Source organism: Micromonospora sp. NBC_00330 (assembly GCF_036136635.1).
In the GTDB taxonomy this organism is placed as follows: domain Bacteria; phylum Actinomycetota; class Actinomycetes; order Mycobacteriales; family Micromonosporaceae; genus Micromonospora; species Micromonospora salmantinae.
This window is the reverse complement of record NZ_CP108012.1, coordinates 3,892,108-4,005,448: the sequence shown is the minus strand read 5'-3', so window position 1 is coordinate 4,005,448 and position 113,341 is coordinate 3,892,108. Positions and strand designations below refer to the sequence as shown.

Below are 113,341 nucleotides of genomic sequence, written 5' to 3'. Positions count from 1 at the left end.
GACCCGGGCAAGCAGTACAAGCCGGCCGCCTGGGCCGGCCACAGCCTGAGCCAACTGCGTACCGACGTCTACACCTTCACCTACGACGTCTGCGCCAGCCTGCGGGGGCAGGGCACGCCACCCGACAGCGTGCAGATCGGCAACGAGATCAACGTCGGGATGCTGTGGAACGAGGGCAAGGTCGTCAACAACGACTTCGCCCCGCTGGCCGGTCTGCTGAAGCAGGGCTACAACGCGACCAAGGCGTGCGGCAGCAGCATCCCGGTGATGATCCATACCGCAAACGTGGACAGCAACGCCAACGCCCGATGGTTCTACGACGGCATCCGCGCCCAGGGTGTGCAGTGGGACATCACCGCCCAGTCGTACTACTGCATGTGGCACGGCACCCTGGCGAACCTCTACAACAACATCGTCGACCTGCGCGGGCGCTACGGCAAGCCGGTGGTGATCGTGGAGACCGCGTACCCCTTCACCCGGAACAACGCGGACAGCGAGCCGAACGCCATCGGCGACGCGACCTGTGACGGCATCAGCGCGACCTGGTCCGGGCAGGCCCAGGAGTTCGACTGGGTGCAGAACACCGCCCGCAACGCGGGCGCCATCGGTGTCTTCTACTGGGAACCGACCTGGTACGCCGTCCGCGGCAACGGCTGGGACCCGGCCAACATCAACGGCACCGGAAACCAGTGGGACAACATGGCCGTCTTCGACTGGTCCGGGCGGGTGAACCCCGGCGTACGCTGGACGCCCTGAACCCGCGCCGGACGCGCGGCGACGGTTCCTGGCCTCTGCCAAGGGCTGCTCTGGCAGCGGCCAGGATCCGTCGCCGAACCACTATCGGGAGCCGGGCGGGATCAGCAGGTGCGCGTCTGCCAACTCACCTTCGCCGCGAACATGGGCACATACAGGTCCCCGCCGCCGGGACGAGCGCAGATCGTGCCGGAACGCTGTGTCCCGAGGTAGTTGTAGGACCAGGTGATCTCGGCGTTGCAGGAGGTGCGGTTGTAGAAGTTGAAGGCCGGGACGTTGCCGGGTGCGTCTCCTGCTGGGTGACAGGGGTACGCGCTCGCTCTCTGGCTATCCCGATCGAGCTGACGCGATCCACGGATGCCCGGGGACAATGGCGCTCTCCAACGTCCGTGGGTCGATACTCCACTGACCAGCGAGCGTGAGCACGGTTTCCTCATCTGGCCACGGCGAAGTCTCGTCATCGTCGTCCCAAGGCTCGTCCTCGTCGGAGACGGTCCCGACTCCGAGTGCTTGCTCCTCCAGCGTGCGTTCGCCGACGTCAAACAGCACCTCGCCGCGCTCGCCGAGGTAGGCGAATGCTCGTTCCACCATGCCGCCCCTGGCGCGCCCCCACCCGTGATATTCGACGACGCGATGAGTGCCGAAGTACTGCACCTCACCGAGCAACTGGCTAAGCGCTGCCAGCCAAGGGGCGAATCGGTCGCCTTCGGGTGCGGGAACGTCCCTCGAAGCGGCGAGCGTCCATCGGTCAAGCGGCGGCGTGAGCAGCCACTGGCCCTGGTCGTCATACGCAGCGGTGACCGCATCACGCCAGTTGGCGGGAGTGGGACGGCTGAGGTTCAGCGCGGCCGCGACAGCCTCTGCGTCCCGGTCACGTATGGCGAGCCAATCAAGCTTGTAGCCAAAGCCGAGCGCTGCATCGGGAGCCATCAGCGGTTGAGGTAGGCGGTCAGGCCGCCGAGTTCCTCGCTGGCGATGAACACCGACCGTACGTTGAGGATGGCCTCTTCGACGTGGGCGGGGCAGCCCCACGCCGCGTCACCCCACGAATCGGCGATCTTGACCTCGGCTGGCGCTGTGCACCCGGCGGCGCCGCCGAGCTGGCAGTGCTCGGGGTGGGGCGTGGCGGCCTGCGCGGCCGCGGCGGCACGCATCTGGGTGGCGAGTTCCGCGGCGGCGGCGGCGCGCTGCTCGGCCTCGGCGCGCAGTTCCCGCTCGACGCGCAGCACCTTGGCCAACTCGTCATTGGCCGACTTGGCGCGTGCCTCGGCGGCGAGCTTCGCCTGCTCGATGTGGTGGCGTTCGATGGCCAGGGCTGCGGTGCCGGCGAAGAGCCGGGTGAGGGCGAGGTCGGTGTCCTGCGGGACGCGCGGGGTGCGGTGATACATCGCGAAGGTGCCCAACAGGCCGCCGTCGCGAGCCAGGATCGGCGTGGACCAGCAGGCCGCCAATCCGGCCTGGTCGGCCAGGTCCCGGAAGTCGTCCCAGAACGGATCGGTGGCGATGTCGGTGACGATGACTGGTTCCCGACGGTGGGCGGCGGTGCCGCACGAGCCGACACCTTCGCCGGTCGCGATGCCGTCGATGGCCTGGTTGTAGAAGTCGGGCAGGCTCGGTGCGGCGCCGTGGCGCAGGTGCCTGGCGTCGGGATCGGCGAGCAGGACGGAGACGAGGACCTCCTGCGGTGCGAGGTTCTCGATACAGCGGGCCATTCCGTCGAGCACCTCGGTCAGGGGTGCCTGGCGGGCGATCTGCTCCAGCAGGGCACGGTGTTCGGCCATCAGCCGTTGGGCATGCTTGACCTGCGTGGTCTCCACACCGAGCACACGGATGCCGGTCACGTTGCCGTCGGCGTCCCGACGCGGCTCGTAGGTGAAGTCGAAGAACGCCTCCCGCGCCTGCGGGCCGCTGCCCAGCATGATCCGGACGTCACGGCCGGTGTACGGCTCACCCGTGCGGAAGACCTGGTCCAGGAGCGCGATGAATCCCTGACCGGCCAGTTCGGGCATCAGCTCGGCGATCGCCACCCCGACGCGGGCCCGCTCTTGGCCGATGGTGGCGAAGAACGCCGGGTTCGCCGTCTCCACCAGGTGCGATGGCCCCGCCAGAGACGCGAAGACGGCGATGGACTGCCCGAACAACGCCCGCAGGTCCTCCTCCGCTACTTGCTCGGCAGCCGCCGAATCCGCAGCAGCAGTGGACCCTTGGCCTGGTACGGCGGTCATTGTGTGGGTCTCGCCTCTCGTCTGCGGATACGGGATCGCCGGTGGTGCCACCCGGGCGGTGAGGGTGGCCGTGGTGCGGAGGTGCTTGGCTGAGGCCGCCGCCGGTGCAGCGTACCCACCTGCCCGATCTACAGGTCCTACCCACCAACCAGGCACCGCAACCCGTCGCCCGAACAGCCACCAACCTCAATCCTGAAGCGCCGCAGTCAGCAGTTCGGACGTGGCGTCGTCGAAGGCGACAAGGCGAACACGCTCAACCGTTGTCGGCGTCGCTCTGATGGTCGAGATTGCGATCTTCGCTGCCTGGTCGGCCGGGAATCCGTATACGCCAGTGGCGATGGCGGGGAAGGCGACGCTGCGAGCGCCAATCTCATCGGCAACCTCAAGGCTGCGCCGATAGCACGACGCCAGGACGTCAGCCTCGCCGTAGCCGCCGCCTTCCCACACCGGGCCAACGGTGTGAATGACATGACGTATTGGTGGATCCAGGTCAAAGGCTGGCGTGGCAACCGCATCGCCGGGATCACACGGAGCCAGCGCTGCCCCCGCCTGGGCCAGACGCGGGCCCGCCGCACTGTGGATCGCCCCATCGACACCGCCGCCACCCAACAGCGACTCGTTCGCCGCGGTCACGACGGCGTCGACGTCCTCGCTGGTGATGTCGCCACGAACAACTTCGACCACAGGCATGGCTCGATGATGCCACCAGTCGGAGGTCAGATCAGGGCTGCCGCGAGGGCGCGGAACGCGTCGGCGGGGAACGCCTTGTCGTCGCCGCCGTTGAGCACCTGGATCGCCACCTCGTCCGCGCCGGCCTGGTAGTGCTTCTCCAACCCGGCCACCACCTTCTCGACGCTGCCCCACGGGATCAGCGCGTCGACGAGGCGGTCACTGCCGCCGTCGGCGAAGTCCTCGTCGGTCCAGCCGAAACGCCGCAGGTTGTTGGTGTAGTTCGGCAAGGCGAGGTACCCGCTCGTGTACTGGCGGGCGGTGGCGCGCGCGGTGGTGGCGTCCGCGTCGAGGACCACGGCGACCTCGGGGGCGAGCAGCCGGTCGGGCCCGATCGCCGCCCGGGCTTCGGCGGTGTGCTCGGCAGGGACGAAGTACGGGTGCGCCCCGGCGGAGCGGTCGCGGGAGAGTTCGAGCATCCGCGGGCCCAGTGCGGCAAGGATGCGCCGCTCGGGCGAAAGCCCGGCCGCGTCGAGGCCGTCGAGGTACTGCACCATCCGCGAGTACGGCTTGCGATAGTCGGTGCCGCCACTTTCCACCACCACCGCGTGGCTGGCGCCGAGACCGAGCAGGAACCGGCCGGGATGCGCCTGCTCCGCGTCCTGGGCGAACGCCGCCGCCTCGGGCGGCGACGAGTGCCAGATGCTCACGATCCCGGTCGCGACCCCGATGCGCGTGGTCCCGTCCAGGATCTCCCGGAAACGGGGGGCGACGTTCTCGCCGAAACCACCGGAGAACCAGATTCGTGAGTAGCCGAGGTCTTCCAACTCGGTCGCGGCGTCGATGGCCGCGCCCTGACTCTCGCTAGCAAGGAAGAACGGTTGCCACACGCTGACGAGTCGTTGTGCCATACCGCCACCCTACGACCGATCGGCCGCTGACCGCGTCAGCTTGCGCTCCCCAAGCCCAATGTGAACGGGCCGACAGGGCCGCCGGCAGAGTCTGTGGTGCCGAAACCCGAGCCGATCCACGGTAGCCTCGCGGCATGGGTCCAACCTGGTCGATGCCCTTGCGGCTGAGCCTGATGTGGATATCGACGGTGCTCCTGCTTGTGCTGTTTGCGCACGGACTGCGTGTCGAGTACCTGCCAATCGAGGCGCTCACCGGCAGCGTCTGGGCGGCGCTCCTCGGCACGGGTGCAATCCTGTCGAGCGGATTGGCCAGGTGGGGGCACGGCAAGAGTGCCATCGTGCTGCTGTGCGTGGCGGCCCTGGTTGCCTGCGATGTGGCGGTCGTCGTCGACAGTGCGTTGATCTACGACGGGGCCGGTTATTGGACGCTCAACGGTGGTGTCGGCCTGCCGTACTCATACGCACCGTTGTGGTATCCAGCCTCGCTGCTGCCCTGGTTCGATGTCTTCGGCATCGACCAGACGGCCATCACGGCGGGCGATGTCGAGTGGCAGGCGGAGCACGTCGCTCCGGTGGCAGTGGTGCTGACCAGCGCGTCGGCCCTCTTCGTCGCATTCGTGGCGAGGGGGCTGTTCGGGGGTTGGCAGGCCAGCCCGCAGCGCCGGCTGGTACGCGCCGATTCCTGACTCACGGTGTGAGGCCGGCCTGGATCGCCAGGATGGCGGCTCGTACGCGGTCGCGGCTGCCGGTCTTGGCCAGCACGTTTGTGACGTGGGTCTTGACGGTGCTCATGGACAGGTAGAGGCGTTCGGCGATCTCGTTGTTGTTGAGTCCGGCGCCGATCAGGGCGAGCACGTCGGTCTCCCGAGCGGTGAGCTGGTAGGCCGCCAACTCCACGCGGGTGGCCGGCCCGGTCGCGCGGACCCGTTCGAGGACGGCGCCGGTGACCTCGGCGGAGAGGACCGCCTCGCCGGCCGCGACGGTGCGCACCGCGGCGATCAGGTCACGGGCGCTGGACCTCTTGAGCAGGAACCCGCGCGCGCCGGCGGCGATGGCGTCCAGGACGTAGGCGTCGTCGTCGAAGGTGGTGACGACGATGACCGCCGGGGCGTGCGGGATCGTGGCCAGCTCGCGGGTGGCCTGCAGGCCGTCGAGCACCGGCATGCGAATGTCGACGAGGGCGACGTCGATGCGGGAGTCGCGGCGTACGGCGTCGAGGAGCTGCCTGCCATCGGCCGCCTCGGCCGCGACCTGGATGTCGGGTTGGGACCGCAGGATCAGGCTGAAGCCGTCCCGGACCAGCTCCTGGTCGTCGGCGATAGCGACGCGGATCATTTGGTCGCCACCGGCAGGTTCGCCTGCACCACTGTGCCGCCGCCGGGGCGCTGGCTCAGCTCCCAGCTCCCGCCGCGCGCGGCGACGCGCTCCCCGATGCCGAGCAGGCCCGAGCCGCTCGTGGGTGCGCGGGGCGGCCCGACGCCGTCGTCGCTGATCCGTAGGCGGGCGTGGTCGCCGACGCGGGCCAGTTCGACCCAGGCCGCCGTGGCCTTCGCGTGGCGGGCGATGTTGGTGAGGGCCTCCTGGGCGATGCGGTACGCGGTCAACACGCCGATCTCGTCCAGGCCCGGCTCGGGGTCCACCTGGACCCGCACTGTCACGCCCCGTTGGCGCAGCGGCTGGGCGAGCAGCTCGTCGATGTCCGACAGGCGCGGCGGGGCGCTCACCGCTATCGACGCGTCCGGATCGCGCAGATGCACGACGAGCGTGTCCAGCTCGCTCAGTGCGGTGCGGCCACTGCCCGCGATCGCCCGCAGCGCCGCCCCCGGGTCGTCACTGAGCTGGCCCGCCTCGGCCTGCACCACCATCGCGGTGACGTGGTGGCCGACCACGTCATGCAGCTCACGGGCCAGGTTGGTGCGCTGTTCCAGCCAGGCGGCCTGGCCGCGCAGGTCGTCCGTCTCCCGGGTCAGGGCTTGGCCGCGGGACCAGGATCGCAACAGGATCGCCAGGAGGTAGCCGGCCGTCACGAAGAAGAACGGCTGCTCGTACACCCCTCGCTCGTTGACCAGCGCGGTGGTGAGAGCGCCGGTAGCGCCGATCAGGCCACCCACCCACCCCAGCCACGGGTGTCGGGCCGGATCCTCGCAGACCGAGACGAACACCAGGCCGGCGGCCGCGAGGCCCAACTGCACCGACTCGCCGGTGCTCACGATCGCCACGAACCCCGCGCAGACCGCGAAGACCAGGGTTCGGTAGCGGGGGCGCAGCGCCGTGGCCCCGAGGCCGACCGGCAGCACCAGCCACGCCCAGCCCGCCGGCACGGACACGCCGTCTTCGACGGTGGTGACCACGGCGGCGATGATCAAACCAACCGCACCGTACGCGAGCCGGCGCACTCGCTCGGGGTCGCGCAACCGTTCGCGGATTCCAGTCCTCACCCGCACAGTCTCCGCGACCAGCCGGAAGACCGGCCAGTACCCAGGTACCGGATCGGCCGGCACCCCGGTACCACAGTGGGAACCAGATCGGCACCGCGGCACGTTCCGCGAAGACGCCCGCCGGACGACTCTGCGGGGGTGACTCTCGTCGACTCCCGCGCCGCCATCACCGTCGGCCCGCTTCGTACGGTTCCCAACTACATCACCGCCGTTCGCACGGTCGCCGCTGTCACCGTCGGTATCGTGGCCCTCGTCTCCGGCTCGGTGGCATTGATGGCGGTATCGTACGGTATCTACTGGCTCGGTGACGTGCTCGACGGCTGGGCCGCCCGCCGGCTCGGACAGGAGACCCGCGCCGGGGCCGTCTTCGACATCGTGAGCGACCGCGCGTGCACCGCCGTACTCTGCGTGGGCCTGGTCTCCCTCGTGCCCGACGTCGCGGTCGTGGCAGTGGTCTTCCTGCTCTCGTTCCTGGTGCTGGACACGATGCTGTCGCTGGCGTTCCTGTGCTGGCCGGTGCTCAGCCCCAACTACTTCCACCTGGTCGACCGGCGGGTGTGGGCGTTGAACTGGTCGCCTGTGGCCAAGGTCGCCAACACCGCAGGCGTCATCGGCGCCATCGCGTTCGGGCAGTACCTGCTCGCGCTGGGCGTCGCCGTCGCCGTCGTCGCGGTCAAGCTGTGGTCGGTCGCCGCGGTGGTCCGGCTGCTCGAACGGGACGGCCGGGCATGAGCAGCCTCGCCGAGGCCGTGGTGGCGCTGGGCTACGGTGTCGCCTCGGCGCTCGTCCCGATCGTCAACGCCGAGGCCTACGCAGTGGTCGCCGGGCAACGCGGCGGCCACGCTCTCGTCGCCGTGGTGGTCGCCCTGGCGCTCGGGCAGACCGCCGGCAAGCTGCTGCTGTTCGAGTCGGCGCGTCGAGGGTCGGGGCGACTGGCCCAGAAGCTCGCGAGACGGGGAAAGTCAGAGCGCGCGGCGACTCGGGCCGCGCGGTGGACCGAGCCGATCCGACGCTGGCTCTCCCGCCGCCGCACCGCCCTACCGATAGTGCTGGCCTCCGCCGCGGTCGGGGTTCCACCGTTGGCCGTCGTCAGCCTCGCCGCCGGCACCGCGGGCCTTCGACGCTGGGAGTTCGCCGTCGCCTGTCTCTCCGGGCGGGTGATCCGTTTCGCAGTGCTCGTCCTGCCGGCGGTGCTGGCCTGACCCCGGCTTCCCGTCAGAGGAGCCGGCCGTCGTGGGCGAGCAGGGCGATCTGGGTGCGGTTGTCGAGATCCAGCTTGGTCAGGATGTGCGAGACGTGGGCCTTCACAGTCGTCACGCTCATCAGCAGCTCGCCGGCGATCTCGGCGTTGGAGCGCCCCTGCGCGATGGCCAGCACGACGTCGCGTTCCCGGGGCGTGAGCAGTGCCAACCGCTCGTGCGCCTGCTCGTAGGACTCGGCCCCCGACGCGACCCGTTGCATGAGGCGGCGCGTCACGCCCGGAGACAGCATCGGGTTGCCGGCCGCCACCGCGCGGACCGCCTGGCTGATCTGCTCGGGCGGGGTGTCCTTGAGCAGGAAGCCGCTCGCGCCGGCTCGGAGGGCTCGCATCACGTGCTCGTCCGTGTCGAACGTGGTGAGCACGATGATCTCGGGTGGCCGGTGGCGGCGGCGCAGGCGCTCGGTGGCGGTGATGCCGTTGACGCCGGGCATCCTGATGTCCATCAGCACCACGTCGGGCAGGTGCCGATCCACCGCCGTGATCGCCGTGGCGCCGTCGGCGGCCTCGCCCACCACCACGATCCCGTCGGCACCGTCGAGCATCAGCGTGAGCATCCCCCGTACGAGGGGATCGTCGTCGACGATGACGACCCGGATCGGACCTGTCACGTCGGCCACGGCAGCCACGCGGTGAGGTGGAACCGGCCCGCGGCGTCGACATGGTGGGCGACCCGACCGCCGGTGAGCGCAGCCCGTTCGGCGAGGCCGATCAGGCCGGTACCGGCGCTCCCGGTGGCACCGCCGTCGGGCGTGGTCGGGTTGCTCACCGCGATGCTCAGGCCGGAGCCGGGCGCGCCGCCGAGCACCAGCCGGACCGGCTGACCGGCGGCGTGCTTGCGGGCGTTGGTCAGTGCCTCCTGCGCGATCCGGTACGCGGTGCGGCCAACCGTCGGGGGGATCTCGACCGGCGGGCCGAGCGGGTCGTCGACGTCGATCTGTTGCCCGGCGGCCCGCGCCTCGTCCACCAGGCGCGGCAGGTCGGCGAGGGTCTGACCGGGCGGTGCGTCGGTCGGCGACTCGGTGTCGTCGCTGCGCAGCAGGGTGATGACCTCGCGCAGCTCGTCGAGGGCGTGGTGTGCGCTGGCCCGGATCACCCCGGCGGCGGCGCTGAGCCGCTCGGGCGGCGCGTCCGGCCGGTACTCCATCGCCCCGGCGGCCGCCGCCAGCAGGGACAGCCGGTGGGCCAACACGTCGTGCATCTCCCGCGCGATCCGGCTGCGCTCCGCCGCCCGCGCCTCGTCGACCCGTCGTTCCTGCTCCTGCTCGGCCCGTCGGGCCCGGTCCCGCAGCGCCGCCAGCAGGGCGTTCCGTGCCTGCGCCCAGGTGCCCCAGCCGAGCAGGGCCGCGTAGGCGATCGTCATCAGCACCAGCCGCCACCCGTACGGCAGGCTGGGCACCGGCCGCCAGAGCGCCTGCACCGCCTCGCCCGCCACGCCGACCGCCGCCACCGCCGCCGCCTGCCGAAACGGTCTGTTGCGGGCGATGAACAGCACCGCGAAGCTGGCCACCGGCGTGGCCACCGGAGACAGCGCGACGAGCAGGCCGGCCAGCACGCCACCGACCTGCGGGCGGCGGACGACCACCGGTACGAGGGCCAGGGCGCCCACCGCCAGCGCGACGTCGACGCCGACCAGGCCGGCGGAGCTGGACCGGGTGGCGGACCACAGCATGGTCGCGACGAGGACGCCGATCGCCACTGTCGTCACGACCACCGGGACGGAACGCCACGTCCGCGGTGGCTTGACCTCGCACGTCGCCGCATCCACATGCCGCACGCTACTGGGATCGCGGCCGGCCGGACCACCTCCTTTGGTAGTACGCCGAGCCGCCAGCGGACGTACCCGCCGTGGCGTCTGGACCGACGCGGCCGACCCGGCCCGGTCCACAGACTCGGACCATGACGAACAACCTTCTCCTGGGACGGGCCGCGGTGGCGGCCGGCGCGATAGTGGTGGCGGTGGTCGAGTTCGCGCTCCTGCACTCGGCGGCCGGCGTCGACCTGGCGGTCACGTCGGGGGACTCGACCCGGCAGATCACGGTGGCCGCTGTCATCGTGGCCACCGCTGTCGCGGCACTGGCCGGCTGGGCGCTGCTCGCGGTGCTGGAACGCCGCATCAACCGCTCCCGCGTCTGGTGGACCTCGATCGCGGTCGCCGTCCTGCTGCTCTCGCTCGTGGTCGGGCCGCCGAGTGGCGTCGGCGGGGGAGCGAAGGCGACCCTCGCGCTGCTGCACCTGAGCGTCGGCGTCATCCTCATCCTCGGCCTGCCCCGGTCTCGTCCGGAAGGGGCGGGCCGATGACCACGCTGACCGTACGCAAACAGGACGGGAGCTTCGTCCTCGACTCCGGGGCGCACGCTTCGCTGCGTACCGGCTGGACCTGGCGGTGCGGCGAGATCCGCACCGGCACCGGCCGCTGGACTGTCGCACCGACCGACCGCCGCCGCATCGGGTTCGCCGCCCGGGGCGAGCACGGCGTACCGGTGCGGCTCGACCCGGGCCGATCGCACGTGCCGGGCCCCGGCGGGGTGGCCCACTGGGCACCCGGCCGCTGCGGGGGTGAGCTGGTACGCGACGGGCACCGCCTCGCGGTGCGCCTCCCCGGCCGACGCGGCGGGCCGATCCGTGTCGACGTCACCGGCGAGTGGGCCGAGCTGGAGTTGGTGGTGCTCACCGCCTGTTTCGCGCTGATGAGTCAGCGGCGGCGGCGCACCCTGATCGTGATGGCGGTCGTCAGCGCGGGCAGTGGGTGACCGCCGGCCAGACGACGAGGACGCGTGCTCAGACGATGCGACGGAGCACCGTCTCCACGGCGTCGATCAGCGGATCACCCTCGGTCCGTGGGTGCCGGGCGAGACCGAACTCGACGTCCGGCAGGACGGGTAGGGCATCCGTGTCGCGGCAGATCATGACCGGTTCGAGGTTCGCGGGCATGAGCGCCGCCACGCCGAGCCCGGCCCGTACCGCGGCGAGCACCCCGACCAGGCTGTTGCTCTCGAAGGCCACCCGCCAACGCCGATCGGCACGCTCCAGCGCGTCCAGCACCGACGTACGCCAGGAGCACGGGTTGGAGAAGAGCACCACCGGCAGCGGATCGGCGCTCACGTCCACACCCTGCCCGGTCGCCCAGACCAGCGGGGCGCGCACCGTCCAGCGCGGCGGCCCTGGGATGTCCGGTACCGCGTCGAGCACGAGTTGGACGCGGCCCGCGTCGTAGGCCTCCCGCATGGCGGCGTTGGAGCAGCTGAGCACCTCCAGCGTCGCGCCGGGGTGCAGCCGGGCGAGGTCGGCGAGGGCCTGCGGAAGGTGGGACGCGGCGAGGTCTTCGAGCAACCCGACGCCACAGTGGCCGGTGAGCGCGCGTCCGGTCTCGGTGAGCGCCTGTGCGGAGAGCGAGAGGATGCGTTCGGCGTACGGCAGGAGCTCTTCGCCCGTCCGGGTCGGCGAGACACCGGACGACGACCGGTGCAGCAGCGGACGACCGACGACGCTCTCGAGCTTGCGTAGTTGCTGGCTGAGACCGGGCTGGGTCTGCCCGAGAGCTGTCGCGGCACGGCTGATGCTGCCCTCCCGCACGGCGGCGACGAACGACCGCAGCAGGGCGGTCTCCAGATCCCTGGCCATAAGCAACCATTATGCCAGCCTCAACGAAATGGTGTCTTCTTATGGCGTGCGGGCGGAACTAGCGTCAACCGGGTGACCAGCTACCGGCAGGTGCTCGCCGTGCCAGGGATGGCACCGCTGCTGGGCGTCTCGTTGCTCGCCCGCACCGCGATAACGGCCGACGTGATGGCGCTGACCCTCTTCGTCGTCCTCGGCCTGGAGCTGAGCTACGCGGCAGCCGGTGGGGTCGCGGCGGCCCTGACCGCCGGAGTGGCGCTGGGCGGCCCGCTGCTCGGCCGCATGATCGACTCACGGGGCCTGCGTCTCGTCCTGCTGGTGACGGTCACCGCGCAGGTCGTGTTCTGGCTGGGCGTGCCGGTCCTGCCGTACGGGCTGCTGCTGGTCGCCAGCTTCGTCGCGGGTTTGTTGATGGTGCCGGCCCAGGCGGTGAGCAGACAGGCGATCGCCGCGATGACGACGGCGCCGCAGCGCCGGGCCGCGTTCGCGCTGGAATCGGTGCAGGGCGAACTGTCGTACGTCGTGGGGCCGGCGGTGGTGATCCTGGGCGCGGCGACGGTGTCCCCCGACGCGGTGGCATGGGGGGTCGGCGCCGCGATCCTGGCCGGCGGCGTCGGCATCGCAGTGCTCAACCCACCGATGCACGCCCAGGACGAGGCGGACGCCGCCGCTGCGGAACGACCCCCACGCCAGCAGTGGCTGGACGCCAGGATGATCGCCGCGCTGACGATGGCGTTCGGAACGACGACACTGCTCAGCGGCGTCGACCTCGCCATCGTCGCCACGCTGCGGGAGGCAGGTCAGGTCTCCTGGGCCGCCGTGGTCGTCGTGGTGTTCGGCGTGTCGTCGGTCATCGGCGGGCTGGTCTACGGCGCGCTGACCCGGCCACTGCCCACCTGGCTGCTGCTCGCCCTGCTCGGGCTCGTGACGATTCCCGCCGGGCTCGCCCACGACTGGCAGTGGCTGTGTGTGGCCGTCGTCGGCAGCGGACTACTCACCGCGCCGACCCTCGGCACGGTTGCCGACGCGGTGAGCCGCCTGGCGCCGCCCGGTGTGCGCGGCGAGGTGACGGGTCTGCAATCGTCGGCGCAGAGCGCCGGTTTCGCGCTCGGATCCCCGCTCGTCGGCGTGGCGGTCGACAGCTCCGTGCCGGCGGGCGGTTTCGCGACGGCCGGCCTTGCCGGCCTCGCCGCCGCGGGCACCGGATATCTGCTGTCCCGCCGCTCACCCGCGCGGACGGCGGGAACGAGTCGAGCAACGTCCGATCTCGGTTCGCACAACTCCTCGGCGTCACGCCCGGCGCGTACCGGAAGGTTTTCCGACAGCAGGCGAGCCGGACCGGCGCGTAGCTGGAGGGCTGGCGACGGTCGGCTCCGGCGCGACGACGCGGCCGCGACGCGAGTCCACGGCGAGCAGCGCGAGGGCGGCCAGCGCCAGCAGCCCGCCCGCGAGTGCCAGCGGGCGTGCCCCCGAGGTGGGCAGGAGGGCACCGCCGAGCAGTGATCCGCCGGCGATGCCCGCGTTGAAGGCGGTGCTGACCCCGGCCGACGCGATGTCGGTGCTGCCCGGGGCCAGTTGCAGCATCCGGTTCTGCACGGCGGAGCCGAACGCCGCGTACGCGAGGCCGATCCCGGCGAGGAGCACGACCACGCCCGGCTTGAGCGCGCCGAGCGCGTACAGCCCGAGCAGCGAGCCTGTGCCGATGGCCAGCGGTGCCAGCAGCGAAGCGATCGGTCGGGTGTCCAAAGTCCGGGCCGCGACCAGGGTGCCGACGACGCCGGCCGCGCCGGAGACGAACAGCAGCGGCGCCAGCACCGCGTCGGCGAAGCCGCTGACGTCGAGCAGGAACGGAGTCACATAGGTCTGCAGGGTCATGAAGCCGCCGATGCCGAGGGCGGTGGCGATCAGCAGGACGGCAAAGCGCCGGCCGTCCGGTGCGCTGCCCCGGGCGGCGCCGCCGGCGGCCGGGGGATAGGAGGGGAGAAGGAGCAGCACCGCGGCGGCGATCGCCACACCGATCCCGGCCAGCACGGCGAACGCCGCGCGCCAGCCGGCTTGCTGCCCGAGCCAGGTGCCGAGGGGTACGCCGAGCACCGGGGCGAGCGTCGCCCCGGTCGCGAACAGCGCCACCGCCCGACCGCGCACCGCGACCGGGAACGGCCCGATCACCGTCGCCGTGGCGACGGACCAGAACAGCGCCTGGGCGAGGGCGGTCACCAGGCGGGTGCCGGCCAGCACGGCGTACGTCGGCGCGAGCGCGGCGGCGGCGTTCGCGGCGGCGAACAGGAGCATCGTGACGCCGAGCAGGTGCCGCCGGGGAACCCGCTGAGTCAGTCGGGTCAGCGGCACGGACGCCAGCACCACCACCACTGCGTACCCACTGACCAGCAGACCCACCTGTGAGCGGGACCGGTCCAGATCGGGTGCGATGCGAGTCAGCAGACCGACGGGCATCAGCTCGGTCGTGATGAACGCGAACGCGGCGAGGGAGAGCGTGACGAGCACGGCCCTGGCCCTTCGCGGCGAAACCTCCGGTGCCATGGCCCACCCCCCATTCCAGGGGTCACCGTAATGGAGGGCCCGACCCCCGCTCCGCGCGTGTGGTCAGGATCGCGTCCGGAACGGGGCCAGGACGGCGCGGATCTGATCGGCCGCGCCCCAGTCGTCGTCGAACTGGGCCAGCACGGCGAGGTGTTGCCGCAGTTGGATGACCGGCATCCGGGCCTCCCAGCCGGCGTCGAGCGAGGTCAGCTCGGCGTAGACCTCGAACATCCGTCGTGCCTCGGGCGGAGGCGAGGTGGACCACACGTGCGCGAGGTCGACCTCGGCCCACAGGTACGACACGGCCGGGTCGATCAGCGTCGGCTCTCCGTCCGCTGTGGCCAGGACGTTCTGTGCCCACAGGTCGCCGTGCGTCAGACACGCCGGACGCTCGGGCAGCAGGTCGGGCAGCCGGTCGCAGAGCCGTTCCAGCGCCGACCGGTCCTCCGCGTCGAGCGCCGCCTCGACGCGGGGCTCGTCGAGCCAACGCAGCAGCCGGTGCTCTGCGAAGAAGGCGAAGCCGTCGTCGTTCCACGTGTTGACCTGCCGGCGACGGCCCAGCCAGTTGTCCCGGTGCCAGCCGAAACGGGAATGGGTCGTGTTCAGGTGCAGGCGGGCGAGCAGGTGTGCGACCTGCTCCCAGAAGGCCTCGCTGCGCGGCCTCTCCCGCAACACCGACAACACCAGGACGTCCCGATCCGCCAGGATCACCTCGGGTGTCGCCACACCGCCCAACTCGCGCAGTGCGGCCAGTCCTTCGGCCTCGGCGACGAAGACGTCGTCGGCCGGCGGGTCGGCGAAGCCCTTGACGAACACCGGCGGGGCATCCCGGCGGGTGGCGATGCCCGCGAGAGCCGCGAGCCCGCCGGTCACTGGCTGCACCGTGACGACCTCGCGCATGCCGGCCAGGTGCAGACGCTCCAGCAGGGTCACGGGACGCTCCTCAGGTCCGGCGTGCGAGGTCATCCGATCCTATGTGGCTGGTCACGGCTCGCCCTGCCGGCGCTGAGGGGAGTTGATCCACCGGTCGGCGCGGTCGAGAATCGACGTCGTGGATAAGCCTCAGGACTGGGTCTCGCTGCTGGGCGAGCTTGACCGGCAGGTGTCGTCCGGGCGGCTCTCACCGGACACGGCGGCGTTGCCCGAGCTGATGAGCAGCTACGACGTGCCGGGGGTCAGCATCGCCGTCGGCGACGTGAGCGGGCAGGTGTGGGCGGCCGGGTTTGGCGTCATGGCGGTCGGGACGTCGACTCCGGTGACCGCGAGCACCGCCTTCGCGGCCTGTTCGATCAGTAAGCATGTCGCGGCGTTCGGCGCGCTACGACTGGTCCAGGCCGGTGTCCTCGATCTCGACGCCGACATCGCCGAGTACCTCACCTCGTGGCACCTGCCCGGCCGGGACGGCCAGCAGGGAATCACGGTACGACAGTTGCTGGCGCACACCGCTGGACTGTCCGACACCTGGTACCGGGGCTACCCCGCGGATCGCGCCCCGTCGCTGTTGCAGGTCCTGGAAGGCAGCGGCACGACGACCACGCCACCGGTTCGGCCGACAGTGTTACCTGGTAGCCGCTTTCGGTATTCGGGCAGCCACTATTCGGTGCTCCAGCAGCTGATGGTGGACGCGACCGGAACCCCGTTCGAGGACCTCCTGCGAACTCTGGTGCTGGAACCGCTGGCCATGGCGGACAGCAGCTTCGACCAGCGTTTTCCCCACCAGCGACCGGATCAGGTGGCGCATGGCCACCACGGTGGCGGTACCAGGATTCCTGGCGGCTGGCGAACGCAACCGGAGCTGGCCGCCGCCGGACTGTGGAGCACCCCGACCGACCTGCTCCGGCTCGACCTCGAAATCGCCCGAGCCGTCTCGGGACGTTCGAAGCTGCTCGACCGCGACCTGGCCACCCAGATGTGCACACCGCAGATCCCTGCCGACAGCTACGGGCTCGGCACCGAACTCGACGACCGCGCCGAGCGTCGGCGTTTCGGACACACCGGGTTGAACGTCGGCTATACCTGCTTCTCCTACGTGTGGCCCGACAGCGGCGCCGCGGTAGCGGCGATGACCAACTCAGAGGATGGCTGGGAGCTGCTGGTCAGCATCCGCGCCGCAGCGGACCGTCGTTACGCCACCACCAGAGTCACCGCCGCGCCGCCTGCCGACGTCACGGGCCGCTACGTTCTGCGCGACGACTACCCGATCGACGTCGCCCTCACCGAGGGTCACTTGACCTTCGCCGCCTCGACCCAGCAGCCGGTTGTCCTCCTGGCGGACCCGGACGGTCGCTACCGGCACCCGGACCTCGACCTGGAGGTTCGGTTCGTCCGGACCGACGACCAGCCCCTCGTCCTCGAACTGCGCCAGGAAGGGGTCACGCAGACCGCGAGGCCAGCAACCAGGCAACCGGAGTAGCCAGGTCGGTCAGGGTCGGTTGTGGACGAACCACGCGTCACCGGCCGGTAGGGCGACGGCGACCTCCCATCGGCTCAGTTCGAGGTTCGGAGCGAGCGCCTTGAGCTGACCTGCGGCAGCCCACGCCTCGTCACCCGGCGTCGGGCGACGACCCACCTGGAACTGGAGCATGGTGCCCCACGATGCGACAAGGCGGGCGTCCCACCGGTGCCGCCACTGCGCCAGCACCTCGGCGAGCCGCTGCCGATCCTCCTCGGTGAGCGCACCGTAGAAGTCCACCCAGTACGCCGAGCCGCGGACGTCGCTGGTGGGCAGCAACATGAGCAGGACGCTGTCCGGCGTGTACCAGTACTCGGTCTGCGTCACGAGCCGCACGTTGCCAAGCACCTGGGCGTGCAGGTCGGCGTCGGCGAGCAGCCGGTCGTACAGCGCCCGCTCCAGCACCGGCAGTGGTGTCGGCAGCACCACGTCCGGCACCAGGGCGGTCAGGTCGGCGCCGGTCGTGCCACGCGCGTAGAACTCGATCTCGTCCTCGTCGACCTGTTGGTCCTCGCTGTAGTGGCGGTAGGTCAGCCAGGGGTCGGAAGACGCCGCCGCCTCGACGAACGCGCGCAGCGCCGACTCCGACGGGCCCTGTTCGGGCTCGGACCGGGCTGCCAGTGCGTCGTCGAAGCCGTCGGTGACCATGACGGGCCGGCGTCCGATGATCGGCACCAGCGCCTCGGCGGCCTGCCAGAACTCGTACAGACGGTCGGGGTCGACGTCGGCGACGAGGATGGTGCCCGACGGGCCGTGCCCGATCGGCAGGCCGGCCAGTGGCGTGCCCAGGAAAGCCGCTTCGATCTGATCGAGGTCGTCTCGCACGCCGACAGCTTTGCCGATCATCCGAAGTGGTCGGCCAGCTTCGTCAGCTTGCTGACATACGCCGGCCAGTCGTAGTCGTCGGGGAGGTTGCTGTTGTTCCGCCGGAGGCCGACCGCCGTGTCGTGCTGCTCGCGCATGATGTCCGCGTGCCCGGCGTGCCGGGCCAGGTCGCAGGTCACGTGGATGATGATCCGCTGTAGTGTCACGTCCTGCCGACCTGGCCGCCACCACGGCACCTGCCCCGGCGCGTCGAGCGGTAGCTCGTCGATCGTCTGGTCGGCGAACGCGCCGACCCGGCGATACAGGTCGATCAGCCCGTCCTTCGTCTCGTCCTCACGGGCGTACCAGTCTGCCTGCGGGTCCTCGTCGAACGCCGCCATGGGGACCAGCTCCTCGGGCGTCGGGAACTCGCGACCGAAGGTGGGCCCGAAGTAGCCGGCTTCGACATTGAGGCAATGCTTGAGCGCGCCCAGCAGGTTGTTTCCGGTCGCCGTGCGGGGCAGCCGGACCTCCCGTTCGCTGAGCCCGTCGAGCTTCCAGATGAGGTCTTCGCGGTTCTCCCGGAGGTAGTCGTGCAGCGCGGCCTTCGCATCGCTCAGATCAGCCATGCGCGCCAGTCTTCCCTATCCGCCGTGCCTCGGCGGGCCGGTGCCGGGGCACCGGCCCGCCGAACGACTCGATCTGCCCGGGGCGTCAGCTTCCGGTGCAACTCGCTGTGGTTCCGCTGCCGCTGCCGCTGCCCTGGAAGCCGAAGCTGGTGGCCTGACCTGCGGCCAGTCGCCCGTTGTAGCTCTGATTGGCGACAGTGATGGTCCCGCTGGTGCCGCTGCCGACCCCGTTCCAGAGCGAGCTGACCGACGCGCCGCTCGGCAGGGTGAGGGTGACCCGCCAGCCGGTCAGCGCTGTGGTTCCCGCGGTGACGCTGACGGTGGCGACGAATCCGCCGTTCCACTGGTCCTGGACGGAGTAGACGGCGGTGCAGCCGGGGGTGCCGGTCGGGGGTGGCGTGGTGGGAGGCGGGGTGGTGGGCGGCGGAGTGGTGGGCGGCGGCGTGCCGTCGTCGAGCGTCAGGTTCTTCTGCTGGACGCTCCACTGGCTGCTGCACAGACCGCAGTCGGCACCGACGAAGGTGCGGCCGGCGGTGGTGTCGCCCTTCAGGCGCCACTTGAGGTAGAGAGTCGCCACCCGGCCGAACTCGCCGCCGTTGGCCTGGTCGTAGGTGCCGCCATGACCGACGTTCAGGTTGCCCATGAAGGCCGGCAGGCCAGCGGGCAGCTTGCCCCAGTCGTCCATGGCGTTCGGGTAGGCGATGTCGCTGGGCCCGCCGACGAAGTAGGCGATCGGCTTGGTCAGTCTCCGGAGCTGGTAGTCATCGGCGTCGTTGAGCAGACCGCTGCTGAAGATGCCGGTCGTCGTGACGCGCGGGTCGTTCGAGACGGCGTACGCCTCCAGGCCTCCGCAGGAGAAGCCCGCGACTGCGACCTTGCTCGTGTCGATCTTGTTGAAGTACTTGCTGCCCTGCCGGGAGTTCTCCGCAACCGCCCAGTCGATGGACTGGGTGAGCATCTGGGAGGTGGTGGAGCCGGATCCGTTCGGGGCGCCGTTGGCGATGGCGAGGAAGCCGTGGGAGGCGATCTCGCGCAGGAAGTTGCCCTGGGAGAGGCCGTTGGCCGAGCAGCCGCCGTTGCCCCACACGAGGATGGGCAGGCGTTCGGACGGGAGGGTCTGCGGACGGAAGATGGTGTGGTTGGCCAGGGTGGCCGAGGTTTCGTAGTCGGCGGGGTAGGGGCCGGAGCCGCCGATGGCGGCGGACGCCGGTGTCCCGCCGAGCGCCATGATCACGGAGGTGACGGGAACGATGGCGGCCGCCAGCCCCGCGTAGATCTTTGCTCGCCTTCTCATTGGATCCTCCAGGAACAGTCACGGTGGCGCTCCCTGCGGTGGCGGTGGTGTCACTCGCGCCCCGACGAGAGTGGTCAGCGCTGGCCACGGGTCTGGTCGACGTGGGCGCGTCGCGGCCTGGGCGGCGGCCGTGCCCTCGGTCGCCACTGCCCGCTCGTTCGGCGCCGGCGACCGCCCGGCCGCGGTCCCTACAGGCGCTCCGATGGGAGCTGTTTGCAGTTACTATCACTGCCGCAACGAAAAGTGTCAATGTCTTGTCGGCTCTGACCGGCCGCGACGTCGTCAACCGGCGAGTGGGCCGCTGCCGTGCTCTCCGCCGGTCGGCTCCGGCTGCGAGGGATCCCTCGACGCCTGGAAGTGGGTGATCCACGAGGCGGCATCCGGCCAGTGCGGAGTCGCCACCTCGACCAGACGCGCCTGAGCGAGCGAGCCGAGCGTGGTGTGGATGTCCAGGAAGGTCTCCCTGGCCTCCTGGCGAGGCCAGGGCTCCGGCAGCAGGTGCGGGGGGAGGTCCGGGTCGACGTCGGCGAACTTCCGCCAGGAATCCATCGCGGAGGTCCGAGCCACCAGCGCCCGGGCCGGGTCCACCTCCCCGTTGCGCGCGGCTGCCCGCAGCTCCGCGTACTGCTCGATGAAGATCGAGTACGCGGAGGCGAGACCGGTCAGGTCGTACGCGGAGGCCGGCCCGTGTGGCCCTGCCTCCTCGTCGAACCGGGCGTGCAGGACCGACCATCGGGCACCCTCGACGTGGTACAGCAGCGCGTGCAGCGCCTCCCGCGCCGGCGCGACGTCGGATCCCGGCCGGATCCACACGCTGTCGTACAGGCCCACGAACCCCAGTGCGGTCAACGACCTGCGGAGCGCATGACGGGACGCCTGGCCGGCGTTCGGAACGGAGAAGGTGGCCAGCACCCAATCGCCGGTCCAGGGCGCCGGGTGGGAGCCGAAGTTCAGGAAGTGCCGCATCCGGGAGCGGTGCTTGGCGATCGCCTGCGGGGTGAGGTGGTAGACCGGCGACCGGCCCTTCCTTCGCGCCGCGATGAGACCACGCCTGACCAGCCGGGACAGCGCGGCACGGGCGCTGGACTCGCTGATCCCGAACTCCCGCAGAATCGCGATGACCGCCGTCGACGGCAGGTCGGCGTCGGAGGAGTCGAGGTACTCGCCGAGCACTGTCGTCAACAGATGCTGCGGGCTCGACCCCGCCTGGGCCCGGGGCACTCGGACGTCGTCGGCGTTCACCTCATCAGACTGCCGCACCCGGACGCGCCCGCGGCTCGTGAGGTGGGGCGGGGCAAGGCGCCTTCCGGGGCGGGTGGAGGCACTATCGTTCTGGCGTGCACATCCGTTTTGACGTCCCCGCCGATCCCGCCTACCCGAGCCGGGTGGCCGCTGCGCTCGGCAACGTCCGGCTCCGCAGATTCGGCTACATCGGAGCGGTCCTGACGGCGGTCGGGGTCATCGGTCTCGTCGTCTCGCGGGGGTTCGGGTGGGGCGAGCGGAGTTCGCCGCTGTGGACCGCGCTGCTCGTGGCCGGCGTGCTGTCGATGCTGTATCGGCCGTGGGTGCTGGCGCGCGCCCGACGCCGCTCCGGTAGCTACGCCGTCGAGGGCGCCTACGACATCACCGATGACAACATCATGATGCGCAGCGGCTCGGAGTCGGGCGGCATCGCCTGGGAGGGGGTCGCCCAGGTGCGGGACGCCGGTGATTTCTGGGTCGTGTACGTCGGCCGAATGCCCGCGACCGTGATCCCGCGCTGGCTGATGTCCGCCGAGGATGCCGAGACGTTGCGCGCATACATGACCGAACGAGGGCTGCTGCCCCACCGGTGAACTCGGCTGCCGCGGGCCGCCGGGGGATCGGACTATGGCGTCCGAGCCGGTCGCGAAGGGGCACCGAGGACTACCTCGTACTGGTAGAAATCATCGTTGGTGCCGGTGTGTCGGAAGCCGGCACGTTCGAGGGTCCGCCGGGAGGCGACGTTGTCGCCGGTGGTCTCGGCGACGACGCAGGACAGTCCGTGTGCTGTCGCGAGGTCGAGCAGGGCGGCGAGCGCCTCCGCCGCGTAGCCGTTTCCCCGGGCTGACGGGGCGAGACCGTAACCGACCTCGATGCGTCCGTCCTCCGGCTGACCCTTGAAGCCGATTCCTCCGATGGCCTTGCCGTCGGAGGTGCGGGTGATCCGGTAGTGCCCGAACGGACGTCGGTCGCCGTAGGCGGCGGTGGCGGCGAGAAAGCCCCGCACGCCGAGGACGTCGCCGTCGAAAGGGAAGTCGTCGGCCCAGTCATCCCCGGCCCCGGCGCGTCGCCCGACGATGCGTTCACCTTCTGCGGTGTCGATGGGGTGCAGGCGCAGTCGCGGCGTACGAAGCTCGGTCACGGGCAACAGCGAAGCAGCCCTCAAGAAACAGCACAAGCCGAATTACGCGCCCGGCACAGGCCGACTTCGCGGAATCGAACCTCCGTGTCGGCATCCCCGCCCCTGACCGTCTGCGGCTACCTATCCTCGACGGGGATGCACCAATCCGAGTAATGGCCGTCGGCCCGACGGCTAACAGGAGGCCGTCATGAGCACCACGGATCGACCGGAGGGGATCAGCCCCACAGCGGTGGAGTCAGCACCAGGGCTGTGGCGGATCGATCTGCAACGGCACGACCTCAGCATTCCCGGGCGAGAGGTCATTCAGACTCGGGTGGAGTTCACTCCGGATTCGCCACCGTTCAAGCATTTCCACCCCGGCGAGGAAATCATCTGCGTTCTACAGGGAACGCTCGAATATCGGCTGGAGGGGCAGCCACCCGTGGTGTGCAATCCCGGCGACGCGCTCACTGTCCCGTACGGCGTGCACCACCAGGCCCGCAACGTTGGCGACGGTGTCGCTGTCGAATTGGCCACGTACGTCGTCGAGAAGGGGAAACCACTTCTCACCAAGGTGGAGTGAGATCACCGCCGCCGGCCGACGGCAGCGGCCTGATCCACGGCGTGCTGGGGATCGTCTCCAGCCTTGCTCAGGGCAACCTCGTCGGGATTGTCCTCGGCGTCGTCTTCATCGTCGGCGGGGCGTTCCTGCTCAAGCGCTCGGGCGCGGCGGCGACACCGAGGCCGCGCAGCACGCACTGACGTCTGCGGGGCTCATGGTCGCCGTGGTCGTCGCGGCGCTTCACCACGGCGACCGAATCCCAGGGCAGCACCGGGTCGTCCGCATCCTCCTCAGACGGTCGCCGAGTCGCCGGGTCGCAGGTCGACGAGCACGTCCGTCAGGCCCGCGGTCTCGAAGGCCCGCACGACGTCGTCGGCGCCCTGGGTGTAGTGCGCCCAGCCGTCCTGATGGACCGGGACCACCGCCCGAACGCCGAGCAGGGTTGCCGCTCGTGCCGCCAGTTCCGCGGTCAGGGTGAGGAACGCCTCGCCGCGTGCCGCGATCTGGGCCGCGCCGAGGTTGAGGATCGCGATCTCTATCGCCGGAAACTGCTCCGCGACGACCGCGACGACATCCAGCGAGGCGTTGTCGCCGCTGACGTAGACGGTCGGCCAACCGGTCGCCTCCAGCACGAACCCGATCACCGGACCGTTGACCACGCCGATCTCCGGCGAACCGTGCAGCGCCGGAACCGCAGTGACGCGCACGTCGCCGACCTCGGCGTACTCGAAGGGCCGCAGGCCGGTCGCCAGTGGCCCGAGATTCGGTGCCCCCGACGTGGTGGTGAGCACCCGTCGGGCCCGGCGCGCGTACTCCCGCCCGGAGATGTCGAGATTGTCGATGTGGTGTTCGTGCGACACGAGCACGACGTCGACCGGGCCGAGGTCCGTGGGCGCCGCGCTCGGGCCGGTGAACTTGGTGGCGGTGACCGGCCCGTTCTGGTACGTCCGCGGATCGTCGAAGGTCGGGTCCAGCACGACGCGTTGGCCCGCGTAGTCGAGGACGGCCGTGGGGCCGCCGACGATGCGTACGGTCAGCTTGTTCATGGTGTTCTCCCTGGTTGTCGACTCGCCTGCTCGCGGAGGGCCCGGTTCTCGGCGCGCAGGCGGGCGAGTTCGTCGCGCACCGGCGCGAGCGCGTCGGAGAGTTCCGCCTCGGTGAAGCGGGGCGTGATGTGTTGGGGGCAGTTCCAGTCGTAGCCCTGCACCGTGACGGTGATCAACCGTTCGACCCGGCCGGATGGCCCGGGCACGCTCAGCCTTGCCAGCAGGTCCTCGAACCCGGGGTCCCGCACGTCGGTGACGTGCGCCGTGCCGATGATCTTGAGGCGGCGTTGGTGGGCGTAGTCCATGAGCAGCAGCGAGACCCGGGGTGACGTGGCGAGGTTGCCGACGGACAGGTACTGCCGATTGCCGCGCAGGTCGGCCCAGCCGAGGACGCTGTGCCCGTCGACGGGGTCGAGGACGTGCAGGAAGCCGGGTGGGCCGCCACGGTGCTGGAGGTACGGCCAGCCGCCCTCGCCGACGGTGCCGAGGTAGAAGCTGTCGCGTTCGGTGATGAAGGCGGCCTCGTCGTCACTGAATGTCGCATCCGTGTCCCACCCGGCGGTCATGCGCTGCATGGCGGGCCGGCTGCCGTAGCGCTGTTGCGCGGCGACCACCGACGCGGTGGTCAGTTCCTGTAGGTAGCGGTGTGGCATGACGAGCGCCCCCTTCCAGGGGTGGGCCGGGCGGTGAGTGCCGGCGCTCCGGCAGGCGGACGGGTCATACCTAACCATCGTTACGACTTTTACCGGTAAGAAGATACGTCGCGACGTCTAACCTGTCAAACGACGGACGGTGGTAAGGTTGGCGGCATGACACGTCGGCCACTGGTGGGCGAACCCCTCGCGCTGGACCTGGTCAACACCCAGTGGGTCGAGCGGGGTCGGCTGGTCGACCTGTTCGACGAGCCGGACGGTCTGCGGGGATGGCTCGCCGAACACCACCTGGAGGATGACCCCGCAGCGGTGGAGACACCGTTGCGGGAGACGCGTTCGGCGCTGCGCCGGGTCCTCGAACAGCCCGACGAGGCCGCCGAACTGGGCGTCAACGCGATCCTCGCCCGTGGTGCCTCGCGCTACACGCTTCGTGCGGGAGCCGCGCATGAGCAGCCCGACGTCGACGCGGGCTGGCTCCCCTCCTGGCGAGCGGCCATCAACTACCTGGACCTGCTGGGCCAGCAACCCCACCGCATCCGACGCTGCGGTAACCCCGCCTGCGTCCTGCACTTCTACGACACGTCGCGCAACGGCACCCGACGCTGGTGTTCGATGGACGGTTGCGGCGCCCGCGCCAAGGCCGCCCGCCACTACTACCGCCAGCGCGTCACCCCCTAGCGCCCGGGGTACGAGGACAGCGGCGGCAGCGCGACTCATAAGGTGAGCGGATGTTGGTCAAGCAGGTACAAGTGACATTCGACTGCGCCGAGCCTGTGCGCGTCGGCCGTTTCTGGTGCGAGGTGTTGGGGTACGTCCCGCCGCCGCCCCCGGAGGGGCACGCCTCCTGGGACGATGTCAATTCCGAGCAGGGTTCGTGGTTCGCGTGCAGTGACCCGTCGGGGGTGGGCCCGCGGCTGTACTTCCAGCGGGTGCCCGAGGGCAAGGTCGTCAAGAACCGGGTGCACCTCGACGTGCGGGTCGGCACCGGGCTCGTGGGCGAGGAGCGCCTGGCCGCCCTTGAGGCCGAATGCGCGCGGCTGATCCCGCTCGGCGCGGTACGCGGGCAGCTGTTGCTCGCCGACGGCGAGAACGAGTCGTGCCTCAACATGCAGGACGTCGAGGGCAACGAGTTCTGTCTCGACTAGTGCCGCCTGCCGCGCGTCTCCTGAGCACGGCCCAACCTGACGGGGGCCAGGCGAAATCGCCTGGCCCCCCACGTGTGGGCTCGGTCAGCCCAGGTACTTCTCCCACGGGCCGGTGATGGCCAGGGTGAGGCCCGGGTCCTGCATGTTGACGAAGAGCACCTTGCCGTCCGCGCTGAAGGTCGGCCCGCAGAACTCCGAGTCGTTGAGCTGGTTGCGGGCGATCGCGTACGTCGGCCCGCCCGGGATCGTGCTGAGCACGTGCGAGGCTCCCGTGCCGTCCTCGGCGAGCACGAGGCTTCCCCACGGGGTGACGGTCACGTTGTCCGGGCCGTCGAAGGTGAGGTCGGTGTACTTGACCGGCGAACCCTCCTCGGAGGCGGTCTGGTGCGGGAAGTACGTCACCAGCTGGATGGTCTGGTTCTTGTAGTTGTAGAACCAGACCATTCCGTCGTGCGGCGCCGCGTCCGCCGGCAGGTCACCCTCGTCCCAGGCGTAGGAGTTGACCACGTACACGCCCTCGTCGGTGGCCCACACGCCCTCGAACTTGCGTCCGCGGGTGACCTGGCCGTCGGCGAACTGCTCGCGTACCGACTTGGTGCGCGCGTCGCGGTCCGGCACCTCGATCCAGCGGACCGGGAAGGGGCGGCCCAGCTGGGCGGAGGTCAGGTAGGCGACGTCCGGCAGCACCGACCCGTCATCCATGATGATCTGCATCGCGGCGAGGACGCCCGCGTTCGGTGCGAGGCGGGTGAGCACGCCCGGGCCCAGCTTGACGCCGTGTGGCGCCGTCCAGCGGTAGAAGAGGCCGTTGGGCTCGTCGGCGTCCTCGGAGAGGTAGACCCGGGTGCGGTCCTTGTCGACGGCCAGGGCCTCGTGCGAGTAGCGGCCCAGGCACTTGATCGGCTTCGGGTCGGCGCTGCCGTCGGCCCACACCTCGAAGACGTAGCCGTGGTCCTTCTGGTAGACGCCGGACCGGCCGCCCTCTTCCCACGTGTCGCCGGCCCGGTCCTCGGTCTCCTCGCAGGTCAGCCAGGTGCCCCAGGGGGTCGGCCCGCCGGCGCAGTTGGAGATGGTGCCGGAGAGCGCAACGAACTCACCCAGGTTGCGGCCCGCGAGGTCGGTCTTGATCACGGTGCAACCGCCGGCGTCGACGGCGCCCGCGTCGTAGACCGTTCCCTTGACGTGCGGCACGCCGAACTCGGCGCCCGGGTCGATCTCGTGGTTCTGGATCAGGGTGTACCGGCCGTGGCCGGCGTCGTAGACGGCCATGCCGTCGTGGTCCGACGGGGTGGTGCCCTGGCCGCGGTCGAGCCGGGTGACACCGGTCCGGGTGACCACTGTGTAGCTGAAGCCCTTGGGCAGGGCCAGGATTCCCTTGGGGTCGTCCACGAGCGGCGGGAAGGGCACGTTACCGGGCTTCACCGGTGGGTGTGGCCGGGCCGGGCTGGCCTGGGCCAGGGACGGCAGACCGCCCGCGACGGCAAGGCCGACGCCGGCGGCGGCGCCACTGGCGAGAAAGGTACGACGAGAGGAAGGCACGTGGATCAACTCCTGGTCAGGACGTAGTGCGACGACTGGCAGCCAACTCCTTCCGGCGGACGGCGACACGTCACCAGTGGGATCGGGCGGTGACATCGGAGTTAAGAGTCAGGGTCGCGCACGCGTCTTTGACAGCAGCGTGGGCCAGTCCTGGGCGAGGGCCCAGTCGGCGAAGCTGTGCCAGCCGACCTCCGGGTAGTCGCGGCGCAACGCGGCAACGTCGACTGTCAGACCCACTGTGCTGAAGTAGTCGAACATGGCCGCCAGGTCGGTGGACCGCTGTCGAACCTGGGTCAGCGGCACCTGCGCGTGGATGATCGGGCGGCCGGTGGCGCCGGCGAGGATCTCGGCCAGCTGGGTGGGCGTGCGTTCGTCGGAGGCGATGTCGACGCGACAGCCGGAGAACTGGCCCGAGCGTTGCAGGACGAGCGCGGCGAAAGCGCCGATGTCGACCGCCGGGATGAGGGTGAGCGGCCGGTCGGCGGGCATCGGCCAGGCGAAGGTGCCCCGGCCCAGGCCGTCGAGCGTCCAGCCACTGGCGTAGTTGTCCATGAAAGCGGCCGGCGCGATGATCGTCCATGGCACTGTCGAGGTGCTCAGGTACTGCTCGACCAGGTGTTTGCTGTCGTAGTGCGGGATGCCGGTGCCGCGGTCGGCGTGCGCGACGGTGGTCAGCACGAGGTGACCGAGGCCGGCGGCTGCCGCCGCGTCGACGAGGGCCCGGCCCTGCCGGACCTCGGTGGCGAGGTCGGTGCCGAACGGTGTGGTGACAGCGAACAACGAGTCGGATCCGGCGAGCGCGGCGTCGAGGGACACGCGGTCGTCGAAGTCGGCCCGGCGCACCTCCGCCCCGAGGTCGCGCAGGGCTTCGGCGGCCGGCGAGGTGGGGTGGCGGGTGATGGCGCGTACCCGCTGACCGGCTGCCAGCAGGGCGCGTGCGGTGGCGCCGCCTTGGGCTCCGGTGGCGCCGGTGACGGCGACGGTGAGCATGGGGCCTCCGGGAGGATAAGATAGCTGCGTAACGCATTAACTGCGCCACGCAGCAGATTATGATGGATCGCTGCGTCACGCAACTAATTGGGATGTGATGCGGATGACTGCGAAGCGTCGGGCCCGGCTGCACGAGGAGATGTCGATGGCGTCCCGGCGCTATCTGGCCTCGTACGTCCTGTTCAACCAGGCCATCGCCGATCACCTGGGGCTCCACCCGACCGACGTGCAGTTCCTGAGCCTGCTCTCGGCGGCCCCCGCGCCGCCCACTGTGCGAGAGGTCGCCGAGATGACCGGCCTGACCACGGGATCGGCCACCCGACTGGTCGACCGGCTCGAACGTGGCGGCTACGTCAAACGGACGCCCGACCAGGAGGACCGGCGCCGGGTGCTGGTCACCCCGGTGCCGGATCGTCTCGACCGGGTCACCGCGGTCTGGGACGACCTCGGCCAGTCCTGGCAGGCACTCCTCGACGAGCACACCGACGAGGAGTTGGAGGTCATCACGCGCCACATGAACCGAGCGCACGACCTCAGCCACGCCCAGATGCGTCGCCTGCGGTCCCAACCAAAGCCCGACTGAGGCCGGCGGCGTCGGGCTTGACCTTGACGCTGCGTCAACCCTCCATGCTGCCGCCATGAGCAATTCGCACACAACAGCTCAGGCCGAGCAGCCCGCGATCCACGTGCACGGCCTGGAGAAGTCGTTCAAGCAGCTGAAGGTGCTGCGCGGCGTCGACATCGACGTCGCGCGGGGCAGCATCTTCGCCCTGCTCGGCTCGAACGGTGCCGGCAAGACCACTGTGGTCAGGATCTTGGCAACGCTTCTCAAGGCCGACGGCGGGACGGCCCGCGTCGCCGGGTTCGACGTGGCGACCCAGGCCGCCGACGTACGGCAGTCGATCAGTCTCACCGGGCAGTTCGCGGCGGTCGACGAGATCCTCACCGGGCGGGAGAACCTGAGCCTGGTCGCCCGGCTGCGGCACCTCAAGGAGCCCGGTTCGATCGCTGACGACCTGCTGAGGCGCTTCTCGCTGACCGAGGCGGGCACCCGGAGGGTGCGGACGTACTCCGGCGGCATGCGACGCCGTCTGGACATCGCGATGAGCCTGATCGGGAACCCGCCGGTCATCTTCCTCGACGAGCCGACGACCGGGCTGGACCCGGAGGCGCGCATCGAGGTGTGGCAGGCCATCAAGGAACTCGCCCACGGCGGCACGACGGTGCTGCTCACCACCCAGTACCTCGACGAGGCCGAACAACTCGCCGACCGGATCGCGATCCTCCACGAGGGACGGATCATCGTGAACGGCACCCTCGACGAGCTCAAGCAGCTCCTGCCACCCGCCGAGATCGAGTACGTCGAGAAGCAGCCGACCCTCGAGGACGTCTTCCTCACCCTCGTAGGCGCCAAGACCGAGAAGGAACAACGATGAACAAGCACTTCCTCGGCGACACCACGGTCCTGCTGGGGCGCTCACTGCGCCACATCGTCCGCAGCCCGGACACCATCATCACGACCGCCGTCATGCCGGTCGCCTTCATGCTGCTGTTCGTCTACGTCTTCGGCGGCGCGATCGAGACCGGCACCGACTCGTACGTGAACTATCTGCTCCCCGGCATCCTGCTCATCACGATCGCCTCGGGCATCTCGTACACCGCCTTCCGGCTCTTCCTGGACATGCAGGGCGGCATCTTCGAACGGTTCCAGTCCATGCCCATCGCACGATCCTCGGTGCTCTGGGCGCACGTGCTGACCTCGCTGGTCGCCAACCTGGTCTCGCTGGTCGTCGTCGTCCTCGTCGCCCTGCTCATGGGCTTCCGCACCGGCACGAGCGTGCTGGGGTGGCTCGCCGTCGCCGGCATCCTGGTGCTGTTCACCCTGGCGCTGACCTGGATCGCCATCATCCCCGGCCTCACCGCCCAGTCCGTGGACGGCGCGAGCGCCTTCTCGTACCCCCTGGTCTTCCTGCCGTTCGTCAGCTCGGCCTTCGTGCCCACTACATCGATGCCCGGCCCGGTGCGCGCCTTCGCCGAGCACCAACCGGTGACCGCCATCGTCAACGCGATCCGAGACCTCTTCGCGCAGGAGCCGGTCGGATCGGGCATCTGGACCGCCCTTGGCTGGTGCGTCGGCATCCTCGTGGTGGCCTACCTGTTCGCCACACTGACCTACCGCCGCAAGATCTCCTGACCCGATGTCGGCCGGGGCTGGGCAGGATCAGGGCATGCTGACGATCAGTCAACTCGCGGCGTACGCCGGGGTAACGGTGCGGGCGGTACGGCACTACCACCAGATCGGCCTGCTGCCGGAGCCCGAGCGGGACGCCTCGGGCTACCGGCGGTACAGCGCGGGGGCGGTGGTTTCCCTCATCAGGATCCGGATTCTCGCCAACGCCGGCGTGCCGCTCGCCCAGATCGGTCAGATGCTGGAGGCCGACGCGTCGACCTTCGCGGCTGCGGTCGAGGAGATCGACAGGCAACTGGGCGACGAGATCGCGCGACTGGAGACCAGCCGGAAGCAGATCGCGCGACTCGCCGCCGGGGATCGTCTTGCGCTCGCGCCAGAGGTGATCACCTACCTCGACCGGCTCCGGGACATCGGCGTCTCCGAGCGGGTGGTGGCGGGGGAGCGGGACAGCTGGATCCTGATGTCGGCTCGCTGGCCCGATCGCGTCCGCGAATGGATGCCCGGCAAGATCGCGCAGCTCGACGACCCACGGCTCGTACGGCTCTATCGGATCCTGTCGGAGATCTTCGAGAGCGACACCGGCGACGACGCGCGTCTGGTGGAGGCCGCCGACATCTTGGCCTGCCTCGCCGAGCAGGCGTACCGCTCGGGCGAGATCGACCTCGGTGAGGTGGCGAAGGACGATCTACCGTTCGACCTGCTGGACGCGCTGGCCGTCGAGGCGGACCCGCGGGTGCAGCGACTGCTGGATCTGATGCGCGAGCGCGGCTGGGATGGTCTGGCGCGGCTGGAGCGGCTGGCAGAGCCGTCCACCTGATCGGACGTCAACTCTGTTGGTAGTTCACCGCGGCGAACCCGCACGGCTGGTGCACGTGCAGGTAGTAGGCGCCCTCGCCGAACTCGTCCAGGTCCGCGCCCCCGAGCAGACCCACGTAGTCCATCGGCTCCCCGCACCCGGGGCAGTCGGCGTGCTCGGCGTCCTGGATCCAGTCCGGTCGGCCGCCAAGGGTGGAGCCGCCCTGGTTCCAGGCGCTGGCCTGGTACGGGCTCGCCAGCGCAGGCCCCGCAACCGGGAGCAGCGTCGGCGGGTCTTCCGGTCCCGCACCGTCGCCCAGGTAGCTCGGCCGGGTGTTGTCGGCCCACCAGGTGGTGGCGCCGTCCGGCGTGACCCGGCTGTACAAGGTCGTGTAGCAGGCGCAGAAGTTGCAGGTCTCGACGACCAGGCGGCCGGACCAGCCGGTGTGGGCCAGCGCGGCGCCGATGGCGGGGTCGGTGGTGTCGAGGTCGGCGGCGACCCAGAGCGGGGACGCGCACCAGGGGCAGGCGGTGCGGTCCGCGGGCGCTGGCGCGTCCCGCATGACCCACCGGTACGCGACGTCAGCGCACAGGTCCCGTCGGTTGCCGTCCGGGCCGATCGTCCAACCGCCCTCGGCCGCGTAGCTCAGCACCCCCACGTGCAGGTCGTCCGCACCGGCTGGCGGGCGCGTCGACCAGCGACGCAGGGCATTCTCGGCGAGCGGGTGAGCGCTGTGGGCCAGGATGAGGAGCAGATCGTTGAGTCGGTCCGGGTTCCGCCCGCCGTCGACCTGCTCGATGACCCGGCCGACCACGTCGGCGCCCGCCGCCCGGTACAACGTCGCCGGCCACAGCAGGTCGAGGTCGAGCAGCGTCCCGTGGTACGGCGACAGCTTCTCTGGATCGGCAGCGGCGATCTCGCTCAACTCCTCGATCGCGTCGTCGTCCTCGTCCGCCGCTCTCCTGATCAATTCCTCGACCACGAGCGGATGGTAGCTTTCCCCTCCGACGCTCAGCGTCCCGCTGCCGGGGCCGGCTGAGGTCGACGATCAGTGGACGGGTCGGGTGTGTCGCGCCACCAGCGACGGGACGCCAGCGCCGCCAGCCCGGCGCCCGCGGCGTTGAGCAGGACGTCGTCCACCGACGACACCCGGTCCAGCCGCAGGACGTACTGGGCGGTCTCGACCAGGACCGAGCAGCCGGCCGCGAGCGCCAGGATCCGAGGCACCGATGCCAGCGCCGGGAACCGCAGCGGGGCGAAGAACCCCAGGGCCGCGAAGACCAGCAGGTTGCCGACGACCTGGAACGTCGCCGTCACCGGACCCCCGTCGGAGAAGATCGTGAGCAGGTCGCGCAGCGGCACCAGTGTCACCCGGCCGGAAACGGTGCCGGCCTGCTCACCCGGCAACATGATCATCCATACCCAGGGAACCGTGCCGTAGACGATGCCGACGTCGGCCAGCGACGTCCGCCACGCCGACGTGGCGCCGGTGGCACGTCGGCGGCGCGCCAGGGCCCACACCGCGAGGGCGGCCAACGGCAGGACGATCGCCGTGATGAGGACTACGCCGTTGAACGTGCCGAGCCAGCCGTGCCAACCCTTGACCATGCGACCCCCGATTTTCGCCCAGCTCCGAAACCTACCCGGCCCGGGCGGCGGGCGATCGCCGGCGATGCCGCGCGGCTCGCAGGCGCAGCAACTCAGCCGAGGGCTACGCGAAGAGTCGATTGAGGCTCGGGCGAGGGTAGGGGTAACTCCCAACCCGACTGGGAGGTAGCAGGATCGAGCAAGATCCAGAAACCGTGGAAGCTCATTTCCATGACCACGCAGAAGACCTCCCGGTTCCATCGGGCCGCCCTGGCCCTCGTCCTTCCCGTCGCCGTGATAGCGGCAGTCGCCGGGTGTGATGACTCGGCGGCGCCGAAGGCCGCGCCCGCGGGCAGTTCGGTAGCCGCGGTTCCCTCGACCTCGACAAGCGCGGCCGGCCCGGCAGGTGCGGCCCCCGCAGCGGGCTTGCATGTGATCGCCAACAACGGGCGTCAGCTTGCCTTCCACGTCACGCCCGGAAGTTCTCCCACCATCGTGCTGGACGCCGGCGGTGGCGAGGACTCCTCGTACTGGGATGCCCTGGTGCCGCAGCTGTCGCAGGCCACCGGATCGCAGATCATCACCTACGACCGGGCCGGTCTGGGCGCCAGCGAGGAGGTGAAGGGCCCATGGGACCCCAAGGCCGCCGCCTCCGACCTGCGGGCCGGTCTGCGTGAACTCGGCGTCACCCAGAACGTGGTCCTCGCGGGCCACTCGCAGGCAGGAGAGGTGGCCCACTACTTCGTCCTCGCGAACCCCGGCGTTGTCTCCGGGGCGGTGCTCATCGATGCCAACGTGCCGCAATTCTTCACCGACACGCAGACCCAACGCCTCGTCGCGCTGACCACGCCACAGATCGAAGAGCTCAAAAAGGCGCCGTCGACGAAGGCGAACCGCCAGCTCATCGCCACGGCCGACAACTTCGGTCCCACGCACCAGGCGTACCACAAGGTCTCCTGGCCCGACGGCGTTCCCGTCATCTATATCGTCTCGGACAAGACACCCTTCGACGGATCTCCGCAGGACGCTCAGGCCTGGCGCGACGCGGCAGCGGCGTTCACCAAGGCGGGGCCCGACCGCACACTCGTCATCGCCGAGGGAAGCTCGCACGATGTTCCCCAGGACAAGCCCGTCCTGGTGCTCAAGGAAATCGAACAGATGACCGCCACCGTCAAGTAAAGGCCGACCGGCGAGCCTGGTTGACCGGCGCTGCCCCGGCGTTCCCGGTCAACCAGTCTGCACGATGCGCAATGATGGAGTGAGATGACCGACGACAGCGGAACCGCCCTGTCCGGCGGCTCCTCGCCCTCCCGGGAGGGCTCCGGGCCGGGTCGCGTCGCTCGCAGCGGTCCGATTGCGCGCTCGGCGCTGGCCCAGCGGACGAGCCTGCTGGGCTGGTCGCTGGTGCTGCTGTCGGGCGCGGTCCTAGGTGCCGTGCTGGCCACACTCTGGATCACCTCGATATCGGTCGCCGCGCTTGGCGCCGGAATCCCTCTGACCCTGCTCGCGACCGTACTGGTGCGCTGGTTTGCCGACCTGCATCGCCAGTGGGCCGCCGACCGGCTCGGCGAACCGGTGCCCGCCCGGCCGTATCAGCCGACGCCGGACGCCGGGTGGCCGGTGCGGCTCTGGACGATCCTGCGCGACCCGGCGACGTGGCGGGACTGGATCTGGTTGGTGGTCAATTCGATCACCATTTGGTTGAGTTGCGGACTGTCGCTGCTGTTCTTCGCCTTCGGAGTCGTATACCTGACCTATCCGCTCATCTATCAGCTGACGCCTTCTCAGGTATTCCGCACTCCGATGGGGGAGGGCTTCCGGCTGCACAGCGTCGCGCAGTCGTTCGGGCTGGTACCGCTCGGTCTGGTTTTCCTACTGCTCTGGTACGTCACTGCGGTGCGCCTCGCGAACCTCAACGCTCGGGTGATCCGCGCTCTGCTCGGCCCCACCGAACAGGCGCGCCTGCGGGCCCGCGTCAAACAGTTGGCGACCTCGCGAGCTGAGACCGTCGACACCCAGGCCGGTGAACTGCGCCGAATCGAACGCGACCTGCACGACGGCGCGCAGGCCCGGCTGGTGTCGCTGGGTATGAGCCTGGGCTTGGCCGAACAGTTACTGCCCAACGATCCGCAGGCCGCCCAGCAGTTGCTGGCCGAGGCCCGCGAGTCGACCTCCAGCGCCCTCGCCGAGCTGCGCGACCTGGTACGAGGCATCCATCCGCCGGTACTGGCCGACCGTGGCCTGGACGGCGCACTCAAGGCATTGGCTCTAATGAATCCGATCCCGACCACTGTGGTGACCCGCCTACCCGGACGGCTGCCGGCCCCGATCGAGTCCGCGGCCTACTTCGCCGTCGCCGAGGCCTTGTCGAACGCCATCAAGCACGCCCAGGCCCAGCAGATCCGGATCACCGTGGAGTTCGCAGCCCACCGGGGCGGCGCTGCCGGGGAACTGACGATGCTGGTGTCCGACGACGGCCGTGGGGGTGCTTCGATCGATTCCGGCACGGGCCTGCGTGGCATCGTCCGTCGCCTGGCGGCCTTCGACGGCACGCTGACCGTTGACAGCCCGCCGGGCGGACCTACCGAGGTGAGGATGTCGCTGCCGTGCGTATCGTGATCGCCGAGGACCTCGCCCTGCTCCGCGAGGGCCTGATCAGGATCCTGCGGGCCAATTCATTCGAGGTCTTGGAGGCCGTTGACAACGGCCCCGCACTGATCCGGTCGCTGACGACGCACCGCCCCGACGTCGCCATCGTCGACGTGCGGTTGCCGCCGACCTTCACCGACGAGGGGCTGCGTTCCGCGATCGAGGCCCGCCGCCAGATTCCGGGGCTGCCCATCATGGTGCTGTCGCAGTATGTCGAGCAGATCTACGCCAGGGAGCTGATGTCGGATCGCGCGGGCGCGGTGGGCTACCTGTTGAAGGACCGGGTTACGGACGTCGACCAATTCGTCGCCAGTGTCCGGCAGGTCGCTACCGGCAGCACCGTTATGGACCCCGACGTGGTGAGTGCGCTACTCACCCACCGCTCCACCGACCCCAAGCTCCTGGAGCTGAGCCCACGCGAGTACGAGGTCCTCACCCTGATGGCGGAGGGCCGCTCGAACGCTGCGATCGCCGCCCGGATGTTCGTCACCGATAAAACCGTCAGCAAACACAGCAACAACATCTTCACCAAGCTCGGTCTCAAGCCCTCCGAGGACGACAACCGCCGCATCCTGGCGGTCCTCGCCTACCTGGAAGGCTGAGTCCTTGGCCTCTGAGGAACGCCACGGGCGGCGTCGCGTGCCGCCCCCGGCGGCGCTGCGGGGGCGGCACGATCGACCGATCGGGCGGTGGGTCAGCTCCGGGTGGACCACCGCTGGTTGGTGCCGCCGTTGCAGGCCCAGAGGATGAGCTTGGTGCCGTTGGCGGTGCCGGCCGCGTTGGCGTCGAGGCAGAGCCCGGACTGGACGCCGGTGATGGTGCCGTTGGAGTTGAGGTTCCACTGTTGGTTGGTGCCGCCGTGGCAGTCCCAGATGATGGCCTGGGTGCCGTTGGCGGTGCCTTGGCCGTTGGCGTCGAGGCACTTGTTGCCGTACACCTGCAGTTGTTTGCCGGCGGTGTAGGTCCAGCGCTGCGCGGTGTTGCCGACGCAGTCCCAGAGTTGGACCTGGGTGCCGTTGGTGGTGCTGCCGTTGGGTACGTCGATGCAGCGGCTGGACTGGGCGCCGACGACCTGGACGTTCTGTTGCGGGTTGCCACCGCCGGCCGGCGCGTAGGCGGCGACGTTGATGTTGGCCTGGACGGCGTTCTCGGTGGCGGCCGTCGGGTAGCCGGAGGTCAACACGCCCTCGAAGAAGGTGCCGCGGCCGGTGATGCTGTTGTCACCGCCGATGCCGAGCAGGATCGCGCCTTCCTTCTTCATCGGGTGGTAGCCGTTGGGGCGTTGCCCGTCGAAGTAGGTGGTCAGGCTGCCCGACTGGGCGTTGCCGCCCCGGATCGCCCAGTGGTTCGGCTCGCCCTTGACCATGGCCGTGACGAAGCGGTGGTTGATCGACGCGATGTTGTTGTAGCCGGCGTTGACCCCGGAGAACAGGCCCCACTCCAGGTCGGCCATGATCCAGGGGCCGGCGCCTGCCCCGTAGCCCCACTGCTTGTTGGCGCCGAAGTAGACGGTCTCCATGATGGCGCGTTCGTCCGCGAGGTTGTTGGTCTGCGCGTTGCCGTAGTCGAAGCAGCACCACTGGTTGTAGTGCGTGCCGTCGACGACCGCGTAGATGCCCTCGGGCTGGTCGCCGGTCGCGACACCGTTGGTGTTGTTGTTGCGGTAGCCGGTGCCGGGGGCGATGTAGACGCCGTACGCCTTCTGCCCGCCGACGGTGACCGGTGCCGCCTTCGCGTCGGCGAGGTTGTCGAAGCCGCCGGCAGCGGGGCCGACGAAGTAGCCGGGGGGCGCCTGGGTGAGACGGTTGTTGCGGCCGGACTGGTCGTAGATGATCGTGATGACGCAGTTGGTGTTGGCGCAGAACGTGTCCTGGGTGGCGGCGTTGGCGTAGCCGCCCTCGCTGAGCACACCGATGTCGCGGGTGGTGTTGTCCGACGATCGTCGGACCTGGTAGAGCGGGCCGTTGTACGCGCCGTACAGCGCGCGGGTGGTGCTGTGCGCGGCCACGCACGGCGTGCCGCCGGAGGCGTAGATGTCACACGGGCCAGTGCCGGCGGCGTGGGCGACGCCCGGCGCGTCCGAGACCACATAGGCGCCGGCGCCGACGACGAGGACGAACAGGGTCCCGGCGGCGGCCATCAGGCGACCCAGTTTTCTCTTCACGTTCATCGGAGCCTTTCGAGTGGGTGGTGGGGGTGGGGTGCGGCGATGGAATTGACGTCACACGTCATACCTGTGACATTAATGGTCGTCCATCTGTTAGCGCTAGTTGGCACGCGTTGGTCATCGATCGATGAGCCTGAGGACGGATATGCTGGTCGGCGGAGCAAGGTGCGTCCCCGTATCGGGGCAAAAATCGATTCGAGGGCGATTGATGAACATCGGGGAGATCGCTCGCCGGGCGGGGGTGTCCCGCAGCACCGTTTCCTACGTGCTCAGTGGAAAACGCAGCGTGTCGGAGGCGACCCGGCAACGAATCCAGTCGGTCATCGACGAATTGGACTACCGGCCGAACGCCAGCGCCCGTGCTCTCAAGGAGGGGCGCACCCGCACCCTCGGGCTGGTCATCCCGCCAGCGAGCCAGCGGTTGACCGACATGCAGCTGGGCTTCGTCGCCAGCGTCGTCGAGGCCGCCGCCCGCCACGACCTCGACGTGCTGCTGTCCCCCTCCGGTGGCGACCATGACCGGTCGTTCGAGCGGATCGTCACCGGGCGTCGGGTGGACGGCGTGGTCCTCATGGAGATCCGGTTGGCGGACGACCGGGTGACCCGGCTGACCAAGGCCGGGCTGCCGTTCGTCACCATCGGCCGGACCGCCGAGCCGCACGGGATGAGCTGGATCGACATCGACTACGCCGGGCTGATCGCCCGGTGCGTGCAGCACCTGGCCGACCTGGGGCACCGGCACGTGGCGCTCGTGAACCGGTCCGCCGAATTGGTGGCCGCCGGGTATGGTCCCAGCCATCGCGCGCTGACCGGCTTTCGTGCGGCGGCGGCGGAGCGGGGGTTGACCGGCGTGGAGGTCTGCAGCGGCGACGACACCGCCTCCGGCGAGGCGTGTATGGAGCAACTGCTCGCGACGCACCCGGAGGTCACGGCGGTGGCCACCATCAACGAGGCCGCACTGCCCGGAATGCAGCGCGCGTTGACCGGCGCCGGGCTGTCAGTGCCACGCGACTTCTCCGTCACCGGAGTCGCCGCGCAGCACTGGGCGGAGGATTTCCGCCCGCCGCTGACCGCCGCGGACGTGCCGATGGTCGAGATGGGGGCCGAGGCGGTGTCGCTGCTTCTGGAGATCATCGCGGCTCCCGACGCCGTGCCGCGACACCGCCTGTACAGCCCGCCCATCTCGTTGCGTTCCAGCACCGGCCCGGTCCGGGGCCGCTGATCCGACGAGGGGGCTAGCCGCCCCTGACCCGCCGTTCCTCCTGGGCGGAGGCGAGGATCAGATAGCTGCTGGCGGTCCAGGTGTAGGCGCGGTCCCGCAGCCCGGTGCCGGTCTCGGCGTCGAAGTTCTCCGCGAAGCCGGACTTCTCGCACAGCGCGAGGAATCGCCGACTGATGTCGTCGGCGATCCTGGTCTGCCCGGCCCGGCGCAGGCCGTCCTCGACCAGGACGGTGGAGGGCGCCCAGATCGGGCCACGCCAGTAGCCGTCGGCGAGGTAGTGGGCCGAGTCGGTCGGCTCGGTGGCCAGCCCGTGCGTGGTCAGGTGGGTTTCGACGCCGCGCGCCAGCGCCGCGGCGACCGGGGCCGGCAGGTCGGCCCCGAGCGCGACGGGCATCAGGTCGAGCAGGCTGCGGCTGCGTCGCCGGTGCCCGGTGTGGGGGTCCCGGGCGCAGAAGCGTTCGCCGTCCCACAGGTCGCGCAGCATCGCCCCGTGGATGCGGTCGGCCTCCTCCGACCAGCGGGTGGCGGGTTCACCCAGCTCGGTGGCGAGGTCGGTGAGGCAGCGAAGCTGCGAGACCAGGAACGCGGCGAGGTCAGCCGTCTCGAGGACCCGGTTGTCGTCGAAGGTGGTCGCGTTGTCCCAACCGCTGTCGTTGCCGTGCTGGTAGTGCGGCAGGTCGTGGCCGGGGGCGCGCCGCGCGTCGAGCCAGAACCCGGTCCAGCGGGCGAGCCGGTCGTACGTCTGCGCCAGCGCCGCCCGGTCCGGCGGCTGGGGAAGGCGGCGGCGCAGGTGCCGGAGGGCCCAGCCGTGGATGGGGGGCTTGACGTAGTTGTGCAGGACCTCGGAGTGGGTGACCGAGTCGGGGAGGGCACCGGCCTCGTCCTGGTGGTCGAAGGGCAACTGGAACTGGTGCCAGGCCAGCTCCGGCTCGCCGGCCGCCAGGGCTATCGCGTTGAAGCAGTGGTCCCAGCTCCACACCTTGTCCATCCAGTGCTTGGACATCAGGACGGCCGGCCGGGTGACGAAGCCCGCCGGGGCGACGGTGGCCGACCACAGGACGTACGCGGCCAGCTCGGCTGCCGGGGTCTCCGGGCCGCGCCACGGCGCGATCGCGTCGACGAACGCGGTGAACTCCGCGAACCGGTCGCGGCACAACTGCTCGAAGGTGACCGATGCGGCGTACGGGCGGCGAGCGGTGGCGTACTCCTCGATCGCGATCTCCCAGGGCTGGTCCCCGGGTAGGTCCAGGGAGCGCTCGGCGGTGCCGAGCGCCTGCGCGCCCTCGGTCCGCAGCAGGGCGCCGGAGAGCACTGTGACGCGGTAGCGGCGACCGGTCTCGTACGAGGTGAACACGTGTGACCCGTCGACCGGATCGGCGTACAGGTAGGTCCCACTGAACGGGGTGAGGGTGTGCGCGGCCGCAGCCACTCGCAGGCCGAGCCGGTGGCCACGGATTCGCAGGGTTTCCGGCCCGTCGTAGACGGCCTCGATCCGGTCGGCCCCGTTGCGCCAGGTCAGCAGCGCGGGCGTGGCGACGACTGTGGTGCCGGCGACAGTGGGGGTGAGCCGCAGTACGGGGTGCAGCCCGGTCTGGTGGGAGACCAGGTGCAGGTCGTCGGCGTACGTCTTCTCGGCTACCACCGGGGAGATGTTGAACCAGGATCCGCGGTAGCTGAACGGGATGTCCTGGATTCCGAACTCCGGACCGGACGGGGCGACGGTCATGGGTGGCGGGTGCCTTTCTGTGGTGCGGGTGGTCAGTCCTCGACCGCCGCGGATGGTCAGTCCTTGACGGCGCCGGCGGTCACGCCCATCGAGACGTACCGCTGGGCCAGGATCAGCAGCACGGCGGCGGGGATCGAGGCGACGACGGCGGTGGCCATGATGGCGTTCCACTGCTGGTTGTTGTTGCCGATGTAGTGGTAGATGCCGAGGGTGATCGGCTGGTGGTCGCCGCCGCCGGCCAGGGTCGAGGCGAAGATGAAGTCCGACCAGGACCACAGGAACGCGAAGAGCGACACCGTGACGATCGAGTTGCGGCTGACCGGCAGCACGACCGACCAGAAGGTCCGCAGCCGACCGGCGCCGTCGACCACGGCGGCCTGGAGCAGCTCGTCGGGGATGCCGGACATGAACGCCGTGAAGATCAGGACGGCGAACGGCACCGCGAGCGTCGTGTCGGCCAGGATCAGGCCGGGCAGCGTGTTGAGGACGCCGAGGGTGAGGTAGATGGCGTAGAAGCCCATCGCCATGATGATCCCCGGGATCATCTGCGCGATCAGCAGCAGGAAACTCAATGCCGGGCCGCCGGGTGGCCGGAGTTTCGCCAGCGCGTAACCGGCGGGGGCGGCCAGCGCCACGGTCAGCGCCACAGTGCCGAGGCCGACCAGAAAGCTGGTGCCGAGGTACGGCAGTTGCTGGTCGAGCACCGCCCGGTAGCCGTCCAGGGTGCCGTTGGTGGGGAACAGGTGCGGGGGACTGGCCCGCATGTCCTGGTCCCGGGTGAAGGACACATTGATCATCCAGTAGACGGGGAAGAGCATCAGCCCGGTCAGCACCAGGCCGACGCCTGTCTTCCACCAGGCCCGAGGCGTCGAGGTGGTCATCGCAGCTGCTGCCTTCGCTCGATCCGGATGTAGAGGAGGCCGGCGATCAGGGCCAGCACGATGAGCAGGTTCCCGATGGCCGCGCCCGGGCCGAATTCGGGCAGCAGGTTGCCGAAGCCGAGCCGGTACGACCAGGTGGCGAGCGTTGCCGAGGAGCCGGTCGGGCCGCCCTTCGTCATGATCCAGATGATGTCGAAGACCTTCAGCGTGTAGATCAGCCCCAGCAGCAGCGTGATCAGGGAGACGGGACGCAGCAACGGGAAGGTGATCCCCCAGAACCGTTGCCACCCCGTCGCGCCGTCGAGCGCGGACGCCTCGTACATTTCGGTCGGGATCGCCTGTAGGCCGCTGTAGAGCACCACCAGGTTGAACGGGATGCCGATCCAGACGTTCGCGATGATCACCGAGGTGAGCGACCAGCCGGGCGACGTGAGCCAGTTGACCGGGTCGATCCCGACGACGCCGAGCGCCGCGTTGACCAGCCCCGAGTCGCTGTTGAGCAGCCACGACCAGGTCGACGCCGAGACGATCAGCGGCAGCAGCCACGGTACGAGGATCAGCGCCCGCAGCGTGCGCGACAGCGGGAAGTGCTGGTGGAAGAAGAGGGCCAGGGCCATGCCGATGGTGAACTGGAAGGCGAGCGAGGCCGCTGTGAAGACCACCGTGTGCGTCAGCGTCGGCCCGAATGCCGGGTCGGTCAGGACCGTCCGGTAGTTGTCGAGGCCGGCGAAGGGCGCCCCGCCCTGCACGAACGAGCGGACCGTGTACTCGCGCAGGCTCAACTCGACGTTGCGGTAGAGCGGGTAGGCGTAGAAGGCCGCCAGGTAGATGGTCACGGGTGCCAGGAAGCCCCACGCCCACCATCGGCTGGGCCGGCGGGCACGGGACGGGGGAGGCCCGGGTGGGGCGGCGCTCGCCGCCCCACCCTGGTCTCGTACGGCGGTGGAGGTCTCTGTCGTGGAGGGCATGGTGTCGGTTCGGATCGCTTACCTGGTCGTGGCGGCGGTCTGCGCGGCGGCCAGCGCCTCCTGTGGCGACTTCCCGCCGCTGAGGGCCGACTGCACAGCGGTCCACAGCGCTTCGGAGATCTTCGGGTACTTCGTGCCGAGGTCGTCACCGGTGCGGCCCTTGGCTGCCCGGACCGCCTCCACCCAGACCTTGAGCTTGGGGTCCGCGGCGGCCTGTCGCTCCTGTACGGCGGCGACGGGCGCGACGTAGGAGAGCGTGGTGTCGGTGGTGAGGAGGTTGTCGGCGTTGGTCAGGCAGGTGACGAGCTTCTGCGACGTCTCGTACCTGCCGGTCTTCTTCTGCACCGGAATCGAGACGAACTCACCGCCGGTGGGTGCCGGGGCCGGGCCGCCCGCGCTGGCCGGGATCGGGATCGTGCCGTACGAGAAGCCAAGCTTCTCCGCGTTGGCCAGTTGCCAGGTGCCGTTCTCGGCGAACGCGTAGTCGCCGGTGGCGAACTCCTGCCAACTCGTGGTCTGGGTGTTGTTGATGACGGAGTTCGGGGCGTGGCCCTGCTTGAGCCAGTCGGTCCAGAGCGTCAGCGCGGACACCGCCTGCGGCGAGTCCAGACTCGTCAGTTGGGCACCCGATCCCCAGAACCAGGGCAGGAACTGGAAGCTGCCCTCCTCGGTGCCGATAGCGGAGAAGGTGATGCCCTTCTTCCCCTTGGCCTTGACCTTGGTCAGTGCCGCGGTCAGTGAGGTCCAGTCCTTGACGGCGGCGGGATCGACGCCCGCAGCGGTGAGCACGTCCTTGTTGTAGTAGAGGGCGAGGGTGTTCGCCCCGATCGGCACCCCGTAGGTCTTGCCGCCGCTCTGGCCGGCGCCGAGCAAGTTCTTCTCCATTGCCGAGACGTCCAGCTTGTTGTCGTCGGTGGTGGTGAGCGCACCGGCTTCGGCCAGAGTGGAGATGACCGGGTTGTCGACGATCAGCACGTCCGGTGAGTTTCCCTGTTGGGCGGCGAGCAGCGCCTTGTTTGTCAGGTCGGTGGTGTCGTAGCCGGTCCGCTCGACAGTCACCCCCGCAGCGGTGCCGCACTTCTTGAGCAGTGCTACCCACTCGGAGTCGTCGGCGAACTGCGGATACGGGTCCCAGACGAGGTACGCGCCACCGTCGGCGCCACCGTCGGCGGACGACGAGCAGGCGCTGCCGGTCACTGCGGCGAGAGCTATCACGGCGACGGCGGCCAGGCGCCGCCGACGACTGAGTCCGGTCATGTGGTGCCTCACTTCAAATCGATCGTCAGGTGGGGTGTGTCGGTTGATCGTCGCGGGTTGGATCAGTCCAACCATGAGGCGAATCGATTCGACGAATCGGTTCGCCCGAAGATAGGTCTGGCCATACCCGGGGGTCAAGGGTCAGTTGGTCGCGCCGGGAGGTTCGCTGGGCAACACGGGCGTTACCGCGACGTCACTTCATTGACATGGTTCAGTTCCCGGTCCTACGATCCGTGCGAATCGATTCGCAAGTGCTGCCCTCCGGAGAGCGTCCCCCGCGCCCCACCAAGGAGCCGCCCGTGAAAACCCCGTCCCGCAGCAGGTCAGGACGAGCCCGCGTGTTCGTGGCCCGACTCGTCGTCGGCCTGCTCGCCGCCGCTGCCGCCGTCACCGCCGTCTCGTCCCCCGCCCAGGCCGCCGACGAGTCGATCAGCGTCAACTTCGCCACCACCAACGGTGCGCCGACCTACCGCGCCTCCGGCTGGATCTACGGCATGACCGAGAACGCCAGCGGTCCGGCCGACCACTTCTACCGGGACGTCAAGTTCCAGTACATGCGCGCCGGCGGCGCGCAGCTCCCGGGCAGTGGCTGGGTCGGCGGCACCTACGACCGTCGCTGGAACTCCACACTCGCCCAGGCGCGTCGCACCACAGCCCTGGGCGGGAAGTTCATCATCCTGCCGCACGACCTCTGGGGTGCCGACGGCGCCGGAATCTCCCGCTTCCCCGGTGACAACGGCAACTGGACCGACTACGACAACTTCCTGACCCGCCTGATCAGCGACGTCCGGGCGTCCGGCCTGTCGGTGCAGTGGGACATCTGGAACGAACCCAACATCACCATCTTCTGGAACAGGCCGATCTCCCAGTACCTCGAACTGTGGCGGCGGACCTACCAGCGCATCCGGGCGGAGTTCCCCAGCCAGCTCATCGTCGGGCCGAGCTGCGCCTGCGTACCGTCGACCAACCACACCTTCTGGAACCAGTACCTGGACTTCGTCCGCTCGACAAACACCGTGCCGGACATCATCAGCTGGCACTCGCTGCCCGGTGACCCGGTCGCGAACGTCGCCGCCGCCAACGCCACCCTCGACCCGCGCGGCATCGCCCACCCGCGTCCGTACCAGATCAACGAGTACGGCGCGCCCGACGAGCAAAACCCGGCCGACGGCGCCTGGTACATCGCGCGCCTGGAGCGGGCCCGGGCCGACGGCCTGCGGGCGAACTGGGCCAGCGGCGGCAGCCTGCACAACGACCTCGGCAACCTGTTGATCCGCAACTCGGCCGGCCAGCACCAACCCAAGGGGGAGTGGTGGAACTACCGCTACTACGCCTCCCAGGTCGGGGAGATCGTCGCGGTGACCCCCAGCCAGTCGTACGACGCGTACGCCACGAAGACGGCAGGGGTGGCGAAGGTGCTCATCGGCGGTGGTCGTACCACCGGGAACCTGACCGTCAACCTGCAACGCCTGGACACCACGAGCGGCATCGTGCAGAACAACCAGGTCCGGGTCCTCACCCAACGCATCCCGCACAACGGTGGCGGTGCCGTGGCGGGGCCGGTCACGGTCTCGAACAGCGTGGTCGGGGTGTCCAACAACAACGCCACGGTGACAGTGCCGTACACCAACCAGACCGACACGTACACCGTCACGCTGCTGCCTCCCTCGGACGGTGGCTTCCAGTCGGTGGCCGTGGCCCAGCACTCCCAGCAGTGCCTGAACAACGCCGGCCTGAGCACCGCCGACGGCAACGTCCAACAGCAGAACTACTGCGACGGCGGTGACCAGCAGCTCTGGAACTTCCTACCGGTCGCCGGCGTGGCCAACACCTACACGGTGGTCAACCAGCAGAGCGGCAAGTGCCTCGACGTCAGCGGCGTCTCCACCGCCGACGGCGCGGCCGTGCACCAGTGGACCTGCCTGAACGCCCTCAACCAGCAGTTCACGCTGCGCAAGGTCACCTACTCGGGCAACGACTCGCACGACTACCAGCTCGTCGCCCGGCACAGTGGCAAGTGCGTCGATGTCAACGCGGTCTCCACGGCGGCCGGCGCGCTGGTCCACCAGTGGACCTGCAAGGCGGTCAACCAGGGCAGCCCGTTGAACCAGACGTGGCGGCTCCTGGGGCGGTAGGCGTCCCGGGGGAGGTGGTGTGCTGGCCGTCCGCCCAACGGCCAGCACACCACCCCGCCACCGCATTCATTGACATGAATTAATTAAAGGTCATACGATTCGCTGCGAATCGATTCGCCACCGCCACCACCCCCCGTGGCGCGTCGACCCCCCACCGCGCTTCCACGACTCCGAGGAGCCACCTCGTGCGAACCCCGTCCCCCCTCGGGCCAGGAACAGCCCGTGATCTCGTCCCGAGACGTCAGCGGGCCCGACGTCTGACCGCCCTGGCAGCCGCGCTGGTCGGAGTGCTCGTCGGCATCGGCGCTGCTCCCGGTGCCCCGTCGCCGATCGCCGAGGCCGCCGCCGCCCCGATGGCCGCCGCCGCCATCACGCCGGGGCAGAGCACCCCGATCGTCGGTACGCCGTCCGGCCGCTGCCTCGAAGTGCCCAACTCCAGCACCACGAACGGCACCCAGACGCAACTCTGGGACTGCAACGGCAGCGCCGGCCAGACCTGGACGTGGACATCCGCCAAGCAGATCCAGGCGTACGGCAACAAGTGCCTGGACGCCTCCGGCCGCGGCACCGCCAACGGCACCCAGGTGATCATCTGGGACTGCAACGGCCAGAACAACCAGCAGTGGAACGTCAACAGCAACGGCACCATCACCGGAGTGCAGTCCGGGCTGTGCCTCGACGCCAATGCCGCGGCCACCGCGAACGGCACCAAGGTCATCCTCTGGGCCTGCAACGGCGGCGCCAACCAGCAGTGGGCCTCGCCGACCACCACCACCCCGCCGCCGACCAACCCGCCGACCGGCGCGCGTCCGTGCGACATCTACGCCTCCGGCGGCACCCCGTGCATCGCGGCGCACAGCACCACGCGGGCGCTCTTCGAGGCGTACGCCGGCAACCTCTACCAGGTCCGACGCTCGTCGGACAACACGACCCGCAACATCGGGCTCACGGGAACCGGCGGCACGGCCAACGCGGCGACGCAGGACTCGTTCTGCTCCGGCACGACCTGCGTGATCACCGTCGTCTTCGACCAGTCCGGGCGCGGCAACGACCTCTGGTACCAGGGGTCGAGCGTCGTTCCGGGCTCCCCGCAGAGCAGGCCGGCGACAGCGACCACGGAGTCGCTGACGGTGGGCGGCTCGAAGGCGTACTCGCTCTACATCAACCCCGGTAACAGCTACTGGCGCGACGGGCACCTCACCGGCGTGCCGACCGGTGCGGCACCCGAGGGCATGTACATGGTGACCAGCGGGACCCACGTCAACAGCGGCTGCTGCTTCGACTACGGCAACAGCGAGACGACCAGGAAGGCCGACGCCGCCGGGGCGATGGACGCCATCAACTTCGGCAAGCAGTGCTGGTTCGGCGGCTGCTCCGGCAGCGGACCCTGGGTGCAGGCCGATCTCGAGTGGGGTCTCTTCCCGGGCGGCAGCAGCTCCTGGAACCCGAACCAGCGCGCGTTCACCAGCAAGTTCGTCACCGCGACGCTGAAGAACAACGGCACGACCCGGTTCGCCATCAAGGGCAGCGACGCGCAGGCCGGCAGCCTCTACACGCTGTACGACGGATCGCTTCCGCCGGGATACAGCCCGATGAAGAAGCAGGGCGCGATCATCCTGGGCAGTGGCGGTGACTGCTGCAAGCCCGACGGCGGCGCGAACCTGAGCGCCGGCACCTTCTACGAGGGGGCAATGGTCGCGGGCTATCCGTCCGACGCCGTCGAGAACGCCGTGCAGGCCAGCGTGGTGACCGCCGGTTACCGCTGATCCTGGCCACGCCGTACGAGTCGTGCGCCGGTCACCACCAGGTGGTGACCGGCGCACGCGCGGGTGGACGTCGACCCGTCTCAGGCGGCAGTGCAGGACGCGCCGTTGAGGGTGAACGAGGACGGTCGGGCGTTGTTACCGGTGTGGGTGGCCTGGAAGCCGAAGCTCACCGAGCCGTTGGCGGGGATGCCGCCGTTGTAGGCGACGTTGCGGGCCGTCACCTGCCCTGAGCTGGGCGAGTAGGTGGCGTTCCAGCCCGAGGTGATGGTCTGCCCACCGGGCAGGGTGAAGACCACCGACCAGCCGTTGACGGCGCTGGTGCCGGTGTTCGTGACGGTGATGTTCTCGGTCAGCCCGGTGTTCCAGGCGTTGACGTCGACTGTCACCCGACAGGCGCCGGAAGCTGGCGGCGGGGTGGTCGGCGGCGGCGTGGTGGGGGGTGGCGTGGTCGGCGGCGGTGTGGTCGGCGGCGGCGTCGTGGGGTCGGTCAGCCCGAAGAACGCGATGGCGGACGCGGCCATGCCGCCGGAGGGCAGGCTGTGTCCGGCACCCTGGATGCTGTACGCCTCGACCTGGACGGTGCCGCCGCTGTCGGCGTACCGACGCCGGTTCCAGTTGGCCTGGGGTGTGTCGGTGGAGGTGGGTGTCTGGCTCAGCCCGAACACGTTTGTCCACTGCTCGATCGCCTCCTGCAACAACGAGTACGGCACGAGCGTGTCGTTGGTGCCGTGCCACAGCTGCACGCGCGGGCGGGGCCCGGAGTAGCCGGGGTACGCCTGGCGGACCGCGTCGCCCCACTGCTGCGGGGTCCGGTTCATGTTTCCGCCGGTGCACTGGCTGCTGGTGGGCGGGAAGTCCGCCGCGTTGGCGAAGCAGGTGAACGGGACGCCCATGAACGCGGCGCCGGCCTTGAACAGGTCGGGGTAGAGGGCGAGCATGTGGTTGGTCATCATGCCGCCGGACGAGCTGCCGGTGGCGTAGACCCGCTCCGGATCGGCCGCGTACTGCTGCTGCACGTAACGGATCATCGAGACGATCGACACCGGGTCGCTGCCGCCGCCACGTCTCTTGGCGGCGTCCGACCAGACGTCGAAGCAGTTGCCGAAGCCGGCCTGCTGGGTGGCGGACGGGTAGATCACGATGTACCCGTAGCGGTCGGCGAGGCTGGCGAACTCGCTGCCGGAGTAGAAGCCCGGGCCGGACCCGCCGCAGCCGTGCATGGCCACCACGACCGCCGGCCGGGTCGGACGGTTGTCCGGCACGTAGACGTGCATGCGCATCCGGCCAGGGTTGTCCCCGAAGCTGGTCACCTCGGTCAGTGACGCGGCGTACGCGGGTCCGACAGTGGGGGCCACCAGGCCGGCCGCCACCAGTGACGCGGCCAGGGCGAGTAGCAGTTTCCTTCTGATTCTCAACGGACGACTCCTTCGACTGCCTGTGCAGGCTGGATTGGCAGTGCGATCCGGTCGCGGTGTGCCCGACTCCCGCGGTGGTCGCACGATGCCCGCTACCTGTGGCTCGCCCAGCCCGGCTTCGGATGGCGTCGTGTGGCAGTTAGTGTTCCCTCCGGGTCAACAAGTGTCAATCGAGAAATCTCGATTTGTGGGGGAGTGGCGGTCGCCCGTCTACAGTCGTCTTGCCGTCCCCGAGGAGCGCGGAGCGCCTGTGGCAAGCCCTTTCGACATCGACGAGATCTATCCGGACGACGGAGACCAGCCACTGCGGCTGCCCCGCCGGCAGGTCGGCAACTCGCCCCAGGGTGTCGCGGTGACCCTGTTGGCGGACTACACGCTGCGGACCCGGGTCGCCCTCCCGTCCGCGGCCATCGTCGCGCTGCTCGGGGAGACCGGCGTGACGACGGCCGGAGCGCGGACCGCTATCAGTCGGTTGGCCCGTCGTGGCGTGCTGGAGGGCAGTCGACTGGGGCGGCGCAGCTCCTACCGGCTCAGCCGCGCCGCCGCCGCCAACCTCTCCGCCGGCGGGCAGTGGATTCTCGCCTCCACCACCTCGACGGCGCTGTGGGACGGGTGTTGGACGATCGTCGCCTTCTCGCTGCCGCAGGATCGCAGTACGCAGCGGCGGGCCCTGCGGGCGCAGCTTCGGTGGCTCGGTTACGCGCCGCTGTACGACGGTTTGTGGATCTCGCCGCAGGAGCTGACTCCCGCGGCTCGGGCCGAGCTCGACGGGCTCACCCTCGGCGCAGTGACGGTGTTTCGCGGGCGGCAGGGCGCGCTCACCTCGGCCATTCACCGCGCGCCGATCGAGGCCTGGGACATCGAGGCGATCGGTCGGAGCTACGACGCGTTCCTCCGGCGGTGGACGCCGCTGTTGCCCGGGGTGCTGTCCGGGCAGGTCGACGGCGCCGCAGCGGTGCGGGCCCGTACCGAGGTGATGGACACCTTCCGGCGTTTTCCCGTCCTCGATCCGCAGTTGCCAGTGGAGCTGCTTCCACGGGACTGGCTCAGGCGCCCGGCGCGGGAGTTGTTCGCGGCCGTCTACGACGGCCTCGCCGCACCGGCAGAGCGACACGTCCGAGCGGTCGTCGAACGGATCGCCGACACCGCGCAGCCCGGCATCGCTGCCCACACCACCGCCGACCTGGTCGCCGGGGTACGCGCCGACGTCGACCCGGCGCAGCCGTCTCCGAGTGACTCGGCCACCGGGTGCTCGTGAACGGCCAGGAGTCGCGGCCGCGACTGTGAGCGATAACAGGGTTGCCGTCCGGCACGGTCCGAGCGGCGCGGTGGTACGACTCGTCCGCTGGTCGCGCGGCGGCTGAGCACTGTTGCTCTGGGCGTTTGGTACCGGGCGAAACGCGGCGTTCCGGGAGATCGGCGTGAACGGCCCGTTACGTCTTGACGAACGGCATGTTATCGCTCACTCTCGATATAGAGGACGATCGTTGCCGTGGCTCACCGGGCGAGCCGCACGGGTCGTACCTCCGATCACGACGTCCGCAAGGGCATGCGGCCGTCACCTCGGGACCGGCAGTTGCCGGCGACAGCCCCCTCGGGCCGCGCGTGCTGAGGCCGGGTGGCCAGGAAGACCGTCCCGATCGGTCGCCCCGAGTGAAGTGGCACATCACCACCACCGATGCAACCACTGAAAAGGAACGCCATGAAACCCATGAGAACGATGCTGGCGGCGGCGACAATCGCCGTCGCCCTCACCACCGGTATGACGGTGGCGCTGACTCCCGCATCCGGTGCCGGCACGACCCTGAAGGCGGCCGCCGCCGAGAAGGGCCGCTACTTCGGCGCCGCCGTCGCGACCGGCAAGCTCTCCACCGGCGCGTACACGACGATTCTGAACCGTGAGTTCAACAGTGTCGTGGCCGAGAACGAGATGAAGTGGGCATCCAACGAGCCGTCGCAGGGCCAGTTCAACCACTCCGGTGGTGATCGTCTGGTCAGCCATGCGCAGGCCAACGGGATGAGCGTGCGGGGTCATACCCTGCTGTGGCACGCACAGCAGCCGGGTTGGGCGCAGGGCATGTCCGGCACCGCGTTGCGCAACGCGGCGATCAACCACGTCACGCAGGTCGCGACGCACTACCGGGGCAAGATCTATGCCTGGGACGTGGTGAACGAGGCGTTCGCCGACGGTGGTAGCGGTGGGCGTCGTGACTCGAACCTCCAGCGCACCGGTAACGACTGGATCGAGGCGGCGTTCCGGGCGGCGCGGGCTGCGGATCCGGGTGCGAAGTTGTGTTACAACGACTACAACACCGACGGGATCAACGCGAAGTCGACGGGCATCTACAACATGGTGCGGGACTTCAAGTCCCGTGGCGTGCCGATCGACTGCGTGGGCTTCCAGTCGCACCTGGGCACCTCGCTGGCCGGTGACTACCAGGCCAACCTGCAGCGGTTCGCCGACCTCGGCGTGGATGTCCAGATCACCGAACTGGACGTGATGACCGGCGGCAACCAGGCCAACATCTACGGCGCCGTCACCCGCGCCTGCCTGGCCGTTTCGCGCTGCACCGGCATCACCACCTGGGGCGTACGGGACTGCGACTCGTGGCGTGGTTCCGACAACGCCCTGCTGTTCGACTGCAACGGCAACAAGAAGGCCGCGTACACCGCAGTCCTGGACGCCCTCAACGGCGGCTCGACCCCGCCCACCACGCCCCCGCCGGGCTCCGGAGTGGACACCAGCGCCTGGTACGTCTTGCTCAACCGGAACAGCGGCAAGGCGCTGGACGTCTACGCCTCGGCCACCAGCGACGGGGCGCGAATCAGCCAGTGGTCGCGCAACAACGGCGTCAACCAGCAGTGGCAGTTCGTCGACTCGGGCGGCGGCTACTACCGGGTGAAGTCCCGCAACTCCAGCAAGGTGCTCGACGTCAGCGGCTTCTCCACCGCCGACGGCGGCGCGATCGTGCAGTGGTCCGACCTCAACGGCACGAACCAGCAGTTCCGACTCGCGAATTCGGCCGACGGCTACGTACGCCTGATCAACCGCAACAGCAACAAGGCCGTCGAGGTGCAGGGCTCGTCCACCGCCGACGGTGGGAACGTCGTCCAGTACGCCGACTGGGGTGGCAACAACCAGCAGTGGCAACTGGTCCGGATCGGCTGACGACCGCCGCCGTCGACTGGGGTAAGCGGGAGCTGCCGGCCGTACGGGATCCGGCCGGCGCCCGCCCAGGCGAGGTGTGACGAGTGGCGGCCCGCCCCCTCCGGGGCGGGCCGCCGTGACCGTCGGGTTGCCGCTGCCGGATATCTGTTCGGATCGACACCAATCGTTTGACGTATGACGTCTTACCCGCTAATTTTCACCCCGCGGGCCGCCCGGCCAGCGGGAGCCACGACGTCGTACCGCGCGTTCGGCGCGGCCTGCCACGAAGCCCGGATCGTGGCATCCCCATCGACGTACGCCGTTGGCCGCTGGTTGCCCGCAGAACACCCCAGACGTGCTGACCCCACCACCAGGACGCCGGCACGCACGCCAGGGCACGCGCGGGCGCTTCCGCTCGTGGGTGACCCCGATCGAAGGAGTGGACCATGAAAGCCCTCGGTGAGGCTCGTCCCGCCTCTCGACAAAGATCTCGCTGGCGCTCAGGGTTGGCCGCGGCGGCGGCCGCGGTCATGGCAGCCAGCGCAGTCGTCGCGGTCAACGCGGCGCCCGCGGCGGCAGCGACAGTGGACACCAACGCCTCCTATGTGCTGGTGAACCGCAACAGCGGTAAGGCGTTGGACCTGTACGCCTCGGCCACCAACGACGGGGCGCGGATCAGCCAGTGGACGCGTAACAACGGCGTCAACCAGCAGTGGCAGTTCGTGGATTCCGGCGGTGGCTACTACCGGATCAAGTCGCGGCACTCGGGCAAGGTGCTCGACGTCAGTGGCTTCTCCACCGCCGACGGCGGCGCGATCGTGCAGTGGGCCGATCTCAACGGGACGAACCAGCAGTTCCGGCTGGCCGACTCGGACGGTGGCTATGTTCGGCTGATCAACCGCAACAGCAACAAGGCCGTCGAGGTGCAGGGCTCGTCCACCGCCGACGGTGGAAACGTCGTCCAGTACGCCGACTGGAACGGCACCAACCAGCAGTGGCAGCTCGTCCGCGTCGGCGCCGGGACCGACCCCACGACGCCACCCCCGACGGGTGGTAGCGGGTGCGGCAAGGCGCCGGCGCTGGCCAGCGGCACGCACACCATCCAGAGCAACGGCAAGAGCCGAACCTTCATCCTCCGGGTGCCGGCGAACTACAACAACAGCAACCCCTACCGGCTGATCTTCGCGTTCCACTGGCGCGGCGGCACCATGCAGGAGATTTCCTCCGGCGGCACCAGCGGGACCCCGTGGTCCTACTACGGGCAGCAGGAGCAGTCGAACAACAGCGCGATCCTGGTCGCGCCCCAGGGGTTCGGCAACGGCTGGGGCAACTCCGGCGGTGAGGACATCGTCTTCGTCGACGACATGATCAGCCGGATCGAGAGCAGCCTCTGCGTCAACCCGAGGCAGCGGTTCGCGCTCGGCTTCAGCTGGGGTGGCGGCATGAGCTACGCCGTCGCCTGTGCGCGGGCCAACGTCTTCCGCGCCGTCGCCGTCATCTCCGGTGGGCAGATCAGCGGCTGCAGTGGCGGTACGCAGCCGATCGCGTACTTCGGGCTGCACGGCATCTCGGACAATGTCCTGAGCATCTCGGGTGGCCGGGCGTTGCGCGACACGTTCGTCCGGAACAACGGCTGCACCGCGCAGAGCCCGCGCGAGCCGGCGGCCGGCAGCCGCACGCACGTCACGACCACGTACTCGGGTTGCCGGTCCGGATACCCGGTGCAGTGGGCCGCGTACGACAACGGCCACATGCCCGGCCCGGTGGACGGCACCTACGCCGAGAGCGGCATCACCACCTGGACCAAGGGTGAGATCTGGAGGTTCTTCGCCCAGTTCTCGTGACTCTTGTCGGCCACAGCTGGCGGCGCCTGCTCCCGTACCTCGGGGGCGGGCGCCGTCCGTCGGCCGTGACGGTCAGCGTTCGAGGCGGACCGGGCTCCCCGAGCCACTGCGACGAACCAGCCAGGCCTCGGTGATGTGGGTGAACATCGCCTCGGCGGCACCGTTGGGATCGTGGGCCGCGATGCGTTCGTAGATGCGTCGGTGACCCTGGTTGGACGCCACGCACAGCGCCCGTTCGGTCCGGCCCATGTACCGGGCGGTGTTGATGACCTGGCTCTCCAGCGCGCGTACGACGCCACGGGCGATCCGGTTCCCGGATGCCTGCATGATCGTGTCGTGGAAGGCCCGGTCGTGGTCGTGGTAGGTGACGTGGTCGTCGACGAGTTCGTCCATCCGGTCCACCATGGCCCGGAGTCGGTCGACGGTCCCGCTGTCGGCGAGGCGGGCGGCGACGTTCGCCATGTCGGACTCCAGCACCCGCCGGGTGACGACCAGGTCGTCGAGGATGGCGAGGCTGTCGTCCACGGCGATGGTGGCCGCGAGGACGAGTTCGTCGAGCATGTCCCAGTGTGAGGGTGGGGTGACCATGGTGCCTGCGCCCTGACGGACCTGCACCAGCCCCTTCTCCTGAAGGATCTTCACTGCTTCCCGGACGACGGTCCGGCTCACGCCGAAGGTCTCGCAGAGGATCGGCTCGGGAGGCAGAGAGGTCCCGGACGGGTGTACGCCGCGGACGATGCGCTCCACCAGTTCGGCGGTGACCGCCCTGGCGAGGTTGGTCGGCCGACGCACCCACGCCGGGGTCGCCGGACTGTTCAGGGCTGTCTCCTGCGGTGGCGTCATGTCCCCCTCCGAATGGCTCGCCGTGGCACGACGTCTGGGTCAGTGTACGGCCGACTGTTGACGTCACACGTCATACGAGTTACCTTCCGGTCAACATTTGGCTCGCGGGACACCCGCCGGCCACCCCCCATATAGAGGTGACAATCGATGAGACAGCGCGCAATATGGTCGGCCGTCCTCGTTGTGGGCCTGGCCCTGGCCGGTTGTGGAAGTGCTAGCGATTCGGGCAAGTCAACCAGCTCGGACGGCAAGTTGGTCGTGTGGGACTGGAAGTCCGGCGAGCCGTTCGCCAAATCCTATCTGGACAAGGCCAAGGCCGACTTCAAGAAGAAGCACGCCGACGTCGAGGTCGAGTTCGTCGCGCAGCCCTTCGACCAGTACTACACCCTGCTCGGTGCGGCGATCCAGTCCGGCAAGGGCCCGGACGTCATGCTGTTCAACGGTGGCGGCCAGATCCGCGACCGGGTGGACGCGCTGGTGCCCCTCGACGACTACGTGGCCGAGGACAGGCAGCGGCTGGCCGGTTGGGAGGCGTTCGCCAAGGACGGCAAGACCTACGCCTCCCCGGTGACGCTCCAGGGCTACCCGATCTACTACAACAAGGAAATCTACCGGAAGGCGAACCTCGACCCGGCGAGCCCGGCCACCACGTGGGACAAGTTCGTCGCCGACTGCGCCGCCATCGCCAAGGCCGGCTCCAAGTGCTTCGCCCTCGGTAACAAGGAGGGCGTCGGCATCCAGTTCTGGCTCTCCAGCCTGGGCTCGACAACCCTCACCGCCGCGGAGTACGACGCCTGGATCGCCGGCAAGCGCGACTGGAACTCGCCCAACGTCAAGCGGATCTTCCAGACCTGGAAGGAGGCCGGCGACAGGAAGATGAACAGCGACGGGGCCAACTCGACCGCCATGTTCAACGACTCCTTCGCGCTCTTCCAGTCCGGTAAGGCCGCCCACGTCATGGGTCTGATGTCGGACGTGGGGCACTGGCAGGACTTCAACGAGTTCCTCACCCCGGAGAAGCTCGGCGTCATGAAGGCTCCCGTCGTCACCGCCGGCACCACGCCGAGCCTCCCGTACGACGGTGGCATCGGCTACGCGGTCGCCAAGTGGACGAAGGACCCGAAGGTGGCCGCCGACCTGGTGCGTGCCCTGAGCTCGGCCGACGCGTTGAAGGCCTTCTACGCCGACGCCGGCGCGATCGCCGCCGACACCACCATCGACGTGTCGGCCGGCGGGCCCGCGGTCTCCACGATCGTCGGCGAGCTGAAGAGTGGCAAGCCCGCTCTGCACGTGGCGCTCTCCTCGAAGACGCTGGACCTGATGGGGCGCCTCTCCCAGCAGCTGCTCAGCGGGTCGATCAGCGTCGACGAGGTGGTGAAGCAGTTGGCCGCTTCCGACCAGGCGGGCTGACCTCGTGCCGATGGGAAACACGCAACCGTCGGTCCGTCCGGCTTCGGCCGGACGGGCCGGCGGGGCGGCGGTCACCTCCGCCGCGCATCGGCATGGCGCACGACCCCGTCGCACCCGTGGCGGCCTGGGGGCCGAGCGCTTCGCCCCCTACATCCTGGTCCTTCCCGCCGTCCTGATCATCGTGCTGCTGCGGCTCTACCCGCTGCTGCTGGGAGTCAACTTCTCCTTCACCGGTGACGGCGCGCAGAACGGGACCGCTGTCGGGTTCGGCAACTACCGCGAGCTGTTCGGAGATCCGCTGTTCCGGACCGCGCTGAGCAACGTCGGGCTGCTGGTGCTGCTGCTGCCGGTGGCGGTGGCGATCCCCGGTCTGCTCGCGACGTTCATCTACCTCCGGGTGCCGGGCCACCGCTTCTACCGCAGCGTCTACTTCTTTCCGGCGGTGCTCTCACCGGTCATCGTCGGTGCGATCTTCAACCTGTTGCTCGCCTTCGACGGCCCCCTCAACGCCGTGCTCGGGTCGTTCGGTGTCGGTCCGGTGGACTGGCTCGGGGATCCGGACATCGCGATGTTCATGGTGGCGGGCGTGCACATCTGGGCCACCTTCGGGATGGCGCTGGTGGTGTTCCTCGCCGGCTTCGCCACGCTGGACGCCGCGCTCCTGGACGCCGCCCGGGTGGACGGTGCATCGCTGCGCCAGGTCGTCTGGCACGTGATCATCCCGGCCCTCTCGCGCACCATCCAGTTCGTCTTCGTGACCACGATGATCGGGATGCTGACCTCGATGTTCGGGCTGCTCTTCGTGATGACCAGCGGTGGGCCGGAGGGGTCGACGTACCTGCCGGAGTTCTACATCTGGAAGCAGCAGGGTCAGATGAACCGTCCGGCTCTCGCGTCGGCGGCCTCGACGATCCTCTTCATGATCATGCTCGTCGTGGGGCTGTTGCAGATCAAGCTGCTCGAACGATCCGGAAAGGAGGACTGATGTCTCGCCTCCGCCTGGGACGGTGGCTGGTCGCCATCCCCATGTCGCTGCTCGCCCTGGCGACGATCTACCCCCTGCTGTTCACCGCCAACGTCGCGATGAAGACCCGGCGTGACTACATCCTCGACCGGTTCGGCCTGACCGACGCCCTGCGCTGGGAGAACGTCACCACGGCGTGGAACAGCGTCGGCATGGGGCGATACTTCGTCAACTCGCTGTTCGTGGTGACGGTGTCGGTGCTCCTGCTGCTGCTGTTCGGGTCGATGGCCGGCTTCGCCCTGAGCCAACTGCGGTTCCGCGGCTCGTCGGCGTTGTTCCTGGGTTGCCTCGCGGGGCTCTTCATCCCGTTCCAGGTGATCATGGTGCCGCTCGCCCGGATCATGGCCGACACCGCGCTCATCGACACGTACCCGGGCCTGATCCTGGTCTACGTGGCCCAGTTCCTGCCCTTCACGGTCTTTCTCATGACGAGCTACTACAAGGGCATTCCGCCGGAGATCGTCGACGCGGCGCGGATCGACGGCAGCACCGTGTACGGCGTGTACCGCCGGATCATGCTGCCGCTGGGCACCCCGGCGCTGCTGTCGGTCGGCATCCTCAACGCCCTGTTCTGCTGGAACGACGTCCTCATGGCGCTGGTGATGATGCCCTCGGCCGATCACCGGACGCTCATGATCGGGGTGACCTCGCTGCGCGGGCAGTACTCCGACAACATCCCCACCTTCGCCTCCGGGGTGCTGATCGCCGCGATACCCGTCCTGTTGGTCTACCTGTTCCTCCAGCGCCAAATTGCCGACGGCGTGGCCGCCGGTTCCACGAAGGGTTGACATGCGGATCACGGGATATCGGACGCTCTCCACGGTCCAGGAATGGGGCCGACCAGTCGGCGACGCCAACGGTGTGTTCGCCGACGGGGTGGTTCCGGTCTCGATCGTCATCGTCGACACCGACGAGGGCATCTCGGGAGTCGGCCTCGGGCCGCACGTCGAGATCGAGCGGATCTTCCCAGCCATCGAGGGTGAAGACCCCCGGGCCGTGACGTCCCTGTACGACCGCATGTTGCGGCACACCTTCAAGGCGGGCCACGCGGGGCCGGTGTTCGGCACCATCGGCGCTCTGGACACCGCGCTCTGGGACATCAAGGCGCAGGCCGCCGGCGAACCGCTGTGGCGGCTGCTGGGCGGACGGGACCGGCGGGTCACCGCCTACGCGTCCGGGCTGGACATCGGGCTCACCGACGACGAACTCGTCGCGGAGTACGAGGTCTACGCGAGCCACGGCCTGCGAGCGGCCAAGCTCAAGGGCGGCCTCGACATCGAGCGCGATCGGCACCGCCTGAGCCTGGTCAAGGAGGTCCTGACCGAGGCCGGGCACGGTCGACGGCCGGGCCTGATGCTCGACGTCAACGAGGCGTGGACCCGCAAGCAGGCGGTCCGGCATGTCTGCGAACTGGAACGCACCCTGGATCTCATCTGGATCGAGGAGCCGGTCCGGCGCTGGGACGCCGAGGGTCTCGCCGCGGTCAGCCGAGGCGTGTCCGCGTCGGTCGCCACCGGCGAGAACCTCACCGGGCTCGAACAGTACCGTCCGCTGATCGCCGCCGGCGCTGTCGACATCGTCCAGATGGCGGCCGTCTGGGGGGTCACCCACTTCCTGCGGGCGTCCGCACTGGCCCACGCCCACGACCTGCCGGTCAGCCCGATCGGCAACAGCCCGGTCGGGCTGCTGCACGCCGCGACCTCGGTGCCGAACCACCTGACCAGCGAGTTGCAGGACCTGCACACACCCGTTGGTGTCTCCATCGACCTGCACGTCGAGGACGGCGCCTTCATCCTCGGCGACGCACCCGGGCTCGGGGTCCGGGTGGACGAGGAGCGGATCCGGGCGGTCAACCGCCGCCCGCAGGCGCAGACGGCCGACAGCCCCAACGTCCGGCCGGAGCGGGCCGGACGACGGCTGCTGGCCGGCGTCGACGGGGTGATCCCCACCCGCCAGGTGCCTGTCGTGTCGCTGAACTCCCGCAACGAGGTGTCGCCTACCGTACGGCACTGAGCTGACCACCAGAACGGAAAGGCGTGGGTGCATCGCGACGGCGGTGCACCCACGGCCATGCCCGGTCGGCACGATCGACGTACCGACCGTCGAGACGGAGGAACGATGAAGGCAGTCGTCTACCGGGGAGCGCGACACCTCGGAATCGAGAACCGCGAACCGGAGCCACCAGGCCCCGGCCAGGTACGGATCGAGGTGGCGTACACCGGCATCTGCGGCACGGATCTGCACATCTACCACGGGGACATGGACGCCCGGGTTGGTGACTCGGCGATCATCGGGCACGAGATGTCCGGGCGGATCGCGGCCGTCGGCGAGGGCGTGACCGGCTGGAACATCGGTCAGGCCGTCACCGTGATGCCGACCCGGCCCTGCGGACGCTGCGCCGCCTGTCAGCGGGGCAACTCCCACGTCTGCCACGCGATGAACTTCCTCGGCATCGACTCACCCGGTGCCATGCAGTCCTCCTGGACCGTGCCGGTGGAGCTGGTGCTGCCGCTTCCGGAGGAGCTGCCCCTCGACCACGCGGCGCTCGTCGAGCCGGTGGCGGTCGCCGTGCACGACGTACGCCGGGGGAACGTGACCGCCGACGACCAGGTGGTAGTGGTCGGCGGCGGGCCGGTCGGCGTCCTCATCGCCACCGTCGCGCGGGGTCGTGGCGCGCGGGTGCTCCTCGTCGAGCCGGACCCGTTCCGACGCGAGGTGGCGGAGGGGATCGGGATCGAGGCCGTCGACCCGCGAGCGACCGACGTCGTGGCGCTGGTCAACGACCGTACCGATGGCGCGGGCGCCGACATCGCCTTCGAGGTGTCCGGCTCCCCGGCCGGCGTCACCACGGCGGTCGACGTCCTCACCACCCGCGGGCGGCTGGTCATGGTGGCGATCCACCCTCAGCCCCGCGAGGTCAACCTGCACCGGTTCTTCTGGCGTGAACTGGAGCTCCTTGGTGCCCGGCTGTACCAGCGCGACGACATGGTGGAGGCGATCCGGTTGGTCGCCTCGGGTGCTATCCCGGCACGGGAGCTGATCTCCCGGGTCGAGCCGGTCGAGGCGGTCAGCGCGGCCTTCGAGGCGCTGGAGGGTGGCGGCGTCATGAAGGTGCTGCTCGATGTTCGGGAGGGGAACCAGTGACGGCCTTGTTCGACCTGTCCGGCCAGACCGCCGTGGTGACCGGGGCGCGGCGCGGTATCGGCCTCGCCATGGCCGAGGCCCTGGCCCTGGCCGGCGCCGACATCGTGGGGGTCTCCGCCCAGCTCGAAGCGGAGGGCAGCGAGGTCGAACGCCGGGTGCGCGCCACCGGGCGCCGGTTCACCGCGCTGAGGGCGGACCTCGGCGACCGGGCGGCCGTGCACCGGTTGGCCCGCGACATCACCGCTCTCGGGCCGGTCGACATCCTGGTGAACAACGGCGGCACGATCGCCCGCACCCCGGCCGCGGAGCACCCGGACGAGATGTGGGATCACGTGATCGAGGTGAACCTCAGCAGCCAGTTCATCCTCAGCCGGGAGATCGGCCGGACGATGGTCGAGCGCGGCCGAGGAAAGATCATTTTCACAGCGTCGCTGTTGAGTTTCCAGGGCGGCATCACCGTCCCCGGTTACGCCGCGTCGAAGTCGGGCGTGGCCGGTCTCACCAAGGCGTTGGCGAACGAGTGGGCGGCCCACGGGGTGAACGTCAACGCCATCGCTCCCGGCTACATCGCCACCGACAACACCCAGGCGCTGCGCGACGACCCCGATCGCAACCAGGCGATCCTCGGCCGGATCCCGGCCGGGCGGTGGGGCCGGGCCGACGATCTCGGCGGCGCCACCGTGTTCCTGGCGTCGACCGCGTCGGACTACGTCAACGGCGTCGTGCTGCCCGTCGACGGCGGCTGGCTGGGCCGATGACCGGCGCACAGGAGCCCGGACGTACCGGGATCGTCGACGCGCACCACCACCTCTGGGTCCGCGCCCGGCACCCGCAGCCGTGGATCGACCCGGTGACCATGGCGGCCATCGACGCCGACTTCGAACCCGCCGATCTCGCGCCGCTGGCCCGGGCGGCCGGGGTCACCGCGACAGTGGTGGTGCAGTCCGTCGCCTCCGACACGGAGACGGTCGACCTGCTGGGCGTGGCGGCCGACGACACACTGGTCCGTGGGGTCGTCGGCTGGGTGGACCTGACCGCCGACGACGTTGCGGAGCGCCTCGACGGTCTGCGGACAGCCCGAGGTGGGGAGCGCCTCGTCGGCATCCGCCACCTCGTGCAGTCCGAGAGCGACCCGGCGTACCTGGACCGCCCCGACGTCCGTCGGGGGATCGCGGCGGTGGGCGCCGCCGGCCTCGTCTTCGACCTGCTGGTACGCCAACACCAGCTCCCCATGGCCGCGCGTCTCACGCGCGACCTGCCCGAGGTGAGCTTCGTCCTCGACCACCTGGGCAAGCCCGCGCTCGGCAGTCCGGAGATGGCGGAGTGGAGCCGCGACCTGCGGTCGCTGGCGGCCTCGCCCAACACGACCGCGAAGCTCTCCGGGCTGGTGACCGAGGTGCCGCTCCCGCACTGGACGCCGGCCGACCTTCGACAGGCCGTCGAGGACGCCCTCGACGCGTTCGGGCCGGACCGACTGATGTTCGGCTCGGACTGGCCGGTCTGTCTGCTCGCCAGTTCGTACCAGCGGTGGGTCGACACCCTGGCGGAGCTGCTGGAGGGCCAGGACCCTACCGGCCAGGCATCGGTCTGGGGCGAGACGGCACGCCGCGTCTACGGGCTGGGGCCGTCATGATGGCGCGCGCACTGCCGCGCCGCCCGCAGCTACGGCTCACCGAGCTGGGCTTCGGCGCCGCCCAGGGGGGCAACCTGTACCGGACGACGACGGACGAGGAGTTCGCCTCGGCTGTCGACGCCGCGTGGGAGGCGGGCGTCCGGTACTTCGACACCGCGCCGCACTACGGTCTCGGGCTGTCCGAGCGCCGCCTCGGCGCCGCGCTGCGACAACGGCCGCGCGACGAGTACATGGTGTCGACGAAGGTCGGGCGACTCCTGGTGCCGTCGCCGCAGGACGCGCACCTGCGGGACTCGGACGGGTTCGATGTGCCAGCGACCCACCGGCGGGTGTGGGACTTCAGCCGCGACGGCGTGCTCCGCTCCATCGAGGCCAGCCTGGAACGGACCGGGCTGGACCGGATCGACATCGTCTACCTGCACGACCCGGACGACCACTGGGAGCAGGCCGCGCACGAGGCCGTACCCGCCCTGATCGACCTGCGCGACCAGGGCGTCGTGGGCGCCATCGGCGCCGGCATGAACCAGTCGGCGATGCTGGCACGGTTCGTCCGGGAAACCGATGTCGACGTGATGATGTGCGCAGGGCGGTACACCCTGCTCGAACAGGGTGCGGCAGCCGACCTGCTGCCGGCCGCCGAGAACCGGGGGGTGGGCGTGGTCATCGCGGGCGTCTACAACTCGGGGCTGCTCTCGCGGGACCGGCCGCCGGCCGACGCCGTCTACAACTACCAGCAGGCCCCGGCGGCGCTGATCGAGCGGGCGCGGCGGATCGCCACCGTCTGCGAGACGTACGGGGTGACCCTGCCGCAGGCGGCCCTCGCCTTCGTCCGCCGGCACCCGGCCGTGGTGTCGACTGTGGTCGGCGTCCGCAACGAGGCGCAGGCGGTCGAGACGGTGCGACGGTCCGGGATCGTCGTGCCGGAGGAGTTGTGGGACGACCTGGCGGCGGCTGGGCTGCTCGCCGCGCCGCCCCGTCGGCCTGCCTGATCAACGACGACGTCCCGGCCGGGACCGGCTCCGTTTCTCGGATACCGGTCCCGACCGGGACGTCATCTGTTACCGCGACCGCCGCGGGGTCACACCGCGGTGAACCGCCACTGCTGGTTGGCCGCGCTGTGGCAGGTCCACTGCAACAGTCGGGCGCCGTCGGTGGTGGCTGCGCCGTTGACGTCGACGCAGAGGCCGCTCAGCACACTCTTCACCGTGTACACGCCGGAGGTGCCCGTCGCGGTGGCGGTGAACTTCTGCTGGTTGCCGTTGTTGCAGGTGGCCTGCTGGAGGAAGGCACCCGCCGCGGTCGAACTGCCGACCACCTCGACGCACTTGCCGCTGTGCACCGCCTTGAGGTAGAGCGCGCCGTTGCCGGCGTCGACCGCCTGCCACCTCTGGTTGTTGGCACCGGTGGACGCCCACTGGGTGATCTGGGCGCCGTCGGCGGTGGAGACACCGCTGACGTCCATCAGCTTGTTGCTGTGCTGCGCCGTGACCGTGTAGGTCTTGCCCGCCAGGCCACCGCCGGTGCCGGTGCCGGGTGTCCCGACGCCGTTTCCGCCGAAGGTGTGCGAGTCCAGATCGAACGAGTTGCTGCTGCCCTTGAACACCATGTAGAGCGTCTGTGTCCCGCTGGAGGCGGCGACGTTCACCGGAGTCGTGGACTGGTAGTTGTCCCAGCCGCCCGTACTGGGCACCGTGGTGGTGGCCAGCAGGGTGCCGGTCGGCGAGCCGGAGCGCAGCTCGATCGAACCGCCACCGGAAGGCGACGACACCCGGTAGCTGACCGTCGAAATGCCCGACAGGTTCATCGGACTGAACGCGATCCAGTCGTTGGTGGAGATGTCACCGACGCGCTTGGTGCTCTCCGCCGCCGCCTGGTCGACGACGCGGATGCCGGACTGGCTGCTGAAGTACTCGGACTGCTTGTGCTTCGGCTGGAGGATCGCCTGCGCGGTGCCGGTGAGCGGGGACCCGCCTCCCGAGCCGCCGTTGTCGGTGTACCGCGCGTTCAGCACGTAGAACAGGTTGGCGCCATCGGGGTGCCCACCGAGCAGGTCGGTGGAGATGGTGCCCGAGCAGCCCGGGTACTCCGTGGTCTCGTGCGCGTGGTCGTCGTGACCCAGCGCCGGGTTGAGGATGACCTTCGAACAGTCGACGGTGCCGCCGTCCGGATCGGTCACTGTGATCTGGTACGACACCTTGTCGCCGAAGGTCAGCATGCCTCCGTTGCCCGGTGTGGTGATGGTGACCACCGGGGCGCTGTTGCCGACGGTGATCGGGACGTTGGCGAAGCCGGTCTTGCCGGTGCTGTCGGTGACCTTCAGCTGGGCCGTGAAGTTGCCGTTGGCGGTGTACGTCTTCGACGGGTTGGCCGCCGTCGAGGTGGTGCCGTCGCCGAACGTCCACAGGTAGCTCAGCGTGTTGCCGTCCGGGTCGGACGTGCCCGCGCTGCTGAACTGGACGGTGAGCGGCGCGGTGCCGCTGGTGGGTGTGCCGGTGGCCTTGACGATCGGGGACCGGCCGCCCTGGATGTAGTCGATCCGGTAGAGCCCGGAGTCGCTGTTGCCGCCACCGAAGTTGGTGCCCCACTCCAGCAGGTAGAGCGAGCCGTCCTTGCCGAACTCCATATCCATCGGCTTGTTGAACCCACCGCTGGGCAGGAACGGGTTGGTGCGGGTCACCGCCGTGGAGGAGTCGAAGTGCACCTCCTTGATGTAGTTGCGCGACCACTCGTAGAAGAAGTGCACCCCGTCGTAGTAGGGCGGGAACTTCGTCGCGGACGGGTTCGACGCGTCGTACCGGTAGACCGGGCCGCCCATCGGCGCGGAGCCGCCGGAGCCCAGCTCCGGGAAGGTCGTCGAGGCGGGGTAGCCATACCAGATGTTCGGCATGACGACCGGCTTCAGGCTGGTCAGGCCGGTGTTGTTCGGTGAGTTGTTGACCGGCGCGGAGCAGTTGAACTTCGCGCCGACGACGCCGGTGTCGGGGTTGTACGGCGCGTAGGGCTGGTTGTTGCCGTGGCAGAACGGCCAGCCGTAGTTGCCGGGCGTCTTGATCACGTTCAGCTCGACCAGGCCCTCTGGGCCACGGTTGGTGGTGGGCGGGTTGCGGTCCGGCCCGTAGTCGGCCAGGTAGACCCAGCCGGTGGCCGCGTCGATCGAGAAACGGAACGGGTTGCGGAAGCCCATCGCGTAGATTTCCGGCTTGGTCTGCGCCGTGCCCTGGGGGTAGAGGTTGCCGCTCGGGATGGTGTAGCTGCCGCTGGCGCCGGGGCGGATACGCAGCAGCTTGCCGCGCAGGTCGTTCGTGTTGCCCGCGGTTCGGGCGGCGTCCAGGTTGGACTTGCCCGAGCGCCAGTCCAGCGGGGCGTAGCCCTGCCAGTTGGGGTCGAGGTTCGGGGGCGTGTCGTCGCCGGTGCCGATGTAGAGGTTGCCGTCCGGACCGAACTCGATGTACCCGCCGGTGTGGCCGGGCTCCGGGAAGGTCCGGTCCCGGTACGCCGGGATGTCGATGATCGTCACGCCGCTGGACGTGTTCAGCGTGTCGCCGCTCATCGTGAAGCGGGAGACCCGGTTGACGTCGGTCGAGCTGCTCGCCGGCGAGTGGTACAGGTACACGTACCCGTTGGTGGCGAAGTTGGGGTCCAGCGCCATGCCGGTGAGGCCGTCCTCACCGCCGGTGTAGACGCTCAGCGTGCCGGCGGTCACCGTGCTGTTCGTGGAGGGCTTGAAGATCTTCAGCTGCCCGCCGCGCTGGGCGTAGAACACGCGACCGTCCGGGGCCACTGCCATCGCCATCGGGTCGACGGTGTTGTCGTCCAGGGTGCGCTTCTCGAAGTTGGCCCAGACGGTGCCGCCGCAGTCGCCGGCGGCGTTCCCGGCGGCCCACTTGATGCCACCGAGGACGTGGTTCTGGAAGTTCGTCTCGCTGTAGGAGGCGATCGCGTGACCCATCGCGGTGGCCCACACCCGCCCGCCGCCGGTGTCGCGACACCAGGAGATCGGGTGGTCCGGGCCCATCGCCCGGGATCCCGGGTTGTAGGTGCGCTCGTCGGCGGTCACCAGGACGTGCACCTTGCCGCGCGGGTTGGTGTCGAAGTTGTACCACTCCTCGCTGCGGTTCCACCGGTCCGGCAGAGAGGCCGTCGACGGGTGCTTCTTGTCGGCGACGATCGCGGTGCCGGGCAGCACTCCAGGGGAGTGCTCGGGCATGTGGGCGCCGCCGTTGATGGTGTTGTCCCACCACGGGTACTCGGACTCGATGCCCATGTCGGTGGCGTTGTGGATGGCGACGATGCCCTTGCCGCTGGCGAGGTAGCCCTCGACCGCCTGGCGCTGCGCCGCCGAGGTCCAGACCATGCCGGAGGTCTGGAGCATGACGATCACGTCGAAGGTCGCCAGGTTGGCAGCGGTGAAGACGCTCGAGTCCTCGGTCGCCACCATCTCGAAGTTGTTCGCGGCGGCCTGCTGCTGGAGCATGCTGATCCCGGCGGGGATCGAGTCGTGCCGGTAGCCGGTGGTCTTGCTGAACACGAGGGCGCGGAAGGCCGGGGCGGCCGACGCGGGTGGAGCGAGTCCGAGCGCCAGCAACAGGCCGGCGATCACTGAGATGAGCAATGTGTTACGACGCATGCCGTCTCCTAGTTGGGCGGGCGTAGGGATTGCGACCACGGGTCCTACGACGCGTCAGGTTGACCTGGACACGCGAGGGACACGGGCGCGCTGGTCTGTCCTCATGCCGTTCGCCGCAACGGCAGTCAGACCTGCGGGACTTCACACAGCGTGATGGTGGCGGTGGTTCTCGTCCCGTGGTCCACGAGGTCAGGATGAGCTAGAGATCGAAGACTGTCAATGCACGAAGTAACGTCCGACGTCCTGCCCGGTGGACGGCGGTCGCGCTCGGCCCCCTTGATGCGGCACCGCCTGCCGATCGCAGCCCAGCCTGGCAGTCGGGCTTGATCGAGGATTGCGGAGCCGCATCCAAACATCTATCTTCATACGTGTGATGTTTCGCCGGTGTCAAGGAAATGTTTGCACCGCAAGAACGTAAGTCCTCGTTGTTGGCACGAAAGCTTGTTGTTCAGCGCCTCGAAGCCGCCGTAGTGTGGCATTCAATCATGTCGATGACTACTGTCTGTGAGGGCTTTCGGGATGTCAGATCCGCCGCCGACGCCGCTTCTCACCCTTCGGGGCATCGGCAAGTCCTTCCTCGGAGTCCGCGTCCTCGACGGTGTCGACCTCGATGTCGCGCCGGGCGAGGTGCACGCCGTGGTCGGTGAGAACGGTGCCGGGAAGTCGACCCTCATGAAGATCGTTTCGGGCGGGTACGCCCCGGACGGGGGCACTGTCGAGTTCGCCGGTGCGACGCGTACGTTCCGTGGCCCACGCGATGCGCAGCGGGCCGGCATCGGCATCATCCACCAGGAGTTCAACCTGCTCCCGGAGCGCACCGTCGCGGAGAACGTCTACCTGGGGCACGAGCCGGTCCGGCGCGGGCTCGTCGATCGTCGGGGAATGCTCGACCGCACCACGCGGCTGCTCGCCTCGATCGGTGAGACCACGTTGCCGGCCGACGCCCGGGTGGGGCAGCTGGGCGTCGCGCAGCAGCAGGTCGTCGAGATCGCCAAGGCGCTCGCCCTGGACGCGCGGCTGCTCATCATGGACGAGCCGACCGCCGCCCTGGCCGACCACGAGGTCGAGTTGCTCTACGGGCTGGTGCGCCGGCTCCAGGAGCGGGGCATCGGGCTGCTGTACGTCTCGCACCGGCTCGCCGAGGTCTTCGACCTTTCCGGTCGGATCACGGTGCTCAAGGACGGCCGGCGGGTCACCACAGTGGACACCACCGACACCACCGCCGACGAGTTGGTGCGGCACATGGTCGGCCGGGAACTGTCCAGCTACTACCCGGACCGGGCCGCCCCCGAGGACCGGGGCCCGGTGCGGCTCAACCTTCGCGACGCGGGAAACCGGAAGCTGCGGGACGTCAACCTCCAGTTGCGCGCCGGCGAGGTGCTCGGCATCGGCGGCCTCCAGGGCTCCGGGCGCTCGGCGCTGGCCCGCGCGATCTTCGGGGTGTCGCCGTTCACTACCGGCGACGTCACGCTCGACGACCGGCCGGTCCGACTGCGCTCACCCCGCACCGCCATGCGGGCCGGCGTCGCCTACGTCACCGAGGACCGCAAGGGTGAGGGGATCGTCCCCCGGCAGTCGGTGCTGGACAACGCGCTGCTCGCCAGCCGGGCCGTCTTCGCCGCCCGGTCCGGCCGGGCCGCGAGGACCGCCCGGGTACGCGAGTTGCTGGCCGCCGTGGAGATCCGCGGCGCCGGCGACGACCAGGAGATCCGCTTTCTGTCCGGCGGCAACCAGCAGAAGGTCGTGCTGGCCCGATGGCTCGCGCTCAACCCGCGGATCCTGCTCTTCGACGAGCCGACCCGGGGCATCGACGTGGGCGCGAAGTCAGCCATCCACGACCTCGTCCGCCGCCTCGCCCGTGACGGCGCAGCCGTGCTGATGATCTCGTCCGATCTACCGGAGCTGCTGGGGATGAGTGACCGGATCGTCGTCATGCGGGACGGCCACGTCGCGGGCGAGCTGCCCGCCGGCGCGACCGAGGAGGAGGTCGTCGCGTTGGCGGTCGGCGCCGTTCGGGAGACGGTCCAGTGAGCGCTCTGTCGCTGCTGCCGGCCCGGCGTTCCGTACCGGGCGTGTTCGTGGCCCTGGCCCTGACCCTGACGATCGGCTGGCTGGTCGTCCTGCTCGACGGTGGTCAGCTCTTCAACCAGTCCACGACTGTGAGTCTGCTGCATGTCGCCGCCGGCCTCGGGCTTGTCGCGGTGGGCCAGACCCTTGTCATCCTGGGGGGCTCGCTCGACCTCTCGGTGGCGTACGTGATCAGCCTCAGCACCCTCGTCGCGGCCGAGACGATGAACGGCAGCGACGGCGCGGTGCTGCCGGCGATCGGCCTGGTGCTCGTCGTCAGCGCCGGCGTCGGGCTGCTCAACGGGCTTCTCGTCACCAGGTTCCGGGTCAACGCGTTCATCGCGACCCTCGGCGTCGGGCTGCTGCTCAAGGGTTACCTCGACAACGGCTACGACGGCCCGGCAGGCACCACCGCACCCTCGCTGGTGCAGGCGCTCGGCTACCAGCGCGTCGGTCCGGTGCCGGTGTCGTTCCTGCTGTTGATAGCGGTCACCGCGGCGGCCTGGTTCGCGCTCTCGCGGACCCGCTTCGGCCACCACCTGGTCGCCGTCGGCGGGGATCCGGAGGTGGCCCGGCTCTCCGGCGTCCGCAACGACCGGGTCCTCGTCACCGCCCACGTGCTGTGCTCGATGTGCGCGGGGCTCGCCGGCATCTACCTCGCCAGTCGGCTCGGCTCGGGCGCCCCACGCGTCGGCACCGAGGGCCTCTACGACCTGGAGTCGATCGCCGCGGTGGTGATCGGCGGTACCGCCCTCGCCGGTGGGCGCGGCGGCGTCATCGGCACTGTCGGCGGGGTGCTGTTGCTGGCCAGCATCGACGCGATCTTCAACCAGCTCGAGGTCGACGCCTTCTTCAAGCAGGTGATCCGGGGCGTCATCATCATCGCCGCGGTCGCCGTCTACGCCCGCCGGGCCATGCGAAAGGCGGCCTAGCCATGCAGACCGTCCAGCCCCGTTCCCTGCCGCTGCGTCTGCCGCGGGTGCGTCCCGGTGGTGTCCTGCCGATCCTCGCGATCCTCGCGGTGCTGTTGGTGCTCGTCGGCATCCGGCAGCCCGACTTCCTGGCCCCGCAGTCGCTGATGTCCTTCCTCGGTCGTTCGGCGCCGATCATCCTGCTCGCCGCCGGCCAGTACTTCGTGATCGTGTCCGGCGAGTTCGACCTCTCGGTCGGTTCCCTGGTCACCGCTCAGGTGGTGGTCGCCGCCCGGCTGATCGACAGCGACCCGGCGCGTACCTGGCCGGTGGTGCTGCTCCTGCTCGCCTTCGGCGCACTGGTCGGGCTGGTCAACGGCCTGATCACCACGCGGCTGCGGGTGCCGTCGTTCATCACCACGCTCGGCATGTTCCTGATCCTCGTCGGCGCTGTCTACCTGTGGTCCGACGGCGCCCCGAAGGGTGGGCTCTCCGAGGAGTTCCGGCGGTTCGGCCGGCGGGCCTTCGAGGACGTGCCGGTGCTGGGCCGCGTGCCGTACGCGCTGCTGGTCCTCGTGGTCCTGGCGGTGGCGGCCGTGCTGCTGATGCGCTCCGACTTCGGCCGGACGCTTGTCGCCGTCGGCGACAACCCGCGCACCGCCGAGCTCAGCGGTGTACGCGTGTGGCGTACCCGGACCTTCGCCTTCATCCTCAGCGGGCTCGCGGCGGCGGTGGCGGCCATCCTGCTGGGCGGCTACAGCGGCGTGTCGTTCCAGGCCGGCGCTGGTCTGGAGTTCGGTGCGATCACCGCTGTCGTCCTCGGTGGGGTGGCGCTCGGCGGGGGTCGCGGCGCGGTCGTCGGGGCGATGCTCGGCGCGCTGACCCTCGAGCTGTTGTTCGCCCTCATGAATTTCTACGGCGTCTCCGGCGCCCTCAGGTCGACCGTCCAGGGCGGGATCATCCTGCTCGCCGTGGCGGTCTCGGCAACGCGTTCTTCGTCGAGATAAAGGGGAAACCATAGTGCGACGTTCCATGGCGGCGATTGCCGCCGTAACCCTGCTGTCCCTCGCCGCCTGTGCCACCGACGAGCCAGCCGCGAGCCCGTCGGGAAGTGCATCCGCCGCCACTGGCTCCGGCACCGGGGACCAGTCGAAGTTCTTCGTGCAGGCCGACTACGACGCCGAGCTGGCGCTGCTCGACGCGGCACCGACGGGCCCGGCCGACAAGCCGTGGGAGCAGGTGCTCAACCCGACGATGGTCGACACCGCCAAGTTCAAGAAGAACGGCCCCCACAAGATCTGCTTCTCGAACGCGGCCCTGAACAACCCCTGGCGGCAGGTCGGGTTCAAGACCATGCAGGCCGAGGTCGAGGCGCAGAAGAGCCGCATCAAGGAGTTCGTGCACGTCGACGCCGAGGGCAAGGACCAGAAGCAGATCGCGGACATCAACGATCTGCTCGGCAAGGGCTGCGACGCGCTCATCGTCTCGCCGAACACCACCGCCACGCTCACCCCGGCCATCGAGGCGGCCTGCAAGGCCGGGCTGCCGGTCGTCGTCTTCGACCGTGGCGTCAACACGAAGTGCCCGGTGACGTTCATCAACCCCATCGGCGGTTACGGGTTCGGCCACGTCGGGGCCGAGTTCGTCAGCCAGAAGATGAAGCCCGGCGGCAAGGTCCTCGCCCTGCGGATCCTGCCCGGCGTCGACGTCCTGGAGACCCGCTGGTCGGCGGCGAAGGTGGCGTTCGACAAGGCGAAGGTCGACGTCGTCGGTGTCGAGTTCACCGACGGCGACCCGGCCAAGACCAAGAAGATCGTCGACGACTACATCCAGCGGTACGGCACGATCGACGGGGTCTGGATGGACGCCGGAGCGGTGGCCGTCGCGGCGGTCGAGGCGTTCCAGGACGCGGGCAAGCCGGTTCCGCCGATGAACGGTGAGGACCAGCTCGACTTCCTGAAGATCTGGAAGGACAAGAAGCTCACGGCGATCGCGCCGACCTACCCGACCTACCAGTGGCGTACGCCGATCATCGCGGCGCTGCGGATCCTCGACGGCCAGCAGGTGTCCAACCCGTGGAAGCTGCCGCAACCGACCGTCACCCAGGACAACCTGGACCAGTACCTCGACGCGGGCATGCCGCCGCTGCACTACGCGATGTGCGGCTGCACCGACCTGCCCGGTTACCCCCAGCGCTGGAAGTAGGGTCCGATGTACGCCATCGGCGTCAACCCCTGGGTCTGGGCCTCGCCTGTCGACGACAAGGCCCTGGCCGAGCTGATCCCGCGGATCGCCGCGTTCGGCTTCGACGCGGTCGAGTTGCCGATCGAGCAGCCCGGCGACTGGGACCCGATCCGTACCCGGGACCTGTTGGCGGCGCACGGCCTCGTCGCCGCCGGCGTCTGCGCGGTCACCTCGCCGGGGCGGGAACTGGTCGACGCCGCACCAGCGGTCGTCGAGTCGACGGTGGCGTACCTCATGGGCTGCGTGGCAAGCGCGGCGGCCGTCGGCGCTGGATGCGTCGGCGGTCCCGCGTACGCCTCGGTCGGCCGCACCTGGCGGATGTCGTCGGCGGCTCGCGCGGCCTGCTACGCGGATTTCCGGCGGGCCCTGGCACCGGTTGCCGACCAGGCCGGCGAGTTGGGCGTGAGCATCGGTGTCGAGGCGTTGAACCGCTACGAGACGAGCGTCGTCAACACGATCGAGCAGACGATCGAGTTGATCGACGGGCTACCGCCGAACGTCGGCATCATGATCGATACCTACCACATGAACATCGAGGAGGCCGACCCCTACGCGGCCCTCGCGGTCGCCGGCCGGCACATCAAGCACGTCCAGGTCAGCGGCACCAACCGGGGCGCTCCCGGTGCTGACCACTTCGACTGGCCCCGCTTCTTCACCGTCCTGCGGGACACCGGCTACCAGGGCGCGATCTGCATCGAGTCGTTCACTGCGGAGAACGAGGCCATCGCCACCGCTGCGGCGATCTGGCGCCCGTTGGCCCCCTCGCAGGACCGTCTCGCCACGGACGGCCTGCGCTATCTCCGGGAGATCCTCGGATGACCGCCCCGACCCGCCACCCCCGCGCCGGTCGAGGCCGTTCCACCACCCCCACCCCGAACTCACGTCAGGAGCACCGTCCCGTGTCCTCGTCCCTTTCGGCGCTGCGCCGACTGTTGGCCGGCGCCGCCGCGACAGCGGTGACCGCAGTGGTCGCGGTAACCGCCTCGGCGGCCCCGGCCCTCGCGGCCACCACCACCCTCTACGCTTCGCCCTCCGGCACCGGCACCACGTGTTCCGCCAGCCAACCGTGTTCGCTGAGCGCCGCGCAGACCGCGGTGCGAGGGATCAACAGCGCGATGTCCGGTGACATCGTGGTGGAGTTGGCCAACGGCGCGTACCGGCTCTCGTCGCCGCTGCGGTTCACAGCTGCCGACTCGGGCAACAACGGCTATCAGGTGATCTGGCGGGCGGCCGCAGGCGCCCGTCCGTCGATCACCGGAGCCCGGGCGGTCACCGGCTGGTCGCTCGTCGACTCCGGGAAGAACATCTGGCGGGCCAACGTTCCCGCCGGCCTCGACTCCCGTCAGCTCTACGTCAACGGGGCCGTCGCCACCCGGGCACGCACCGCCGTGAACCGCGCCGACTTCACCTTCACCACGTCCGGCATGCGGTTCAGCAACAGCGCGCTCACCTACCTCAACAACCTCGGCAACCAGAACCGGGTCGAGGTGGAGAGCGTCGGCTCGTTCACCGACCGGTACTCGCCGGTGCAGAGCATCAGCGGCAACTTCCTGACGATGCAGCAGCCGGCGTGGAACAACAACACCTTCGGCTTCGACACGCTGTCCCGTCCCCACCGCGCGGGCCCGTTCTACCTGGCCAACGCGTACGAGTTCCTGGACTCGGCAGGGGAGTGGTATCTCAACCCGAGTAACGGCCAGCTCAACTACATCCCGCTCAGCGGACAGAACATGAGCTCGGTCAGCGTGGAGCTGCCGCAGTTGCAGTCCCTGGTGAACGTCGGCGGCACCTACGACGCGCCCGCGCACCACATCTCGTTCAGCGGGATCACCTTCACCGGCACCAGCTGGCTCGGCCCCAGCAGCAGCAACGGCTTCGCCGACCAGCAGACCGGCGCGCACATCGTCGGCACCTGGGCCCGCCCGTCCGACGCGCTGACCTCCTGCCAGGAGGGTTGTCCGCTGTTCGAGGCCACCCGCCCGAGCTGGGCGCAGATGCCGGCCGCCGTGCAGGTCTCCGCCGCCAACACCATCAGCTTCAGCGACTCCCAGTTCGTCAACCTCGGGCAGACGGCCATCGGCATCGGCAACGACGCCAACGCCCACGCCAGCGGCGTCGGCCTGGGGGCCAACAACATCACCGTCACCCGCTCCGAGATCGCCCGCAACTCCGCCGGCGGCGTCGTGGTCGGCGGCGTGCGCGCCGACGCCCACCACCCCAGCGACCAGCGGATGGTCAACCGTAACGTCACCGTCAGCAACAACAAGGTGCACGATCTCGGTCTGGAGTACCGGGGCGTGGTCTCGATCCTGACGACCTACGTGAACACCTCGCTGGTCTCGCACAACGAGGTCTACAACATGCCGTACACCGGCATGTCGGTCGGCTACGGCTGGGGCGCCAACGACGCCGGCGGCAGCCAGCACTACGCCAACCGTGGCCTGTACAACTACCAGCCGCGGTACGCCACGGCGACCACCGCGGCCAACAACCAGGTCATCGGCAACTACGTGCACGACGTCATGCAGCAGATGACCGACGGCGGGTGCATCTACTCGCTGTCGGCCAACCCGGGCGGGTTGATCGCCGAGAACTACTGCCTGCGCACCAACGGCTGGTTCGGGCTCTACTTCGACGAGGGCTCGCGCTACTACACCGCCCGCAACAACGTGTTCTCCTCCACCGGCACCTGGGCCACCGCCAACTACTACTACGCCGAGAACATGGGCAACTTCACGGTCACCAACAACTGGTCGACCAGCAGTGGCACGAACGTGACGAACGGTGACCGCGGCAACGTCGTCAACGGCAACGTCACGGTCAGCAACGGCAACTGGCCGTCGGGCGCGCAGACCGTGATCAACACGGCCGGCGTGCAGAGCGGTGGCAGCACCAACCCGACGAACGTGCAGATCGTTGGCGCACAGTCGGGCCGCTGCGCCGAGATCGGCAACTCCAGCACGACCAACGGCACGCAGGCCCAGATCTGGGACTGCATCAGCAACGTCGCCAACCAGCGGTGGACCCACACCGCGAGCCGGCAGCTCATGGTGTACGGCACCAAGTGCCTGGACGCCTCCGGCCAGGGCACCGTCAACGGCACGAAGGTGGTGATCTGGGACTGCAACGGTGGTGTCAACCAGCAGTGGAACGTCAACGCCAACGGCACGATCACGGGAGTGCAGTCGGGTCTCTGCCTGGACGCCAACGGTGCCGCGACGGCGAACGGCACGAAGCTGATCCTCTGGGCCTGCTCCGGCGGCACCAACCAGCAATGGCAGCTGCGCAGCTGATCCAGTAGCTGGACACCGACAGGTCCGGGCCGGGGCGAGACGCCTCGGCCCGGACCTGTCCGGTTACGGCGCTTCGACCACCGTCAGCCCGGTCGCGGCCTCGTAGCGGACCGGGATGGGATCGGTGAGTTCCCCGACGAACGTGTCGTCGACGTGGTCGAGGAAGCCGATGAGGGACCAGTCGTCGGCGGGTCCGGGGACCAGCCGGGGCGCGTACAGGTGTGGGTGGGCGAACGGTTGGGCGGACGCGATGTCCCACGGCCCGAGGGTGGTCTCGCCGGTCGCCACCCAGATCCGGTGGTCGTCGCGCCGAGCGCTGCCGGTGGCCTCGGTGGAGAAGAGCAGCAGCGGCTGCCCGTCGAGGACCGCGACCTGGGGCACCTCCAGGTGACCGAAGCCGGCCGGAGTCGACAGCGGCGGGGCGACGGTCCAGGTGACGAGGTCGGTGGAGGTGGCGTGCCCGACGACGCCACGGGTGTTCGCCGGACCGGTGTTGGCGCGGGCGGTGACGAGCATGTGCCAACCCTCGCCGTCGGGGTCGGGGTACACCCACGGGTCACGCCACGCCTGCTCGTACCACAGCTCCTTGTCCAGCAGCTCGTACCAGGTGGGGTCGGCCTGGACGATCGGTTCGGTGCCGTGCCGGTGCCAGGTCATGAGGTCGTCGGAGACGGCCAGTCCGATGCGTTGGACGAGGCCGTCCTCCGCACGGCCGACCCCGGTGTAGAACAGGTACCACCGTCCGTCCGGCCCGCGGACCGTGCAGCCCGTCCAGGTCGCCAGGTCGTCCCAGCTGGGCGCGTCGGCGGGGACCACGGCGTCGGCGACAAGGCGCCACGAGCGCAGGTCCGCCGAGACGGCGTGGCCGATGGTGGCCCGGCGGTGGCGGCGGTGCGGGTCGTGCAGGGCGCGGGACGCGCGCAGGAAGAACACGTGCCAGAGGCCGTTGTCGTCCCGCGCGTACCAGCTGTCCCACACCCAGTGGTCGGGTAGACGAAGCATGGTCGGAAACCTAGCACTAAACCGTTTTAGCCTCGGCCAACGCCAACCCGGCGGCACGGATCGGAGAGCCGGTGGTCAGCCGACCGGAGGCGCGAGGGACCGGCGTCGGCGCAGGGGCATCGGAACGAGCGAGGGTTCGGCGGCGCCCCCGTCCAGGAGCAACTCGACCGCTCGCCGCCCCATCTGCTCGTGCGGTAGCGCCGTGGTGGCCAGGCTCGGACGCAACCAGGCGGCGATCGGGTCGTCGTCGAACGAGATGACCGAGATGTCCTCGGGGACGGTCAGCCCCGCCTCGCCGAGCGCCTGGTAGGCGCCAAAGGCCAACCGGTCGTTCATGCAGATGATCGCGCTGGGTCGCTTCGGCTTGCTCAGCAGGCTGCGCATGGCGGCGTACCCGTGCTCGGGCAACCACTCGGTGCAGAAACACTCGGCCAGGAGGCCGACCTTTGCCTCGTCCAGCGTCTGCCGGATGCCGTGCAGGCGGGCGCTGGCGGCGAGCGAGACCTCCGGGTCGTCCTCCTTGAGTCGGTTGCGACCGATGAGCGCTATCGCGTCGCGGTGGCCAAGCTCCAGCAGGGCGGTGGCGACGGAGCGGCCGGCCCCCTCGTCGTCGGGGACCACGCTGGGCAGGCCGTCGGGGCTGGTGGCGTTGAGCAGCACCACCGGCCCGCCGAGGATGGCCGCGGGCACCGTCAGACGTCGGGTCGCCATCGCCGCGTAGATCACCCCGTCGACCTGCCGATCCAGGACGGCCTCGATGGCGTACTGCTCGAAGGTGGCGTCGCCCTGCGTCTCGGTGATGAGCAGGACGTGGTCCCGTTCGCGGGCCGCGTCGAGGGCGCCGCGGATGAGGTCGCCGGCGAACCGGGTGGTGGCCACGATGTCGGAGACGAACGCGATGGTGGCCGTCTTGCGGGTGCGCAGGCTGCGCGCGGCGAGGTTGGGCCGGTAGCCGAGCTCCTCGGCGGCCGCGAACACCCGCTGGTGCGCCTCGGCCGAGAGCCGGGTGCCCTCCCTGCCGTTGAGCACCATCGACGCGGCGGTCTTGGACAGCCCGGCTCTCTGCGCGACGTCGGCGAGTGTTGCTCTGTTGCGGCCCATCAGTCCTCCGAATCAGGCACGGTGCCACAGGCACCGCTCCCGCCCATCATGATGCGTCGCCGCCCGGGATCGAGCGCCGGTCACGTCGGCGTGGTGTGAACCCGACGTTTCCGCACCGTTGCCAAGTTGTCCTTGACAGCTCCCCGTGCCGCGCGCATGCTCTGCTAAATCAGTTTAGCGACCACTTCTGGTGCATCCAGAGGCGCCTTCGGTGGCCGTGCCGGGTTCTTTTCTGCTGACGGTACGGGTGCTGCGCCCGGGCGGCAGGTCACGGCGTACGTGTCGTGGCGGCCACCCGGTCGCGCTGGTCCCGGTGGAGCCGTCGCGCGGCCATGGGTCGCGGGACGCGTGGTGATGTCAAGGAGTCATGAAATGGCAGAATTGCTGACAAAGTTTCCGCGACGGAGAACGGTGCTCCTCGCGTCGCTGCTGGCGGTCGGGATGACCGCGACGGCCTGCAGCGCGCCGGGCAAGGACCGGTCGTCGACCCAGAAGTCCGATGCCGCCGTCAAGACGGAGTTGGGCGCCGACCCGATCACCCTGGACATGTACGCGGAGACCGGCTTCCCGTTGGCCAAGGCGTTGGCCGACGAGTTCTCCAAGCAGCACTCGAACGTCAAGTTCAACATCCGCGAGGACCAGTTCACTGTCATCGTGGAGAACGCGCCCCGGGTGATGGCCTCGGACAACTCGCCCGACATCATCCGGCTCCCCACCATGGTCGACCTGGTCAAGGACGACCTGCTCAAGAACCTCGACCCGTACTTCACCGCGTACGGCTGGGACAAGTTCCCCGCCTCGCAGCTCATGCAGCTGCGCGTCGGCGAGAACACCCGGGGCACCGGCTCGCTGTACGGGATGGGGCTCGGCTACAGCGTCACCGGCGTCTTCTACAACAAGAAGCTGGCCAGCCAGATCGGCATGACCCAGCCGCCGGCCACCATCGCCGAGTTCGAGGAGCTGCTGGCCAAGGCGAAGACCGGCGGGGTCCAACCGATCATGCAGTTCAACAAGAACACCGCGGGCATCAACTTCCCGCACCAGGCGCTACAGAACCAGTTCGGCGACCCGACCCAGGTCGCCGACTGGATCTTCCAGAAGCCGGGGGCCACGTTCGACACCCCGGCCGCCCTGAAGGCCACCCAGACCATCCAGAAGTGGGCCCAGGCCGGCTACTTCACCAAGGACGCCAACGCCCTGGACTACGCGGGCATGGTGGGGGAGTTCCAGAAGGGCAACGGCCTGTTCATGTTCAACGGCGACTGGGAGTCGGCCAACCTCGACAAGTCGATGCCCGGCAACGTGGGCTTCTTCCTCTTCCCCACCGAGTCTCCCGGTGGAAAGCACGTGGCGATGTCCGCCCCCAACACCTTCGGCGTCTCCGCCAAGGCCAAGAACCCGGACGCCGCCGCGTACTTCCTGAACTGGGTGCACACCAACGCCAAGGCCCGCGAGATCTCGGTGACCGTCGGCGGCTCCAGCCCCGGCGGCCCGAGTGACCTGCCGGTGCCGAGTGCCGCCCCGAACACCGTGCTGGCCGAGACCCTGAAGGCGTCGCAGCAGCTCGGCGCGGAGAACGGCGCCGTGGACTTCACAGCGAACGCGACCGGCGGCATCTTCGCCGCCGCGATCACGCCGGAGATGCAGAAGCTGATCGCCGGTCAGCAGACGCCCGAGGGGTACGTGAAGGCGGTCCAGGCCGAGTATCAGAAGGAACTGTCCCGATGACGTCTGCCCTCGGCAGCGCACCAACCGGGCGCGACGATCGTCGCGCCCGCCCCACCCCGACGCGGGCCCACCGATTCCGGTGGGCCCGCGCGGCCGGGACCGGCTGGTTGTACGTCCTGCCCGCCCTGGTGATGTACGCGGTGTTCGTCCTGCGCCCGCTCGTCCTGACGCTCCAGTACTCGCTCTACGACTGGAACGGCATCGGGGTGGCCCGCTGGGTGGGCCTGGACAACTACCTCACCGTCTTCACCGACAGCGACCTGCTGAAAATCATCGGCAACGCGATGGTCCTGATCGTCTTCTTCAGCTTCATCCCCGTCGCGCTGGGGCTGTTGGTGGCGAGCATGGTTCGCCGGATCACCACCGGCGCGTTCGGCACCGTCGTCCGGACCATCCTGTTCCTGCCGCAGGTCATCCCCCTGGTGGCGGCGGGCATCGCGTGGAGCTGGCTGCTCTCGTCGAACGGTCTGGTCAACCAGGCGCTGCGCGCGGTCGGGCTGGGCGGCGTCGCCCGCGCCTGGCTCGGCGACTTCGACACGGCGCTGCCAGCCGTCGGCGTCATCGGGGCCTGGGTGCTGCTCGGCCTCTGCACGATTCTGCTGGTCACCGGCATGAGCAAGATCGATCCGGCGCTGTACGAGGCCGCCCGCCTCGACGGTGCCGGTCCGGTCCGCGAGTTCCTCGCGGTCACCCTGCCCAGCCTGCGCCAGGAGATCGGCGTCTGCCTCACCGTGACGATCATCGCGGCCCTGGCCAGCTTCGACATCGTCTACATCTCCACCAGCGGCGGCCCCGGCCTCCAGACCACGGTGCCGGGCCTGGAGATCTACCGGCTGGCCTTCTCGCAGCGGCAGGTCGGGCTCGCCTCGGCGCTCGCCGTCGTACTCATGCTGCTCGTGCTGGCGTGCGTGCTGCCGATCCAGCGCCTGAGCCGAGGGGACAAGCAGTGAACCTGAGCCGACGCGAACAGTTGACCGGCCGGGTCTTCCTGATCGCCCTGATCGTCGTCACACTGCTGCCGTTCGTGAGCATGCTCTCGGCGGCGTTGCAGCCCCGGGGCACAGTGCCCAGCGGCCTCGAGTGGCCGTCCGACCCGCAGTGGGGCAACTTCGCCGACGCCTTCACCGCCGCGAACATGGGCGCCCTGCTCCGCTCCAGCCTGCTCATCGTGGCCGGTGTCGTACCGGTGTCGGTGCTCATCGCGACCATGGCCGGCTTCGGGCTCGGTCAGCTGCGGGTGCCCGGTGGCCGATTCGTCTTCGGTCTCTTCCTGCTGGGTCTGACCCTGCCGTTCGAGGCAGTGGTAACGCCGCTCTACTACCAGATGCAGGACCTCGGCCTGCTCAACACCCGGTGGGCCATCATCCTGCCGCTGATCGGGCTGTACATGCCGTTCGCGGTGTTCTGGATGCGGGCACACTTCACCAACGTGCCGGTCGAGTTGTCCGAGGCGGCCCGGGTGGACGGCAGCAGCACGTGGCAGTTGTTCTGGCGGGTCCAGGTACCGCTGGCCCGCCCGGCGATCGCCTCGCTGACGATCCTGATGTTCCTCTGGACGTGGAACCAGTTCCTGCTCGCCATCGTCCTCGTGGACGACGCCACCAAACGCACCATGGCTGGTGCGCTCGGAGCGTTCCAGGGCCAGTGGGGCACCGACCTGGTGCTGCTGTGTGCCGGGTCGCTGCTGATCCTCACCCCGACCCTCATCGTGTTCCTGATCTTCCAGCGACAGTTCATCAAGGCCCTGATCCAAGGGTCAGTGAAGGGGTAGGCAGTGGTCACACAGCCGCAGATCCACGGCGACGTCGACGATCGCTTCGGGCGCGTCGCCGACGTCTTCCGCGACAACTTCAGCTCCCGGGGAGAGGTCGGCGCCGCGGTCACCGTCTACGTGCGCGGCAGCAAGGTCGTCGACCTGTACGGCGGGGTGGCCGACACCCGTACCGGGCGGCAGTGGGACGCGCACACGCCGGTCGTCGTCTTCTCCTGCACCAAGGGGATCCTGGCGATCTGCGCCTACCTGCTGGCCCAACAGGGCCGGCTCGACCTCGACGCTCCCGTGACGCGCTACTGGCCGGAGTTCGGACAGCACGGCAAGGCGGACATCCCGGTGCGCTGGCTGTTCACGCACCAGGCCGGTCTGCCCGCCGTGGACCGACCGCTGACCCTCGACGAGGTGCTGGCGTGGGATCCGGTCATCAAGGCGATCGAGGCGCAGGCCCCGCTGTGGGAGCCGGGCACGGCGCACGGCTACCACTCGATGACCTATGGCTGGCTGGTCGGAGAGGTGATCCACCGCATCACCGGCCAACTACCGGGCGCGTTCTTCGCCGACACCGTGGCGGGCCCGCTCGGCCTGCACACCTGGCTGGGGCTCCCGGCCGCCGAGAGCGACACCGTCGCCTGGGGCCTGGCCCCGCCCCCGGACGCCGACCCGTTCGTGGACCCGGTCGCCGAGCGGGGCATCACCATGGGGGGCGCGTTCGCCTTCCCCGCCGACGTCGACGGCCTGGTCAGCTTCAACGACGACGCCATCCGGGCCGCCGGTGTTCCCGGCGCGGGCGCGGTGAGCACCGCCGAGGGCCTCGCGCGTCTCTACGCCGCCTGCGTCTCGGAAATCCACAACGGACCGTTGCTCACTGCGGCGTCGGTGGACGACGCGGTAGTGGTCCGTTCGCGTGGTCAGCAGCGGCACGGGCCTCCGGACACCGGGCAGCGCTGGGGCACCGGTTTCCTGCTGCACTCGCCACCGGCCCGGCCCCTGCTGGGTGAGCGCAGCTTCGGCCACGACGGCGCGGGCGGGAACCTGGCCTTCGCCGACGCCGAGCATCAGGTGGGCTTCGGCTACGTGGTCAACCAGATGCGGGGAATGGGCGACGAGCGCGCCAATCTGCTCACCGCCGCCGTCCGCGCCTGCCTGAACGACTGAGGCGACCGGGCCCACTGCGGCTCCGGTGATCATGGAGTTGTCGCCATCAATCACGGCGTGTCGGCGTAACAACTTCATGATCACCGGAGTTCGACCTGGGAGCTGTCCGTCCACTGTGGTTGGTCAACGGTGTTACGGGGATAGTTCGGGCGCGTTTCATCGATAGTCTTGACAGGGGTTGTTAGCGATAACACGATGGCCTTCACGCCGCTCTCGCGTTTGGAGCTCGCCTTGGTCGTGTCGGTCCGCTCGCGTGTCCTGAAGATCGCCCGCGCATCCGCTGTGAACAGCCTGAACGCCGCCGCTCGGCACGCCACCACCACGTTGACCCGACTGGCGTCCACAGTGCGCCCGGATCGTCTCCGTTCACTGTGTGCGCTCGCATCGGCGGCCGTTCTCGTCGGTGCGGGCCTGGTGGCCACCCCCGCCGCCGCGCACGCCGCCGACGGGTGGTCGCCCCGATCGTCGTACACCTCGACCGACACCGGCGCCGGCACCTACTCGGTGCCGCTGCTCAACGCCGACGTGCCGGACATCAGCGTCGAACGGGTGCCGGCCGCCGAGAACGACGAGGGCCGCGACCTCTACTACATGATCAGCACGACGATGCACCTGAGCCCGGGCGCGCCGATCATGAAGTCGTACGACCTCGTCAACTGGGAGATCGTCAACTACGTCTTCGACCGGGCGAGCATCGGCGACTCCTTCTCACTGCGCAACGGCCAGAACTCGTACGGCCAGGGCCAGTGGGCGTCGTCGCTGCGCTACCACGACGGCACGTTCTACGCCGTCTTCAACACCAACAACCTCAGCGGGGCGTACCTCTACCGCACCGACGACATCGAGAACGGCCCATGGCAGCGCACCGCCCTCGGCCGTGGTCTGCACGACCCGTCGCTCTTCTTCGACGTCGACGGCACGCCGTACATCTTCTACGGCTCCGGCGGCACCAGCGCCGTACGCCTCAACGCCGACCTGACCGCCATCGCGCAGGACTTCCCGAACATCTTCACCGCCAACAACTACGCCGGTCAGCCGTTCATCGGCGGTCTGTTCGAGGGCGCGCAGGTCTACCACATCGACGGCTGGTACTACGCCGTCATCATCACCTGGCCGTCCGGGCAGGGACGCCAGGTGGTGATGTTCCGGTCGAAGGACCTGCTCGGGCGCTACACCTCGGCCGGCGGGGTCAACACCTACGAGGCGCGCGGGGTGCTCAACTCCAACGGCTTCGCGCAGGGCAGCCTGGTGCCGATCAGCCGCGCGGGCGGCGGAACCGACTGGCACGGCATGTTCTTCCGGGACACGTTCCCGATCGGCCGGATCCCGGCGCTCATCCCCGCCACCTGGCAGAACGGATGGCCGACCTTCGGCACCAACGGGGTCGTGCCGGTCAACGGCCTGTTCGACAAGCCGATCCGACTCAGCCCGGCCGAGGAGCTGTTCGAGCGGCAGAAGAGCATCGTCGCCTCGGACGACTTCGCCAACGACGCGCCGCACAGGGCGTACCAGGACGAGCAGTGGACTGTCCCCGCGCCGCTCGACCCGGCGGAGATCGCTCCCAACGGCTCACGGCTGGACCTGGCCTGGGAGTGGAACCACGCCCCGGACAACCGGTACTGGTCACTCACCGACCGCGACGGCTGGCTGCGGTTGACGGCCGGCACGGTGGTCACCGGCCAGTACGTCTACACGAAGCTGTCCAACCGGGCCGAGCTGGCGTGGTTCGAGGAGGCACGCAACACGCTCTCGCAGCGGACGTTCGGGCCACGACAGTCGGTCCAGACCCGGATGGACGTCTCCGGGATGAAGAACGGCGACGTCGCGGGCCTGGCCGCCTACAACCGCGGATTCTCGTACGTGGCGGTCAAGCGCGTCGGTGACGTCAACACCCTCGGCGTCGTGAACCGGTCGCAGCCGTTCGCTGTCGACCTCGACCAGTCCACGCTGGAGAACTTCGTCGCCGGCACGACGGTGTCGCTGGGCGACGCGACCGAGGTGCACGTGAAGGCGGACCTCGACTTCTCCTCGCCGGTCGGCCAACTGTGGACGACGTTCTACTACAGCCTGGACGGGGTCCAGTGGACCCGGCTCGGCAACCGCGTGGGCCCGCAGGCGCTCGACGGCAGCCTCGCCCACTTCATGGGTCACCGGGTGGGCCTGTTCACCTACGCGACCCAGGAGACCGGCGGCCACGTCGACTTCGACGACTACCTGCTCAGCGACGTGCTGACCGCCCAGGCCCGGCCACTGGACACCACAGCCCTCGACGCGGCCATCGCCCACGCGCAGACGCTCGATCCGCGCCACTACCCGGCTGAGGCCTGGGCCGCGACGCAGTCCGCGCTCGCGGCGGCGACCGCGGCACGGGCCGGTCAGTTCGGCACCCAGAACCAGATCGACGCACCGGAGCGGGCGCTCAGCTACCAACTGGCCCGCCTCGGGGTGCTGGCGGCGCTGCCCGTGACGGCCACCGCCCAGGCGCGCTGCCTGAGCGGGAAGACGTACCTGGCGGTGCAGGCGCGAAACGACTCGGACGAGCCGGTCGACATCACCGTCGAGACCCCGTACGGGAACCGGTCGTTCGCCGCCGTCGCGCCGGGCGCGAACGTCTACCAGTCGTTCAACACCCGTGCGTCGTCGGTGCCGGCCGGCTCGGCGACGGTCCGGGCCACCGGGGCGGTCGCCGGCCGGGACGTGACCACCGTCCACGCCGCCCAGCACCCCGCCAACTCCTGCGGCGGATAACCCCCACCACGAGCTCTCGGCCCACCGACCAGCACCACCGGCGACCGGCCGTGCGGCGCGGAACAGCCGACCTGTCCCGCGCCGCCGGCCACTGTCGTACCGGCGGCGGCAGTCGACCCCTGATGTCCGGACCACCCACGGAAGCGCACCCACCGATCCCCCGTACACCGATGACCGCACGTCAGAGATGAAGGAGGATGTCTCGTGGAACAACGAATGCGACGGGCGACCCGAGGACGGGTCGCAGCGCTCGCGACGGTCGGCCTGATGCTGGCCACGGGGTTCGTCGCCCCGGCGTCGCCGGTCCAGGCCGCCGACACGAACCTCGTCGTCAACGGCGGGTTCGAGGACGGCCTGACCAGCTGGTTCGTCAACAACGGAAACGCCTCCGACGGCGCCCAACTGTCGGCCACGTCGGACGCCCACTCCGGCGCGAGCGCGGCGCTCGTCACCAGCCGGACGACCACCGGGTCCGGCCCGATGCAGGACCTCAGCGGCAAGGTGCAGGCCGGTCAGGCCTACACCCTGACGGCTCGCATCAAGTACGAGAACGAGAGCGGACCGGCGACGAAGCAGTTCTTCGCCACCATGCACTACGGCGGTGGCACCTACACCAACCTCGTCAGCGTGACGGCGACGAAGGGCCAGTGGGCACAGTTCAACGGCACGTTCACGATCCCGACGACGCAGAGCGTGTCGACGGCGCGCCTGTTCTTCGAGACCCCCTGGACGAGCACACCGTCCACCGACCCGGCTCTGCACCTGATGGACTTCAAGCTCGACGACGTGTCGGTGATCGGCGCCGCGCCGCCCGCGCCCGCGTCGAAGACCATCGAGGTCGTCGGCAAGCTGCCCGGGGAGCACAACCCGTTGATCGGGCACAAGTTCGGGGCTGACGGTTTCGGCCTCGTGCACGACGGCCGGGTCTACATGTACATGACAAACGACACCCAGGGCTACGCCCCGAACCCGACCACCGGCGTCTCGCCGGGGATCAACTACGGCGACATCAACCAGATCACGGTGATCTCCTCGGAGGACCTCGTGAACTGGACGGACCACGGTGAGATCCAGGTCGCCGGCCCGAACGGGGTGGCCCCGTTCACCGCCAACTCGTGGGCTCCGGGCATCACCAAGAAGGTGGTGAACGGAGTGGAGAAGTTCTTCCTCTACTACGCCAACGGCGGTGGCTCCAGCAACGTGATCACGGGTGCGTCGCCGCTCGGCCCGTGGACCAGCGAGCGCACGAGCACGCTGATCGACGGCCGTACCCCCGGCGCCGAGGCCGTCGCGTGGAAGTTCGACCCGGCCCCGTTCGTCGACGACGACGGCCAGCCCTACCTCTACTTCGGTGGTGGTCCCGCGTCGACGAGCATGCCGCCGGCCGAGCGCTTCAACAACCCGAAGAACATCCGGTCGATCGAACTCGGCGACGACATGGTCTCGACCGAGGGAACGGCCGCGGTGGTCGACGCCCCGGTCGCCTTCGAGGCGGGCCACGTCTTCAAGCGCCAGGGCAAGTACTACTTCTCGTACTCCTCGCACTTCGGCGGGAACGACTTCGGTGGCAGCCAGCAGCCGCTCCCCGGTTACCCAGGGGGTGGCCAGATCGGCTACATGATCTCCGACGGGCCGATGTCGTGGCCGAAGGAGACCTACGCCGGGGTGCTCTTCCCGAACCAGTCGCAGTTCTTCGGGGCCGGCACCGGTGGCAACAACCACCAGTCGGTGTTCGAGTTCGGGGGCAAGTACTACTTCACCTACCACGCCCCGACGCTGAACAAGCGCATCAACGGCAACACCACCCAGGGGTACCGCAGCCCGCACATCCAGGAACTGACCTTCAACCCGGACGGCACCATCCAGCAGGTCGTCGGCACCTACGCCGGCGTGGACCAGGTCCGCGACTTCGACCCGTACCGCGTCTTCGAGGCCGAGACCTTCGGCTGGAGCAAGGGCGTCGCGACCACGACGGTCGACGGCAGCTCCGTCCAGTTCGGGGGCGCGGCACCCAACCTCGTGGTCCGCGACATCGACAACGGGGACTGGACGGCGCTGTCCTCGGTCAACTTCGGTGACGACGGCGCGCAGAGCCTGACGGCGCGGGTGCGTGCGCTCGCCGCCGGCGGGCAGATCCAGGTCCGGTTGGACGACGTCAACGGTCCCGTCGTCGGCACCGCCACTGTGAACAGCCCGGTCGGACAGTGGGCCGAGGTGACCGCCGAGCTCGACGGCGTCAGCGGCGTGCACGACGTCTACTTCACCTACACCGGCCCGGCCGACGTCGACCTCTTCGAAATCGACAACTGGGCCTTCGCGGCGGCCTCCGTCGACCTGCCCGTCACGCTCACCGCGTCCGCGCGGTGCGTGGGCGGCAAGGCGTACGTGGCGGTGCAGGCGCGCAACGACCACGACGCGCCGGTGGGCATCACCCTCGAGACGCCGTACGGCGAACGGTCGTTCACGGCAGTCGCACCCGCCGCGAGCGCCTACCAGTCCTTCAACACCCGTGTCGTGTCGGTGCCGGCGGGTTCGGCGACGGTCCGGGTGACCGGGGCGATCGGCGGACACGACGTGACGACGGTCCGCACCGTGCAACACCCCGCCGGCACCTGCGGCGGATAACCCCCATGGCGGAGAACGGAGATCACATGAACACATACAAACGGCGGCAGACACTCGCGGCCGGCGTCGTCGGCGCCGTGCTGACCGGCGCGGCGGTGCTGCCGTCGCCCGCACTGGCCGAGCCCGGTGACGACGCCAGCGTGCGGGTCACCGTCGACATCGACGAGATCAGGGAACCGGGCGTGCTCGCCCTGTCGATCGCCGGCGACGCCGTCGCGCTGTCCGAGGACGGCTCGACCCTGCTGGTCCGCCAGTTCGTCGGCACGCTGCCGACGGTGACGGTCACCGACACCCGCGTCGCCGACGAGGTGCCCGACGGCGCCAACTGGGCGGTGCTCGGCAGCGCTACCGACTTCGCGGGCGCCGCCGGCCGGGCACCGATCACCGCCGACCACTTCGGCTGGAAGCCGCGCCTGCTCGACGGCGGGGAGACCGGCCTGGTCACCGAGGGCGAGGAGGTGGTGACCAGCCTGGACGAGCCGACCCAGCCGGGCAACAATGTCGGCCTCGTCGACCAGGAGCTGTTGGTCTCGGCCTTCGACTCCGAGGCCGTCGCCAGCGACTCGTACTCGGTGAACGCCGACCTGTACCTGCGGACGCCCGCGGAGGTCGCCGCCGGCGAGTACAGCTCCACGCTCACGCTCTCACTGTTCGAGTAGTCGCCTGGGCGGGGGCCCGGATCGGGCCCCCGCCCAGCCCCGTGCCGAAGGGCCGTTTCATGACCGTCACCCCGCTGCGCCGGGCGCTCGTGGTCCTCGCCGTCGCGTCCCTCGTGGTTGCGGCCGTGCCGACCGCGGCGGCGGCGGAACCGGACCCGAAGGCCCTGACCTGGACGGTCCAGCCGGCCACCGCGACCGGGCCGGACCAACGCCGATGGATCAACGCCAGCCTCGACCCGGGGCAGGCGGTGACCGAACACCTGGCGGTACGCAACTTCAGCCGCACCGCCGTCGCCTTCTCCCTGAAGGCCGCCGACGGCTATCTCACCGACAAGGGCCGCTTCAACATGCTGTCGTCCGACCGTCCCTCCGTCGACGGAGGCACCTGGATCGACGTGCAGGAGAAGGTCACCGTCGGCCCCAACGAGACACGGGTGGTGCCGTTCACGATCACGGTGCCCCAGGGCGCCACACCGGGCGACCACCCGGCCGGCATCGCCGCGACCGTCACCAGCAGCGGCGGCACCGTCAACGTCGAGAGCCGCGTCGGCTTCCGGGTGATGCTGCGGGTGAACGGCTCCGCGCAGGCGGCCCTGGCCGTCCGGGGCCTCGGCACGACGTACTCCCCGTCGTGGAACCCCTTCGCCGGTGGCACGGTGCGGGTCCGCTACACCGTCGAGAACGACGGCAACGTCTGGGTCAGCGGAACGAGTCGGGTGGCGATGTCCGACCTCCTGGGTCGGAGCAGCCACGACGCCACCAGCGCCGTCGAGGAGTTGTTGCCCGGCGGCGCTCGGACGGTGGAGACCCGGGCCGACGGCGTCTGGGCCCTGGGGCGCCTCCGTACGACAGTCAGCACCTCGCCGACGCTGCTCGGCGACGGCCAGGCCGGGGCCGACCTCCGACCGGCCTCCGCCACCGTCACCACCTGGGTCGTGCCGTGGGCGCAGCTCGCACTGTTGGCTCTGCTCGCCGGCCTGCTCCTGGGGCTGCGGGCGGCGGCCCGGCACCGGCGGCGTCGGCTGGCCGGGCTGCTGGCCCGCGCGAGGCAGGAGGGCCGGCAGGAGGGTCAGGAGTCAGTGCTCGTCGGGGGCGCGTCCGCTGCTGCCGAACCCGACGCGGGCGACGCCCGCCGGTGACCCGTCGGCGCGAGGGGATCGCGCTGTCGGATCGCGGCGAGGCGTCGCCCGGTCCGCAGCCTCAGGGCTTGGACCGGCCCAGCAGCCAGCGCAGGATGCTGGCGTCCTCGTAGGTCGGCCCGAACGCCGCGTGGTAGTCCGGCAACGAGAACGCGGCATCGGCGTACTCGGTGTAGCGCGCCAGGTCGGCGGTCTGCTCCGGCGTCTTGCCCCGGGCGGCGTACGCCTGCCGCAGCACCGCCGTGGAGTTACGCGCGCCCGAGACGTTGAGCAGGTGGTCGTGCTCGCCGTGCGTGATCCACACCGGCACCTCGGCCGCCGCGATGGCGGTCGCCTGGGTGGCGTTGACCGGGAAACCACCTGTCACCAACCCGCCGGCGAACAGGTCGGGACGCTTGGCGAACGCCTCCCAGAGCAGTTGGGAACCGTACGACACGGTGGTCGCGTACACCCGACGGGTGTCCACCGCGAACTGACCGACGAACTGGTCGAGCAGCTTGACCAGCAGGTCCGCCTCGGCGACCCCACCGACCCGCTGGTGCTGGGGAGCCAGGACGATGACGTCCTCGGCGGTGCCGGTCCACTGCGGTTGGAGCCACGCGGTCGCCGGGATATCGGCGGCGAGTTGGACGCCGAGGTTGTCACCGTCCCAGCCCATGCCGTGACCGGGCAGGACGACCATCAGTGGGTACTTGCGGCCCGGCTGGTAGTTCTTCGGCAGGTGGTAGTGGTACGGCAGCACCATTCCGCCGCTCAGGAACGAGCCGTAGGTGAACTCGTCGACCAGTTGGTTGACCGGCTTCTCGGTGACGGGACGGGATTCGCGCGGGGTGGCCCGGGCGAGCACCGGCCCCTTGCCGGCACCGCGGCCGGGCTGGCCGTGCACGTCCTTGCGTTGCACGACCCGGGTCGGCAGCTCGGGATTGACCTTCACCGTGCAGAGGAAGGTCGGGCACTTGGAGACGATGACCGTCGAGCCGCCGGTGTCGGCGGGGTCGAGTTCGACGATGACGTACCTGCCCGGCGCCGATCGATGGTCGGCACGGGTGCCCGGTGTTGCGTTGGTGTAGGTGTGGGTGACGGTCCGGTCGGCGAGCTTCGGCAGGTCCTCGATCGGGTTGAAGCGGAAGTTGTAGATGGTGTCGGTCACCGAGAACGTGGCGGTGTCGAGGGTGCGCGGGTTGACGGTGGCCGCGTACTCGATCGCCACCGCGGAGACCTTCTGGCCGTACGTGTGGACGGTGGTGATCGGGGTGATGCTGCGGATTCCGTCGGTGGCGCCCCGGCTGTCGCTCGCGCTGCCGTACGCCGTGCCGGAGGCGCCGGCCAGGACGAGGGTGGCGGCGAGTGGGATCAGTCCTTTTCGCAGTCTCATGGGGGTCCTTTCTCGGGGTGGAGCACCCAGTCAGCGATCCCGCCCGCGGACCGGCAGTGGGACGGGTCGGAGCGCGCAGGCCGCTAAACTGATTTAGCAGAGCATCGATGGCCGGCCCGGCGGTGTCAATACCGAGCGCGCAACGAGCCGGAAACCTGCGCCGCCGAGGGCTCGAACAGCCGTGGCCCGCGCGCCCGACGCCTCCCGCGAGCACTGCAACAAACCTGCAAGCGTCAGCTATTGCCTTCAGGGAAACCGCTTTCCTACCATTGCGTTACATCGATGTTTCATTTGACGGTCGGGCGAGCGATGTCACCGGGCGCACTCCGCTCGCACGACACAACCCTGCATCTACCAGGGCACGACAGACCTCGATGAATTCTTCGCGATTGACTCCCGCCAATTCCTGAATGACGCCTGTCGGCAGGTGTGGTCGCGATGTTCGTCGAGTCGAAGCCTGGAACGAGACTAATGCGAAGGTGAGGCGACATGAGACGACCAGTCGTGCTGCGACGCCAGGCAGTGCTGGCCGCAGCGGCCGTGGTGATCGCGGTCGGGGTGGCCCTACCGACCCCGCAGGCCTCGGCGGCGGTCGGCAGCGCCACCGGCTACGCCACCCAGAACGGCGGGACCACCGGCGGCGCGGGCGGGCAGACGGTGCGGGCCACCACGGGCACGGCGATCCACGCGGCGCTGTGCGGTCGGACCAGCAGCAGCACCCCGATCACCATCGAGGTCACCGGGACCATCAACCACGGCAACACCAGCAAGGTGTCGGGGTCGAGCTGCAACACCGCGGCGGGCGTGATCGAGCTCAAGCAGATCAGCAACGTCACCATCATCGGGGTCGGCAGCGCCGTCTTCGACCAGCTCGGCATCCACATCCGTGACTCAAGCAACATCATCATCCAGAACGTGACAGTGCGGAACGTCAAGAAGTCGGGCTCGCCCACCTCCAACGGTGGGGACGCCATCGGCATGGAGAGCACGGTCCGCAACGTCTGGGTCGATCACGTCACCCTGGAAGCCTCGGGCGGAGAGTCCGAGGGGTACGACGGGCTCTTCGACATGAAGGACAACACCCAGTACGTGACGCTGTCCTACAGCGTCCTGCGCAACTCCGGTCGCGGCGGCCTCGTCGGGTCCAGCGAGAGCGACCTGTCGAACGGCTTCATCACGTACCACCACAACCTCTACGAGAACATCGACTCCCGCACGCCGCTGCTGCGCGGCGGGGTCGCCCACATCTACAACAACCACTACGTGAGCCTGCACGAGTCCGGGATCAACTCCCGGGCAGGAGCCAGGGCCAAGGTGGAGAACAACTACTTCCGCGACTCGAAGGACGTCCTGGGCACCTTCTACACCAACGAGCGCGGCTACTGGCAGGTCGCCGGCAACGTCTTCGACAACGTGACCTGGTCCAGCGCCGGCAGCGAGAACTACCCCGCCGGCCCGAACCCGACCTCCAACACGACGGTCAGCATCCCGTATTCGTACAGCCTCGACGGGGCGAGCTGTGTGCCGGACATCGTCCGCCAGACGGTCGGCGCCAACACGGGCCTGAGGGTGTCGAACGGCAGTTGCTCGCCGCAGACCCCGCCGCCGACCACGCCGCCGCCCACCACGCCGCCGCCGACCACGCCCCCGCCCACGACGCCCCCGCCCACCGGCGGGACCAACCTCAGCCTGGGCGCCGGCGCCGACGGCTCCAGCAAGGCCAGCGGGACCAGCTACGGCAACGTGCGTGACGGCAACCTGAGCACCTACTGGTCGCCGGCAGGGTCGACCGGCACGATCTCGATCAAGTGGGGCTCCGCGACCCAGGTGTCCCGGGTGGTGATCCGCGAGCCGTCCGGCACTCAGGGCTCCATCGGGTCCTGGCAGCTGATCAACAACGACAACGGAGCGGTCCTGGCCTCCGGCAGCGGGGCCGGTTCGATCACCTTCCCGGCCACCGCGATGAGCAAGATCAACTTCAAGATCAACAGCTCCGGCGGTACGCCACGGATCGGTGAGTTCGAGACGTACAGCTAGACGGTTGTGGCTCGGCCGACCGCCGCCGGTCGCCTTTGTCGGGGCGGATGCGGTGCTGAGCGGTATACCTCAGAGGTATGAACATGCCTCTGAGGTATACCGCTGCTGAGCGGATCGACACGGGCGGGTCAGCCGAGCGCGTCCGTCACGAATCCGTGGACGGCAGGGTGTCCATGAAGGAGCTGACCGAGAAGACCGCTCGCCCTGGCCCGGCGGGGCCGTACCCGGGCGGGCTGGACAGGCCGTAGGCGTCCATTGTCGCCCGGTAGGCCTCCAGCAGACGGACGTGGTATTCGAGCGGCGCGCCCTGCGGGTTCGTCCGGCCCAGCGGCGTGGTGGGCTCCGGGCACCAGGTGGTGAACCGGGGCGTGATCCCCCGGGACATGAAGTAGTCGAGCCCTTCGGTGGTGGAGTCGATCGCCTCGTCGACGCTGGTGAAGCCGTGCGGAGCGGCCATCTCGACGCCCGCCACGAAGTTCGGGATCACGTTGCGCGGGCCGAACACCTCGGCGGAGTCGAGGATGCGTCGGTGCCACTCCTCCCGACCGACGTACCGCTCCTTGCCGGGGCAGTACAACTCGAACAACCGCTTGTCCCACACCTCGTAGTTGGGGTGGTAGATGCGGATCCCGTAGTCGTGGAACCGCTGCACATCGGCTCGGGGCAGCGCCTGGGCCACCACCTTGCCGATCCACCGTCCGGGAAACCGCTCCTCGATCGCCTGCGCGTACTGGCCGTAGAAGTCGGCCTCGGCCAGCCCGTTGACCTGCGAGGTGATGCTGCCACCGGTCAGCGTGTACGCCTGCGACGCGCGATCGACGTCGTGCCGGTTGATGATCTCCAGAGCCTCGAGGACCTCGTCGACGGGCTTGACCCCGGTGTAGGGCCGGCCGGCCTGCTTGTGCTGCCGCCAGTTGTGGTTGATGTCGCAGTACTGGCACTCCTCCTTGGCCCCGAAGTACTGGCAGACCCGGAACGCGGTGAGGTAGATCAGGTACCCCCACTGGATCGTCGGGGCGACCTCCATCACCGACTTGCCGTTGGCGAGCGTGTGGCGGTAGTACGCCGGCATGGGGGGCAGCCCGACATCGGCGATCGGCCGTCCGTCCAGGAACAGGCGCAGTCGACCGTCGCTGTCGGTACCGACGCGGTACGGCGAGCTGGGGTTGGTGCGGACCGACACGACGGTACGACGCAGGTCGTACGGACCCCCGGTGAGCACGATCTCCTCCGGTGGCCGGCGCAGCGCCGCCGTCCCCAGCTCCGGCAGCGTCCGGTGATCGAAGGAGAAGATGAAGTACGACTTCGGCTTGACGTCGCCGTGCTCGTTGTCGGTCAGTGCCGCGTCGTCGAAGGCGAGCCCGCCCCGCAGCAGGTCCTCCTTGAGGACCGCCTCCCGCGGCACGTGTGGAAAACGGCCCATCAGGTCTTCGACGAGGTCGGTGCGCGACGTCATGCGGTTCCTCCCGAACGCGGTACGCCGAACCGGGTGGCCGTGCCACCCGGTGCCGGCTGATCAGTTCTGCTTGGTCTCCCAGAAGATCTTCGAGATCTCCTCGATCTTGCCGAGGAGCTGCTCGGCGACCGCCGGGTCCGCGGCGCCCTTCGCGCCGCCGGCACCTGCCAGCTTCGTCGCCTCGTTGAAGAGGCCATGCAGCTGGGGGTACTTCTCGAAGTGCGGCTGCTTGAAGTAGTCGGTCCACAACACCCAGAGGTGGTGCTTCACCAGCTCGGCGCGCTGCTCCTTGATGAGCAACGCGCGGGTGCGAAACTCCGGGTCGTCGCTGGCCTGGTACTTCTCGGAAATCGCCTTGATCGACTCGGCCTCGATGCGGGCCTGCGCCGGGTCGTAGACGCCACAGGGGAGGTCGCAGTGCGCGCTCGCGACGGTACGCGGGCGGAGAAGGCGGGACAGGAACATCGGAATCCCTTCGACGGTGGTGCTCAGCTGACGTACGTCCGGGCACGGCGGGCCGGACGTGATCATCTAGGGACGCTAGAACCTCAACCGCACTTCATGTCAAGCTCAGGTCGATCGCGATTCCTTGTTTCCGGACGAGCGTCAGCAGGGCGGCGTGCGTCCGCTCGTCCGCGGCCACGACGAGACCGTCCCCACCGGTGTGCAGCGGCTGGCCGTCGAGCCCGGTGACCACGCAGCCGGCCGCCTGGCAGAGCGCGATCCCCGCCGCGAAGTGGACGCTGTTGCGCAGGTCGTGGCGGTCCGTCACATAGGCGGCGCGGCGACCGGCGGCGACCCAGGCCACGGCCAGGCTGGTGGAGACCACCCGGGGCCGGAACTGTTCGAGGAAGCCCTCGTCCGCGAGCATGCGGGCGGCCAGGAAGACGTCCCGGTTGGGAAAGGGCGGGTCGAGGTTGAGGTCGACGAGCGTCGACTCGGCCGACGGGGCGAGTCGCTCGTCGGTCCCCGCGTCCCGGACGTACGCGGCGGCGCCGTCGGTCCAGAACACCTCGGCGGCGAACGGGTCCGCAGAGGCCGCCACTGTGACGTCCGACCCGACCCGCAGGGCGACGTTGACCGAGGCCAGCATGGTCCGCGCGGCGAAGTTCAACGTGCCGCACAGCGGGTCGACCAGCCAGGTGCGCCCGTTGTCGCCGGTACCCGTGCGCCCGCTCTCCTCGGCCACCACGGCGTCGTCCGGACGCGCCGCGCGCAGGACGTCGAGGATGGCCCGCTCGGCCTCGACGTCGGCGGCGGTGGCGAAGTCACCGCCGGTCTTCATGACGCGCGTCAGTGCTGAGCCGTACCGGGAGCGGACGACTGCGGCTCCAGCTTCCGCGGCCTCGATGGCCAGCGCCTGGTCTGTGATCGACATGCCCGAACCATAGGAGCCGTGAGCAACGTCGATGACAGCCCCGCACCCGGCCGTGGCCGCCGGCAGGTCAGTCCGACAGTTCGATGATCGGTAGTTGACTGACGACCGCCGTCATGATCATGGGAGCGTCGCCGTCACACTGGTTGACCGAGACCGCCACCCACCGGCCCTCGGCCACCGTCGGCCCCCAGACGGTCAGGTCGCCGTAGCAGTCCAGGTCACAGAGCGACTGGAACAGCGCCGGCATGGGCTCACCGGCCTGGTCCCGAAACAGCGGCACCCGCATGGAGACCGTGCGGTGCGCGCCCCACCTCTGGTCCAACTCCGCCACGACGAGAGCCCGGTTCGCCTCGGCGGCCTCCTCGGCCTGGTTCCATTCGGCACCGTACACACCCGTCAGGGCGTCGCTCTCCCAGAGCGGAACGATCCGAAAGCCCTCGCCTCGGGTGCCCGTCCACTCACCGGTGGCCGGGTCCCCCTCGCTGACCGGCACGCCGCCCGTGGGCAGGTCAGCGGCGAGCAACGACTCGATGTCGGACACCGTCCGACCGGTGTCGAACACCTCGCCGGCCCGGCCGGTCATCGGGCGACTCGTCGTACCGTCGGCGGCCCATACCGCATCGTCCGCACCACCTGTCTCCGTCGGCTCCGGCCCTCGATCATCGCACCGTGAGCGAGCCGACGAGGGGACGGGCTTCGGTCAGGAGACCGCTGTCCGCACCAGCTCGGTGAGCTTCTTCTCCACGGCCGGGCTCCACTGCTGCAACGCGTACGCCACCGGCCAGAGATCCCCGTCGTCGAGGTTGGCCGGGTCCTGGAAGCCCACAGTCGAGTACCGGTAGTTGAACTTGCCGGAGTCCTGGAAGAAGACGACGATCTTGCCGTCCTCGTTCGCGTAGGCGGGCATCCCGTACCAGGTCTTCGGCATCAGGCCCGGGGCGGCGGCGGTCACCGTCACGTGCACCCGCTCGGCGAGCGCGCGGTCCTCCGGCTCCATCTGCGCGATCCGGTCGAGGACCGCTTGCAGCCCGTCCGCCTTCTTGGCGCCCTTCTTGCCCTCGGCGCGCAGCTCGTCGGCGCGCTCCTTCATCGCGGCCCGCTCCTCGGGGCTGAAGCCGTCGGACACGGTAGTCGTCTTCGCGGACATTCTCGGGCTCCCTCTCGTCGTCCAGGTCGGCATGCTGCCGTTCACCTGGGGAAAGGCTAGGCCGCTCGGCGTTCCCGGGCTTCTCGATTCCTGATCGGTTCGAGGCCGGACAGCAGGTGGCGGTCGTCGTGCCCGTGATTTGCCGGTCAGCGTGATCGGTGGCTAGGTTGTCGACCGAAGCAGAACGACCGGTCTAGGGGGTCCCGTCATGAACATCACCGCCGATCGGATGGCGGCGGCGTACTTCGACGCCTTCGAGACCCTGTGCACTGTGACCCCGAAGGGCGGATACGCCGAGCGGGGCACCGCCCGCGCGGGAGTGACGCAGGCCGGCGTCGCGACGCTCAACGCGGCGTACGACAGGTCCACCGAGCCCGACCTCGGATCGCTCGACGAGATGGCGGCCGAGGTCGGCAGGCAGGCCGCGCACTGGTCGATCATCGTTCGGGGCGAGGCGGACGACCAGGTCGCTGACCTCGCAGCCCGGCACGGCCTCCTCGAACGCGCCGAGCTGCCCCTGCTGGCCTGCGCGGCGGACGACCTCACCTTCCGTGCCGGCTCGGCAGAGCGCACCTCGGTGCGTCAGGTCGGCGCCGCCGAGAACGACCTCTACACCGACGCCCTCACCCGGAGCTTCGAAGTTCCCGAGGGCCTCTTCGGATCGCTGATGGGTGGTGCGGTGCTCGACGCCGACCCCATCACCGGCTACCTGGCCGAGGAGTCCGGCCGGCCCGTCGGCACCGGGCTCGGTATGCGGACGTCCGGGGTGGTCGGCGTGTTCAACATCGCCGTCGTTCCGCCCGCCCGGGGTCGTGGCCTGGGCCGGGTGATCACCGAGACGGTTCTGCGGGACGGCATCGCGGCCGGCGCGGACGCCGCCTACCTGCACACCAGCGTGATGGGCCGGCCGCTCTACGAGTCGATGGGCTTCACGCTCGTGGAAACCTGGACCATGTTCCACGCGCGGTGACCGACGATGTCGACCGGGCGGTGTCAGTGACGGGGGAGAGGGTCATGACCTTCAGTGAGAGCGTGCGTTCGGCGTTTCGCCGAGGCGAGACCGACGCCGTGGTGCGGATGAGCGAGGCCGAAATCGAGCGGGCCCAGGCGGCCGGTGACCTGGCGGGCGAGGTGGAGGCCCGGTACAGCCTCGCCCGGGTCGCCATTCGCGGCGGTGACCTGCCGGGCGGAGAGGCACGGGCCCGGGAGGCTCTCGCGGTGGCGCTGCGCTCCGGCGACCGGGCCCTGGAGGAGCGACCGCGGCACGTGCTGGCCGGCGTGGCGAGGATGTCCGGTGACCTGATCCGCGCCCGGGACCTGTACCGGGAGAGCATCGCGCTCAACGAGGCGCTCGGCCAGCCCAAGACGGTCAACTCCGAATTCCACAACCTCGCGTTCTGCGAGCTGGGGCTGGGCAACCTGGACGTGGCCCGGACGCTGTTCGCCGAGAACCGCGAGCGGGTGTTCCACAACGGCTGGGCCGACTTCGTGCCGTACGTCTGCGTCGCTGGCGCCGCGCTCGCGACCGCCGAGGGGGACCACTCCCGCGCGGCCAGGATGATCGGTGTCGCCGATGCCGCGTTCGCGGCACTCGGCCAGGTGCCGGACCCGGACGACGCGGCGGACCTCGCCAGGATGCGCGTCGCCGCGACCGAGGCGCTCGGCCCGACCGACTTCGACCGGGAGTACGCAGTGGGCCAGCACCTCGAACCGCGGGCGGCGTTCGGCGCCGTCTGACCCGCAGAGACCGTCGCCTCCTCGTTCGACAGCCGTCTTCCATCGTTCGGGACGGCTCCGAACCGTTCCGAACACCCTGATGTCTTGTTGGGCGTGAGTGGCGATGATTGGTTCGCCTCATGTCAGTCAAGAGAGCAACGCGCCCAGCTTTCATCGTGGCCCTGGCGGCCCTCTTCGTCCTGCTCGCCGGCGCGCCGGCGGCGGCGACCATCGCGACGCCGGCCGGCTGGCCGCCCGACGTCGTGGACTGCGTCGACGCACCGGGCCCCTCCTCCAGTTCGTCGTCGCCGGCCCAGGCCTGCTTCCGGGCCTACGGTGACCAGATCTGGGTCTACGACCGCGACACGCCCTACGCGGCCATCGGGATCTGGGAGAACCAGCTCTACTACGGCGGGACCTGGCACAACTACCGCAGCGGCGACTGCCAGAACCTCGAAGGCGAGGGCGAATGGGGAGTGTGCAACTACGACTTCTACGAGGACGGCACGACTCACCGCTACAACGATCAAGGCAGTCGCGTGCGGTTCCGGGCGTGTGGCGCCTGGGGCTGCTCCGGATGGTCGCCGTGGTGGCGTAACAACAACTAGGGCCGGGGGACGACGACGATGATCGGGTCGGAGGTCCGGTTCCCGGATCCCTCCGACCCGATCATCTCTGACCCCTGAGCGGCCGCAGGCGACCTCTACGACGCCGTGCGGGCAGCGGTGATGATCCGTCCCCGCTCCGACTCTCCGAAGCGGTCGAGCATGGCGCGCACCTCGTCGGCGCTCACGTTGGCGCCGAACAACTCGCTGCCCGGTTCGAGTCGTACCCCCTCGGCCAGCGGGCCGGCGACGACCGGATCGAAGCCGAGCGCGTCCACCAGGGCCGCGACCTCGGTGAGGTCGGCGTCGTCGTCGCCGGCGATCGCGATGGCCTTGCGGCCGCTCGCCCCTGCCGGCCGGGCCTCGTCCTCCAGGTCGTGATAGCCCATGTGGTTGAACGCCTTCACGACGCGTGAGCCGGACAGGAACGCCTGGACGGTCTCGCTCGACGAGGTACGCGGGTTGGTGAGGTCGTCGCGGATGCCGTCGATCTCCCACCAGTAGTTCATGGCATCGACGACGAGCTTGCCGCGCAACGCCTCGGCGGGAACGCTGCGGTATTTGCCCAGGGGCAGGGCGAGGATGACGACGTCGGCGTCGGCCGCCGCGTCGACCGCCGTGGTGGCCTCGGCCCCCGGCGCGAGGACCTCGACGGTGAGGGCGATCTTCGCCGGGTCGCCGGAGCCGGCCACCCGTACCCGGTAGCCGGCGGCGACGGCGAGCCGGGCGAGCACCGTGCCCACCTTGCCGGCCCCGAGAATGCCGAGGGTCGCGGGCCGGCTCCGGTCGTTGTCGTTCATGTCGTCCTCTCGCGTGGAAAGTGCTGATCAGGCCAGCAGGTCGCGGACCATGGGGATCACCTTCGAGCCGTAGAGTTCCACGGCGCGCATCCGGGCGCTGGCCGGTTGCGCTCCGGCCGAGTAGATGAGGTCGAACCGGCCGACGCCGAGGCTGCGGATCGCACGGGCCATCCGCCGGGCCACCGTCTCCGGTGAACCGATGTAGAGGGAGCCGTTCTCCACCTCGGAGTCGAACTCCTGACGGCGGATCGGTGGCCAGCCCCGCAGTTTGCCGATCCGGTCCCGCATGATCCGGTAGTGCGGCCAGTAGATCTCCTTGGCCTGCTCGTCGGTGTCGGCGATGAAGCCCGGCGAGTGCATGCCGACCGGGTGCGCGGTCGTACCGAGCTGATCGGCCGCCCGGCGGTACAGGTCGATGTAGGGCGCGAAGCGCTCGGGGGCGCCGCCGATGATGGCGAGCATGAGTGGCAGCCCGTACTGGGCGGTGCGGACGACCGACTGTGGCGAGCCACCCACACCGACCCAGGTGTCCAGGTGACCCGATTCGGTCTTCGGGAACACGTCGGCGTTCTCCAGCGGGGCACGCAGGGTGCCGCTCCAGGTGACCGGCTTCTCGTCCAGCAACTTGACGAACAGTTCGATCTTCTCCTCGAACAGCGTGTCGTAGTCGCGCAGGTCGTAACCGAAGAGCGGGAACGACTCGGTGAAGGAGCCGCGACCGAGGATGACCTCGGCTCGGCCGTTCGACAGCGCGTCCACCGTGGCGAAGCGCTGGAACACCCGTACCGGGTCGTCCGAACTCAGCACTGTCACGCCGGAGGCCAACCGGATCCGCGAGGTACGGGTGGCGATTCCGGCCAGCACCGTCTCCGGGGTGGAGACCGAGTACTCCGGCCGGTGGTGCTCGCCCAGGGCGATGACGTCGACCCCGAGTTGGTCGGCGAGCACTGCCTCGTCGACGACCTGCCGGATCGCCGCCGCGTGGGAGACGAGCTTGCCGTTGTCGTCCTCCGGTACGTCGCCGAACGTGTCCAGGCCGAACAGCAGATCAGACATTGTTGGGCTCCTTAGCCAGCAGCTCCCGGACCCGCGGCGCGACCTCACTGCCCAGCAGTTGGATGGTGCGCGCGCGTGCCTCGCGGGGCAGGTGCATGATGTCGTACTTCAGGTCGAAGCGGCTCAGTCGCAGGTCGCGAGCGACAGTGGCGATCTTCTGCGCCACCGTCTCGGGCGAACCGACGAAGAGCGCCCCGTGGTCGATTTCCGCCTCGTAGCGCGCGCGGTCCGGTTTGTAGAAGCCGCGTTCGGCGGCCAGGGCCGCCACGATCGGCTGCCAGTATCGCCACCACGTCTCCACCGCCTCCTCGTCGGTGTCTGCGACAAGGCCGAGTGAGTGCTGCCCGATTGGCTGCAGGGTATGCCCGAACTGTTCGAGCGCCCTGGTGTAGAGGTCGACGTGGCCGGCGAAGCGCTGGGGGCGTCCGCCGATGATCGCGAGCATGAGCGGAAGTCCGTGCCGGGCGGCGCGGATGACCGAGTTCGGGCTTCCCCCGACACCGATCCAGGTCGGGATGCCGCCCGGCTGCATCAGTGGGTGCAGCCGCTGCGCGGTCAGTGGGCTTCGTACCGTGCCGGACCAGGTGACCGGTTCGTCCTGCTGAAGCCGCAGGAAGAGGTCCAGCTTCTCCTCGAACAACCGCTCGTAGTCGGCCAGGTCGTACCCGAACAGCGGAAACGACTCGGTAGCGGATGCCCGGCCGAGGACGATCTGGGCGCGGCCGTCGGAGACGGCGTCGAGGGTGGAGAACTCGTGGTAGAGCCGTACCGGGTCGTTGGTGCTGAGCACCGTTACCGAGGTGCCGAGGCGAATTCGCTCGGTCGCGGTCGCGATCGCGGCCAGCAGCACCGGTGTCGCCGAGTCGTTGTGGCCCTCGCGGTAGTGCTCGCCGACGCTGAACACGTCGAGTCCGGCCGACTCGGCGAGCCGTGCCTCGTCCACGAGTAGCCGTACGGTCTCGGCGTCGCTCAGGACCCGGTCGCCGTCGGTGGCCACCTCCCCGAACGAGTTGAGCCCCAGCTCGAAGTCTGCAGCTGCCATCGTCTCCTCCTCGGTGCAATCCGCCGGCGATCCACGGGAGCGGACCTACCGGTTGACGTGTCAATGATGCTAACTTGGCGATTGACACGTCAATTCCCGGGAGAGTGAGATGACGGAGGCCACACCAGGCCGGCGGGGCGGACGCCAGCTCCCGACGGCCGACGAGCTGCGAATCTGGCGGGACTTCATCGAGACGACGGCAGCGCTCGGCTCCCGGCTCGAGTCCCGCCTGCAAGGCGACTCCTCGCTCTCGACCGGGGACTACGCGGTGCTCCTCGCCCTCAGTGAGGCGGAAGGTGAGGCGATGCGGTCGTCCGAACTCGCCTCGCACATCGGGTGGGAGCGGAGCCGGCTCTCCCACCACCTCGGCCGGATGGAGCGGCGCGGCCTCATCCGCCGCCAGGAGTGCGCCACGGTTCCCCGCGGGGCGGAGGTGCTGCTCACGGCGGCCGGCACCGAGGCGTTCAGGGGAGCCACCTTTCCCCACCTGCGCGCCATCCGGGAGCTGTTCGTCGACGCCCTCACACCGGAGCAGATCGTCGCGGCGGGTGAGATCGCCACGGCGCTGAAAGCGCGCCTCGACGACCTGCGCACGCAGTGACGCGTTGCGAGGCCTTCCCGGCGATATCGCATCCATAACGGTGAGTGTTCGGGTGATTGCCGAGAGCTATGTCGGGGTGGTCCAATCCTCCAGAAAGCCGCCACTCAGCCACCCCGCCAGCCCGGCGGGGAACGGCGACGGCTGCGCCGCCCGGAGGTACGTCCATGAGCGAGACCGCCACCGCAGAGGCCCCCCGCTTCAATCCCGGCAAGCCGCACAGTGGGCGCACGGAGTCGGTGCTGCCGGAACTGCGGGAGATGTGGTGGGAGACGGGAGTCCGGGCGCGCGCGGAGGCCGGCGTCTTCGCCGTCTTCGCGGAACTGCCCAGGCTGGTCTGGACAGCCATCGGTATCAGTTGGCGCGCGGACCGGCTCCGTACCGGTGTGGTGGCCGCGGCCACCGTCGGCGCGGGGGTGATGGCCGCCTTCGGCCTGTTGGCCACGCAGCGGGTGTTGGTGGAACTGTTCGCCGGCGGACCGACAGCTGACAAGGTACGGGCGGCGCTGCCCGCGCTGGCAGTGCTGGCGGCGACCGTCGCGCTCCGCGCCGGGATGGGCATCGCCACCGGGTACGCGCAGAACGGCTTGACGCCTCGGGTGAGCCGTGAGGTGGAGCGGGGCCTGTTCGAGGTGTCCACAGCGGTCCGGTTGGAGGCGTTCGACGCCGACGCGTTCGCCGACGACATGGAACGCGCCTCCCGAGGCACCGAGTCGACGATCGGGTTGGTGCAGGCGTCGATGAACCTGCTCGCCGGGCTGGCCGGGCTGCTCGCCGTGGCGGCCGCCGTCGTCATCATCCATCCGCTGCTGCTGCTGGCGCTGCTGGTCGCCACGGTGCCCAACGCGTGGGCGTCGTTGCGGGCCGGGCATCTGCGCTACCAGACGTACAACGCCGGGTCGGTGCGCCGACGTCGACTGTGGCTGCTGCACAAGCTGATGGCCGAACGCGCCTCGGCCCCGGAGTTGCGCTCCTACGGGCTGCGCCGGTTCCTGCTCGACCAGTACGACCGGGTGATGCAGGTGGAGACCGACATCCAGCTCGCACTGGCACGGCGGGTCACCACGACCACCACTGTCGGGGCGATCGTCGGCGGCCTCGCGACCGGCACCGTCTACGCCCTGCTCGGCTTGCTGCTCCTCGACGGGCAGATCCCGCTCGCCGCCGCGGCGACCTGCGTCATCGCTGTGCAGTCCGCGCAGCGGTCCCTGGCCGTCGCCACCTTCCAGGTCGACCACGTCTACACCGAGGGGCAGCACTTCGGCGACTACACCGGGTTCATGACCCGCGCCGACGCCTACCTACCGACCAGCGCCGGACCCGTTGCCGAGGCCGACCCTGATCGGCTGCGGGAGTTGACAGTCGACGAGGTGAGCCTGCGCTACCCCGATCGGGACGACTCCGCCGTCGACGGCGTCACGTTGACGATCACCGCCGGACAGACTGTCGCGTTCGTCGGGGAGAACGGCTCGGGCAAGACGACCCTCGCCGCGATGATCGCCGGCCTTCGCGCCCCCACCGAGGGCAGTATCCAGTGGAACGGCCGCCCGCTGTCGGACTGGAACGTCGACGGGCTGCGCGCCCGGATCGCGGTGGTGACGCAGGAATACCACAAGTGGCCGTTCACAGCGGCCACGAACATCGCCATCGGCGACGTCGACAGCGAGGCCCGGCAGGACCGCATCGAGGCCGCCGCCGGCCGCGCCGTCGCCCACGACATGATCAACGAACTTCCGCACGGGTACGAGACACTGCTCGACCGGACCTTCGCGCGAGGCCAGGACCTCTCCGGTGGGCAGTGGCAGCGCATCACCGCCGCTCCCGGATTCCTGCGCGACGCCGAACTGCTGATCATGGATGAGCCGTCCTCCGCGCTCGACCCCCGCGCCGAGGACGCCCTGTTCCAGACCATCAGGGACCGCAGAGGTAGTGCCACCACGATCCTCATCACGCACCGGCTCGCCAACGTCCGGCACGCCGACCGAATCTTCGTCCTGCACCACGGCCGGCTCGTCGAGGCCGGCACACACGCCGACCTCGTCGCGACCGGCGGCCGGTACGCCGAACTGTTCGCCCTCCAGGCCGCCGGCTACGACGCGAGCCTGGCCGAGGGCAACCAGCACACCTGAACCGTCCAGTCGGACCTTCTCCCGCTGGATCGCGGGAGGCTAGGCTTCGGTCCATGTCGGGGTGGCGGGGCCGGACGGCGGACGTGGCCCTGGTGCCCGCCGTGGGTCTGGTCGCTGTCACGGGCCTGGTGGTGCAGTCGCGCGGCATCGACACCGTCGCCGAATGGGCGGCGCTGCTGGCGGTGCTGCTCTCCACCGGCGCGCTGTACGTCCGGCGGCGTCACCCGGTGCCGGTGGGCGTCGTGGCGCTGGCCGCCATCGGCGCGTACGGGGCGTTGCTGCACCGGCCCGGTCCGATCATGTTGGTGTTCGTCGTGGCGCTCTACACGGTCGTCGACGAGGGATATCTCGCTGTCGCCATCGGGCTCGGTCTCGCCTCGGTGATCGCCTTCGCCATGGCGGACAGCTACAACCGTTCCCCGAACACCATGAACGGAGCGACGCTGCTGCACGCCGGTTGGCTCGTCGCGGTCATCGTCGGCGTGACCCGTAACCGCCGCGCCTACCTCGCCGAGGCGCGGGCCCGAGCGGCCGTCGCCGAGCAGCGGGTGGAGGAGGAGGCCCGGCGACGGGCCACCGAGGAGCGGCTGCGCATTGCCCGGGAGTTGCACGACGTGCTCGGCCACCACCTGTCGTTGATCAACGTGCAGGCAAGCGCCGCGTTGCACCGACCCGACCCGGTCCGGTCCGAGCAGGCCCTCACCGCGATCAAGCAGACCAGCAAGGAGACGTTGATTGAGTTGCGCGCGACGCTCGGCGCACTGCGGCAGGCCCCAGCGGTCGTGCCCGCACCCGGTCTGAACCGCCTCGGTGATCTGATCAGGACGGCCGCTCGGCCGGAGTTGGAGATCCGCACCGAGCTGGCCGAGACGCGGTCGCTACCGCCGGAGGTCGACCTGGCGGTGTATCGGATCGTCCAGGAGGCGCTCACCAACGTGGCGCGTCACGCGCGTGCCACCACCGCTGTGGTCCGGGTCCGGCCCGATCACGACGACGTGCTCGTGGAGGTCGAGGACGACGGCACCGGCCAGCCGGGTTCGCCGGGCAGTGGGATCCTCGGAATGCGGGAGCGGGCGCGGGCACTCGGCGGTTCGCTGACCACTGGCGGCCAGCCGGACGGGGGCTTCCGGGTCTGTGCCCGTCTGCCGATGCGACCCGATCCGGCGCCGGTGGGGGAGCAGGCGTGATCCGGCTGCTCCTCGTCGACGACCAGACCCTCGTTCGGGCGGGCTTCCGGTCCATTCTCGACGGTGAGGACGGTCTCGAGGTGGTCGGCGAGGCCGCCGATGGATTCGAGGCGGTGCGGCTGGCCCGGCAACTGCGACCCGATGTCGTCCTCATGGACATCCGGATGCCAGGGCTCGACGGCTTGGCCGCCACTGGCGAGATCGTCGCCAACTCCGACGCCCGCGTCATCATTCTGACCACGTTCGACCTGGACGACTACGTCTACGACGCGCTGCGTGCCGGTGCCAGCGGCTTCCTGGTCAAGGACACCGAGCCGGCGGAGTTGATCCACGGGGTCCGGGTGGTGGCCCGGGGTGACGCGCTGATCGCGCCGTCGATCACCCGGCGGTTGATCGCCGAGTTCGCGGCCCGGGCCAAGCATCCCGACCCCGGGCCGCGACTGAGCGTGCTCACCGAGCGGGAGCGTGAAGTGCTGACGCTGGTCGCCGCCGGCCTCTCCAACGACGAGATCGCGGCGCGGTTGGTGCTGAGCCCGGCGACCGCCAAGACGCATGTCAGCCGGATCCTGACCAAGGCCCGTGCCCGGGACCGAGCCCAGTTGGTGATCCTCGCCTACGAGTCCGGTCTGACAGTGCCTGGTTGGCTCGCCCGCTCCTGACCACCACCACCGGCTGGTCGGCCGAAACGACCACCGGCGGAGCAGCCTTCGGATGGAACGAGATCAGCCAGGCCGATCCCACGCCGGAACCTGTCACTGTCAGTCCGCCAGGCGGCCGGTGCGGCGCACGCGAAGCAGGGCCAGCCCGCCGAGCACCACGCCGGCCAGTCCGACAGCCAGCGCCACATAGGCCCCGCCTCGCCCATTGCCCGTGCCGATACCACTGTCGGAGGTGGCCACCACCAGCCCGCCGAGCGCCATGCCGATCAGCCCCGTCGCCAGGGCCAGGACGGCGCCGAGGCTTCCCGAGCCGGTACCGAGCCGACTGGCGGGGCGGGCCAGGGCCAGTCCTCCGATGATGGTGCCGGCCAGCCCCAGCAGGGCGGCAGCGCTGGCGCCGAAACGTCCGGAACTCATGGAGAGAGCATCGGCGGCGAGCAGGTGACGGATGGACATCGTGGATCCCCTCGGTCGGGTGACGGGTACGGGTGGCAGCCTAGGAAGCAAACCGCTGGCGAGTCGTCATGCCGGAGTTGCCGATGGGCCTACCACCCGGGATGTACGCGCTCGGGGTGGCGTACCGCCGCAGTTGGCTCCCCGGGCTTCTCCAGGCCACCGGCCGGCACCTGTTACCCGCACGCGTCGGCCGTCAGTGCGTCGCTGACCTGCGGTTTTGTCGGATCCGAGCAGTGGTGTCCGAGGCCTGCGAGTGGTACGACTGGTGCAGCGGATCGGGTTGTCCGGGGTCAGGGGGAGGTGCGCGTGCGTCTCACGATCACCACTCCTCGGTGCCGGCACGTCGGCCTGCCGGGCGCGGTGGTCCCGCCCGGGCGCGGGACCGGGTCCGCGTCCTCGTCGCCGCCGAGATCCCGATGACCCAGCCGGACAACGCGGATGAGTTGTCGGCCGCCTACGCCCGCGGTCTGGACGCCGGCCGGATCGAGCAGCGTCTACAGGGGCACGACGAGCACCTACGAAGGATCAATGGCTCGATCGACTCGATGACCCAGGCGCTCCGGTCTCTCACCGAGGAACTCCGCGGCAACGTCACCCTGTTCAGTGCCAACGTGACAGCGGGCCGCCGTGACGCCAGTGAGCGGGACAGGATCGCGGCGGTGCGGGTGGAGGAGGCGGGCATCGTCGAGTCCCAGCGGACGGTCCGCTGGACGGCATGGCAGCGCGGGTTCGCCGTCGTCGGCGCGATTGTCCTGGTCGTGAACTTCGGCCTGGGTCTCTACCTCGCGTTCGGCCGTTGACCTGCATCCGATCTGGGTTCCAGGACCACCACCGTGGTTTCCGACGATCGCCGCGACGCGTGGGCGTCGAAGTTCTTGTCGGCCGCACGCCAGCGTGGCCACAGTCGTGACCGCTCGTCGTCGGTGGCGACGCGGCCGCGCACCAGCCGCCGTCCGTCGACCAGATCGACTGACGCGTCCGGGTGCGCCTGGAGGTTGAGCCACCAGGCGGGGGCGCCCTCGCCCCAGCCGTTCATCGCCACGCCGACCAGGTTCGGGCCATCCTCGAAGTACGCGAGAATGACGCTGCGCTGCTGACCGGTGCGGCGTCCGGTAGTGGTCAGCCGCAACGTGCCCCACCGGTGCTCGCGCGGTCGCCACAGCCCGACCCGGCTGCCGGTGACCCGGTACAGGCCCCGGTGCACCGACCAGGCCAGCCGGATGAACCACCGCGGTGGAAGCCACGGCGCCTTCGTTCCCTGATCATCCGACATGACGACCTCCTCCACCGAACAACGCTGATGGCCCGGGTGGCTGCTTCTACGTGGTCGCAGCCGCCACTGTGGACCGAGATCCTCAAGTCTTCCGGCGCGAGCGCGGCTCGCGTCCAGGTGTCCATGATTCGACCGAGGATCGAACCGATCGGTGGAAGCCCTGCGCCGGTGGCGGGCGAGCGGGTTACCCCTGCCAGGCGTCGATGGCGCGTACGCCGTCGCGGACGACCCGGTCCAGGATGGCGGGGTTGCCGCTGGTGCCCTCCCACCCCTGGTCGTCGAGGACCGTCACCGTGCTGTCGACGCGGGCCACAGCGATCTGGCTGGACGCGGTGCCGCCGGTGCGTTCGCCGTTCAGGCTCGTCTCGGGCCACGTCCGGGTCAGCAGCAGCGCCTCGTCGCCGACCCCGGGCAGCGCCTGACTCTTGACGGTGACGCGGTTTCCGGACTGGTCGTACGAGGGGCACGCCTGCACGGCGGTGCGGAGCCGGCCCAGATAACCCGAGGCGCCGTCGCCGTCGAAGGTGAAGATGGTCTGGTGGATCATCCCCTGCGGCACGTTGCTGGAGGGCTCGCCGGCCTTCTGGTAGGTGACTGTCATGGCGGCGCTCGCGGTGACCTGCCGGCCGCCGGTGCCGAACTCGTTGCCGCACAGCTTCGGCAGGGCCTCCTCGACGGGCGTCGTCCGTCGCGGAGACTTCCGCAGCTCGGCGGGCAACTCGACGAAGGCGGAGGTCGGGATGGTCACCGGGGTGCTCGCGCTCGGCGATGGTGGGTCTGTCGGGGGTGCTGACACCGACGCGGTGGCCGGTGCGGTGGTCGCCGGGGCCGAGCCGGGCGGCTCCTCGGTGGTGGTGCAGGCAGCGGCCAGTGCGACGGTGCCGAGCAGCGCGAGCGCGCGTCGCGTACGGGCCATCGGCAGTGGTGTGTATCGGCTCATCATCACCCCTCGTGTGTCCCGAGGCAGTTCCCTGCCTGGTGTCGACCGAAACGACCACGCGACGCCTCAGGCATCGACCGGACCACGAGAATTTCTGTGTCGTCGCGTCGGCCGGGCCGCTAGGCTGCCCCGCATGACCAGCGTGATCGCTCAGTGCACCGGACTGTCGTGTGACGTCCAGGTCGGTGCGGGGCGACGCCGGCGATCCGTCGCCCGCCCGCGCTGACCTGTTTCCTGCGACCGGCGGATCGAGCCGCCGGTCGTTCGCTGGTCGTCCTCGGTCCGCCCGTGTCTCCCCGTCAACGGCTCGCGTGACAGCGCGGGTCCGAGCGAGATCGGCGTACTCATGGATCTTGAAAAGTTGTTGTCCGACCGGCTGGCGCCGGCGTTCGCGGCGGTGGCCGGCGGCCCGGTCGACCCGCTCGTGCGGCGGTCCCCGCGTGCGGACTTCCAGTCCGACGCGGCGCTGGCGCTGGCCCGGCGGCTCGGCCGCCCGCCGCGCGACATCGCCGCGGCGGTGCTGGCGCACGCGGTGCTCGACGACGTCGGGGTGTCGGCGGAGGTCTCCGGGCCGGGTTTCCTCAACCTGACGGTTGCCGACCGGGCCCTGGCCGACATGGTCGCCGGGCTGGCCGGTGACGCCCGGCTCGGCGTGCCGCCGACGGTGACGCCGCAGACCGTGGTGGTCGACTACTCGGCGCCCAACGTGGCCAAGGAGATGCACGTCGGGCACCTTCGCTCCACTGTCATAGGTGATGCGGCGGTGCGGCTGCTGGACTGGCTCGGGCACCGGGTGGTGCGGGTCAACCACCTGGGTGACTGGGGGACACCGTTCGGCATGCTGATCGAGCACCTGATCGACCTCGGTGAGGCCGAAGCCGCGCAGAACCTGTCGATGGGGGACCTGGACACCTTCTACCGGGCGGCCCGGGTGAAGTTCGACGCCGACGAGGCGTTCCAGGAACGGTCGCGGCTGCGGGTGGTCGCGTTGCAGGGCGGTGACGAGCGGACCCGCCGGTTGTGGCGGCTGCTGGTGACGCAGTCCGAGCGGTACTTCCTGACCGTGTACGACCTGCTCGACGTGACGTTGTCCGCTGCCGACTTTCGGGGCGAGAGCGCCTACAACGACAGGCTCGCGGACGTCGTCGACGACCTCGACCGGCTGGGGCTGCTGCTGCCCAGCGGTGGGGCCCAGTGCGTCTTTCCGCAGGGGTTCACCGGCCGGGACGGCGAGCCGTTGCCGCTGATCGTGCGCAAGAGCGACGGTGGGTACGGCTACCCGGCCACCGACCTGGCCGCGCTGCGGCAGCGCGTCGGCGAGCTGGGCGCCACCCGGCTGCTGTACGTCGTCGGCCTACCGCAGCGGCAGCACTTCGCCATGGTGTTCGCCGTCGCCGAGGCGGCCGGCTGGCTCTGCCCGCCAGCCCGGGCCGAGCACCTGGGCTTCGGGTCCATCCTCGGCGCCGACGGGCGAATGCTGCGCAGCCGGGCCGGTGAGTCGGTGAAGCTGGTCGGGCTGTTGGAGGAGGCGGTCGCCCGTGCCACCGACCTGGCCCGGAGCAGGAACCCGGATCTGGACGCCGGGACCGCCGACGAGATCGGCCGCGCGGTGGGCATCGGTGCCATCAAGTACGCCGACCTGTCCGTCGACCGGACCACTGACTACGTCCTGGACTGGGAACGGATGTTGGCGCTGGACGGCAACACCGCGCCCTACCTCCAGTACGCGTACGCCCGGATCCGGTCCGTGCTGCGGCGGGCCGGGACCGCCGTGCGGCCGGACGCGCCCATCGTGGTGGCGCAGCCGGCGGAGCGGGCGCTCGCGGTCGAGCTGCTCGGCTTCGCCGCTGTGGTTGGCGAGCTGGAGCGGAGTCTCGAGTTTCATCAGCTCGCCGGTTACCTGCACCGACTCGCGACCGCGTTCAACGCGTTCTACGAGCGCTGCCCGGTGTTGCGGGCCACGGACGAGCTGCGGGAGAGCCGGCTGCTGCTGGCCGAGCTGACCGCCCGGACCCTGCGGCAGGGGCTGCACCTGCTGGGCATCCGCACCGTGGAGCGGATGTGACGATCCGGCCTTCCGGCCCGGTCAGCGGGCCCTCTTCGTCGCCCGCTTCCGGGGCGGCGTCAAGAGGTCGGCGATCTGCGCGATCGCGGCGGGCACCAGGCGGTAGTACGCCCAGACCCCGCGCTTGTCGCGTTCGAGCAGGCCGGCCTCGGTGAGGATCCGAAGGTGATGACTCACCGTCGGCTGGGAGAGATTGAGCGCCGCGGTGAGGTCACTCACTGACGCCTCACCTTCCGGCGCGGACTGGATCAGGCTGAGCAACCGGAGTCGCGCCGGATCGGCGAAGGCCTTCAGCACCCCCGCTAGCCGCTCGGCATCGGCCCGCTTGATGGGATCGCCGGTGAGCGGCGAGATCGCAGGCATGGCAGTTTTCGCAGTTCCCACGCCTGCCATAGTGACACCAACACCATCAATAAACCGGCAGATCCGGCACCAGCCCTCCGATGGCGTCCGGATGGCGCAACGGAACCACCGAACGTGAGTCGAACGCCGACGTCCGTGGTGGCACACGGGCCGTGTGGAGCTTCGGGAAGCTCCACACGGCCCGGGGCGTCAGCGGCGCGGTTTGGGTGCGATGCGGGGCAGGACGAACGGCGGCCCTGCGAAGATCAGGTCGGACTTCAACTCCTGGTACGCCCGCTTGGGCTGGTAGTTCTCGTCGTAGATGGTGGCCAGGCCCTCCGGCGGGTCGTCGAACCAGCCCGGCACCCACGAATGGTTGTCACTGAAACCCCAGACCGTGTACGACAGGCAGCTCCGCACGGCGAGGCACGCCTTCATCAGCACGCTGAAGTTGGCGGCCGACGCCTGGAGCCGGGGGTTGATCTCCTCCGAGTTGCCCGCCTGGACGCCCTCCGTCAGCTTGCTGCGGACGTCGACCTCGGTGAACGCGGTCGCGACGCCGAGCCCACCGAACTTCTTCAGCGCGGCGGTCACCTGGAGGGTGTCGAAGTTGCCGTACTGGGTGCCCAGGTGGCCCTGGGAGCCGACGCCGTCGATCGGCACGCCCTGGGCACGCAGGCTCTTGGTCATGTCGTACACGAACTGGGTCTTGTCGTCCGCCGGGTTGCCCGAGCCGAACGCCTCGATGTTGTAGTCGTTGTAGAACAGCAGGGCCTTGGGGTCGGCGGCCCGCGCCCAGCGGAACGCGTCGGCGATGTAGCCGGGCCCGAGGTTCTGCGCCCAGAAGCCCTTGTAGTGCAGGGTCGACGGGGTGTCCCACGGGTCGCTGACCGCCTCGTTGACCACGTCCCACTGCCAGATCTTGCCCTTGTAGCGGTTGACGACAGTGGTGATGTGGTTGCGCAGCAGCTCGCGCAACTCCTGCTTGCTGATGGAGCCGTCGGCGACGCCGCTGGTCAGCCAGGCCGGCAGCTGGTTGTGCCAGACCAGCACGTGGCCGCGCACGCTCTGCCGGTTGCGCTTGGCGAAGTCGACGAACTGGTCGGCCGGCGCCCAGTTGTAGGTGCCGCGGGTCGGCTCCAGGCTCTCCCACTTCATCACGTTCTCGGCGGTGACCGAGGCGAACTCGGAGGAGGCCAGCGTGCGGTACTGCGGGTCGCTGGCGTCGTTGAGGGCGTCCATGTCGACCGCGGTGCCGACGTGCAGGCCGTGGCGCAGGCCGAGGGTGCCGAGGCTCTGCGTCGTGGGGTCGTACGGTCGACTCGCGGTCGCCGGCACCGTGTTCAGCGTGGCGATGGTCGCGACTGCGACCAGGCCGACGGTCGACCACTGTCTCAACTTCATGTGCCTTCCCTTCCAGACGATCAATAGATAGATGTCGATCTAGGAGGTGAGGGTCCGGTATTGGTCGGGTGGAGATGCGAGCTGGCTGGGTGACGCCGGTAGTTCCGGCCGGAAACCGGAAACTTGCTCGAAACGTTAAGCCGATCTATGTCTGGGCGTCAACGCTGAAAACTTCCGGAAATTCATCACATGACCTGCCCAGCGCCGAGTGGCTGGCGGTCGAAACTTTCGGCGACCGGTTCGCGTGGTGAGGTCATCGCGGCGCACGCCACCAGGCATCGTCGCCCCGGTGGCCGACGATGCCTGGTGGCGCTACGGAAGAGTGATCAGCGCAGACCGGCGAAGAGGTCGTCCTCGGGGGTCGGCGCGCCCGTCCGGTCCCGGACCCGCACGAAGGTCTCCACGCCCATCAGCTCGGTGAACCGCTCCTGGCCCAGTTGCAGGAAGAAGATGTTCTCGGTCTGACTGGCGTGTGTGGCCAGCGCCTCGAACTTCTGCGCGCCGTACTTGCTCGTGTCGACCCAGGTGGTGATCTCGTCGTCGGGCAGGCCGAGCTGCGGCCCCGGCTCCGCCGCCGCGTCCGGTTCGGCCCACTCGACGCCGAGTTCCTTCATGATCCGGCCGAACTCCGCGAACGCCGTACGCGGCACAGTGGTCCAGTAGACCTTCGCCGGGACGTCCGTCTGCTCGACGGCGGCCATGGTGATCCGATGAGCCTGGATGTGGTCCGGGTGGCCGTAGAAACCGTTCTCGTCGTACGTGACGATCACGTCCGGCTGGTACTGCCGGATCAGCTCGGCGAGCCGGGCCGCCGCCTCCGCCACCGGCGTCGTCCAGAACGCGCCGGGCAGGTCGTTGGTGGGCCAGCCCATCATCCCGGAGTCGGCGTACCCGAGCGTCTCCAG

The 113,341-nt window shown here is 69.6% G+C and carries 104 protein-coding genes and 1 pseudogene (2 of these 105 running past the window's edge); 58 read left to right on the top strand and 47 right to left on the bottom strand.

What is annotated here, in order from left to right:
- A protein-coding gene (locus OG598_RS17930) for a glycoside hydrolase family 53 protein (protein ID WP_328650253.1) crosses the window boundary here: on the top strand, positions 1-756 show its 3' portion. Its footprint begins 387 nt before the window's first position; only the last 756 of its 1,143 coding nucleotides appear in the window; its start codon lies beyond the left edge, outside the window; it ends in the stop codon at positions 754-756.
- 324 nt (positions 757-1,080) lie between these two features.
- Here OG598_RS17930 and OG598_RS17925 read toward each other — a convergent pair whose 3' ends face one another.
- From OG598_RS17925 to OG598_RS17910, 4 genes are all read right to left on the bottom strand, one after another.
- The gene (locus tag OG598_RS17925) at positions 1,081-1,683 is read right to left on the bottom strand and encodes a hypothetical protein (RefSeq protein ID WP_328650252.1); all 603 of its coding nucleotides are present in this window, start codon (positions 1,681-1,683) and stop codon (positions 1,081-1,083) included.
- On the bottom strand, positions 1,683-2,978 hold the full coding sequence (locus OG598_RS17920; protein WP_328650251.1) for a GAF domain-containing protein: 1,296 nt from the start codon (positions 2,976-2,978) through the stop codon (positions 1,683-1,685). Before OG598_RS17920 ends, OG598_RS17925 begins: the two co-directional genes overlap by 1 nt.
- Positions 2,979-3,164: 186 nt before the next feature.
- Positions 3,165-3,668 (bottom strand): O-acetyl-ADP-ribose deacetylase, encoded by a 504-nt coding sequence (locus tag OG598_RS17915; RefSeq protein ID WP_328650250.1) that lies wholly within the window; start codon positions 3,666-3,668, stop codon positions 3,165-3,167.
- Between the two features lie 26 nt (positions 3,669-3,694).
- A complete protein-coding gene (locus tag OG598_RS17910; RefSeq protein ID WP_328650249.1) occupies positions 3,695-4,558 on the bottom strand; it encodes a TIGR03620 family F420-dependent LLM class oxidoreductase in 864 nt (287 codons plus the stop codon).
- Positions 4,559-4,692: 134 nt separating this feature from the next.
- Here OG598_RS17910 and OG598_RS17905 point away from each other — a divergent pair, with 134 nt between their 5' ends.
- Complete coding sequence (locus OG598_RS17905) at positions 4,693-5,244, top strand: hypothetical protein (RefSeq protein ID WP_328650248.1); 552 nt, start codon at positions 4,693-4,695, stop codon at positions 5,242-5,244.
- Position 5,245: 1 nt separating this feature from the next.
- On the opposite strand, the gene OG598_RS17900 is transcribed toward OG598_RS17905, so the two are convergent.
- Entirely contained in the window at positions 5,246-5,893 is a 648-nt protein-coding gene (locus OG598_RS17900) for a response regulator transcription factor (protein ID WP_328650247.1), read from the bottom strand.
- On the bottom strand, positions 5,890-6,996 hold the full coding sequence (locus OG598_RS17895; protein WP_328650246.1) for a sensor histidine kinase: 1,107 nt from the start codon (positions 6,994-6,996) through the stop codon (positions 5,890-5,892). The genes OG598_RS17900 and OG598_RS17895 overlap by 4 nt, the downstream gene beginning before the upstream one ends.
- Before the next feature lie 138 nt (positions 6,997-7,134).
- Here OG598_RS17895 and OG598_RS17890 point away from each other — a divergent pair, with 138 nt between their 5' ends.
- On the top strand, positions 7,135-7,728 hold the full coding sequence (locus OG598_RS17890; protein ID WP_328650245.1) for a CDP-alcohol phosphatidyltransferase family protein: 594 nt from the start codon (positions 7,135-7,137) through the stop codon (positions 7,726-7,728).
- Positions 7,725-8,198 (top strand): VTT domain-containing protein, encoded by a 474-nt coding sequence (locus tag OG598_RS17885; protein ID WP_328650244.1) that lies wholly within the window; start codon positions 7,725-7,727, stop codon positions 8,196-8,198. Before OG598_RS17890 ends, OG598_RS17885 begins: the two co-directional genes overlap by 4 nt.
- A 13-nt stretch (positions 8,199-8,211) precedes the next feature.
- On the opposite strand, the gene OG598_RS17880 is transcribed toward OG598_RS17885, so the two are convergent.
- Both OG598_RS17880 and OG598_RS17875 read right to left on the bottom strand, forming a co-directional pair.
- Entirely contained in the window at positions 8,212-8,874 is a 663-nt protein-coding gene (locus OG598_RS17880) for a response regulator transcription factor (RefSeq protein WP_328650243.1), read from the bottom strand.
- Positions 8,862-10,022 carry a sensor histidine kinase gene (locus OG598_RS17875; protein WP_328650242.1) on the bottom strand — a complete coding sequence of 387 codons (1,161 nt, stop codon included), beginning with the start codon at positions 10,020-10,022 and terminating at the stop codon, positions 8,862-8,864. The genes OG598_RS17880 and OG598_RS17875 overlap by 13 nt, the downstream gene beginning before the upstream one ends.
- Positions 10,023-10,153: 131 nt before the next feature.
- On the opposite strand from OG598_RS17875, the gene OG598_RS17870 reads away from it, so the two are divergent.
- Together OG598_RS17870 and OG598_RS17865 are read left to right on the top strand one after the other, a co-directional pair.
- The gene (locus tag OG598_RS17870) at positions 10,154-10,555 is read left to right on the top strand and encodes a DUF6069 family protein (protein ID WP_328650241.1); all 402 of its coding nucleotides are present in this window, start codon (positions 10,154-10,156) and stop codon (positions 10,553-10,555) included.
- Positions 10,552-11,007 carry a hypothetical protein gene (locus OG598_RS17865; RefSeq protein WP_328650240.1) on the top strand — a complete coding sequence of 152 codons (456 nt, stop codon included), beginning with the start codon at positions 10,552-10,554 and terminating at the stop codon, positions 11,005-11,007. Before OG598_RS17870 ends, OG598_RS17865 begins: the two co-directional genes overlap by 4 nt.
- 28 nt (positions 11,008-11,035) lie before the next feature.
- Here OG598_RS17865 and OG598_RS17860 read toward each other — a convergent pair whose 3' ends face one another.
- Positions 11,036-11,878 (bottom strand): LysR family transcriptional regulator, encoded by an 843-nt coding sequence (locus OG598_RS17860; RefSeq protein WP_328650239.1) that lies wholly within the window; start codon positions 11,876-11,878, stop codon positions 11,036-11,038.
- Between the two features lie 108 nt (positions 11,879-11,986).
- Between OG598_RS17860 and OG598_RS17855 the strand changes: the two are divergent.
- Positions 11,987-13,114 (top strand): annotated as a pseudogene (locus OG598_RS17855) (MFS transporter); the annotation flags it as partial.
- 51 nt (positions 13,115-13,165) lie between these two features.
- On the opposite strand, the gene OG598_RS17850 reads toward OG598_RS17855, so the two are convergent.
- Both OG598_RS17850 and OG598_RS17845 read right to left on the bottom strand, forming a co-directional pair.
- Complete coding sequence (locus OG598_RS17850; RefSeq protein ID WP_328650238.1) at positions 13,166-14,416, bottom strand: MFS transporter; 1,251 nt, start codon at positions 14,414-14,416, stop codon at positions 13,166-13,168.
- 63 nt (positions 14,417-14,479) lie between these two features.
- On the bottom strand, positions 14,480-15,349 hold the full coding sequence (locus OG598_RS17845; protein ID WP_328650237.1) for a fructosamine kinase family protein: 870 nt from the start codon (positions 15,347-15,349) through the stop codon (positions 14,480-14,482).
- 118 nt (positions 15,350-15,467) lie between these two features.
- Here OG598_RS17845 and OG598_RS17840 point away from each other — a divergent pair, with 118 nt between their 5' ends.
- Positions 15,468-16,829, top strand: a complete 1,362-nt coding sequence (locus OG598_RS17840) for a serine hydrolase domain-containing protein (protein WP_328650236.1) — start codon at positions 15,468-15,470, stop codon at positions 16,827-16,829.
- 9 nt (positions 16,830-16,838) lie between these two features.
- Here the strand turns inward: OG598_RS17840 and OG598_RS17835 are convergent, their stop codons facing one another.
- The 4 genes from OG598_RS17835 to OG598_RS17820 form a co-directional block, all read right to left on the bottom strand.
- The gene (locus OG598_RS17835) at positions 16,839-17,693 is read right to left on the bottom strand and encodes a DUF4253 domain-containing protein (protein WP_328650235.1); all 855 of its coding nucleotides are present in this window, start codon (positions 17,691-17,693) and stop codon (positions 16,839-16,841) included.
- 17 nt (positions 17,694-17,710) lie between these two features.
- Positions 17,711-18,301, bottom strand: coding sequence for a DinB family protein (locus OG598_RS17830; protein WP_328650234.1), 591 nt, complete (start codon positions 18,299-18,301; stop codon positions 17,711-17,713).
- Between the two features lie 85 nt (positions 18,302-18,386).
- Entirely contained in the window at positions 18,387-19,595 is a 1,209-nt protein-coding gene (locus OG598_RS17825) for a cellulose binding domain-containing protein (RefSeq protein WP_328650233.1), read from the bottom strand.
- A gap of 282 nt (positions 19,596-19,877) precedes the next feature.
- Positions 19,878-20,837 (bottom strand): PaaX family transcriptional regulator, encoded by a 960-nt coding sequence (locus OG598_RS17820; RefSeq protein ID WP_328650232.1) that lies wholly within the window; start codon positions 20,835-20,837, stop codon positions 19,878-19,880.
- Positions 20,838-20,932: 95 nt separating this feature from the next.
- On the opposite strand from OG598_RS17820, the gene OG598_RS17815 reads away from it, so the two are divergent.
- Positions 20,933-21,430: a YcxB family protein gene (locus tag OG598_RS17815; protein ID WP_328650231.1), complete on the top strand. Its 498-nt coding sequence runs from the start codon at positions 20,933-20,935 to the stop codon at positions 21,428-21,430.
- Positions 21,431-21,462: 32 nt separating this feature from the next.
- Here OG598_RS17815 and OG598_RS17810 read toward each other — a convergent pair whose 3' ends face one another.
- A complete protein-coding gene (locus tag OG598_RS17810; RefSeq protein ID WP_328650230.1) occupies positions 21,463-21,978 on the bottom strand; it encodes a GNAT family N-acetyltransferase in 516 nt (171 codons plus the stop codon).
- A gap of 187 nt (positions 21,979-22,165) precedes the next feature.
- Here OG598_RS17810 and OG598_RS17805 point away from each other — a divergent pair, with 187 nt between their 5' ends.
- Positions 22,166-22,540, top strand: coding sequence for a cupin domain-containing protein (locus OG598_RS17805; RefSeq protein WP_328650229.1), 375 nt, complete (start codon positions 22,166-22,168; stop codon positions 22,538-22,540).
- Entirely contained in the window at positions 22,537-22,719 is a 183-nt protein-coding gene (locus OG598_RS17800) for a hypothetical protein (protein ID WP_328650228.1), read from the top strand. The genes OG598_RS17805 and OG598_RS17800 overlap by 4 nt, the downstream gene beginning before the upstream one ends.
- Positions 22,720-22,809: 90 nt before the next feature.
- Here the strand turns inward: OG598_RS17800 and OG598_RS17795 are convergent, their stop codons facing one another.
- Both OG598_RS17795 and OG598_RS17790 read right to left on the bottom strand, forming a co-directional pair.
- Positions 22,810-23,565, bottom strand: a complete 756-nt coding sequence (locus OG598_RS17795) for an MBL fold metallo-hydrolase (protein ID WP_328650227.1) — start codon at positions 23,563-23,565, stop codon at positions 22,810-22,812.
- The gene (locus OG598_RS17790; protein ID WP_328650226.1) at positions 23,562-24,218 is read right to left on the bottom strand and encodes a pyridoxamine 5'-phosphate oxidase family protein; all 657 of its coding nucleotides are present in this window, start codon (positions 24,216-24,218) and stop codon (positions 23,562-23,564) included. The genes OG598_RS17795 and OG598_RS17790 overlap by 4 nt, the downstream gene beginning before the upstream one ends.
- Before the next feature lie 156 nt (positions 24,219-24,374).
- Between OG598_RS17790 and OG598_RS17785 the strand changes: the two genes are divergently transcribed.
- Together OG598_RS17785 and OG598_RS17780 are read left to right on the top strand one after the other, a co-directional pair.
- Entirely contained in the window at positions 24,375-24,896 is a 522-nt protein-coding gene (locus tag OG598_RS17785) for a CGNR zinc finger domain-containing protein (RefSeq protein WP_328650225.1), read from the top strand.
- Positions 24,897-24,946: 50 nt separating this feature from the next.
- A complete protein-coding gene (locus tag OG598_RS17780; RefSeq protein WP_328650224.1) occupies positions 24,947-25,363 on the top strand; it encodes a VOC family protein in 417 nt (138 codons plus the stop codon).
- 84 nt (positions 25,364-25,447) lie between these two features.
- Here the strand turns inward: OG598_RS17780 and OG598_RS17775 are convergent, their stop codons facing one another.
- Both OG598_RS17775 and OG598_RS17770 read right to left on the bottom strand, forming a co-directional pair.
- Positions 25,448-26,902, bottom strand: coding sequence for an alkaline phosphatase PhoX (locus OG598_RS17775; protein WP_328650223.1), 1,455 nt, complete (start codon positions 26,900-26,902; stop codon positions 25,448-25,450).
- 108 nt (positions 26,903-27,010) lie between these two features.
- A complete protein-coding gene (locus tag OG598_RS17770) occupies positions 27,011-27,892 on the bottom strand; it encodes an NmrA/HSCARG family protein (protein WP_328650222.1) in 882 nt (293 codons plus the stop codon).
- 103 nt (positions 27,893-27,995) lie between these two features.
- On the opposite strand from OG598_RS17770, the gene OG598_RS17765 reads away from it, so the two are divergent.
- The 4 genes from OG598_RS17765 to OG598_RS17750 are packed head-to-tail and all read left to right on the top strand — an operon-like array spanning position 27,996 to position 30,900.
- Positions 27,996-28,475 (top strand): MarR family winged helix-turn-helix transcriptional regulator, encoded by a 480-nt coding sequence (locus OG598_RS17765; protein WP_328650221.1) that lies wholly within the window; start codon positions 27,996-27,998, stop codon positions 28,473-28,475.
- A 55-nt stretch (positions 28,476-28,530) separates the two neighbouring features.
- Positions 28,531-29,328 carry an ABC transporter ATP-binding protein gene (locus OG598_RS17760; RefSeq protein WP_328650220.1) on the top strand — a complete coding sequence of 266 codons (798 nt, stop codon included), beginning with the start codon at positions 28,531-28,533 and terminating at the stop codon, positions 29,326-29,328.
- Positions 29,325-30,086, top strand: coding sequence for an ABC transporter permease (locus OG598_RS17755; RefSeq protein WP_328650219.1), 762 nt, complete (start codon positions 29,325-29,327; stop codon positions 30,084-30,086). Before OG598_RS17760 ends, OG598_RS17755 begins: the two co-directional genes overlap by 4 nt.
- A gap of 34 nt (positions 30,087-30,120) precedes the next feature.
- Positions 30,121-30,900, top strand: a complete 780-nt coding sequence (locus OG598_RS17750) for a MerR family transcriptional regulator (protein WP_328650218.1) — start codon at positions 30,121-30,123, stop codon at positions 30,898-30,900.
- Between the two features lie 7 nt (positions 30,901-30,907).
- Here OG598_RS17750 and OG598_RS17745 read toward each other — a convergent pair whose 3' ends face one another.
- Together OG598_RS17745 and OG598_RS17740 are read right to left on the bottom strand one after the other, a co-directional pair.
- Positions 30,908-31,861 carry a hypothetical protein gene (locus OG598_RS17745; RefSeq protein ID WP_328650217.1) on the bottom strand — a complete coding sequence of 318 codons (954 nt, stop codon included), beginning with the start codon at positions 31,859-31,861 and terminating at the stop codon, positions 30,908-30,910.
- 29 nt (positions 31,862-31,890) lie between these two features.
- Complete coding sequence (locus OG598_RS17740) at positions 31,891-32,487, bottom strand: VanZ family protein (protein ID WP_328650216.1); 597 nt, start codon at positions 32,485-32,487, stop codon at positions 31,891-31,893.
- Between the two features lie 210 nt (positions 32,488-32,697).
- On the opposite strand from OG598_RS17740, the gene OG598_RS17735 reads away from it, so the two are divergent.
- The 3 genes from OG598_RS17735 to OG598_RS17725 all read left to right on the top strand — a co-directional run bounded on the left by OG598_RS17735 (position 32,698) and on the right by OG598_RS17725 (position 35,717).
- Complete coding sequence (locus OG598_RS17735; protein WP_328650215.1) at positions 32,698-33,645, top strand: alpha/beta fold hydrolase; 948 nt, start codon at positions 32,698-32,700, stop codon at positions 33,643-33,645.
- A gap of 84 nt (positions 33,646-33,729) precedes the next feature.
- Positions 33,730-35,085 carry a sensor histidine kinase gene (locus tag OG598_RS17730; RefSeq protein WP_328650214.1) on the top strand — a complete coding sequence of 452 codons (1,356 nt, stop codon included), beginning with the start codon at positions 33,730-33,732 and terminating at the stop codon, positions 35,083-35,085.
- A complete protein-coding gene (locus OG598_RS17725; protein WP_328650213.1) occupies positions 35,073-35,717 on the top strand; it encodes a response regulator transcription factor in 645 nt (214 codons plus the stop codon). Before OG598_RS17730 ends, OG598_RS17725 begins: the two co-directional genes overlap by 13 nt.
- A gap of 92 nt (positions 35,718-35,809) precedes the next feature.
- Here OG598_RS17725 and OG598_RS17720 read toward each other — a convergent pair whose 3' ends face one another.
- Positions 35,810-37,285, bottom strand: coding sequence for an arabinofuranosidase catalytic domain-containing protein (locus tag OG598_RS17720; protein WP_328650212.1), 1,476 nt, complete (start codon positions 37,283-37,285; stop codon positions 35,810-35,812).
- Between the two features lie 205 nt (positions 37,286-37,490).
- Between OG598_RS17720 and OG598_RS17715 the strand changes: the two genes are divergently transcribed.
- Entirely contained in the window at positions 37,491-38,504 is a 1,014-nt protein-coding gene (locus OG598_RS17715; RefSeq protein WP_328650211.1) for a LacI family DNA-binding transcriptional regulator, read from the top strand.
- Positions 38,505-38,517: 13 nt separating this feature from the next.
- Here OG598_RS17715 and OG598_RS17710 read toward each other — a convergent pair whose 3' ends face one another.
- The 4 genes from OG598_RS17710 to OG598_RS17695 all read right to left on the bottom strand — a co-directional run bounded on the left by OG598_RS17710 (position 38,518) and on the right by OG598_RS17695 (position 43,336).
- Positions 38,518-40,230 (bottom strand): amylo-alpha-1,6-glucosidase, encoded by a 1,713-nt coding sequence (locus OG598_RS17710; protein WP_328650210.1) that lies wholly within the window; start codon positions 40,228-40,230, stop codon positions 38,518-38,520.
- 56 nt (positions 40,231-40,286) lie between these two features.
- Positions 40,287-41,111 carry a carbohydrate ABC transporter permease gene (locus OG598_RS17705; RefSeq protein ID WP_112585225.1) on the bottom strand — a complete coding sequence of 275 codons (825 nt, stop codon included), beginning with the start codon at positions 41,109-41,111 and terminating at the stop codon, positions 40,287-40,289.
- Entirely contained in the window at positions 41,108-41,947 is an 840-nt protein-coding gene (locus OG598_RS17700) for a carbohydrate ABC transporter permease (RefSeq protein ID WP_328650209.1), read from the bottom strand. The genes OG598_RS17705 and OG598_RS17700 overlap by 4 nt, the downstream gene beginning before the upstream one ends.
- 150 nt (positions 41,948-42,097) lie before the next feature.
- Positions 42,098-43,336 (bottom strand): sugar ABC transporter substrate-binding protein, encoded by a 1,239-nt coding sequence (locus OG598_RS17695; RefSeq protein WP_328650208.1) that lies wholly within the window; start codon positions 43,334-43,336, stop codon positions 42,098-42,100.
- A gap of 299 nt (positions 43,337-43,635) precedes the next feature.
- Between OG598_RS17695 and OG598_RS17690 the strand changes: the two genes are divergently transcribed.
- Entirely contained in the window at positions 43,636-45,471 is a 1,836-nt protein-coding gene (locus tag OG598_RS17690; protein ID WP_328650207.1) for an RICIN domain-containing protein, read from the top strand.
- Positions 45,472-45,656: 185 nt separating this feature from the next.
- Positions 45,657-47,237, top strand: coding sequence for an arabinofuranosidase catalytic domain-containing protein (locus OG598_RS17685; protein ID WP_328650206.1), 1,581 nt, complete (start codon positions 45,657-45,659; stop codon positions 47,235-47,237).
- A gap of 80 nt (positions 47,238-47,317) precedes the next feature.
- On the opposite strand, the gene OG598_RS17680 is transcribed toward OG598_RS17685, so the two are convergent.
- A complete protein-coding gene (locus tag OG598_RS17680) occupies positions 47,318-48,652 on the bottom strand; it encodes an extracellular catalytic domain type 1 short-chain-length polyhydroxyalkanoate depolymerase (protein ID WP_328650205.1) in 1,335 nt (444 codons plus the stop codon).
- Between the two features lie 250 nt (positions 48,653-48,902).
- On the opposite strand from OG598_RS17680, the gene OG598_RS17675 reads away from it, so the two are divergent.
- The 3 genes from OG598_RS17675 to OG598_RS17665 all read left to right on the top strand — a co-directional run bounded on the left by OG598_RS17675 (position 48,903) and on the right by OG598_RS17665 (position 53,644).
- The gene (locus tag OG598_RS17675; protein WP_328650204.1) at positions 48,903-49,910 is read left to right on the top strand and encodes a PaaX family transcriptional regulator; all 1,008 of its coding nucleotides are present in this window, start codon (positions 48,903-48,905) and stop codon (positions 49,908-49,910) included.
- A 444-nt stretch (positions 49,911-50,354) separates the two neighbouring features.
- Complete coding sequence (locus OG598_RS17670; RefSeq protein WP_442931308.1) at positions 50,355-51,821, top strand: endo-1,4-beta-xylanase; 1,467 nt, start codon at positions 50,355-50,357, stop codon at positions 51,819-51,821.
- A 425-nt stretch (positions 51,822-52,246) separates the two neighbouring features.
- Positions 52,247-53,644, top strand: coding sequence for an RICIN domain-containing protein (locus OG598_RS17665; RefSeq protein ID WP_328650203.1), 1,398 nt, complete (start codon positions 52,247-52,249; stop codon positions 53,642-53,644).
- 72 nt (positions 53,645-53,716) lie between these two features.
- Here the strand turns inward: OG598_RS17665 and OG598_RS17660 are convergent, their stop codons facing one another.
- On the bottom strand, positions 53,717-54,487 hold the full coding sequence (locus OG598_RS17660) for a FadR/GntR family transcriptional regulator (protein WP_328650202.1): 771 nt from the start codon (positions 54,485-54,487) through the stop codon (positions 53,717-53,719).
- Positions 54,488-54,634: 147 nt separating this feature from the next.
- Between OG598_RS17660 and OG598_RS17655 the strand changes: the two genes are divergently transcribed.
- The 8 genes from OG598_RS17655 to OG598_RS17620 all read left to right on the top strand — a co-directional run bounded on the left by OG598_RS17655 (position 54,635) and on the right by OG598_RS17620 (position 62,687).
- Positions 54,635-55,897: an ABC transporter substrate-binding protein gene (locus tag OG598_RS17655; protein WP_328650201.1), complete on the top strand. Its 1,263-nt coding sequence runs from the start codon at positions 54,635-54,637 to the stop codon at positions 55,895-55,897.
- A 10-nt stretch (positions 55,898-55,907) separates the two neighbouring features.
- Entirely contained in the window at positions 55,908-56,882 is a 975-nt protein-coding gene (locus tag OG598_RS17650) for a carbohydrate ABC transporter permease (protein ID WP_328650200.1), read from the top strand.
- Positions 56,882-57,709: a carbohydrate ABC transporter permease gene (locus tag OG598_RS17645; RefSeq protein ID WP_328650199.1), complete on the top strand. Its 828-nt coding sequence runs from the start codon at positions 56,882-56,884 to the stop codon at positions 57,707-57,709. The genes OG598_RS17650 and OG598_RS17645 overlap by 1 nt, the downstream gene beginning before the upstream one ends.
- A 1-nt stretch (position 57,710) precedes the next feature.
- Positions 57,711-58,934, top strand: coding sequence for a mandelate racemase/muconate lactonizing enzyme family protein (locus tag OG598_RS17640; protein ID WP_328650198.1), 1,224 nt, complete (start codon positions 57,711-57,713; stop codon positions 58,932-58,934).
- Between the two features lie 105 nt (positions 58,935-59,039).
- Positions 59,040-60,065 carry a zinc-dependent alcohol dehydrogenase gene (locus OG598_RS17635; protein ID WP_328650197.1) on the top strand — a complete coding sequence of 342 codons (1,026 nt, stop codon included), beginning with the start codon at positions 59,040-59,042 and terminating at the stop codon, positions 60,063-60,065.
- On the top strand, positions 60,062-60,823 hold the full coding sequence (kduD, locus tag OG598_RS17630; RefSeq protein ID WP_328650196.1) for a 2-dehydro-3-deoxy-D-gluconate 5-dehydrogenase KduD: 762 nt from the start codon (positions 60,062-60,064) through the stop codon (positions 60,821-60,823). The genes OG598_RS17635 and kduD overlap by 4 nt, the downstream gene beginning before the upstream one ends.
- Positions 60,820-61,698 carry an amidohydrolase family protein gene (locus tag OG598_RS17625; RefSeq protein WP_328650195.1) on the top strand — a complete coding sequence of 293 codons (879 nt, stop codon included), beginning with the start codon at positions 60,820-60,822 and terminating at the stop codon, positions 61,696-61,698. The genes kduD and OG598_RS17625 overlap by 4 nt, the downstream gene beginning before the upstream one ends.
- A complete protein-coding gene (locus tag OG598_RS17620; protein WP_328650194.1) occupies positions 61,695-62,687 on the top strand; it encodes an aldo/keto reductase in 993 nt (330 codons plus the stop codon). Before OG598_RS17625 ends, OG598_RS17620 begins: the two co-directional genes overlap by 4 nt.
- A gap of 89 nt (positions 62,688-62,776) precedes the next feature.
- Here the strand turns inward: OG598_RS17620 and OG598_RS17615 are convergent, their stop codons facing one another.
- Positions 62,777-66,325: a ThuA domain-containing protein gene (locus OG598_RS17615; protein ID WP_328650193.1), complete on the bottom strand. Its 3,549-nt coding sequence runs from the start codon at positions 66,323-66,325 to the stop codon at positions 62,777-62,779.
- 519 nt (positions 66,326-66,844) lie between these two features.
- Here OG598_RS17615 and OG598_RS17610 point away from each other — a divergent pair.
- From OG598_RS17610 to OG598_RS17585, 6 genes are all read left to right on the top strand, one after another.
- The gene (locus OG598_RS17610) at positions 66,845-68,356 is read left to right on the top strand and encodes a sugar ABC transporter ATP-binding protein (RefSeq protein ID WP_328650192.1); all 1,512 of its coding nucleotides are present in this window, start codon (positions 66,845-66,847) and stop codon (positions 68,354-68,356) included.
- On the top strand, positions 68,353-69,324 hold the full coding sequence (locus tag OG598_RS17605) for an ABC transporter permease (RefSeq protein WP_328650191.1): 972 nt from the start codon (positions 68,353-68,355) through the stop codon (positions 69,322-69,324). The genes OG598_RS17610 and OG598_RS17605 overlap by 4 nt, the downstream gene beginning before the upstream one ends.
- Before the next feature lie 2 nt (positions 69,325-69,326).
- Entirely contained in the window at positions 69,327-70,310 is a 984-nt protein-coding gene (locus OG598_RS17600) for an ABC transporter permease (RefSeq protein ID WP_091401048.1), read from the top strand.
- Between the two features lie 13 nt (positions 70,311-70,323).
- Positions 70,324-71,508, top strand: a complete 1,185-nt coding sequence (locus OG598_RS17595; protein WP_328650190.1) for a substrate-binding domain-containing protein — start codon at positions 70,324-70,326, stop codon at positions 71,506-71,508.
- A gap of 6 nt (positions 71,509-71,514) precedes the next feature.
- Positions 71,515-72,366, top strand: a complete 852-nt coding sequence (locus OG598_RS17590; RefSeq protein WP_328650189.1) for a sugar phosphate isomerase/epimerase family protein — start codon at positions 71,515-71,517, stop codon at positions 72,364-72,366.
- Between the two features lie 80 nt (positions 72,367-72,446).
- Entirely contained in the window at positions 72,447-74,840 is a 2,394-nt protein-coding gene (locus tag OG598_RS17585; protein ID WP_328650188.1) for an RICIN domain-containing protein, read from the top strand.
- A 63-nt stretch (positions 74,841-74,903) separates the two neighbouring features.
- Here the strand turns inward: OG598_RS17585 and OG598_RS17580 are convergent, their stop codons facing one another.
- Positions 74,904-75,899: a family 43 glycosylhydrolase gene (locus tag OG598_RS17580; protein WP_328650187.1), complete on the bottom strand. Its 996-nt coding sequence runs from the start codon at positions 75,897-75,899 to the stop codon at positions 74,904-74,906.
- Positions 75,900-75,917: 18 nt separating this feature from the next.
- Complete coding sequence (locus OG598_RS17575; protein WP_328650186.1) at positions 75,918-76,943, bottom strand: LacI family DNA-binding transcriptional regulator; 1,026 nt, start codon at positions 76,941-76,943, stop codon at positions 75,918-75,920.
- 372 nt (positions 76,944-77,315) lie between these two features.
- Here OG598_RS17575 and OG598_RS17570 point away from each other — a divergent pair, with 372 nt between their 5' ends.
- The 8 genes from OG598_RS17570 to OG598_RS17535 all read left to right on the top strand — a co-directional run bounded on the left by OG598_RS17570 (position 77,316) and on the right by OG598_RS17535 (position 88,771).
- Positions 77,316-78,671: an ABC transporter substrate-binding protein gene (locus tag OG598_RS17570; protein ID WP_328650185.1), complete on the top strand. Its 1,356-nt coding sequence runs from the start codon at positions 77,316-77,318 to the stop codon at positions 78,669-78,671.
- Complete coding sequence (locus OG598_RS17565) at positions 78,668-79,621, top strand: carbohydrate ABC transporter permease (RefSeq protein ID WP_328650184.1); 954 nt, start codon at positions 78,668-78,670, stop codon at positions 79,619-79,621. Before OG598_RS17570 ends, OG598_RS17565 begins: the two co-directional genes overlap by 4 nt.
- The gene (locus OG598_RS17560) at positions 79,618-80,442 is read left to right on the top strand and encodes a carbohydrate ABC transporter permease (RefSeq protein ID WP_112677133.1); all 825 of its coding nucleotides are present in this window, start codon (positions 79,618-79,620) and stop codon (positions 80,440-80,442) included. The genes OG598_RS17565 and OG598_RS17560 overlap by 4 nt, the downstream gene beginning before the upstream one ends.
- Positions 80,443-80,445: 3 nt before the next feature.
- On the top strand, positions 80,446-81,600 hold the full coding sequence (locus OG598_RS17555) for a serine hydrolase domain-containing protein (protein ID WP_328650183.1): 1,155 nt from the start codon (positions 80,446-80,448) through the stop codon (positions 81,598-81,600).
- Positions 81,601-81,882: 282 nt separating this feature from the next.
- Positions 81,883-84,348, top strand: coding sequence for a glycoside hydrolase family 43 protein (locus OG598_RS17550; protein WP_328650182.1), 2,466 nt, complete (start codon positions 81,883-81,885; stop codon positions 84,346-84,348).
- 204 nt (positions 84,349-84,552) lie between these two features.
- On the top strand, positions 84,553-86,973 hold the full coding sequence (locus OG598_RS17545) for a family 43 glycosylhydrolase (protein ID WP_328650181.1): 2,421 nt from the start codon (positions 84,553-84,555) through the stop codon (positions 86,971-86,973).
- Positions 86,974-86,999: 26 nt separating this feature from the next.
- Complete coding sequence (locus tag OG598_RS17540; RefSeq protein WP_328650180.1) at positions 87,000-87,632, top strand: hypothetical protein; 633 nt, start codon at positions 87,000-87,002, stop codon at positions 87,630-87,632.
- 59 nt (positions 87,633-87,691) lie between these two features.
- Entirely contained in the window at positions 87,692-88,771 is a 1,080-nt protein-coding gene (locus OG598_RS17535) for a hypothetical protein (protein ID WP_328650179.1), read from the top strand.
- A 61-nt stretch (positions 88,772-88,832) separates the two neighbouring features.
- Here the strand turns inward: OG598_RS17535 and OG598_RS17530 are convergent, their stop codons facing one another.
- A complete protein-coding gene (locus OG598_RS17530) occupies positions 88,833-90,146 on the bottom strand; it encodes a hypothetical protein (RefSeq protein WP_328650178.1) in 1,314 nt (437 codons plus the stop codon).
- Positions 90,147-90,635: 489 nt separating this feature from the next.
- Here OG598_RS17530 and OG598_RS17525 point away from each other — a divergent pair, with 489 nt between their 5' ends.
- Positions 90,636-92,183, top strand: a complete 1,548-nt coding sequence (locus OG598_RS17525) for a pectate lyase family protein (RefSeq protein ID WP_328650177.1) — start codon at positions 90,636-90,638, stop codon at positions 92,181-92,183.
- 145 nt (positions 92,184-92,328) lie between these two features.
- Here OG598_RS17525 and OG598_RS17520 read toward each other — a convergent pair whose 3' ends face one another.
- The 5 genes from OG598_RS17520 to OG598_RS17500 all read right to left on the bottom strand — a co-directional run bounded on the left by OG598_RS17520 (position 92,329) and on the right by OG598_RS17500 (position 96,164).
- Positions 92,329-93,639, bottom strand: a complete 1,311-nt coding sequence (locus OG598_RS17520) for a radical SAM protein (RefSeq protein WP_328650176.1) — start codon at positions 93,637-93,639, stop codon at positions 92,329-92,331.
- A 60-nt stretch (positions 93,640-93,699) separates the two neighbouring features.
- Positions 93,700-94,104 (bottom strand): superoxide dismutase, Ni, encoded by a 405-nt coding sequence (gene sodN / locus OG598_RS17515; protein ID WP_328655359.1) that lies wholly within the window; start codon positions 94,102-94,104, stop codon positions 93,700-93,702.
- A 94-nt stretch (positions 94,105-94,198) separates the two neighbouring features.
- Entirely contained in the window at positions 94,199-95,017 is an 819-nt protein-coding gene (locus OG598_RS17510; protein ID WP_328650175.1) for an inositol monophosphatase family protein, read from the bottom strand.
- Positions 95,018-95,084: 67 nt separating this feature from the next.
- Positions 95,085-95,600, bottom strand: a complete 516-nt coding sequence (locus OG598_RS17505) for a hypothetical protein (RefSeq protein ID WP_328650174.1) — start codon at positions 95,598-95,600, stop codon at positions 95,085-95,087.
- Positions 95,601-95,717: 117 nt separating this feature from the next.
- Positions 95,718-96,164, bottom strand: a complete 447-nt coding sequence (locus OG598_RS17500) for an iron chaperone (RefSeq protein ID WP_328650173.1) — start codon at positions 96,162-96,164, stop codon at positions 95,718-95,720.
- A 208-nt stretch (positions 96,165-96,372) separates the two neighbouring features.
- On the opposite strand from OG598_RS17500, the gene OG598_RS17495 reads away from it, so the two are divergent.
- The 3 genes from OG598_RS17495 to OG598_RS17485 all read left to right on the top strand — a co-directional run bounded on the left by OG598_RS17495 (position 96,373) and on the right by OG598_RS17485 (position 98,488).
- Positions 96,373-97,134: a GNAT family N-acetyltransferase gene (locus tag OG598_RS17495; protein WP_328650172.1), complete on the top strand. Its 762-nt coding sequence runs from the start codon at positions 96,373-96,375 to the stop codon at positions 97,132-97,134.
- 44 nt (positions 97,135-97,178) lie between these two features.
- Complete coding sequence (locus OG598_RS17490; RefSeq protein ID WP_328650171.1) at positions 97,179-97,901, top strand: tetratricopeptide repeat protein; 723 nt, start codon at positions 97,179-97,181, stop codon at positions 97,899-97,901.
- A 119-nt stretch (positions 97,902-98,020) separates the two neighbouring features.
- Complete coding sequence (locus tag OG598_RS17485; RefSeq protein WP_328650170.1) at positions 98,021-98,488, top strand: hypothetical protein; 468 nt, start codon at positions 98,021-98,023, stop codon at positions 98,486-98,488.
- 95 nt (positions 98,489-98,583) lie between these two features.
- Here the strand turns inward: OG598_RS17485 and OG598_RS17480 are convergent, their stop codons facing one another.
- Genes OG598_RS17480 through OG598_RS17470 form a run of 3 tightly spaced genes read right to left on the bottom strand, consistent with a single transcriptional unit; the run spans position 98,584 to position 101,383 of the window.
- Positions 98,584-99,285 (bottom strand): NADPH-dependent F420 reductase, encoded by a 702-nt coding sequence (locus tag OG598_RS17480; protein ID WP_328650169.1) that lies wholly within the window; start codon positions 99,283-99,285, stop codon positions 98,584-98,586.
- 27 nt (positions 99,286-99,312) lie between these two features.
- Positions 99,313-100,341, bottom strand: coding sequence for an LLM class flavin-dependent oxidoreductase (locus tag OG598_RS17475; protein WP_328650168.1), 1,029 nt, complete (start codon positions 100,339-100,341; stop codon positions 99,313-99,315).
- A complete protein-coding gene (locus OG598_RS17470; RefSeq protein ID WP_328650167.1) occupies positions 100,334-101,383 on the bottom strand; it encodes an LLM class flavin-dependent oxidoreductase in 1,050 nt (349 codons plus the stop codon). Before OG598_RS17470 ends, OG598_RS17475 begins: the two co-directional genes overlap by 8 nt.
- Before the next feature lie 109 nt (positions 101,384-101,492).
- On the opposite strand from OG598_RS17470, the gene OG598_RS17465 reads away from it, so the two are divergent.
- From OG598_RS17465 to OG598_RS17450, 4 genes are all read left to right on the top strand, one after another.
- Positions 101,493-101,984 (top strand): MarR family winged helix-turn-helix transcriptional regulator, encoded by a 492-nt coding sequence (locus OG598_RS17465; RefSeq protein WP_328650166.1) that lies wholly within the window; start codon positions 101,493-101,495, stop codon positions 101,982-101,984.
- Positions 101,985-102,241: 257 nt separating this feature from the next.
- The gene (locus OG598_RS17460) at positions 102,242-104,110 is read left to right on the top strand and encodes an ABC transporter ATP-binding protein (RefSeq protein ID WP_328655358.1); all 1,869 of its coding nucleotides are present in this window, start codon (positions 102,242-102,244) and stop codon (positions 104,108-104,110) included.
- A 53-nt stretch (positions 104,111-104,163) separates the two neighbouring features.
- The gene (locus OG598_RS17455) at positions 104,164-105,297 is read left to right on the top strand and encodes a sensor histidine kinase (RefSeq protein WP_328650165.1); all 1,134 of its coding nucleotides are present in this window, start codon (positions 104,164-104,166) and stop codon (positions 105,295-105,297) included.
- A complete protein-coding gene (locus tag OG598_RS17450) occupies positions 105,294-105,956 on the top strand; it encodes a response regulator transcription factor (RefSeq protein WP_328650164.1) in 663 nt (220 codons plus the stop codon). Before OG598_RS17455 ends, OG598_RS17450 begins: the two co-directional genes overlap by 4 nt.
- Positions 105,957-106,055: 99 nt before the next feature.
- On the opposite strand, the gene OG598_RS17445 is transcribed toward OG598_RS17450, so the two are convergent.
- Entirely contained in the window at positions 106,056-106,412 is a 357-nt protein-coding gene (locus OG598_RS17445; protein WP_328650163.1) for a DUF6223 family protein, read from the bottom strand.
- A gap of 332 nt (positions 106,413-106,744) precedes the next feature.
- On the opposite strand from OG598_RS17445, the gene OG598_RS17440 reads away from it, so the two are divergent.
- On the top strand, positions 106,745-107,212 hold the full coding sequence (locus OG598_RS17440) for a hypothetical protein (RefSeq protein WP_328650162.1): 468 nt from the start codon (positions 106,745-106,747) through the stop codon (positions 107,210-107,212).
- Here OG598_RS17440 and OG598_RS17435 read toward each other — a convergent pair.
- Both OG598_RS17435 and OG598_RS17430 read right to left on the bottom strand, forming a co-directional pair.
- Positions 107,191-107,685, bottom strand: a complete 495-nt coding sequence (locus tag OG598_RS17435) for a nitroreductase/quinone reductase family protein (RefSeq protein ID WP_328650161.1) — start codon at positions 107,683-107,685, stop codon at positions 107,191-107,193. The genes OG598_RS17440 and OG598_RS17435 overlap by 22 nt on opposite strands.
- Before the next feature lie 184 nt (positions 107,686-107,869).
- A complete protein-coding gene (locus OG598_RS17430) occupies positions 107,870-108,625 on the bottom strand; it encodes a hypothetical protein (RefSeq protein ID WP_328650160.1) in 756 nt (251 codons plus the stop codon).
- Positions 108,626-108,971: 346 nt separating this feature from the next.
- On the opposite strand from OG598_RS17430, the gene argS reads away from it, so the two are divergent.
- Positions 108,972-110,690, top strand: a complete 1,719-nt coding sequence (gene argS, locus OG598_RS17425; protein WP_328650159.1) for an arginine--tRNA ligase — start codon at positions 108,972-108,974, stop codon at positions 110,688-110,690.
- Positions 110,691-110,711: 21 nt separating this feature from the next.
- Here the strand turns inward: argS and OG598_RS17420 are convergent, their stop codons facing one another.
- From OG598_RS17420 to OG598_RS17410, 3 genes are all read right to left on the bottom strand, one after another.
- Positions 110,712-111,053 carry an ArsR/SmtB family transcription factor gene (locus OG598_RS17420; protein ID WP_112585316.1) on the bottom strand — a complete coding sequence of 114 codons (342 nt, stop codon included), beginning with the start codon at positions 111,051-111,053 and terminating at the stop codon, positions 110,712-110,714.
- Positions 111,054-111,242: 189 nt separating this feature from the next.
- Positions 111,243-112,436 (bottom strand): endo-1,4-beta-xylanase, encoded by a 1,194-nt coding sequence (locus OG598_RS17415; protein WP_328650158.1) that lies wholly within the window; start codon positions 112,434-112,436, stop codon positions 111,243-111,245.
- A 326-nt stretch (positions 112,437-112,762) separates the two neighbouring features.
- Positions 112,763-113,341, bottom strand: partial view of a PIG-L family deacetylase gene (locus OG598_RS17410; protein ID WP_328650157.1) — the 3' portion only. Its footprint extends 252 nt past the window's final position; only the last 579 of its 831 coding nucleotides appear in the window; the start codon falls outside the window, past its right edge; its stop codon occupies positions 112,763-112,765.

What these genes read in the sequence shown, in the direction of transcription:
- OG598_RS17925 (WP_328650252.1), bottom strand. Translation starts at nt 1,683, where the DNA reads ATGGCTCCCGATGCAGCGCTCGGCTTTGGCTACAAGCTTGATTGGCTC.
- OG598_RS17920 (WP_328650251.1), bottom strand. Translation starts at nt 2,978, where the DNA reads ATGACCGCCGTACCAGGCCAAGGGTCCACTGCTGCTGCGGATTCGGCG.
- OG598_RS17915 (WP_328650250.1), bottom strand. Translation starts at nt 3,668, where the DNA reads ATGCCTGTGGTCGAAGTTGTTCGTGGCGACATCACCAGCGAGGACGTC.
- OG598_RS17910 (WP_328650249.1), bottom strand. Translation starts at nt 4,558, where the DNA reads ATGGCACAACGACTCGTCAGCGTGTGGCAACCGTTCTTCCTTGCTAGC.
- OG598_RS17905 (WP_328650248.1), top strand. Translation starts at nt 4,693, where the DNA reads ATGGGTCCAACCTGGTCGATGCCCTTGCGGCTGAGCCTGATGTGGATA.
- OG598_RS17900 (WP_328650247.1), bottom strand. Translation starts at nt 5,893, where the DNA reads ATGATCCGCGTCGCTATCGCCGACGACCAGGAGCTGGTCCGGGACGGC.
- OG598_RS17885 (WP_328650244.1), top strand. Translation starts at nt 7,725, where the DNA reads ATGAGCAGCCTCGCCGAGGCCGTGGTGGCGCTGGGCTACGGTGTCGCC.
- OG598_RS17870 (WP_328650241.1), top strand. Translation starts at nt 10,154, where the DNA reads ATGACGAACAACCTTCTCCTGGGACGGGCCGCGGTGGCGGCCGGCGCG.
- OG598_RS17865 (WP_328650240.1), top strand. Translation starts at nt 10,552, where the DNA reads ATGACCACGCTGACCGTACGCAAACAGGACGGGAGCTTCGTCCTCGAC.
- OG598_RS17860 (WP_328650239.1), bottom strand. Translation starts at nt 11,878, where the DNA reads ATGGCCAGGGATCTGGAGACCGCCCTGCTGCGGTCGTTCGTCGCCGCC.
- OG598_RS17850 (WP_328650238.1), bottom strand. Translation starts at nt 14,416, where the DNA reads ATGGCACCGGAGGTTTCGCCGCGAAGGGCCAGGGCCGTGCTCGTCACG.
- OG598_RS17830 (WP_328650234.1), bottom strand. Translation starts at nt 18,301, where the DNA reads ATGGCTGATCTGAGCGATGCGAAGGCCGCGCTGCACGACTACCTCCGG.
- OG598_RS17825 (WP_328650233.1), bottom strand. Translation starts at nt 19,595, where the DNA reads ATGAGAAGGCGAGCAAAGATCTACGCGGGGCTGGCGGCCGCCATCGTT.
- OG598_RS17805 (WP_328650229.1), top strand. Translation starts at nt 22,166, where the DNA reads ATGAGCACCACGGATCGACCGGAGGGGATCAGCCCCACAGCGGTGGAG.
- OG598_RS17795 (WP_328650227.1), bottom strand. Translation starts at nt 23,565, where the DNA reads ATGAACAAGCTGACCGTACGCATCGTCGGCGGCCCCACGGCCGTCCTC.
- OG598_RS17790 (WP_328650226.1), bottom strand. Translation starts at nt 24,218, where the DNA reads ATGCCACACCGCTACCTACAGGAACTGACCACCGCGTCGGTGGTCGCC.
- OG598_RS17785 (WP_328650225.1), top strand. Translation starts at nt 24,375, where the DNA reads ATGACACGTCGGCCACTGGTGGGCGAACCCCTCGCGCTGGACCTGGTC.
- OG598_RS17780 (WP_328650224.1), top strand. Translation starts at nt 24,947, where the DNA reads ATGTTGGTCAAGCAGGTACAAGTGACATTCGACTGCGCCGAGCCTGTG.
- OG598_RS17770 (WP_328650222.1), bottom strand. Translation starts at nt 27,892, where the DNA reads ATGCTCACCGTCGCCGTCACCGGCGCCACCGGAGCCCAAGGCGGCGCC.
- OG598_RS17765 (WP_328650221.1), top strand. Translation starts at nt 27,996, where the DNA reads ATGACTGCGAAGCGTCGGGCCCGGCTGCACGAGGAGATGTCGATGGCG.
- OG598_RS17760 (WP_328650220.1), top strand. Translation starts at nt 28,531, where the DNA reads ATGAGCAATTCGCACACAACAGCTCAGGCCGAGCAGCCCGCGATCCAC.
- OG598_RS17755 (WP_328650219.1), top strand. Translation starts at nt 29,325, where the DNA reads ATGAACAAGCACTTCCTCGGCGACACCACGGTCCTGCTGGGGCGCTCA.
- OG598_RS17750 (WP_328650218.1), top strand. Translation starts at nt 30,121, where the DNA reads ATGCTGACGATCAGTCAACTCGCGGCGTACGCCGGGGTAACGGTGCGG.
- OG598_RS17740 (WP_328650216.1), bottom strand. Translation starts at nt 32,487, where the DNA reads ATGGTCAAGGGTTGGCACGGCTGGCTCGGCACGTTCAACGGCGTAGTC.
- OG598_RS17735 (WP_328650215.1), top strand. Translation starts at nt 32,698, where the DNA reads ATGACCACGCAGAAGACCTCCCGGTTCCATCGGGCCGCCCTGGCCCTC.
- OG598_RS17730 (WP_328650214.1), top strand. Translation starts at nt 33,730, where the DNA reads ATGACCGACGACAGCGGAACCGCCCTGTCCGGCGGCTCCTCGCCCTCC.
- OG598_RS17720 (WP_328650212.1), bottom strand. Translation starts at nt 37,285, where the DNA reads ATGAACGTGAAGAGAAAACTGGGTCGCCTGATGGCCGCCGCCGGGACC.
- OG598_RS17715 (WP_328650211.1), top strand. Translation starts at nt 37,491, where the DNA reads ATGAACATCGGGGAGATCGCTCGCCGGGCGGGGGTGTCCCGCAGCACC.
- OG598_RS17710 (WP_328650210.1), bottom strand. Translation starts at nt 40,230, where the DNA reads ATGACCGTCGCCCCGTCCGGTCCGGAGTTCGGAATCCAGGACATCCCG.
- OG598_RS17705 (WP_112585225.1), bottom strand. Translation starts at nt 41,111, where the DNA reads ATGACCACCTCGACGCCTCGGGCCTGGTGGAAGACAGGCGTCGGCCTG.
- OG598_RS17695 (WP_328650208.1), bottom strand. Translation starts at nt 43,336, where the DNA reads ATGACCGGACTCAGTCGTCGGCGGCGCCTGGCCGCCGTCGCCGTGATA.
- OG598_RS17670 (WP_442931308.1), top strand. Translation starts at nt 50,355, where the DNA reads ATGAAACCCATGAGAACGATGCTGGCGGCGGCGACAATCGCCGTCGCC.
- OG598_RS17665 (WP_328650203.1), top strand. Translation starts at nt 52,247, where the DNA reads ATGAAAGCCCTCGGTGAGGCTCGTCCCGCCTCTCGACAAAGATCTCGC.
- OG598_RS17660 (WP_328650202.1), bottom strand. Translation starts at nt 54,487, where the DNA reads ATGACGCCACCGCAGGAGACAGCCCTGAACAGTCCGGCGACCCCGGCG.
- OG598_RS17655 (WP_328650201.1), top strand. Translation starts at nt 54,635, where the DNA reads ATGAGACAGCGCGCAATATGGTCGGCCGTCCTCGTTGTGGGCCTGGCC.
- OG598_RS17650 (WP_328650200.1), top strand. Translation starts at nt 55,908, where the DNA reads ATGGGAAACACGCAACCGTCGGTCCGTCCGGCTTCGGCCGGACGGGCC.
- OG598_RS17645 (WP_328650199.1), top strand. Translation starts at nt 56,882, where the DNA reads ATGTCTCGCCTCCGCCTGGGACGGTGGCTGGTCGCCATCCCCATGTCG.
- OG598_RS17640 (WP_328650198.1), top strand. Translation starts at nt 57,711, where the DNA reads ATGCGGATCACGGGATATCGGACGCTCTCCACGGTCCAGGAATGGGGC.
- OG598_RS17635 (WP_328650197.1), top strand. Translation starts at nt 59,040, where the DNA reads ATGAAGGCAGTCGTCTACCGGGGAGCGCGACACCTCGGAATCGAGAAC.
- OG598_RS17625 (WP_328650195.1), top strand. Translation starts at nt 60,820, where the DNA reads ATGACCGGCGCACAGGAGCCCGGACGTACCGGGATCGTCGACGCGCAC.
- OG598_RS17620 (WP_328650194.1), top strand. Translation starts at nt 61,695, where the DNA reads ATGATGGCGCGCGCACTGCCGCGCCGCCCGCAGCTACGGCTCACCGAG.
- OG598_RS17615 (WP_328650193.1), bottom strand. Translation starts at nt 66,325, where the DNA reads ATGCGTCGTAACACATTGCTCATCTCAGTGATCGCCGGCCTGTTGCTG.
- OG598_RS17610 (WP_328650192.1), top strand. Translation starts at nt 66,845, where the DNA reads ATGTCAGATCCGCCGCCGACGCCGCTTCTCACCCTTCGGGGCATCGGC.
- OG598_RS17600 (WP_091401048.1), top strand. Translation starts at nt 69,327, where the DNA reads ATGCAGACCGTCCAGCCCCGTTCCCTGCCGCTGCGTCTGCCGCGGGTG.
- OG598_RS17590 (WP_328650189.1), top strand. Translation starts at nt 71,515, where the DNA reads ATGTACGCCATCGGCGTCAACCCCTGGGTCTGGGCCTCGCCTGTCGAC.
- OG598_RS17575 (WP_328650186.1), bottom strand. Translation starts at nt 76,943, where the DNA reads ATGGGCCGCAACAGAGCAACACTCGCCGACGTCGCGCAGAGAGCCGGG.
- OG598_RS17570 (WP_328650185.1), top strand. Translation starts at nt 77,316, where the DNA reads ATGGCAGAATTGCTGACAAAGTTTCCGCGACGGAGAACGGTGCTCCTC.
- OG598_RS17565 (WP_328650184.1), top strand. Translation starts at nt 78,668, where the DNA reads ATGACGTCTGCCCTCGGCAGCGCACCAACCGGGCGCGACGATCGTCGC.
- OG598_RS17540 (WP_328650180.1), top strand. Translation starts at nt 87,000, where the DNA reads ATGAACACATACAAACGGCGGCAGACACTCGCGGCCGGCGTCGTCGGC.
- OG598_RS17535 (WP_328650179.1), top strand. Translation starts at nt 87,692, where the DNA reads ATGACCGTCACCCCGCTGCGCCGGGCGCTCGTGGTCCTCGCCGTCGCG.
- OG598_RS17530 (WP_328650178.1), bottom strand. Translation starts at nt 90,146, where the DNA reads ATGAGACTGCGAAAAGGACTGATCCCACTCGCCGCCACCCTCGTCCTG.
- OG598_RS17525 (WP_328650177.1), top strand. Translation starts at nt 90,636, where the DNA reads ATGAGACGACCAGTCGTGCTGCGACGCCAGGCAGTGCTGGCCGCAGCG.
- OG598_RS17520 (WP_328650176.1), bottom strand. Translation starts at nt 93,639, where the DNA reads ATGACGTCGCGCACCGACCTCGTCGAAGACCTGATGGGCCGTTTTCCA.
- sodN (WP_328655359.1), bottom strand. Translation starts at nt 94,104, where the DNA reads ATGTTCCTGTCCCGCCTTCTCCGCCCGCGTACCGTCGCGAGCGCGCAC.
- OG598_RS17510 (WP_328650175.1), bottom strand. Translation starts at nt 95,017, where the DNA reads ATGTCGATCACAGACCAGGCGCTGGCCATCGAGGCCGCGGAAGCTGGA.
- OG598_RS17505 (WP_328650174.1), bottom strand. Translation starts at nt 95,600, where the DNA reads ATGACCGGCCGGGCCGGCGAGGTGTTCGACACCGGTCGGACGGTGTCC.
- OG598_RS17500 (WP_328650173.1), bottom strand. Translation starts at nt 96,164, where the DNA reads ATGTCCGCGAAGACGACTACCGTGTCCGACGGCTTCAGCCCCGAGGAG.
- OG598_RS17495 (WP_328650172.1), top strand. Translation starts at nt 96,373, where the DNA reads ATGAACATCACCGCCGATCGGATGGCGGCGGCGTACTTCGACGCCTTC.
- OG598_RS17490 (WP_328650171.1), top strand. Translation starts at nt 97,179, where the DNA reads ATGACCTTCAGTGAGAGCGTGCGTTCGGCGTTTCGCCGAGGCGAGACC.
- OG598_RS17485 (WP_328650170.1), top strand. Translation starts at nt 98,021, where the DNA reads ATGTCAGTCAAGAGAGCAACGCGCCCAGCTTTCATCGTGGCCCTGGCG.
- OG598_RS17480 (WP_328650169.1), bottom strand. Translation starts at nt 99,285, where the DNA reads ATGAACGACAACGACCGGAGCCGGCCCGCGACCCTCGGCATTCTCGGG.
- OG598_RS17475 (WP_328650168.1), bottom strand. Translation starts at nt 100,341, where the DNA reads ATGTCTGATCTGCTGTTCGGCCTGGACACGTTCGGCGACGTACCGGAG.
- OG598_RS17470 (WP_328650167.1), bottom strand. Translation starts at nt 101,383, where the DNA reads ATGGCAGCTGCAGACTTCGAGCTGGGGCTCAACTCGTTCGGGGAGGTG.
- OG598_RS17465 (WP_328650166.1), top strand. Translation starts at nt 101,493, where the DNA reads ATGACGGAGGCCACACCAGGCCGGCGGGGCGGACGCCAGCTCCCGACG.
- OG598_RS17460 (WP_328655358.1), top strand. Translation starts at nt 102,242, where the DNA reads ATGTGGTGGGAGACGGGAGTCCGGGCGCGCGCGGAGGCCGGCGTCTTC.
- OG598_RS17455 (WP_328650165.1), top strand. Translation starts at nt 104,164, where the DNA reads ATGTCGGGGTGGCGGGGCCGGACGGCGGACGTGGCCCTGGTGCCCGCC.
- OG598_RS17445 (WP_328650163.1), bottom strand. Translation starts at nt 106,412, where the DNA reads ATGTCCATCCGTCACCTGCTCGCCGCCGATGCTCTCTCCATGAGTTCC.
- OG598_RS17435 (WP_328650161.1), bottom strand. Translation starts at nt 107,685, where the DNA reads ATGTCGGATGATCAGGGAACGAAGGCGCCGTGGCTTCCACCGCGGTGG.
- OG598_RS17430 (WP_328650160.1), bottom strand. Translation starts at nt 108,625, where the DNA reads ATGAGCCGATACACACCACTGCCGATGGCCCGTACGCGACGCGCGCTC.
- argS (WP_328650159.1), top strand. Translation starts at nt 108,972, where the DNA reads ATGGATCTTGAAAAGTTGTTGTCCGACCGGCTGGCGCCGGCGTTCGCG.
- OG598_RS17420 (WP_112585316.1), bottom strand. Translation starts at nt 111,053, where the DNA reads ATGCCTGCGATCTCGCCGCTCACCGGCGATCCCATCAAGCGGGCCGAT.
- OG598_RS17415 (WP_328650158.1), bottom strand. Translation starts at nt 112,436, where the DNA reads ATGAAGTTGAGACAGTGGTCGACCGTCGGCCTGGTCGCAGTCGCGACC.